This is a genomic window from Streptomyces sp. GD-15H (assembly GCF_045291515.1).
Taxonomy (GTDB): Bacteria; Actinomycetota; Actinomycetes; order Streptomycetales; family Streptomycetaceae; genus Streptomyces.
In genome coordinates, this window is the sequence record NZ_CP149447.1 from 4,283,217 (window position 1) to 4,394,758 (window position 111,542).

At 68.8% G+C, this 111,542-nt stretch carries 110 protein-coding genes, 3 tRNA genes and 12 pseudogenes (2 of these 125 cut by a window edge); 53 read left to right on the forward strand and 72 right to left on the reverse strand.

Annotation, left to right across the window (positions count from 1 at the left end):
- The 3 genes and pseudogenes from WJ438_RS20055 to WJ438_RS20065 all read right to left on the reverse strand — a co-directional run.
- Positions 1–302 carry the 5' end (the start) of a sulfite exporter TauE/SafE family protein gene (locus WJ438_RS20055; protein WP_406726478.1) on the reverse strand. 448 nt of this gene lie to the left of the window's left edge, so only the first 302 of its 750 coding nucleotides appear in the window; its start codon is at positions 300–302; the stop codon falls past the left edge of the window.
- Positions 299–658 carry a rhodanese-like domain-containing protein gene (locus WJ438_RS20060; RefSeq protein WP_406726479.1) on the reverse strand — a complete coding sequence of 120 codons (360 nt, stop codon included), beginning with the start codon at positions 656–658 and terminating at the stop codon, positions 299–301. The genes WJ438_RS20055 and WJ438_RS20060 overlap by 4 nt, the downstream gene beginning before the upstream one ends.
- A 35-nt stretch (positions 659–693) precedes the next feature.
- Positions 694–2,054 (reverse strand): annotated as a pseudogene (locus WJ438_RS20065) (rhodanese-like domain-containing protein).
- Between the two features lie 192 nt (positions 2,055–2,246).
- Here WJ438_RS20065 and WJ438_RS20070 point away from each other — a divergent pair.
- A complete protein-coding gene (locus WJ438_RS20070; protein ID WP_406726480.1) occupies positions 2,247–2,642 on the forward strand; it encodes a DUF302 domain-containing protein in 396 nt (131 codons plus the stop codon).
- A 25-nt stretch (positions 2,643–2,667) separates the two neighbouring features.
- Here the strand turns inward: WJ438_RS20070 and WJ438_RS20075 are convergent, their stop codons facing one another.
- From WJ438_RS20075 to WJ438_RS20130, 12 genes and pseudogenes are all read right to left on the reverse strand, one after another.
- Complete coding sequence (locus WJ438_RS20075; protein ID WP_406726481.1) at positions 2,668–3,519, reverse strand: cytochrome c oxidase assembly protein; 852 nt, start codon at positions 3,517–3,519, stop codon at positions 2,668–2,670.
- On the reverse strand, positions 3,516–4,007 hold the full coding sequence (locus WJ438_RS20080) for a DUF2243 domain-containing protein (protein ID WP_406726482.1): 492 nt from the start codon (positions 4,005–4,007) through the stop codon (positions 3,516–3,518). Before WJ438_RS20080 ends, WJ438_RS20075 begins: the two co-directional genes overlap by 4 nt.
- Before the next feature lie 157 nt (positions 4,008–4,164).
- Entirely contained in the window at positions 4,165–4,533 is a 369-nt protein-coding gene (trxA, locus tag WJ438_RS20085) for a thioredoxin (protein WP_406726483.1), read from the reverse strand.
- A gap of 201 nt (positions 4,534–4,734) precedes the next feature.
- Positions 4,735–5,595: a sulfite exporter TauE/SafE family protein gene (locus WJ438_RS20090; protein ID WP_406726484.1), complete on the reverse strand. Its 861-nt coding sequence runs from the start codon at positions 5,593–5,595 to the stop codon at positions 4,735–4,737.
- A gap of 5 nt (positions 5,596–5,600) precedes the next feature.
- Complete coding sequence (locus WJ438_RS20095; protein WP_406726485.1) at positions 5,601–6,182, reverse strand: rhodanese-like domain-containing protein; 582 nt, start codon at positions 6,180–6,182, stop codon at positions 5,601–5,603.
- Positions 6,179–7,582 (reverse strand): rhodanese-like domain-containing protein, encoded by a 1,404-nt coding sequence (locus tag WJ438_RS20100; RefSeq protein WP_406726486.1) that lies wholly within the window; start codon positions 7,580–7,582, stop codon positions 6,179–6,181. Before WJ438_RS20100 ends, WJ438_RS20095 begins: the two co-directional genes overlap by 4 nt.
- Positions 7,579–7,926, reverse strand: a complete 348-nt coding sequence (locus WJ438_RS20105) for a rhodanese-like domain-containing protein (protein WP_406726487.1) — start codon at positions 7,924–7,926, stop codon at positions 7,579–7,581. Before WJ438_RS20105 ends, WJ438_RS20100 begins: the two co-directional genes overlap by 4 nt.
- 371 nt (positions 7,927–8,297) lie before the next feature.
- Positions 8,298–8,654: a hypothetical protein gene (locus tag WJ438_RS20110; RefSeq protein WP_406726488.1), complete on the reverse strand. Its 357-nt coding sequence runs from the start codon at positions 8,652–8,654 to the stop codon at positions 8,298–8,300.
- 335 nt (positions 8,655–8,989) lie between these two features.
- Positions 8,990–9,649 carry a formylglycine-generating enzyme family protein gene (locus WJ438_RS20115; protein ID WP_406726489.1) on the reverse strand — a complete coding sequence of 220 codons (660 nt, stop codon included), beginning with the start codon at positions 9,647–9,649 and terminating at the stop codon, positions 8,990–8,992.
- Positions 9,650–9,828: 179 nt separating this feature from the next.
- Positions 9,829–10,449: pseudogene (locus WJ438_RS20120) on the reverse strand (MFS transporter); the annotation flags it as partial.
- A 6-nt stretch (positions 10,450–10,455) separates the two neighbouring features.
- Complete coding sequence (locus tag WJ438_RS20125; protein WP_406726490.1) at positions 10,456–10,908, reverse strand: ArsI/CadI family heavy metal resistance metalloenzyme; 453 nt, start codon at positions 10,906–10,908, stop codon at positions 10,456–10,458.
- A gap of 34 nt (positions 10,909–10,942) precedes the next feature.
- Positions 10,943–12,343 (reverse strand): NAD(P)-binding domain-containing protein, encoded by a 1,401-nt coding sequence (locus tag WJ438_RS20130; protein WP_406726491.1) that lies wholly within the window; start codon positions 12,341–12,343, stop codon positions 10,943–10,945.
- Positions 12,344–12,451: 108 nt separating this feature from the next.
- On the opposite strand from WJ438_RS20130, the pseudogene WJ438_RS20135 reads away from it, so the two are divergent.
- Positions 12,452–13,530 (forward strand): annotated as a pseudogene (locus WJ438_RS20135) (flavin-containing monooxygenase).
- 97 nt (positions 13,531–13,627) lie between these two features.
- Here the strand turns inward: WJ438_RS20135 and WJ438_RS20140 are convergent.
- Entirely contained in the window at positions 13,628–14,443 is an 816-nt protein-coding gene (locus WJ438_RS20140) for a TSUP family transporter (protein ID WP_406726492.1), read from the reverse strand.
- 162 nt (positions 14,444–14,605) lie between these two features.
- Here WJ438_RS20140 and WJ438_RS20145 point away from each other — a divergent pair, with 162 nt between their 5' ends.
- The 6 genes from WJ438_RS20145 to WJ438_RS20170 all read left to right on the forward strand — a co-directional run bounded on the left by WJ438_RS20145 (position 14,606) and on the right by WJ438_RS20170 (position 17,059).
- Positions 14,606–14,980, forward strand: a complete 375-nt coding sequence (locus tag WJ438_RS20145) for an ArsR/SmtB family transcription factor (protein ID WP_406726493.1) — start codon at positions 14,606–14,608, stop codon at positions 14,978–14,980.
- Positions 14,981–15,004: 24 nt separating this feature from the next.
- The gene (locus WJ438_RS20150) at positions 15,005–15,511 is read left to right on the forward strand and encodes an N-acetyltransferase family protein (protein WP_406726494.1); all 507 of its coding nucleotides are present in this window, start codon (positions 15,005–15,007) and stop codon (positions 15,509–15,511) included.
- Between the two features lie 124 nt (positions 15,512–15,635).
- On the forward strand, positions 15,636–15,971 hold the full coding sequence (locus WJ438_RS20155; protein WP_406726495.1) for a hypothetical protein: 336 nt from the start codon (positions 15,636–15,638) through the stop codon (positions 15,969–15,971).
- Positions 15,968–16,417, forward strand: a complete 450-nt coding sequence (locus WJ438_RS20160; protein WP_406726496.1) for a MerR family transcriptional regulator — start codon at positions 15,968–15,970, stop codon at positions 16,415–16,417. Before WJ438_RS20155 ends, WJ438_RS20160 begins: the two co-directional genes overlap by 4 nt.
- On the forward strand, positions 16,398–16,712 hold the full coding sequence (locus WJ438_RS20165; protein WP_406726497.1) for a hypothetical protein: 315 nt from the start codon (positions 16,398–16,400) through the stop codon (positions 16,710–16,712). Before WJ438_RS20160 ends, WJ438_RS20165 begins: the two co-directional genes overlap by 20 nt.
- An 11-nt stretch (positions 16,713–16,723) precedes the next feature.
- A complete protein-coding gene (locus WJ438_RS20170) occupies positions 16,724–17,059 on the forward strand; it encodes a YnfA family protein (protein ID WP_406726498.1) in 336 nt (111 codons plus the stop codon).
- A gap of 100 nt (positions 17,060–17,159) precedes the next feature.
- Here the strand turns inward: WJ438_RS20170 and WJ438_RS20175 are convergent, their stop codons facing one another.
- Positions 17,160–17,366 carry a hypothetical protein gene (locus WJ438_RS20175; RefSeq protein ID WP_406726499.1) on the reverse strand — a complete coding sequence of 69 codons (207 nt, stop codon included), beginning with the start codon at positions 17,364–17,366 and terminating at the stop codon, positions 17,160–17,162.
- Positions 17,367–17,553: 187 nt separating this feature from the next.
- Positions 17,554–17,799, reverse strand: coding sequence for a hypothetical protein (locus WJ438_RS20180; protein WP_406726500.1), 246 nt, complete (start codon positions 17,797–17,799; stop codon positions 17,554–17,556).
- A gap of 169 nt (positions 17,800–17,968) precedes the next feature.
- Between WJ438_RS20180 and WJ438_RS20185 the strand changes: the two genes are divergently transcribed.
- Entirely contained in the window at positions 17,969–18,271 is a 303-nt protein-coding gene (locus WJ438_RS20185; protein WP_406726501.1) for a hypothetical protein, read from the forward strand.
- 617 nt (positions 18,272–18,888) lie between these two features.
- Positions 18,889–19,236: a DUF190 domain-containing protein gene (locus WJ438_RS20190; RefSeq protein ID WP_406726502.1), complete on the forward strand. Its 348-nt coding sequence runs from the start codon at positions 18,889–18,891 to the stop codon at positions 19,234–19,236.
- Positions 19,237–19,294: 58 nt separating this feature from the next.
- Here WJ438_RS20190 and crcB (WJ438_RS20195) read toward each other — a convergent pair whose 3' ends face one another.
- The 5 genes from crcB (WJ438_RS20195) to WJ438_RS20215 all read right to left on the reverse strand — a co-directional run bounded on the left by crcB (WJ438_RS20195) (position 19,295) and on the right by WJ438_RS20215 (position 22,136).
- The gene (crcB, locus tag WJ438_RS20195; protein WP_406726503.1) at positions 19,295–19,669 is read right to left on the reverse strand and encodes a fluoride efflux transporter CrcB; all 375 of its coding nucleotides are present in this window, start codon (positions 19,667–19,669) and stop codon (positions 19,295–19,297) included.
- Positions 19,666–20,013, reverse strand: a complete 348-nt coding sequence (locus tag WJ438_RS20200) for a DUF190 domain-containing protein (protein ID WP_406726504.1) — start codon at positions 20,011–20,013, stop codon at positions 19,666–19,668. The genes crcB (WJ438_RS20195) and WJ438_RS20200 overlap by 4 nt, the downstream gene beginning before the upstream one ends.
- Positions 20,013–20,429, reverse strand: coding sequence for a fluoride efflux transporter CrcB (gene crcB, locus WJ438_RS20205; protein WP_406729748.1), 417 nt, complete (start codon positions 20,427–20,429; stop codon positions 20,013–20,015). The genes WJ438_RS20200 and crcB (WJ438_RS20205) overlap by 1 nt, the downstream gene beginning before the upstream one ends.
- A 404-nt stretch (positions 20,430–20,833) precedes the next feature.
- Positions 20,834–21,073, reverse strand: coding sequence for a hypothetical protein (locus tag WJ438_RS20210; RefSeq protein ID WP_406726505.1), 240 nt, complete (start codon positions 21,071–21,073; stop codon positions 20,834–20,836).
- A 79-nt stretch (positions 21,074–21,152) separates the two neighbouring features.
- Positions 21,153–22,136, reverse strand: coding sequence for an alkylmercury lyase family protein (locus WJ438_RS20215; RefSeq protein ID WP_406726506.1), 984 nt, complete (start codon positions 22,134–22,136; stop codon positions 21,153–21,155).
- Between the two features lie 54 nt (positions 22,137–22,190).
- Here WJ438_RS20215 and WJ438_RS20220 point away from each other — a divergent pair, with 54 nt between their 5' ends.
- Complete coding sequence (locus WJ438_RS20220; protein ID WP_406726507.1) at positions 22,191–22,589, forward strand: heavy metal-responsive transcriptional regulator; 399 nt, start codon at positions 22,191–22,193, stop codon at positions 22,587–22,589.
- A gap of 16 nt (positions 22,590–22,605) precedes the next feature.
- Here WJ438_RS20220 and WJ438_RS20225 read toward each other — a convergent pair whose 3' ends face one another.
- The 3 genes from WJ438_RS20225 to WJ438_RS20235 are packed head-to-tail and all read right to left on the reverse strand — an operon-like array spanning position 22,606 to position 25,093.
- Entirely contained in the window at positions 22,606–23,697 is a 1,092-nt protein-coding gene (locus WJ438_RS20225; RefSeq protein ID WP_406726508.1) for an ArsO family NAD(P)H-dependent flavin-containing monooxygenase, read from the reverse strand.
- On the reverse strand, positions 23,694–24,788 hold the full coding sequence (gene arsB, locus WJ438_RS20230; protein ID WP_406726509.1) for an ACR3 family arsenite efflux transporter: 1,095 nt from the start codon (positions 24,786–24,788) through the stop codon (positions 23,694–23,696). Before arsB ends, WJ438_RS20225 begins: the two co-directional genes overlap by 4 nt.
- Positions 24,785–25,093: an ArsR/SmtB family transcription factor gene (locus WJ438_RS20235; RefSeq protein WP_406726510.1), complete on the reverse strand. Its 309-nt coding sequence runs from the start codon at positions 25,091–25,093 to the stop codon at positions 24,785–24,787. The genes arsB and WJ438_RS20235 overlap by 4 nt, the downstream gene beginning before the upstream one ends.
- Positions 25,094–25,183: 90 nt before the next feature.
- On the opposite strand from WJ438_RS20235, the gene WJ438_RS20240 reads away from it, so the two are divergent.
- From WJ438_RS20240 to WJ438_RS20250, 3 genes and pseudogenes are all read left to right on the forward strand, one after another.
- On the forward strand, positions 25,184–25,597 hold the full coding sequence (locus WJ438_RS20240) for an arsenate reductase ArsC (protein ID WP_406726511.1): 414 nt from the start codon (positions 25,184–25,186) through the stop codon (positions 25,595–25,597).
- Positions 25,594–25,889 (forward strand): annotated as a pseudogene (locus WJ438_RS20245) (NAD(P)/FAD-dependent oxidoreductase); the annotation flags it as partial. The gene WJ438_RS20240 and the pseudogene WJ438_RS20245, both read left to right, overlap by 4 nt.
- An 811-nt stretch (positions 25,890–26,700) precedes the next feature.
- Positions 26,701–27,060 (forward strand): hypothetical protein, encoded by a 360-nt coding sequence (locus tag WJ438_RS20250; protein WP_406726512.1) that lies wholly within the window; start codon positions 26,701–26,703, stop codon positions 27,058–27,060.
- A 342-nt stretch (positions 27,061–27,402) separates the two neighbouring features.
- Here the strand turns inward: WJ438_RS20250 and WJ438_RS20255 are convergent, their stop codons facing one another.
- Complete coding sequence (locus WJ438_RS20255) at positions 27,403–27,699, reverse strand: helix-turn-helix domain-containing protein (RefSeq protein ID WP_406726513.1); 297 nt, start codon at positions 27,697–27,699, stop codon at positions 27,403–27,405.
- A 554-nt stretch (positions 27,700–28,253) separates the two neighbouring features.
- Between WJ438_RS20255 and WJ438_RS20260 the strand changes: the two genes are divergently transcribed.
- Positions 28,254–28,769: a hypothetical protein gene (locus WJ438_RS20260; RefSeq protein ID WP_406726514.1), complete on the forward strand. Its 516-nt coding sequence runs from the start codon at positions 28,254–28,256 to the stop codon at positions 28,767–28,769.
- 130 nt (positions 28,770–28,899) lie between these two features.
- Here the strand turns inward: WJ438_RS20260 and WJ438_RS20265 are convergent.
- A tRNA-Leu gene (locus tag WJ438_RS20265) sits at positions 28,900–28,983 on the reverse strand.
- A 625-nt stretch (positions 28,984–29,608) separates the two neighbouring features.
- On the opposite strand from WJ438_RS20265, the pseudogene WJ438_RS20270 reads away from it, so the two are divergent.
- The 7 genes and pseudogenes from WJ438_RS20270 (at position 29,609) to WJ438_RS20300 (ending at position 39,231) form a co-directional block, all read left to right on the forward strand.
- Positions 29,609–30,479 (forward strand): annotated as a pseudogene (locus WJ438_RS20270) (FhaA domain-containing protein).
- A gap of 10 nt (positions 30,480–30,489) precedes the next feature.
- The gene (locus WJ438_RS20275) at positions 30,490–30,999 is read left to right on the forward strand and encodes an FHA domain-containing protein (protein WP_406726515.1); all 510 of its coding nucleotides are present in this window, start codon (positions 30,490–30,492) and stop codon (positions 30,997–30,999) included.
- Between the two features lie 141 nt (positions 31,000–31,140).
- The gene (locus WJ438_RS20280) at positions 31,141–32,682 is read left to right on the forward strand and encodes a Stp1/IreP family PP2C-type Ser/Thr phosphatase (protein WP_406729749.1); all 1,542 of its coding nucleotides are present in this window, start codon (positions 31,141–31,143) and stop codon (positions 32,680–32,682) included.
- 27 nt (positions 32,683–32,709) lie between these two features.
- Positions 32,710–34,155 (forward strand): FtsW/RodA/SpoVE family cell cycle protein, encoded by a 1,446-nt coding sequence (locus WJ438_RS20285; RefSeq protein ID WP_406726516.1) that lies wholly within the window; start codon positions 32,710–32,712, stop codon positions 34,153–34,155.
- A complete protein-coding gene (locus WJ438_RS20290; protein ID WP_406726517.1) occupies positions 34,152–35,624 on the forward strand; it encodes a peptidoglycan D,D-transpeptidase FtsI family protein in 1,473 nt (490 codons plus the stop codon). Before WJ438_RS20285 ends, WJ438_RS20290 begins: the two co-directional genes overlap by 4 nt.
- Before the next feature lie 169 nt (positions 35,625–35,793).
- Positions 35,794–37,806 (forward strand): Stk1 family PASTA domain-containing Ser/Thr kinase, encoded by a 2,013-nt coding sequence (pknB, locus tag WJ438_RS20295; RefSeq protein ID WP_406726518.1) that lies wholly within the window; start codon positions 35,794–35,796, stop codon positions 37,804–37,806.
- Between the two features lie 390 nt (positions 37,807–38,196).
- Positions 38,197–39,231, forward strand: a complete 1,035-nt coding sequence (locus WJ438_RS20300; protein ID WP_406726519.1) for a restriction endonuclease — start codon at positions 38,197–38,199, stop codon at positions 39,229–39,231.
- Between the two features lie 95 nt (positions 39,232–39,326).
- Here WJ438_RS20300 and WJ438_RS20305 read toward each other — a convergent pair whose 3' ends face one another.
- From WJ438_RS20305 to WJ438_RS20330, 6 genes and pseudogenes are all read right to left on the reverse strand, one after another.
- Entirely contained in the window at positions 39,327–40,088 is a 762-nt protein-coding gene (locus WJ438_RS20305) for a class E sortase (protein WP_406726520.1), read from the reverse strand.
- A gap of 13 nt (positions 40,089–40,101) precedes the next feature.
- Positions 40,102–41,316 carry a class E sortase gene (locus WJ438_RS20310; RefSeq protein ID WP_406726521.1) on the reverse strand — a complete coding sequence of 405 codons (1,215 nt, stop codon included), beginning with the start codon at positions 41,314–41,316 and terminating at the stop codon, positions 40,102–40,104.
- Positions 41,313–41,951, reverse strand: coding sequence for an aminodeoxychorismate/anthranilate synthase component II (locus WJ438_RS20315; protein ID WP_406726522.1), 639 nt, complete (start codon positions 41,949–41,951; stop codon positions 41,313–41,315). The genes WJ438_RS20310 and WJ438_RS20315 overlap by 4 nt, the downstream gene beginning before the upstream one ends.
- Positions 41,948–42,109: a hypothetical protein gene (locus tag WJ438_RS20320; RefSeq protein WP_109376615.1), complete on the reverse strand. Its 162-nt coding sequence runs from the start codon at positions 42,107–42,109 to the stop codon at positions 41,948–41,950. The genes WJ438_RS20315 and WJ438_RS20320 overlap by 4 nt, the downstream gene beginning before the upstream one ends.
- Positions 42,110–42,161: 52 nt before the next feature.
- Positions 42,162–42,359: pseudogene (locus WJ438_RS20325) on the reverse strand (class E sortase); the annotation flags it as partial.
- A gap of 67 nt (positions 42,360–42,426) precedes the next feature.
- Positions 42,427–43,206 (reverse strand): DUF881 domain-containing protein, encoded by a 780-nt coding sequence (locus tag WJ438_RS20330; RefSeq protein ID WP_406726523.1) that lies wholly within the window; start codon positions 43,204–43,206, stop codon positions 42,427–42,429.
- Between the two features lie 140 nt (positions 43,207–43,346).
- Between WJ438_RS20330 and crgA the strand changes: the two genes are divergently transcribed.
- Positions 43,347–43,601 carry a cell division protein CrgA gene (crgA, locus tag WJ438_RS20335; protein ID WP_406726524.1) on the forward strand — a complete coding sequence of 85 codons (255 nt, stop codon included), beginning with the start codon at positions 43,347–43,349 and terminating at the stop codon, positions 43,599–43,601.
- A gap of 293 nt (positions 43,602–43,894) precedes the next feature.
- Here the strand turns inward: crgA and WJ438_RS20340 are convergent, their stop codons facing one another.
- Together WJ438_RS20340 and WJ438_RS20345 are read right to left on the reverse strand one after the other, a co-directional pair.
- Positions 43,895–44,782, reverse strand: a complete 888-nt coding sequence (locus WJ438_RS20340) for a rhomboid family intramembrane serine protease (RefSeq protein WP_406726525.1) — start codon at positions 44,780–44,782, stop codon at positions 43,895–43,897.
- 127 nt (positions 44,783–44,909) lie between these two features.
- Complete coding sequence (locus tag WJ438_RS20345; RefSeq protein WP_406726526.1) at positions 44,910–45,437, reverse strand: peptidylprolyl isomerase; 528 nt, start codon at positions 45,435–45,437, stop codon at positions 44,910–44,912.
- A 325-nt stretch (positions 45,438–45,762) separates the two neighbouring features.
- Here WJ438_RS20345 and WJ438_RS20350 point away from each other — a divergent pair, with 325 nt between their 5' ends.
- Positions 45,763–46,464: a DUF5324 family protein gene (locus WJ438_RS20350; RefSeq protein WP_406726527.1), complete on the forward strand. Its 702-nt coding sequence runs from the start codon at positions 45,763–45,765 to the stop codon at positions 46,462–46,464.
- Between the two features lie 256 nt (positions 46,465–46,720).
- Here WJ438_RS20350 and WJ438_RS20355 read toward each other — a convergent pair.
- Positions 46,721–46,793 (reverse strand) — tRNA-Ala (locus WJ438_RS20355).
- A 181-nt stretch (positions 46,794–46,974) separates the two neighbouring features.
- Here WJ438_RS20355 and WJ438_RS20360 point away from each other — a divergent pair.
- On the forward strand, positions 46,975–47,523 hold the full coding sequence (locus tag WJ438_RS20360; RefSeq protein ID WP_406726528.1) for a helix-turn-helix domain-containing protein: 549 nt from the start codon (positions 46,975–46,977) through the stop codon (positions 47,521–47,523).
- Positions 47,524–47,615: 92 nt separating this feature from the next.
- Positions 47,616–48,971, forward strand: a pseudogene (locus WJ438_RS20365) (protein kinase domain-containing protein); the annotation flags it as partial.
- A gap of 297 nt (positions 48,972–49,268) precedes the next feature.
- Here WJ438_RS20365 and WJ438_RS20370 read toward each other — a convergent pair.
- Positions 49,269–50,606: a hypothetical protein gene (locus WJ438_RS20370; RefSeq protein WP_406726529.1), complete on the reverse strand. Its 1,338-nt coding sequence runs from the start codon at positions 50,604–50,606 to the stop codon at positions 49,269–49,271.
- On the opposite strand from WJ438_RS20370, the gene WJ438_RS20375 reads away from it, so the two are divergent.
- Positions 50,605–50,733: a hypothetical protein gene (locus WJ438_RS20375; RefSeq protein ID WP_406726530.1), complete on the forward strand. Its 129-nt coding sequence runs from the start codon at positions 50,605–50,607 to the stop codon at positions 50,731–50,733. The two genes, WJ438_RS20370 and WJ438_RS20375, sit on opposite strands and share 2 nt — an antisense overlap.
- A 193-nt stretch (positions 50,734–50,926) precedes the next feature.
- Here the strand turns inward: WJ438_RS20375 and WJ438_RS20380 are convergent, their stop codons facing one another.
- Complete coding sequence (locus WJ438_RS20380; RefSeq protein ID WP_003999697.1) at positions 50,927–51,055, reverse strand: DLW-39 family protein; 129 nt, start codon at positions 51,053–51,055, stop codon at positions 50,927–50,929.
- Between the two features lie 336 nt (positions 51,056–51,391).
- Here WJ438_RS20380 and WJ438_RS20385 point away from each other — a divergent pair, with 336 nt between their 5' ends.
- Positions 51,392–51,760, forward strand: a complete 369-nt coding sequence (locus WJ438_RS20385; protein WP_406726531.1) for a DUF6344 domain-containing protein — start codon at positions 51,392–51,394, stop codon at positions 51,758–51,760.
- A gap of 505 nt (positions 51,761–52,265) precedes the next feature.
- On the opposite strand, the gene WJ438_RS20390 is transcribed toward WJ438_RS20385, so the two are convergent.
- The gene (locus tag WJ438_RS20390; protein WP_030749457.1) at positions 52,266–52,646 is read right to left on the reverse strand and encodes a VOC family protein; all 381 of its coding nucleotides are present in this window, start codon (positions 52,644–52,646) and stop codon (positions 52,266–52,268) included.
- Positions 52,647–52,953: 307 nt separating this feature from the next.
- Between WJ438_RS20390 and WJ438_RS20395 the strand changes: the two are divergent.
- The 4 genes and pseudogenes from WJ438_RS20395 to WJ438_RS20410 all read left to right on the forward strand — a co-directional run.
- A pseudogene (locus WJ438_RS20395) lies at positions 52,954–53,302 on the forward strand (replication initiator); the annotation flags it as partial.
- Positions 53,303–53,340: 38 nt separating this feature from the next.
- A pseudogene (locus WJ438_RS20400) lies at positions 53,341–53,484 on the forward strand (excisionase); the annotation flags it as partial.
- Between the two features lie 212 nt (positions 53,485–53,696).
- Positions 53,697–53,957, forward strand: a complete 261-nt coding sequence (locus WJ438_RS20405; protein WP_406729976.1) for a hypothetical protein — start codon at positions 53,697–53,699, stop codon at positions 53,955–53,957.
- 14 nt (positions 53,958–53,971) lie between these two features.
- On the forward strand, positions 53,972–54,103 hold the full coding sequence (locus tag WJ438_RS20410) for a hypothetical protein (protein ID WP_406729977.1): 132 nt from the start codon (positions 53,972–53,974) through the stop codon (positions 54,101–54,103).
- A gap of 55 nt (positions 54,104–54,158) precedes the next feature.
- Here WJ438_RS20410 and WJ438_RS20415 read toward each other — a convergent pair.
- From WJ438_RS20415 to dnaA, 9 genes and pseudogenes are all read right to left on the reverse strand, one after another.
- Positions 54,159–54,235: transfer RNA gene (locus WJ438_RS20415), tRNA-Ile, on the reverse strand.
- A 121-nt stretch (positions 54,236–54,356) separates the two neighbouring features.
- A pseudogene (locus tag WJ438_RS20420) lies at positions 54,357–55,101 on the reverse strand (DUF3566 domain-containing protein).
- Positions 55,102–55,119: 18 nt separating this feature from the next.
- Positions 55,120–57,711, reverse strand: coding sequence for a DNA gyrase subunit A (gene gyrA, locus WJ438_RS20425; protein WP_406726532.1), 2,592 nt, complete (start codon positions 57,709–57,711; stop codon positions 55,120–55,122).
- A gap of 42 nt (positions 57,712–57,753) precedes the next feature.
- A complete protein-coding gene (gene gyrB, locus WJ438_RS20430; RefSeq protein WP_406726533.1) occupies positions 57,754–59,814 on the reverse strand; it encodes a DNA topoisomerase (ATP-hydrolyzing) subunit B in 2,061 nt (686 codons plus the stop codon).
- A gap of 433 nt (positions 59,815–60,247) precedes the next feature.
- Complete coding sequence (locus WJ438_RS20435; RefSeq protein WP_406726534.1) at positions 60,248–60,802, reverse strand: DUF721 domain-containing protein; 555 nt, start codon at positions 60,800–60,802, stop codon at positions 60,248–60,250.
- The gene (recF, locus tag WJ438_RS20440; protein WP_406726535.1) at positions 60,799–61,920 is read right to left on the reverse strand and encodes a DNA replication/repair protein RecF; all 1,122 of its coding nucleotides are present in this window, start codon (positions 61,918–61,920) and stop codon (positions 60,799–60,801) included. The genes WJ438_RS20435 and recF overlap by 4 nt, the downstream gene beginning before the upstream one ends.
- Before the next feature lie 29 nt (positions 61,921–61,949).
- On the reverse strand, positions 61,950–62,825 hold the full coding sequence (gene gnd, locus WJ438_RS20445; RefSeq protein ID WP_406726536.1) for a phosphogluconate dehydrogenase (NAD(+)-dependent, decarboxylating): 876 nt from the start codon (positions 62,823–62,825) through the stop codon (positions 61,950–61,952).
- Between the two features lie 264 nt (positions 62,826–63,089).
- The gene (dnaN, locus tag WJ438_RS20450; protein WP_406726537.1) at positions 63,090–64,220 is read right to left on the reverse strand and encodes a DNA polymerase III subunit beta; all 1,131 of its coding nucleotides are present in this window, start codon (positions 64,218–64,220) and stop codon (positions 63,090–63,092) included.
- 1,019 nt (positions 64,221–65,239) lie between these two features.
- Positions 65,240–67,141, reverse strand: a complete 1,902-nt coding sequence (gene dnaA / locus WJ438_RS20455) for a chromosomal replication initiator protein DnaA (RefSeq protein ID WP_406726538.1) — start codon at positions 67,139–67,141, stop codon at positions 65,240–65,242.
- Between the two features lie 375 nt (positions 67,142–67,516).
- On the opposite strand from dnaA, the gene rpmH reads away from it, so the two are divergent.
- The 9 genes from rpmH to WJ438_RS20500 all read left to right on the forward strand — a co-directional run bounded on the left by rpmH (position 67,517) and on the right by WJ438_RS20500 (position 74,512).
- Positions 67,517–67,654: a 50S ribosomal protein L34 gene (rpmH, locus tag WJ438_RS20460; RefSeq protein ID WP_003949374.1), complete on the forward strand. Its 138-nt coding sequence runs from the start codon at positions 67,517–67,519 to the stop codon at positions 67,652–67,654.
- A gap of 21 nt (positions 67,655–67,675) precedes the next feature.
- Positions 67,676–68,047 (forward strand): ribonuclease P protein component, encoded by a 372-nt coding sequence (rnpA, locus tag WJ438_RS20465; protein ID WP_406726539.1) that lies wholly within the window; start codon positions 67,676–67,678, stop codon positions 68,045–68,047.
- Positions 68,044–68,418, forward strand: coding sequence for a membrane protein insertion efficiency factor YidD (yidD, locus tag WJ438_RS20470; protein ID WP_406726540.1), 375 nt, complete (start codon positions 68,044–68,046; stop codon positions 68,416–68,418). The genes rnpA and yidD overlap by 4 nt, the downstream gene beginning before the upstream one ends.
- A 3-nt stretch (positions 68,419–68,421) precedes the next feature.
- Entirely contained in the window at positions 68,422–69,693 is a 1,272-nt protein-coding gene (gene yidC / locus WJ438_RS20475) for a membrane protein insertase YidC (protein WP_406726541.1), read from the forward strand.
- Positions 69,694–69,708: 15 nt separating this feature from the next.
- Entirely contained in the window at positions 69,709–70,221 is a 513-nt protein-coding gene (locus tag WJ438_RS20480) for a R3H domain-containing nucleic acid-binding protein (protein ID WP_109376581.1), read from the forward strand.
- A gap of 85 nt (positions 70,222–70,306) precedes the next feature.
- The gene (rsmG, locus tag WJ438_RS20485) at positions 70,307–71,056 is read left to right on the forward strand and encodes a 16S rRNA (guanine(527)-N(7))-methyltransferase RsmG (protein ID WP_406726542.1); all 750 of its coding nucleotides are present in this window, start codon (positions 70,307–70,309) and stop codon (positions 71,054–71,056) included.
- A gap of 342 nt (positions 71,057–71,398) precedes the next feature.
- Positions 71,399–72,478 carry a ParA family protein gene (locus WJ438_RS20490; RefSeq protein WP_406729750.1) on the forward strand — a complete coding sequence of 360 codons (1,080 nt, stop codon included), beginning with the start codon at positions 71,399–71,401 and terminating at the stop codon, positions 72,476–72,478.
- Positions 72,475–73,569: a ParB/RepB/Spo0J family partition protein gene (locus tag WJ438_RS20495; RefSeq protein ID WP_406726543.1), complete on the forward strand. Its 1,095-nt coding sequence runs from the start codon at positions 72,475–72,477 to the stop codon at positions 73,567–73,569. The genes WJ438_RS20490 and WJ438_RS20495 overlap by 4 nt, the downstream gene beginning before the upstream one ends.
- Before the next feature lie 325 nt (positions 73,570–73,894).
- A complete protein-coding gene (locus WJ438_RS20500; protein WP_406726544.1) occupies positions 73,895–74,512 on the forward strand; it encodes a GNAT family N-acetyltransferase in 618 nt (205 codons plus the stop codon).
- 101 nt (positions 74,513–74,613) lie between these two features.
- On the opposite strand, the gene trxA (WJ438_RS20505) is transcribed toward WJ438_RS20500, so the two are convergent.
- The 8 genes from trxA (WJ438_RS20505) to WJ438_RS20540 all read right to left on the reverse strand — a co-directional run bounded on the left by trxA (WJ438_RS20505) (position 74,614) and on the right by WJ438_RS20540 (position 84,412).
- A complete protein-coding gene (gene trxA, locus WJ438_RS20505; RefSeq protein WP_406726545.1) occupies positions 74,614–74,946 on the reverse strand; it encodes a thioredoxin in 333 nt (110 codons plus the stop codon).
- Between the two features lie 41 nt (positions 74,947–74,987).
- Entirely contained in the window at positions 74,988–75,953 is a 966-nt protein-coding gene (trxB, locus tag WJ438_RS20510; protein ID WP_406726546.1) for a thioredoxin-disulfide reductase, read from the reverse strand.
- Positions 75,954–76,159: 206 nt separating this feature from the next.
- Entirely contained in the window at positions 76,160–77,074 is a 915-nt protein-coding gene (locus WJ438_RS20515) for an anti-sigma factor family protein (protein WP_406726547.1), read from the reverse strand.
- Entirely contained in the window at positions 77,071–77,796 is a 726-nt protein-coding gene (sigM, locus tag WJ438_RS20520) for an RNA polymerase sigma factor SigM (RefSeq protein ID WP_406726548.1), read from the reverse strand. Before sigM ends, WJ438_RS20515 begins: the two co-directional genes overlap by 4 nt.
- A gap of 29 nt (positions 77,797–77,825) precedes the next feature.
- The gene (locus tag WJ438_RS20525; RefSeq protein WP_406726549.1) at positions 77,826–79,544 is read right to left on the reverse strand and encodes a protein kinase family protein; all 1,719 of its coding nucleotides are present in this window, start codon (positions 79,542–79,544) and stop codon (positions 77,826–77,828) included.
- A gap of 140 nt (positions 79,545–79,684) precedes the next feature.
- Entirely contained in the window at positions 79,685–81,277 is a 1,593-nt protein-coding gene (gene murJ / locus WJ438_RS20530) for a murein biosynthesis integral membrane protein MurJ (protein ID WP_406726550.1), read from the reverse strand.
- Complete coding sequence (locus tag WJ438_RS20535) at positions 81,189–81,980, reverse strand: hypothetical protein (protein WP_406726551.1); 792 nt, start codon at positions 81,978–81,980, stop codon at positions 81,189–81,191. Before WJ438_RS20535 ends, murJ begins: the two co-directional genes overlap by 89 nt.
- 44 nt (positions 81,981–82,024) lie before the next feature.
- Positions 82,025–84,412 (reverse strand): DUF6049 family protein, encoded by a 2,388-nt coding sequence (locus tag WJ438_RS20540; RefSeq protein WP_406726552.1) that lies wholly within the window; start codon positions 84,410–84,412, stop codon positions 82,025–82,027.
- Between the two features lie 255 nt (positions 84,413–84,667).
- Here WJ438_RS20540 and WJ438_RS20545 point away from each other — a divergent pair, with 255 nt between their 5' ends.
- The gene (locus tag WJ438_RS20545) at positions 84,668–86,134 is read left to right on the forward strand and encodes a CCA tRNA nucleotidyltransferase (protein ID WP_406726553.1); all 1,467 of its coding nucleotides are present in this window, start codon (positions 84,668–84,670) and stop codon (positions 86,132–86,134) included.
- A 102-nt stretch (positions 86,135–86,236) separates the two neighbouring features.
- Here WJ438_RS20545 and WJ438_RS20550 read toward each other — a convergent pair whose 3' ends face one another.
- The 4 genes and pseudogenes from WJ438_RS20550 to WJ438_RS20565 form a co-directional block, all read right to left on the reverse strand.
- Positions 86,237–86,749 carry a hypothetical protein gene (locus WJ438_RS20550; RefSeq protein ID WP_406726554.1) on the reverse strand — a complete coding sequence of 171 codons (513 nt, stop codon included), beginning with the start codon at positions 86,747–86,749 and terminating at the stop codon, positions 86,237–86,239.
- A 122-nt stretch (positions 86,750–86,871) separates the two neighbouring features.
- A pseudogene (locus WJ438_RS20555) lies at positions 86,872–88,132 on the reverse strand (MFS transporter).
- 79 nt (positions 88,133–88,211) lie between these two features.
- Positions 88,212–89,294: an inositol-3-phosphate synthase gene (locus WJ438_RS20560; RefSeq protein WP_406726555.1), complete on the reverse strand. Its 1,083-nt coding sequence runs from the start codon at positions 89,292–89,294 to the stop codon at positions 88,212–88,214.
- A 43-nt stretch (positions 89,295–89,337) separates the two neighbouring features.
- Positions 89,338–90,021 (reverse strand): helix-turn-helix transcriptional regulator, encoded by a 684-nt coding sequence (locus WJ438_RS20565; protein ID WP_406726556.1) that lies wholly within the window; start codon positions 90,019–90,021, stop codon positions 89,338–89,340.
- Between the two features lie 399 nt (positions 90,022–90,420).
- Between WJ438_RS20565 and WJ438_RS20570 the strand changes: the two genes are divergently transcribed.
- Both WJ438_RS20570 and WJ438_RS20575 read left to right on the forward strand, forming a co-directional pair.
- Positions 90,421–93,108 (forward strand): transglycosylase domain-containing protein, encoded by a 2,688-nt coding sequence (locus WJ438_RS20570; protein WP_406726557.1) that lies wholly within the window; start codon positions 90,421–90,423, stop codon positions 93,106–93,108.
- A 97-nt stretch (positions 93,109–93,205) separates the two neighbouring features.
- A complete protein-coding gene (locus WJ438_RS20575) occupies positions 93,206–94,714 on the forward strand; it encodes a glycosyltransferase family 87 protein (protein ID WP_406726558.1) in 1,509 nt (502 codons plus the stop codon).
- Between the two features lie 151 nt (positions 94,715–94,865).
- On the opposite strand, the gene WJ438_RS20580 is transcribed toward WJ438_RS20575, so the two are convergent.
- The 3 genes from WJ438_RS20580 to WJ438_RS20590 form a co-directional block, all read right to left on the reverse strand.
- Positions 94,866–95,897, reverse strand: a complete 1,032-nt coding sequence (locus tag WJ438_RS20580) for an alanine racemase (RefSeq protein ID WP_406726559.1) — start codon at positions 95,895–95,897, stop codon at positions 94,866–94,868.
- Positions 95,898–95,979: 82 nt separating this feature from the next.
- The gene (locus WJ438_RS20585) at positions 95,980–97,098 is read right to left on the reverse strand and encodes a lipid II:glycine glycyltransferase FemX (RefSeq protein WP_406726560.1); all 1,119 of its coding nucleotides are present in this window, start codon (positions 97,096–97,098) and stop codon (positions 95,980–95,982) included.
- A gap of 165 nt (positions 97,099–97,263) precedes the next feature.
- On the reverse strand, positions 97,264–97,578 hold the full coding sequence (locus WJ438_RS20590; protein ID WP_406726561.1) for a hypothetical protein: 315 nt from the start codon (positions 97,576–97,578) through the stop codon (positions 97,264–97,266).
- A gap of 318 nt (positions 97,579–97,896) precedes the next feature.
- On the opposite strand from WJ438_RS20590, the gene rpsF reads away from it, so the two are divergent.
- The 4 genes from rpsF (at position 97,897) to rplI (ending at position 99,599) form a co-directional block, all read left to right on the forward strand.
- Entirely contained in the window at positions 97,897–98,187 is a 291-nt protein-coding gene (gene rpsF / locus WJ438_RS20595) for a 30S ribosomal protein S6 (RefSeq protein ID WP_406726562.1), read from the forward strand.
- Positions 98,188–98,264: 77 nt separating this feature from the next.
- Positions 98,265–98,879 (forward strand): single-stranded DNA-binding protein, encoded by a 615-nt coding sequence (locus tag WJ438_RS20600; RefSeq protein ID WP_406726563.1) that lies wholly within the window; start codon positions 98,265–98,267, stop codon positions 98,877–98,879.
- Between the two features lie 18 nt (positions 98,880–98,897).
- Positions 98,898–99,134: a 30S ribosomal protein S18 gene (gene rpsR, locus WJ438_RS20605; RefSeq protein WP_003949403.1), complete on the forward strand. Its 237-nt coding sequence runs from the start codon at positions 98,898–98,900 to the stop codon at positions 99,132–99,134.
- Positions 99,135–99,152: 18 nt separating this feature from the next.
- Complete coding sequence (rplI, locus tag WJ438_RS20610) at positions 99,153–99,599, forward strand: 50S ribosomal protein L9 (protein WP_406726564.1); 447 nt, start codon at positions 99,153–99,155, stop codon at positions 99,597–99,599.
- 97 nt (positions 99,600–99,696) lie between these two features.
- Here the strand turns inward: rplI and WJ438_RS20615 are convergent, their stop codons facing one another.
- A complete protein-coding gene (locus tag WJ438_RS20615) occupies positions 99,697–101,034 on the reverse strand; it encodes an MATE family efflux transporter (protein WP_406726565.1) in 1,338 nt (445 codons plus the stop codon).
- A gap of 458 nt (positions 101,035–101,492) precedes the next feature.
- On the opposite strand from WJ438_RS20615, the gene dnaB reads away from it, so the two are divergent.
- Together dnaB and WJ438_RS20625 are read left to right on the forward strand one after the other, a co-directional pair.
- Positions 101,493–102,971, forward strand: coding sequence for a replicative DNA helicase (dnaB, locus tag WJ438_RS20620; RefSeq protein WP_406726566.1), 1,479 nt, complete (start codon positions 101,493–101,495; stop codon positions 102,969–102,971).
- Positions 102,972–102,995: 24 nt separating this feature from the next.
- Positions 102,996–104,372 carry a serine hydrolase domain-containing protein gene (locus WJ438_RS20625; RefSeq protein ID WP_406726567.1) on the forward strand — a complete coding sequence of 459 codons (1,377 nt, stop codon included), beginning with the start codon at positions 102,996–102,998 and terminating at the stop codon, positions 104,370–104,372.
- A 63-nt stretch (positions 104,373–104,435) separates the two neighbouring features.
- Here WJ438_RS20625 and WJ438_RS20630 read toward each other — a convergent pair whose 3' ends face one another.
- Entirely contained in the window at positions 104,436–104,888 is a 453-nt protein-coding gene (locus WJ438_RS20630; protein WP_406726568.1) for an N-acetyltransferase family protein, read from the reverse strand.
- A 38-nt stretch (positions 104,889–104,926) separates the two neighbouring features.
- Positions 104,927–105,391: a MarR family winged helix-turn-helix transcriptional regulator gene (locus WJ438_RS20635; protein WP_406726569.1), complete on the reverse strand. Its 465-nt coding sequence runs from the start codon at positions 105,389–105,391 to the stop codon at positions 104,927–104,929.
- A 142-nt stretch (positions 105,392–105,533) separates the two neighbouring features.
- Between WJ438_RS20635 and WJ438_RS20640 the strand changes: the two genes are divergently transcribed.
- Together WJ438_RS20640 and WJ438_RS20645 are read left to right on the forward strand one after the other, a co-directional pair.
- Positions 105,534–106,742 (forward strand): MFS transporter, encoded by a 1,209-nt coding sequence (locus tag WJ438_RS20640; protein WP_406726570.1) that lies wholly within the window; start codon positions 105,534–105,536, stop codon positions 106,740–106,742.
- A 133-nt stretch (positions 106,743–106,875) separates the two neighbouring features.
- Entirely contained in the window at positions 106,876–107,298 is a 423-nt protein-coding gene (locus WJ438_RS20645) for a GlcG/HbpS family heme-binding protein (RefSeq protein ID WP_406726571.1), read from the forward strand.
- A gap of 72 nt (positions 107,299–107,370) precedes the next feature.
- Here WJ438_RS20645 and WJ438_RS20650 read toward each other — a convergent pair whose 3' ends face one another.
- Entirely contained in the window at positions 107,371–108,240 is an 870-nt protein-coding gene (locus WJ438_RS20650; protein ID WP_406726572.1) for a GNAT family N-acetyltransferase, read from the reverse strand.
- Between the two features lie 117 nt (positions 108,241–108,357).
- Between WJ438_RS20650 and WJ438_RS20655 the strand changes: the two are divergent.
- Positions 108,358–108,552, forward strand: a pseudogene (locus WJ438_RS20655) (hydrolase); the annotation flags it as partial.
- A 64-nt stretch (positions 108,553–108,616) separates the two neighbouring features.
- On the opposite strand, the gene WJ438_RS20660 reads toward WJ438_RS20655, so the two are convergent.
- The 4 genes from WJ438_RS20660 to WJ438_RS20675 form a co-directional block, all read right to left on the reverse strand.
- Positions 108,617–109,099 (reverse strand): NUDIX domain-containing protein, encoded by a 483-nt coding sequence (locus WJ438_RS20660; protein ID WP_406726573.1) that lies wholly within the window; start codon positions 109,097–109,099, stop codon positions 108,617–108,619.
- Positions 109,100–109,186: 87 nt separating this feature from the next.
- Positions 109,187–110,092, reverse strand: coding sequence for a LysR family transcriptional regulator (locus tag WJ438_RS20665; protein WP_406726574.1), 906 nt, complete (start codon positions 110,090–110,092; stop codon positions 109,187–109,189).
- A gap of 201 nt (positions 110,093–110,293) precedes the next feature.
- Positions 110,294–111,487, reverse strand: a complete 1,194-nt coding sequence (locus tag WJ438_RS20670; protein ID WP_406726575.1) for a cystathionine gamma-lyase — start codon at positions 111,485–111,487, stop codon at positions 110,294–110,296.
- A protein-coding gene (locus tag WJ438_RS20675) for a low molecular weight protein-tyrosine-phosphatase (protein WP_406726576.1) crosses the window boundary here: on the reverse strand, positions 111,484–111,542 show its final stretch. 433 nt of this gene lie beyond the right edge of the window; 59 of the gene's 492 nt are visible here — the last part of the coding sequence; its start codon lies off the right edge, out of view; the stop codon is at positions 111,484–111,486. The genes WJ438_RS20670 and WJ438_RS20675 overlap by 4 nt, the downstream gene beginning before the upstream one ends.

A 111,542-nucleotide genomic window follows, 5' to 3' on the forward strand; every position in this document is an offset into this window, starting at 1 on the left:
GTGAGGACGGCCTGGGGCAGGCGGGCGGCGGCGGCTCCCGCCAGGGCGGCGGGCAGGAGGCCGGCGGCGGCGAACGCCGCTCCGGCTCTCCACCGCACGTGCCCGGCGCGGGCGTGGGCGTACAGGGCGGTCAGGGAGGTGACGGTGACGATGACGAGGCTGGCGGTGGTGGCCGCGGCGGGAGTGAAGCCGAGCAGGTAGATCAGGGCGGGGACGGCCAGGAGGCTGCCGCCGCCGCCGAGCGCGCCGAGCGCCAGGCCGACCACGGCCCCCGCGGTCAGGGCCAGGATCAGGACGCTCACGCGATCCGGCCGCCCTGCCCGCGCTCGTCGACGACCGGTAGTCCGGCCTTCGCCCAGGCGTTCATGCCACCGGTGACGTCGACGGCGTCGACGCCGCGGGAGGCCAGCAGCTTGGCGGCCTGCTGCGAGCGGTGCCCGGAACGGCAGATCGCCACCACCGGCAGGCCCTGCGCGTTCGGCGGCAGGGCGGCTCCGGCCAGCAGCCGGGTCAGGGGCAGATGGACGGCGCCGGGCGCGTGCCCGGCTTTCCACTCCGGCACCTCGCGCACATCGAGCAGCACGGCGGTGCCGTCGCCGGTGCGGGTACGGGCCTGCTCGGGGGTGAGGCGGTTCGTGCCGCGTCGGAAAAGGAACATGACGTGCCCTCGGCTTGGGTGAGCGGATGGGGTGATCAGTGGCGGGCCACGGCCAGGCCCGCCTCGCCGGCGGCGTCGAAGCCGTCGTCGACGGCGACCACGTCCCGTCCGGCGGCGTCCAGCAGGGAGGCGGCGATCGCCGCGCGCATCCCGCCCGCGCAGTGCATCCACACGGTCCCGGGCGGCACCTCGCCGGTCCGGCCGTGCAGCTCGTGGATCGGGATGTGCACCGACCCCTCGACGTGCCCCGCGGCGCGTTCGGAGTCCCGGCGCACGTCCAGCACCACCACCTCCTCGCCGCGCTCACGCACTTCGGCGAGGTCGGCGAAGCGGGCGCGCGGGAAGGAGGCGAGCCGCTCGCCCTCGCGGACCCAGGCGGCCGGGTCGCCGGTGGCGGCGGCCGGGCGGTCGATGCCGACCCGGGCCAGCTCCCGCTGCGCGTCGGCGATCTGCTCGGGGGTGTCGGCGAGCAGGGTGACGGGCTTGCCCCACGGGATCAGCCAGGCCAGGTAGGTGGCGAGCTTGCCCTCGCCCTCGAAGTTGAACGACCCTGCCACGTGCCCTGCGGCGAAGGCCATCCGGCTGCGCAGGTCCACCACCCACTCACCCGCGGCCAGCCGCCGCGCGATCTGCTCGGCGTCGGCCGGCTGGGCGGGGTGAGGTCGACGGGCGCGGGGCCTGCGGCGTTGGCCGGGCCCATGTGCGCGTAGTAGGCGGGCACGTCCTCAAGACCGGCCAGCATCCGCTCCACGAAGGTGTCCACGTCCAGGGTGAGCGCGTCGTTGGTGGCGCGTTCCTTGCCGATCGTGGTCGCGTCCCCTTCGGCCTGGGAGGAGGAGCAGAAGCTGCCGAACCCGTGGGTGGGCAGCACCGGCACCTCGTCGGCCAGTTCGTCGGCCAGGCGGTGGGCGGAGGCGTGCTGGGCGCGGGCCAGCCGCCCGGTCAGCCGAGGCTCGACCAGATCGGGACGGCCCACGGTGCCGATCAGCAGCGATCCGCCGGTGAACGCCGCCACACCGCGCCCGTCCTCCTCCAGGACGTAGGAGGTGTGGTGCGGGGTGTGCCCCGGGGTGGCGAGCGCCCGCAGCACCAGACCCTCGTCCACCGTCACGGTCTCGCTGTTGGCGACGGGGGTGCGGGCGAAGGACACGTGAGCCCCGGCCGGCACCAGGTAGGCGGCGCCGGTGACACGGGCCAGCTCCAGGCCGCCGGTGACGTAGTCGTTGTGCACGTGCGTCTCGGCGACGTACGCGATGCGCACCCCGCGCCGGGCGGCGGCGGCGATCACCTGGTCGATGTCGCGCGGCGGGTCGATGACGACCGCACCACGGGCGCCGCCGGCCAGGTAGCTGCGGTTGCCCAGACCCTCGAACTCCAGAGTGTCGACGAAGGACACGGCCGCGACTCCTCCACAAGAGAACTTTTACCCTTGGGGGTATTGGCACTCACCTTAACAGAGATACCTGGGGGGGTATTCCTAGGGGGGTGTTCCTGGGGTCGAGAGGCCCGCCCGGTATCGCGCCCACTGCGGCGGTTACCCGGCGGGGTATCGAGGAACCAGATCTTCGCACCGAAGGAGCAGCGCACCATGTCCTACGACCGCACCGTCCGTCTGGCCACCACCGACTTCGACGCCGCCGTCACCACCGTCCGCCAGGCCCTGGCCGAGCAGGGGTTCGGCGTCCTCACCGAGATCGACGTGACGGCCACCTTGAAGGCCAAGCTCGGCCATGACATGGAGGACTACCTGATCCTGGGCGCCTGCAACCCGCCACTGGCCCACCGCGCGCTGGAAACCGACCGTGCCATCGGCCTGCTCCTGCCCTGCAACGTCGTCGTCCGCCGCGACGGCGACCACATGCTCGTCCAGGCCCTCGACCCGGGCACCATGGTGACCCTCACCGGCCTCGACGCTCTCAAGCCCGTCGCCGACGAAGCCACCGCCCGTCTGGACGCCGCCCTGAACGCCCTGTCCGCCACCTGACCTGCCCGGGCCAGGGCGGATGGGGTCAGCGCCCGGCCGGTGCCCCGGTCACGGCGCGCCGCCTCAGGTCCGCGTCCGCCCGGCGCCGCCGCATCCGGGCGCGGCCGGTGGCCCGGTACCAGGAGGTGGCCACGACGGTGGCGAGCGCGACTTCGACCAGATCGCCGCCGTAGTACATGACCTGGGCGCCGATGTGCAGATCGGCGGCGGTGAAGGCGGTGCCGGGCGGCGCCGCCGCGTACAGGGACTTGGCCAGCACGGCGTGCGCGGCCCCGGCCGCCAGCAGGGCGGTCCCGCGCACGGTCAGGCTCCAGCGGCGGCGCACCGGGTCGAGTGGGCAGACGGCGAAGGTGAACAGCAGCCCGGCCGCCAGGACGTGCGCGTGCACGGCGGCGTGCAGCCACGGCTCGTGCCGCAGGGCCGCGAACAGCTGCGTGCGGTACAGCAGCCACAGCCCCCCGACATCGAGCAGGGCCGCCAGTGGAGGAAAGAGCAGCAGGCCCACGGCACGGGAATGGGCGAGGGCCAGCAGCCCCCGGCGCGCCGTGCCGGGGGCCAGGGTGCGCAGGGCGAGGGTGAGGGGGCGGGCCAGGACGAGCAGCAGTGGAGCCGTCATGCCGACGATCAGGTGCTGGACCATGTGGGCGGTGAACGGCCCGCCCGGCAGTGAGCCCACCGCCGCCCAGGCCAGGCCCGCACTGCCGGCGGTGAACGAGGCATCCCGCCACCAGGTCCAGGCGTCCCCGCGGCGCCGCAGGCGGGCCGCGGCCGGCAGGTAGACGGCGGCCGCCAGCAGCGCGGCCACCGCGGTGACCAGCTCGGTGGGGCCGGGGCCGGGGCCCGTGACCGTGCCCGGGTGGACGTGCGCGAGGATCACGACGCCGCACCGGCCCGGCCGCGGCGGGCCGCGCGGACGGCCAGCGCCACGCCGATCAGCAGCAGCACCAGACCGCCGAGGTTCCACGCCCAGTCGTACGGAGTGACATCCACGCCGTAGCGGATCTGGTGCAGGCGCAGCACCTTGTGGTCCACGATCCCGTCGAACAACTGGAAGATCCCCAGGCCCAGGAAGAACCCGGCCCAGGCGTGGACCGGGGCCAGGGCACGGCGGCGGCGCAGATCGGCGTACAGGAAGAACCCGGCGACCAGGGCCAGCAGTTCGGCGGTGTGCAGCAGCCCGTCCGACAGCAGCCCCACGCTGAGGGTGGCGCGGTCGTAGAAGTGGTGCCAGCCCAGGAGCTGGTGGAAGACGATCTCGTCGACCGCGGCCATCACCGCGATCCCGATCAGGCCGCACACCACCATCGACCTGCGCGGTTCAAGGTCCGCCCCGGGAGCCGCGTGCGGGTGCGCCGATGCGCTCATGGGTCGGCCTTCCTGAATCGGTGTGCTGCCCGCTACGCCTACCCCTCTCGCACGGTCCGCGCCCGCCGAGCACCGCATCCGGGTGAGCCGCCCGGTGACCGGCCGGAGTCCGCCCCGATCGATGGGTCAAGGCCCCGTCGTCGGGGACCGGCTGCGGTCACTGGCCGGGACTCTGGGTGGCGAGGGAGGCGCGCACCTCGTCCATGTCGAGCCCGCGGACGGCGGTGATCAACTGGTCCAGGGCCTGGGGCGGCAGGGCACCCGGCTGGGAGAAGACCAGGACGCCCCCGCGGAAGGCCATCAGGGTGGGGATCGAGGTGATCCCGGCGGCGGCGGCCAAGGCCTGCTCGGCCTCGGTGTTGACCTTGCCGAAGACGATGTCGGAGTGGGCCGCGGAGGCCTTTTCGTAGACGGGGGCGAACATCCGGCACGGTCCGCACCAGGAGGCCCAGAAGTCGACGAGGACGATGTCGTCGCCGGTGACGGTCTTCTCGAAGTCGGCGGCGGTGAGGGCGACGGTGCTCATGTGACGGTTCCTTCCGTTTCACCGGAGTGGCGGCGATTGATACCCCCGGGGTAGTTAACGCCGGGAGGGGGCGGAGCATTCCGCCGGTGCTCCGATGCCGCCCGTCACGCGAGGCCCCCGCGCAGGTGTCACGGCACGCCGCTGCCCCGGCGCACCGATGGGGCGGTGCGCCGGGGCAGCGGCGTGCCGGAGCCGGGAGCGCTAGGTCCTGTGCACGGCGCGTCGCAGCGGACAGCGGGCGACGAAGCCGTAGCAGACGCCCGCTCCGGCGCCCAGCGAGGCGACGGCGGCGAGGACCGGGACACCGATGCGGGCGGGGGTCTGCTGGACCAGGACGAAGGTGCCCATGGCCAGCACGAACCAGGCGAAGAGCCGGGAGAGGACGTGCGAGGGGACGCGCCCGGCCAGCCGGGCCCCGACGAGGCTGCCGGCGACCGCGAACCCGGTGACGGCCAGGGTCAGGGTCCAGTCGATCTGGACGGTCGAAAGGTAGCCGGCGAAGCCTGCCGCGGACTTCATCGCGATGACCAGCAGTGAGGTGCCGACGGCCACCGGCATGGGCAGGCCGCCCAGCAGCGCCAGGGCGAGGACGACGAGGAAGCCGCCGCTCGCGCCGACCAGGCCGGTGGCCAGGCCGACGGCCGCGCCGTCCAGCAGGACCCGTCCCACCGGGAGCTGCCGGTGGGCCCGGTCGGGGTCGGCGGTGCGGCGGCCCCGGAGCAGGGCGGCGGCGGTGACGATCATCATGACCGCGAAGGCGATCAGCAGGACGACGTCGGGTATGTGGCCGCCGACGAGTCCGCCGGTGTAGGCGCCGGCCATGCCGGCCGCTCCGAACAGGACGCCGGTGCGCCAGCGGACCCGCCCGCCACGGGCATGGTCGACCATGCCCACGGCGGAAGTGACGCCGACGACGAACAAGGAGGTGGCGATGGCCTCCTTGGCGTCCATGCCCGCGACGTAGACCAGCAGCGGCACGGTCAGGATCGACCCGCCTCCTCCGAGCAGGCCGAGAGAGACACCGACCAGCAGCGCGAGGACCGGGACGAGCGTCAGCGTCATGGTGGTCACCTGCCGTCGGCGAGCTGTGCGACGGCCTTGCGCGGGTCGAAGGACGGCGTGCGGTTCCACGGCATCCTCGACAGCAGCACGCCCATGGCACAGGTGTTGCTGATGGCGGCGAAGGCCAGTCCGCCGCCGACGAACGCGGACAGGGCCTGCAGGCCGGGGACGACGAAGCTGCCGAGGGCGCCGACCAGGACCAGGCAGCCGGCGACCAGGCGGACCTGGCGCTCCATGTCCCAGCGCTCCTGACCGTAGTTGGTCGGGGCACCGGACTTCTCCCAGGCGGTCATGCCGCCCGACAGGACCGCCAGGCCGGGGAGCCCGGCCTCGGCGAGGGCGCGTTCGGCCTGGCCGGCGCGCTGGCCGGAGCGGCACACCAGCACCACGTCGGTGTCCAGGTGCTTCGTCAGCTCCTCGCGGTGCTCGCGCAGGGTGCCCAGCGGGACGTTGTAGGAGCCGGGGATGTGCGCTCCCTCGAACTCGACGGGCGAGCGGACGTCGAGCAGCCGCGGCGGGTTGGCCGAGTCGAGCTTGGCGCGCAGTTCGTCGGTGGTCAGGCTGCGGGGGGTGGCGGAGGTGGTCATGCGCTGCTCTCCTGTCGGTTGTCGGAGGTTTGGGGGATTTCGGAGGGGAGGGGGCACAGGCCCAGGTCGCGGGCGTTGTCGAAGCTGTCGTCGACGGCGACGACGTCGCGGCCGCGGGCGTGGAGCAGGGCGGCGACGACCCCTGCGCGGTAGCCGCCGGCGCAGTGCACCCAGACACGGCCCGCGGGGATCTCCTCGAGGCGGCCCGGTACCTCGTGGAGGGGGATGTGCACCGAGCCGGGGATGTGCGCCTCGTCGCGCTCCTGGTCGCGGCGCACGTCCAGCACGACGAGATCGTCGTCTCCGTCCAGGGCGGCCTTGAGGTCGCCGAACGTGGCGCGCTCGTAGGCGGCCAACGGCTCGCCGGCGGCCCAGTCCTCGGGACCGCCGGTGGCCATGGCGGCCGGGCGGTCGATGCCGATGCGGACCAGCTCGCGCTGGGCCTCGGCCACGTCCTCGGCGGTCTCGCCGAGCAGGGTGACCGGGGTGCCCCACGGAATCAGCCAGCCCAGGTAGGTGACGAACTGGCCGTCCAGGCCGAAGTTGAGGCTGCCGGCCAGGTGCCCGGCGGCGAAGGCGGTGCGGTCGCGCAGGTCCACCACCCACTCGCCGGTCTCGATCCTGTGCCGCAGCTCGGCCGGGTCCGCCACGGACGGCGCGGACAGGTCCGGCTTGCCGGGCCCGCCGGAGTTGGCCGGGCCCATGTGTGCGTAATAGGCCGGGTAGGCGTCCAGGCCCGCCAAGAGCTGTTCGACGTAGGCCTCCTCGTCGGCGGTCAGCGCGGTGTTGGTCCGCTTCTCCTGGCCGATGGTGCTGGACAGACCGGTGGCCTGGGTCGCGGAACAGAACGAGCCGAACCCGTGGGTGGGGTAGACGGCGGTCTCGTCCGGCAGTTCCTCCGCCAACCGGTGCGCCGAGCGCCACTGGGCCCGCACCAGGATGTCGGTGTGGTCCGGTCCCAGCAGGTCCGGCCGTCCGGTGGTGCCGTACAGCAGGGAGCCGCCGGTGAACACCGCGATCTGCTGTCCGCCGGCCTCCAGGGCGTAGGACAGGTGGGTGTGGGTGTGGCCCGGGGTGTGGATCGCCCGCACCCGCATGGTGTCGCCGACCTCGATCGCCTGGCCGTCGCGTACCGGGGTCCGTTCGTAGGAGACCTCGTCGTCGGCGTTCACCAGGTACTGCGCGCCCACCTCGCGGGCCAGGGCCAGGCCGCCGGTGACGTAGTCGTTGTGGATGTGCGTCTCGAACACGTGGGTGATCCGCACTCCGGCGGCGTCGGCCAGCGCGGTGACGCGGTCGTAGTCGCGCTGGGGGTCGACCACCAGGGCCACGGAACCGTCGTGGGCGAGGTAGGTGCGGTCACCCAGGCCGGGGGTCTCGACGGGCAGAACGGTGATCATCGCATCTCCTCGGGGGCGGTGGGGGTGCCGGGCTCGTCGCCGGTGGCCGCGGGGCGGCCGGCCTCGATCCAGGCGGCGGTGCCGCCGCTGACGCTGTGGGCGTCGTAGCCCAGGTCGCGGAGCAGGGAGGCCGCCTGTGCACTGCGGCCGCCGCTCTGGCAGATCACGTGGACCGGCTGGTCCTTGGGCAGCTCGGCGAGCTTCAGAGGGAGGTTGGGGAGCGGCGCCGACCGGGCGCCGGGTACGTGGCCGGCGCGGTACTCGACGCCGTTGCGGACGTCGACGACGAGGGCGCCTGCTGCGTGCGCCTCGGCGAACCGCTGCTGGTCGATCTCGGGAACCATGCGGGGAACTCCTGCTCACTTGCCTTCGCAAATACCCGGGGGGTATGTTCGAGCTCAACCGTAACAGGATCCGGTTTATGCCCCCGGGGGTATCTGGAAGTGATGCGCCTCACATGCGCGGGTCCTGCGGTCGCCGCGGAGCGGGAACACGACGGGCCGGCTGCCGCTCCGTCAGGGGCCGGGTCCCTTGGGGCGGCCCCGCGCGGCACCGGAAGACGCGCGGACGGCACCGCCCGTCGGTCTCCCGCACGCCCCCAAGGCCCTCACGCCGCGGAGGTGGACCGTTGCCGGGATCACCACGGCGCCCCGTCATCTCGCCCGGCCGAACCCGAACCCGAACCGGCATGCGGCGCAGTTCACCTCGGGGCGCCTCACCGGTCGGGGGCCCGTCCTCCCTGCCGCCGAGCCCGCGACCTCGTCGCGAAGTCAGGGCAATCGCGGCCAGGACGCCGCTCGGCGCCGACCAGGCAGCCGCCCCGGCCCACCGTCGCCCACCGGTGCGAGCGAGCCCCGCGACGGCCCGAGCCCGGCGCGAGTGCCGTCTTTGCCGCGAAGGGGAGAGCGAAGCAGACCGTCGAATATGATGCCTGGTCGAAGCCGTAGTCCCGCGCGAGCCGCTGGTGGATTCGCCGGGCGGTGTGCTTCTTCTTGCGCGGTGCGGTGAGGTCCTCCCGCAGCATCGCGTCGATCCAGCCCTTGGCCGGGTCCAGGACCGTCGCCCGCGGCACCGGTTTCCTCCCCGGCGGCGGAACCGCCGAGTTCAGAGCCTGGCGCACCGTCCGGCGATGCACTCCGTGCTCCTCCCCGAGGGCCCGCTGCTACATCTCCGGATCGAGACGTCTGTCCCTCCGGATGGCGGCGAACAACTCAGCCCGCGACAAACTCACCCCGGCCTCCCGACACGACCGTGATCAACACATACGGCCTCCGACACGACCGTGATCGACGCACACACCCTGCCGTCGCCGGACGGACGGAGCAGCGCGTTCGCTCCAAAGAGGGCACGTCGTCCGACATCGGAGCCGGTCACACCCGCTTGACTGACCGTTTCAGAATGAGGCTGTTATGGCCGAGGCAGTGGTGTGGAGCGCGCGATACGGAATCCCACGTCGTCGATCCGGAAGGTCGGGTGGCTGCGCCGCCGCACCGCCGCCCGGCAGCTCCAGTGCTCGTCGGCCCATCCACCACCACGGAGCACCCGATAGGTGCCATACACCTCGGCGTCGTAGACGTCCCAGCACCAGTCCCACACATTGCCCAGCATGTTGTACAGACCCCATGCGTTGGGCTGCCTGCCGCCGACAGCATGGATCCGCCCGCCAGAGTTGCCTTGGTACCAGGCGACCTCGTCGAGCTGGCCGTACCGCGCGCCAGTGGTCCCCGCACGACAGGCGTGCTCCCATTCGGCCTCGGTCGGCAGCCGGTACCCGTGTGCGGAGGTGTCCCATTCGGCTGTCTCGTCGTCGACGCACAGGTCATACGCGGGCGTCAGCCTTTCGCGCCGGGACAAGGCGTTACAGAACTGGACCGCGTCCCACCACGAAACACCCTCAACCGGCAGCCGCTCGCCTTGGGTGCTACTCGGCCGTCGGCCTGTGATGAGTGCGTACCAAGACTGAGTCACCGGGAACGCCGACATCTGAAACGACGCGACCGCGACCGACCAAGTGCTCTGCGTCCGCCGGTCCGACAGCGTCACCTGTCCCGACGGGACGGCAACCATCTCGTTTCCTGCCCCCGCGTCCACAATGGCCCACCCTACCGGCGTCTTCCCACCGCTCTACCGATCTTTCTGAGGGATCTGAGGAGGCAGCGGAGCCGTTGTCGGACCAGCGCCCAGCACCTCCGTCCGCTCAGCGGTGGGGCCAGATCGACTTCGTACGCCGTGGAGCCACTTCTCGTCCGTGCAGCGTCCGGCCAGGGTGCTTTCAGGGCAAGGGCGTGCGCCGGGATCGTGATCACGGCCAGGATTGCGGCCGGCACCACGTAGGTCATGCGCCAGGACATGTGGCCGGCGAGGGCAGCGGTCGCGGGGGCGAAGACGGTGGAGGCAAGGCCGCCGGCGAGGGTCACGAGGGTCAGGGCGCGCAGGTGGTCGGGGGCCCACCAGCGGGTGAGGGCCGCGAAGGCGGGCTGAGAGAAGGTGGACGCCGTGGCGAGTCCGGCGAGTAGCCACCCGGCCGTGAAGACGGCGGTGTGGGGGGCGGCGGCCACGACCAGGAGGCTCAGGGCGCCGAGCACCGAGCCGGTGGTCATGACGGTGCGGGGCCCGCGGTGATCGAGCAGGCGGCCCACACGGATGCCGGCGAAGGCTGAGACGAGGAGTGCCGCGGAGAACGCGGCCGTGGTCGTGCCCGTGGACCACCCGGTGCCGGCGGTGATCTGGGGGTTCAGGACGGGGAAGGCGTAGTAGCCGATGCCCCAGCCGGTGATCTGCGTGACACAGAGGGCGGGCAGGGCGGCGCGGGGCCGCGACCGGTCCCCCGATCCGGTCGCGGCCCCGCTGGTGAGCGCGTCGGTCATGTGGAGTCAGCAGCAGCCACCGGCTGCGGCGGCCTCCTTCACCGGCGCGGAGCTGGCGCAGCAGGCGCTCTGTGATGGTGATGCCGACGCTGGGGCGTCGGCCTTCACGACGTACACCTCCCCGCGCTCGCTGCCAGGGCCTTGGACCCAGACCTTGTCCTGGAGGGCGTAGCAGCAGGTGGTGTCGTTCTCCTCCCGGGTGGCGAGGCCCGCGTCGGCGAGGCGGCCGATGGCGGTGTGGACCTCGTCGGTGGTGGCGACCTCGATGCCGAGGTGGTCCATGCGGGTGTCCTCGCCCGGCTCGCCCTGGAAGAGGACGAGCTTGAGCGGGGGCTCGGCGATGGCGAAGTGGGCGTGGTCGTCGCGGAGTTTGGCGGGCTTGGTGTCGAACAGCTTGCTGTAGAAGGTGATCGCCGCCTGGAGGTCGGGGACGCGGAGGGCGAGTTGCACGCGGGACATGACGTACCTCCTACTGGGTGGATAGGGGTTCGGGTCAGCCGCAGCAGCCGCCTGCCGGGGCCTCCTCGGCAGGCGCGCCTACTGCCGCGGGCGTACCGAGCCGGACGAGCTGCGGTGCGGGCGCGCAGCAGCCGCCGCCGTCGGCCTGCTGGGGGTCGGGGGTGTCGAAGAGTCCCGCACCGCCGCAGACTCCGGTTTCGGGGAGGGTGAGTTCGACGCGGTCGGCGGCGTCGCGATCGCCGGCGATCGCGGCGGCGACGGAGCGGACCTGCTCGTAGCCGGTCATGGCGAGGAAGGTCGGGGCGCGGCCGTAGGACTTCATGCCGACCAGGTAGACGCCCTGCTCGGGATGGGACAGCTCGCGGTGGCCGTGCGGGTAGACGGTGCCGCAGGAGTGCTGGTTGGGGTCGATCAGCGGGGCCAGCTCGACCGGGGCCTGGAGGCGCTCGTCCAGGTTCAGGCGGACCTCGGACAGGAAGGACAGGTCGGGGCGGAACCCGGTCAGCACGATCACCTCGTCCACCGGCTCCAGCCGCCGTCCGTCCTCCCCCTTCAGCACCAGACGCCCGTCACCGTCGCGTTCGAACGCTTCGGTGCGGAAGCCGGTGACCGCGTCGGCGTGGCCGTCGTCGACCGCGGCCTTCGCCGCCAGGCCGAGCGCGCCGCGGGCGGGCAGCTGGTCGGCGGTGCCGCCGCCGAAGGTGGGGCCGGAGATGCCCCGCCGCAGGATCCACACCGCGTGCGCCCCCTTGCCGCCCTCGGACTTGGCCAGGTCGGCGAGGTAGGCCAGCGCGGTGAAGGCGGAGGCGCCGGAGCCGATCACGGCGGTGCGCTTGCCCGCGTACCGGGCGCGGACGGCGGGGTCCTTCAGGTCCGGGACGCGGTAGGTGATCCGGTCCGCGGCTGCCTTCTCGCCGAGGGCGGCAAGGCCGCTGCCGCCGGCCGGGCTGGGTGTGGTCCAGGTGCCGGAGGCGTCGATGACGGCGCGGGCAAAGAGGCGCTCCTCGCGACCGTCGGCGCGGGTGAGGTGCACGACGAACGGCTGCTGCTCCCGGTCGGCGTCGACGATCCGGTCCCGGCCGGCCCGGGAGACGCCGGTGACGGTGGCGCCGTAGCGGACGCGGTCGCCGAGGACGTCGGCCAGCGGCTGCAGGTAGAGGTCGGCCCAGTCGCCGCCGGAGGGGTAGGTGGCCGGATCGGGGTGCGTCCAGCCGGTCGGGGCGAGGAGCTTTTCGGCGGCCGGGTCGACGACCTCGCCCCAGGTGGAGAACAGGCGCACGTGCGACCAGTCGCGCACCGCGGCGCCGGCGGTGGGCCCGGCTTCCAGGACGAGGGGCTCGATGTCCCGGTCGATCAGGTGGGCGGCGGCGGCCAGACCGGCGGGTCCGGCCCCGATCACGACGACGGGCAGCTCGGTGGTGGCGGGCGCGTTCACGGCGACTCCTTGCGTGGTTCGACATCCGTCGATGGCTTGCGCGGCCCAGCATGACACCTGTATTGATGAGCGTCAACATAGACGTCCGTCGAACCCAGGGGTTTACTGATGGAGCACATCGATGTTGCCGTGATCGGCGGCGGCCAGTCCGGACTCGCCACTGCCCACGTCCTGCTGCGGCGCGGGCTGCGGCCGGTCGTGCTGGAGGCATCCGGACGTGCTGCCGGATCATGGCCGCGCTACTACGACAGCCTCACGCTGTTCTCGCCCGCCCGGTACAGCTCCCTGCCCGGGATGCCGTTCCCAGGCGTGGATGTGGACCGCTACCCGCACCGCGACGAGGTCGTCGCCTACCTCACCGCCTACGCCGACCGTCTGGACGTCGAGATCCGCACCGGTTGCCGCGTCAGTGCGGTCCGCCGCACCGGCAGCGCCTTCGAGGTGGAGTTGGAAAGTGGCGGGCGGCTGTCGGCGCGGGCCGTCGTGGCGGCTTCCGGGTCGTTCGGACATCCGCACCGGCTGGCCCTGCCGGGCCTTGCGGAGTTCACCGGCCAGGTGCTGCACGCTGCCGATTACCGCAGCCCGGCCCCGTTCTCGGGCCGCCGCGTGGTGGTCGTGGGAGCGGGGAACTCCGCGGTGCAGATCGCCACCGAACTCGCCCAGGCCGCCCGGGTCACTCTCGCCACCCGGGCACCGGTGAAGTTCGCCGCCCAACACGTCCTGGGGCGGGACCTGCACTTCTGGTTCGCACGCAGCGGCCTGGACATCGCCCCGCTCGGCCGGCTCCTTCCCGTCCGCCGGCGCAGCCGGTCCTCGACGACGGCCGCTACCGGGCGGCGCTGGCCGCCCGGCGGCCCGAACGCCGGCCGCTGTTCACTGGCGCCGAGGGGGCGGGGCTCGTCTGGCCGGGCGGGGAGCGGGAGGAGGTCGACGCGGTGGTACTGGCCACCGGCTACCGCCCTGACCTGCCCTACCTCGCCAGCCTCGACGGAGCCCTGGACGCCGCAGGCAATCCCCGGCACCGGGAGGGGGTCGCCACCGGCGTGCCGGGGCTCGCGTTCGTCGGGCTGGAGTGGCAGCGCAGCCTGTCGTCGAACTCGCTGCGCGGCGTGGGCCGGGACGCCGACCGAATTGCCCGACGGCTTGCCGTCGGGCTCAACAAGGCGCCGGGCCCGGGCCGGAGTTGATGTTCACGAAACGGGATGCGCCCGGCGGCTGACCTCCGTGAGCGGTTGGGGTACCGCGGGTTCCGGCGCGGTTGAGCTCCGAGCGGTCCCGGCGCGGTCAGTCGTGCCGGGCGAGTTTGGCCGCGGAGACGAGCAAGATTACCGCCAGGGCGGGGATGAGGACCATGTCCGGGAACATGCCGAGGAGTAGTCCGCCCAGTACCGCGCCGGCGACGGAGCCTGCGGCCATGATCGTGGTGAAGCGGAGGTTGGCGCCGAGGACGGCGAAGCTGCCGTCGCGGCTGTAGCGGGCGAACGCCACCAGCATCGTCGGCAGGGAGACCAGCAAGGAGAGGCTTCCCGCGGTCTTGATGTCCTCCCCGAACAGCAGCACGATCGTTGGGATCAGTAGCTCGCCCCCGGCGACGCCCATGATCGCGGCGACCACCCCGATGCCGAAGCCGGCCACGACCCCGCAGGGCACCTGGGCCCAGAGCGGCAGCGCGAGCGTGTCCAGGGTGGTGGTGTGGGTGACCACCAGGGCGGCAGCCATGAGCACCATCAGGGCGGCCAGCACCTTGTAGAGAGTGGAGCTGCGCATGCGCACCGCCCACGCGGCTCCGGCCCAGGCGCCGAGCAGGCTGCCGGCCAGCAGGTTGACCGCGACCGGCCAGCGCGCGGCCACTTCGGCGGCCGGGACCGCCGCGAGGCGGGCGGGCAGCGCGACCAGGACCACCACCAGGCTCATCGCCTTGTTCAGGATGACGGCGGAAAGCGCGGCGAACCCGAACAGGCCGATCAGTAGCGGCAGGCGGAACTCTGCCCCGCCCAGGCCGATCATCCCGCCCAGAACACCGATGGCCGCTCCCGCGCCGAACACCACGGGAGCAGAGCGCGTCGAGCGGAAGGGGGCGAGGTTCTGGTCAGCAGTCACGACGGGCATCCTTGCTGATAGCCACCCCGCCTACTACGGCACGCCCCCACCTTCAGCGCAAGCCACCGGGGGTCTGCTCAGGGTTCGTTTGGACCTCTAAGCACCTTCGCGCGCCGGCGGCGACCCTTCCCACCTTGGTTCGGCGTATGTCAACATAGACGTATGTCGAATGCCAAGGTGCTGCCGCTGCTCGAGCCCGGCGACGCTCAGGGCGTGGCGCCGTGCTGCCCACCGCTGACCGAGCGCCCGATGACCGCCGAAGAAGCCGAGACGGCCGCGCGGATGTTCAAGGCGCTCGGCGACCCGGTCCGCCTGCGGCTGTTCTCCGCCGTCGCCTCCCACGAGGCCGGCGAGGCGTGCGTGTGCGACATCTCCGATGTCGGCGTCTCCCAGCCGACCGTCTCCCACCACCTGAAGAAGCTCAAGGAGGCCGGGCTGCTGACCTCCGAGCGGCGCGGCACCTGGGTCTACTACCGCGTCGAGCCGTCCGTGCTGGCCGCCATGGGCAAGCTGCTGACGCTGCCCGCCGCGGCCTGACGACCGACGCAAAGGGGGACAGTGGTGAGCGGGGCGTTGAGCGCGGTGGTGGTACCGCTGACGACGGAGCACGCCGAACAGGTGCTGACGATCTACCAAGCCGGGATCGACGAGGGCAACGCCACCTTCGAGACCAGTCCGCCCTCTTGGGAGGCGTTCGACGCGGCGAAGCTGCCCGCGCACCGCTTCGCCGTCCTCGACGAAAGCGGGGCGGTGCTGGGCTGGGTCGCCGCAAGCAGGGTCTCGGACCGGTGCGCGTATGCGGGCGTGGTCGAGCACTCCGTCTACGTCCACCCCGCCGCCCGCGGCCGCGGCATCGCCTCCGCCCTGTTCAAGGCGCTGATCGGCTCCACCGAGCAGTCCGGGATCTGGACCGTCCAGTCCGGGATCTTCCCGGAGAACACCGCCGGCCTCGCCCTGCACCAGCGCCACGGCTTCCGCATCATCGGCACCCGCGAGCGGATCGGACGCCACCACGGCGTGTGGCGCGACGTCGTCCTCGTCGAGCGCCGCAGCGCCGCGATCGACTGAGGTTCGCAGCCTGCCGCGCTGACGGGGCGGAAGCAGGGCTTGCAACCGGTACCCAGGTACAGGTTTACCGTCGGAGATGTCCCCGCCCGCACCCTGCGGGACACCGACGACGGGAGCGGTCACGATGACGACCTGGGTACCGCAGTCCTGCACGCTGCCCACCGCTGAGCAGCCGCTGCGGGTCGCGGAATTCGACGCGCTCTTCACCGAGCGGCTGATCGGTACTTCTCGGCCCGACCGGCTGCGGTTGGAGCTGGTGCTCACCGGCGGTAAGGGCGTGGAGGAGACGGTGCGCGAGCTGGTGGCCCGCGAGAGCGGCTGCTGCTCGTTCTTCACCTTCACCCTCCACCCTGGCCCGGAGCAGATCCGTCTGGACGTGGTGGTCGACGGCGCGCACGAGGCCGTGCTGGACGCCCTTCACGAGCGGGCCGCCGCGGCGGCCGGCCGGGATGTGCCGTGAGCGGCGCAGGTCTGCGCAGTGGGCAGGTCGCTGAGGCGGCCGGGGTGAACATCCAGACCCTGCGTTACTACGAGCGGCGCGGTCTGCTCGCCGAGCCCGGCCGTAGTCCCGGCGGCCACCGCCTCTACCGCGAGGAGGCGGTCACCGCGCTGCGGGTCATCAAGGCTGCGCAGCGGCTCGGGTTCACCTTGGAGGAGGTCGCCGAGCTGCTGGAGGCCGGGCGCCACCGGCACGGCCGCCCCGTGGCGGGGCTCCAGGGCCGCGCGGCGGCCAAGCTCGCCGAGGTCGACGCGAAGATCGCCGACTTGACCACCATCCGCACCGCGCTGGCTGCGGCTGTCGACGCGGGCTGCGACGACCTGACCGTCTGCGCGTCCAGCTCCTGCTGTCCCATCCCCTTCACCGACCTCGCCGAGGAGGATCGCCATGCCGGGCCCTGCTGCTGACCCCCGCGCTCAGCGCGCCTCGAAGACGCTCGGGGGCCTGGCCGCCCTGGCGTGTGTGGCGTGCTGCGCGCTGCCCGTCCTGATCACGGCGGGCGTTGTCGGGGCCGGCGCCGGGGCGGTGGTGGGATGGCTGCCCGCCCTCGCCGTCGTCCTGGCCGTGCTCGCCGCTGGTACCTGGTGGCTTGGCCAACGCCGCCGCACCTGCTCCTGCTCGCCGAGGACCGCAGGTCAGGGCGAATGCGGCTGCAAGGCGGCAGCCGACCCCCTGAAGATCAGCGGCACGGGCCGCCGGTAGGGTCCACCGGTATGATCGTCGCTCGTTCCGTCGCCCTGTTCGTCGTCGCCGCCCTCTTCGAGATCGGCGGCGCCTGGCTGGTCTGGCAGGGCATCCGCGAGCACAAGGGCTGGATCTGGATCGGCGCCGGCGTCATCGCCCTCGGCCTGTACGGGGTGGTCGCCACCTTCCAGTCCGACGACAACTTCGGCCGCATCCTCGCCGCGTACGGCGGGATCTTCGTGGCCGGGTCGATCGCCTGGGGCATGGTCGCCGACGGCTACCGGCCCGACCGCTGGGACGTGATCGGCGCCCTGGTGTGCCTCGCCGGGATGGCCGTGATCATGTATGCGCCCCGCAGCCACTGACCAGCTCCTGGCTTTCAGTACGCGGCCCGCGCGCCTGGCCTCGGGGATGAGCGCGGCGGTCCCGGACCGCCGAGTGGCGAGCGGCTGGCCCGGCTTCCGCTCAGTCCGGCTCGTCGAGGGTCAGCTGGCGGTGGTGGAAGTCGAAGTGCTGGGTGGGGTAGCGGTAGATGTCCGCGATGGTCATGAAGTCCTTGAAGAAGGGGTCCCACCGGACGGGGTAGTGCATTCCGCGGGCGAGGCCGGCGTCGGCTTCGGCGGTTAGGCGCCGCTCCAACGCGCCGGTGATCCGGTCGAACACGGCGGCCATCTGCCGCGGGGTGACGACCTTGGCGGCCCCGCAGGGTCCGAGGTAGTTGACGAGGGCTGAGGAACATCCGTGTCAGATCGTGCGCTAAGCCTTCGACGGCCCTGGTGGGCGGCCGACGCTCCTTCGGCTCCGGGTCCGGACTGAAGTTGTCCCACAGATAACGTCCTATTATCTGCGGGACGTCTGATCACCACCTGCGTGTCCTGTCGCAGCGCAGGTGTCTCTTGATCTTGTTGGGAGCTGCGGCGTTGCCAACTTGACTGAGACGGCCGAGGTGTGGCGTCTCACGCTTGGCGTGTTCGGCGAGCGCCCGGTAGATGCTCGTGAGGCTGGGGTTCTGGCCCTTGCGCTTGCCGGTGGCGATCCACAGGTCGGGGCGGATCTGCTCGACGGACTCGCCGTTCGCGCGGCGGCGGAGCACGGTGTGGAGCATGTCGGCCCAGTTCTCGTATAGCTACGACCAGGTGGCGTGTATCTGAGAGTGATGCTCTGGGGCCTGGTCCCGTGAGGGTTCTGGCCCCCATGGCGTGCCGCCCCAAGCGCGTGACATGACGGGCAGGGCTGCGGTGACGAAACGGTGGGTCCGGTGCGTGATGCCGGTGATGGTCGAGATCGACTGCGACGACGACAAGGTGACGCGGGTGGTCACGCTGCCGGAGGAGGTCCGCGAGGACCGCGACGACATGGGCCACTTCCTCATTTACGACGAGGAGTTCGTCCGCCGGGGTGGCGACGACCGGCCCCAGGTGCACGCGTTCTGTGTGGGCGAACCACGGTGGGCGGCTGACCGGTTCCGGGTCGGCGGCCCGGCGAACCGGCCGGAGCGCTGGGAGGAGAGCTTCGGCCGGGATGAGTCCGACGACCGGTACGGGGAGATCAACCCGTACGAGCTGCGGGAGCGGTAGCCGAACAATCCTTCGCCGCGATTGCGGTAAACCGCGCATTTACCGCGGCAGGCCCGGCTGGGCCGTCACTCCCCGCTACCTGTACCTCTGCCGTAGCTATACGAGAACAGTGCCGACCCGACGATTCCCGACAGCCCCCAGCCGTCGATTTCAGTACCTGTTTCTTGCCCGGCTCCCCCGGCTGCGGGCAGGCGCTGCGTGAGACGTGGTGATCAGCCGCCGGGCGCCTGCGGGAGTATCCTTAACCGTAAGTGACGCCTCTGTTCGTCAGTGGCGATCGCGCGGCGGTGGGGCTCGCCGTACCCGAACCGCGGCACCTTCGGTGTCGCCAACAGTCCCTACTCGTGAAACGGCTTGGTTCGCCCGTCTATGGGCCCGCACGAGTAGGAGGGTTACGGCATGAAAGGCAGCAAGCCGCAGGTCGTGGCGCACACCGATCCCCAGGCTGATCGGCTCCCGCATGCGCGGCGCCGTAGGCATGCGGCGCGCGGGTTCTTCCTCTCCATGGACAACCTCGGGCACCTGGCCCCAGGCGGTCTGATATCCAGGGCTGAGGGTCCCACGAGTGGTGCGGGGTGCGGCTGCGGCGAGCGCCGCGTGGCGGCCGGGAGGACATCATGAGGCCTATTGACAGGGCCCTGCGGCTGACGGTGTTCATCGAGGAATGCGACACGTGGAGGCACAGGCCGCTGGTTGCGGAGATCGTGCACCGGGCCCACGCGGCCGGGCTGGCCGGGGCGTCGGTCTTCCGCGGGGTGGAGGGCTTCGGGGCGTCCACGGTGATCCATGCCTTCCGGCTGTTGTCGATCAAGCAGGATCTGCCGCTGGCGATCGTCATCGTCGACGAAGAGGAACGCATCCGGCGCTTCCTGCCCACGGTGAAGGAACTGGTCACCGAGGGCCTGGTGATCGTCGAAGAGGTGGAGGTGGTCCGCGTCGGCCAGACGCGCATAGAGGCCATGTGACGCGGCGCTGCCGGAGCAAGTGGTGGCCTGGCGGTGTTCAGGCGGTGAGCGTGCGGGCCTATCCGAACACCGCCTGGGCCGCGGCCAGGCCGATGAACACCGCTCCGAGCCCTGCGATGACCGAGGCCGCCACGTTGACGAACGCCAGAAACCTCGCGCCGGCCGCGGCCAGGCTCAGCGTTTCATAGGAGAACGTCGAGTACGTGGTCAGCGCCCCGCACAACCCGGTCCCCAAGAACAGCTGCATGTCCCTCGACGCGGCACCGGACAGCGCCGCCCCCGTCAGTGCGCCGAGAATCACCGAGCCGGTGATGTTGGCGGCGAAGGTGCCCCACGGGAAGACCGTGTCGTGACGCGCCTGGACCGCCCGGTCGGTCAGATACCGCAGCGGGGCCCCGATCGCGCCGCCGAGCAGCACCAGCAGCAATCTCATCGGCTCACGGCCTCCCGCCCCACGTAGTGCACCACCTGAACCTCCTCCAGGGTCACCAGCCCCTCGATGGCCAACTCGTCCAGCTGCGGCAGGAAGGCCCGGATCCGGTCCTCCTCGTCCACGATGACCACCGCGGCCGGCAGGTCGTCCGCCATCGACAGCAACCGGGTGGTGTGCACGATCGAGGACGCCCCGAAACCCTCCACCCCACGGAAGACCGACGCCCCCGCCAGCCCCGCCGCGTGAGCCCGGTGCACGATCTCCGTGTACAGCGGCCTGTGATGCCAGGTGTCGGTGTCGTCCACGAGAACCGTCATGCGCAGTGCGCGACCCATAAGCTCCATTACCGTCTCCTTCCGGCCAGGGCGCGGCGCGCCGCCGCCACGCCGACTGTCACCGCGGCCATCGCGGCCATGACGGTTCCCGCCAGGTAGGCCAGCGCGATACCGGCCCGTTCCTGGGCGACCAGACGCTCGATGTCGGCGCAGTACGTGGAGAAGGTGGTGAATCCGCCCAGCACCCCGGTGCCGAAGAACGGCCGCACCAGCGGGTGCACCGACCACACCTCGGTCACCACCACCAGAAACACCCCGATGATCAGACAGCCGACCGCGTTGACACCCAGCGTCGTCCACGGGAACGCGCTGCTGCCCGTGGGCCACAACTGCCCGGCCCCGTAGCGGGCGCCCGCCCCCACCGCCCCACCGACGGCGATCACGAAAAGCACCGCCGACTCCCGCCGACGCGCTTGACCCCGCAGCCGCGCCTCCTCAGCAGCCGTAGCCCGCTCGGCCGGCCCGGCAACCGCGCTCGGCCCTCCCGTCACACTCCTCGGGCCGCTGCGCCCCACACGCCTCTGCACACCGACCACCGTGCACCCGCCCCCGCTCCGGGTGAGCAAGGGCCGTCGTCGCGTCACTGCCGTCCATCGGGCACCATCCCCTGCGGCTCCCCCGATGCCGTACGGCCACCCTAGACCTCGCTCTTGCCAGGTGCCCGACGCGGCAGCGTGCTTGTCGGCCCTGTTCTCCCGACCTGCCGGCCTTCCGCACCACTCCCCGTCAGGAGCAGCGCGCCTTCGACGATCTGTGGGAGGCCATCGCAAAGCTCCGTTCCAGCATCGGATGAAAGGGAGCAGGCAACGTCCGAACCGTCTTGACCGAGTCAGTCGCGCCGGGCGAGCTTGACCGCGGACACGAGCAGGATCACGGCCGGCATGGGGATGAGCACCAACTCCGGGAACACCTCGAGCAGCAGCCCGCCCAGCGCCGCCCCGGTGATCGAGCCCGCGATCATGACCAGGATGAAGCGGCGGTTGGCACCCAGCACCGCGAAGCTGCCGTCACCGCTGTAGCGGGCGAAGGCCACTACGGCCTGCCGGTCCATCGCCGTGTGCTCTCCCATGCTGCTCCGCTCGCCCACACTCGTGCCCGGGGGTGGATGAGGCCCGCCCCCGGCCGGGGCGGAACCGAACCCACTGCGGTCAGTCCCGGTCCAGGAGTGGACCGAAGGTCTGCTCGGCGATGCGCAGGGCCTCGGCCTGGGTGGTGATCCGGCCGGGAACCTCGGGATGCCGGCGGGCCCACGCCTCGGCCGTGGAGGAATCGGCGAAGAAGTTCAGCGCGTCGCAGCACACGGTGGCCGCCGGGCCCGTCTGCGCCCGCCGGCCGACGAAGACGACCGCTTCGGCCGGCTCCCAGCGTGCGGTGCCGCCGGTGAAGGTGACCGTGATCGGACGGCCGTCGACCGGGTCACCGGAGGTGATCGCGACGTCCTGGTGGAGCATCGCGGCCACGCCGAGGGCGTCGATCGCGCACATCGCCCACGCCTCCACCCCGCCCGCCAGGCGCAGGCGGTGCGGGGTCGGCATCGCGGAGAACGGATACGCCGCACAGATCCGCCCGCCGGCGTCAAGGGTGAGGAAGTCTTCGCGATCCAGCTCGGCCAGCACGTCCACGGCCGTACGGCCTGCCGCGGCCGCGGCGGCGGCGAGGTCGGCCGGTTCGGGCGCGGAGCCGGTGGCGGCGAAGTGCCGCAGCACGGCCTGGTGGACCGCGCGCAGACCGCGCTCGTCGGGGGCGCGGCGGCCACGGCAGGCCCGGCCGATCGGATCCAGCACCTCACGGCCGTCCCCGCAGCACTCATCGACAGGCGCGGACGCGGACACCGCGGCGCCGGCGAACGCCTTGCGCAGGGCCTCGATGCTCGGCGCCCCGTCGGGCCGGCCTTCCTTGTCCCGGTACAGGCGGCAGGACACGCTCGCCGGAGCACCGGCCATGGCGAAGGGGTCGACGCCGTCCACCAGGACCGTGGGCGAACCGGTCATCTGCCATCGGGCCGCCTCCGCCTCCTCGCGCACCTCGATCAGCTCTACCTGGGCCTGCCTCCCGTCCAGTGCTGCGGTGATCCGTTCGCGGACCAGAGGGGCGTTGGGGCAGTCAGGCACGGTCAGCACGGTGATCCTCATGAGCCGACCGTAGACCTTCCAGTGCACTGGAAGGTCAAGCCGTACGCTGAAGACATGCGCATCGGGGAGCTCGCCACCGAGACGGGGCTGACCACGAAGACGATCCGCTTCTACGAGCAGGCCGGCCTGCTGCCCGCGCCCCAGCGCACCCCCGGCGGCTACCGCGACTATCCGGCCCACACCGTCACCCGGCTCGCCTTCGTCCGCGACGCCCAGGCCGCCGGGCTCACCCTCGCCGAGATCCGCTCCCTCCTTGCCCTGCGGGACAGCGGCCAGGCACCGTGCGCCCAGGTCGGCGTGCTCATCGAGGAGCACCTGGCGGAGATCGACCGACGGATGGCCGAACTCCGCCAGGCCCGCACGGTCTTGCGTGAGCTGGCGCGCCGGGCCGCTGTGACCACCCCGGACACCTGCTCGGCCGGCGACATCTGCACGATCCTCGCGCGGCCCTGACGCCCGGTGGGCGGCGTCAGCTGCTCAGCTGCTGCGCGATGTCCCGGGCGGCGTCGCGCGCGGGGCGGCCCACACCGATCAGGGTGGCGGAGGCCGGGCCGGTCCAGTCGCCGTAGCCGAGCAGGTGCAGGCGGGGTTCACCGACCGCCCGGGTCCCGGCGGTCGCAACGTGGCCGCGCGGGCCGCGCAGGTCCAGCGGGGCGAGGTGGGCCAGGGCGGGCCGGAAGCCGGTGCACCAGACGATCGCGTCCGCGTCCGACCGGCTGCCGTCGGCCCACCGGATGCCGGTGGCGGTGAGCCGGGGGAACATCGGCTGGACTCGCAGGAGTCCGGCGTCGCGGGCGGCGCGGACCGGCGGCACGGCGACGATGTCGCCGAGTGAGGCGACCCCCCCGGTGTCGCCGCGGCCGGCGTCGAGGGCGCGGCGGCGGGCGGTGGCGACGTCGAACAGGGCGCGGCCGTCGATGTCGTCGGGCAGGAAGCGGGGCGGGCGCCGGGTCGCCCACGTCACCGTCACGTCGCCGGCCAGGGCGAGGTCGGCGGCGATCTGGGCGCCGGAGTTGCCGCCGCCGACCACGACGACCCTCCCCCAGCCTCCGGCCGGGGGGACCCCCAGCTCGGCGAAGTCGGCCGGGCGGCGGTAGTTCACCGTGTGCAGCTGCCGCCCGGCGAAGAGGCCGCGGCCGGGGACGGCGGGAACGAAGGGCCGCGACCAGGTGCCGGTCGCGCTGATGACCGCCCGGGCCCGCCAGGTGCTCGAGTCGGCCTCGACCAGGAGCCGGTCGCCGTCGCGGCGTACGGCGCCCACGCGGGCGCCGTGCTGGACGGGCAGGTCGTAGCGCTTCTCGTAGTCGGCAAGGTAGTCCACCACGTGCCCGGTGTCCGGGTAGGTCTCGCCGGGCTGGGTGGGCATGAGCCGCCCGGGCAGGGAGGAGTGGTCGGCCGGGGAGAACAGGTGCAGCGAGTCCCACATGTGCTGCCAGGCGCCGCCCGGCGCCGGGTCGGCGTCGAGGATGGTGAAGTCGATGCCCTGGCGGCGCAGGTGGTAGCCGGCGGCGAGCCCTGCCTGGCCGCCGCCGACCACCACCACATCCACGCTCTGCGTCATGAACCCAGCTGCGCGGTGGTGAACTTCTTGCGCCAGGCCAGGGACACGTAGATCAGTGCCACGAGGATGGGGACCTCGATGAGCGGACCGACGACGCCGGAGAGGGCCTGGCCGGAGGTGACGCCGAAGGTGGCGATGGCGACCGCGATGGCGAGCTCGAAGTTGTTGCCGGCGGCGGTGAACGCGAGCGTGGTCGTGCGCTCGTAGTTCAGGCCGATCGCCTTGCCCAGCAGGAAGGTGCCGAACCACATGACCGTGAAGTACACCAGCAGTGGCAGCGCGATCCGGGCGACGTCCAGCGGCTGGGAGGTGATGCTCTTCCCCTGCAGGGCGAAGAGGATGACGATCGTGAAGAGCAGGCCGTACAGCCCCCAGGGGCCGATCTTCGGCAGGAAGCCGTTCTCATACCGCTCGCGGCCCATCTTCTTCTCGCCGATCCGGCGGGTCAGGAAGCCGGCCAGCAGCGGCACACCCAGGAAGACGACGACATTGAGTGCGATCTCCCACATGGAGATGTCGAGGTTCTCGCCGTTGCCCAGGCCCAGCCAGCCGGGCAGCAGGTCGAGGTAGAACCAGCCGAGCAGGCCGAAGGCCAGGACCTGGAAGACCGAGTTCAGCGCGACCAGGACGGCGGCCGCCTCGCGGTCGCCGCAGGCCAGGTCGTTCCAGATGATGACCATGGCGATGCAGCGGGCCAGGCCGACGATGATCAGGCCGGTGCGGTACTCGGGCAGGTCGGGCAGGAAGATCCAGGCCAGGGCGAACATCACCGCGGGGCCGATGATCCAGTTGACGACCAGGGAGGAGACCATCAGCTTGCGGTCGCCGGTGACGGCGTCCAGCTTGTCGTAGCGGACCTTCGCGAGCACTGGGTACATCATGATCAGCAGGCCGACGGCGATGGGCAGGGAGATGCCGCCGATCTCCACCTTGGCCAGGGCGTCGTTCAGCCCGGGAACGGCGCGGCCGAGACCGAGACCCAGGCCCATGGCGAGCAGGATCCAGACGGCGAGGAAGCGGTCGAGTGTCGACATCTTCGCGGCGATCGACGTTTCCGCGCCGGGGGTCGCGGGTGCTTCGGTGCGGGTCACGGGCAGGCCCTCTTGTTGTCGGCGGCGGTACGGGCCTGTTCGGCCAGGTCGGCGAACCGGGCGGCGAGGGAGGCGAGGACGTCGGGGCGCAGCCTGTAGTAGGTGAACCGGCCGCACGGTTCGGTCTCCACCACTCCGGCCTCGCGCAGCACTCTGAGGTGGTTGGAGAGGTTGGTCTGCTTCGCGCCGGTCTCCTCCACCAGGTGGGTGGTGCACAGCGTCTCTTGGGCGAGCAGGGTCACGATCCGCAGCCTGAGCGGGTCGGCGAGCACCCGGATCAGGTCAGTGTCGACTGACGTCATCATGGACTGATACTCTCACATCACTGGCGACTGACATAACCGGTTGCCGACACCACGTGCGCCTGACGCCCGGAGACGAGAGAGAGTCCTCTGATGTCCGACAAGCCCTCCGTGCTCTTCGTCTGCGTCCACAACGCCGGCCGCTCCCAGATGGCCGCCGGATTCCTCAACCACCTCGCAGGCGACCGCATCGAGGTCCGCTCCGCCGGCTCCGCACCCGCCGACCAGGTCAACCCGGCCGCCGTGGAGGCCATGCGCGAGGTCGGCATCGACATCGCCGCCGAGACCCCGAAGGTGCTGACCATGGACGCGGTCAAGGAGTCCGACGTCTGCGTCACCATGGGCTGCGGCGACGCCTGCCCCATCTTCCCCGGCAAGCGGTACCTCGACTGGGCCCTGGACGACCCGGCCGGCAAGGGCGTCGAAGCCGTCCGTCCCATCCGCGACGAGATCAAGACCCGCATCGAGGCGCTCATCGCCGAGATCGACGCCCAGCAGGAGGCGTGACCTCGGTGACCCAAGCCGACGACGTGCGCGAGGTCGTCATCATCGGCTCCGGCCCCGCCGGATACACCGCCGCCCTCTGCACTGCCCGCGCCCAGATCAGGTCCCTGCTGTTCGGCAGTTCCGTCTTCGTGGGCGGTTCGCTGACGACCACGACCGAGGTGGAGAACTTCCCGGCTTCCCCGAGGGCGTCGACGACCCGGTCCTGATGGCGAACATGCGGGCCCAGGCCGAGAAGTTCGGCGCCGAGATGATCGACGCCAGCCCAGTACACGCGCAACGAACTGGCACAGTCGTCGTCTGAACACCGTCGGCGCGAAGCGGGCTTTGCTCGGTTGCCGAGCGAGGCCCGCGATTCGTTGCGTCAGAGCCGCCGCGTCCTATGCCGGTTGCCCTGGCCCTACCGTGACACCTTCGCCAGCGCATGCCTGGTGATTCCCAACCGCCTTCCGACAGCCTTACCTGTCAACCGCCGACTCCGCACACGGGCTGACCGCCTGACGGAGCAGGCTCGACCTGTCCTCGGCCGGCAGTGGCCCTGCTGACCATGACCGTCGGACAGCAACATAGGGAGCAAGCCTTCGCATGGTGGGTGGATCATTTCTCCCACAGAGCGCTCAGGCCACAGGGTTCCCATTGACAGCCGAACAAGATCGCAGGCCCTGTGCATGAAGCGGAAGACACCGGGCGCCTACCTGTCATCCTTATCCTCCGGTACACGAGGAATCGCTGTGCACATACCTCCGACAGGCAACTCAGGTACTGCCCTCAATAATTCCTCTCCCCCTCGGGCGGGTCCAGGCACCGGCAAGGACAAGGAAACACCCTTACCCGCTTACCCATAAAATAATCCGCATCCCTACCCCTATAAATATCCAGGAGATAAGCGGGGAAACGAAGTGCAGGAATCGCAGACAGGGCACCGCACGTAAACCCGACACAGGGGATGTACCCACTTTTTCCGCAATCGACACAGGGGAGCATTCCACCCTTTTCGAGCATCATCGATGCTTGGGCGGCAAAGGTATTTGATCATTTCGCCAGTCCGAGTGAAACACCCCTTGCGGAGAGGGTTACCGATGCCTTGCCACAGGTACGGTTCACCAATGGTTGAGGACCTTCCATGGGAAGAATTCGCCGGTGACCCTGACAAGTACATCGCGAAGCTCGAAGAGAAGGAGGAGGGTCTCCAAAAGGACATGTACAAGGCGTGCCAGGAGCTGCGCCTGGCACGCCGACTGAAGAAGCACAAGGGCGCTGCGGACGAGTGGAGGCGTAGCGGCATCCGTGCTCAGCGGAACTCCGCAGCAGAGGACGACGAAGACGACGACGCGGCAGCAGCCGAGGGCAGACCCGCAAGGATCGCATCCGAGAGATCACGCGTCAGGATCCCATGCGACTCCGGAAGGAAGGCTCCATGGCAGAAGCCCTGGGCGAACCCGCCAAGACGAAGAGCGTCCGCGTGACCATGGATGAGCTTGTGCGTGCCGGCGAACTCATGAAGCACCCGGGTTCTACCCGGCTTCCGCCCCCCGACCAGTCCCCTGGAACAGAATTCGAGCACCTTCCCCTACCGAGCAAAAGGCGGCCGCCACCTGGAATTACTTCCGTGGTGACGGCCTACAGCAACGAACCTCCCGAAGGCCTTCCACAGTAGCCGGATCAGTTCGTGCCACGCTGTATTTTACGGACGGCCTCGCACCGCCGGTAGCGCGTTGCGAAATACGGTCCTGCCCTTCGCCCGAAGGGATGACCGCTTCATATTCAGCCTCGAACAGCCCTTCTTTCGGCCTCAACAGCCAACCTCGTCACACTTTCCGCCCGGGCCACAGGTCCGCTTCCAGAGCTTTTTCCAGGTTGGCGATGGTGAGCAGGTCGGGCCAGGCCTCACCGGCCAGCGCCTTGGCAATCGTGTAACGGGCGACGCCGCTGCGCCGGGACAACTCGGCGGCCGACCATCCCTTGTCGGTGATCGCCGCATGGAGCCTGGCGGCCAGCGCCTGGGCGACGCGCGCCCCGTGATGTTCCTCCCTGACGGCCTCAGGCCACGCGCCGCCGGCGCAGTACGCGCGCGGAGGTAGTCGACGGGCATCTCCCTGGGGCATGAGGTGAAGTCTGACCCATCCGGTCCCCTCCGGTCGCACGGGACTGCTGCCACGGATGCATGTCATCCGAATAGCTGCTGGGGTGCTGGTGTGGCGACATGTGATGAGTCAGCGGATTGATTCCTGTCGCCCGGCCGACTCCCCCGCGGGGCGGAGCCTCGTCGGCGACGAGGTACGCCGCGCGGTCCGTCTCGCCGACCCTCTCCTGCCCCACAGGGCGCGTGAACTCCTCACCGCGCTCACACAGTTGGCGCTCTTCTGCGACGGCGAGGGCCTGCCCGCGAAGGCCGAGGTGTGGCTGTCCCGCGAGGCGATCGAGCGGTTCGTCGCGGTCGGCTGCCCCCAGGTGGGCGAGGGCACGCGGGGCGACCACCGCACCGGGCTTCTGCGGTTGCGCGAGATCGTCCTGGGCGGAGAGCGCCGGACCGGCAAACCGGCGAAGCTGTCCGCCTCCACCCTGGACCGCCCCTACAGCCGCACCGAGATCGCGGACCTGTGGGGCTGGGCCGGCGGTCAGCCGACCGAGGAACTCCGCTGGGGCTGCAAGGACGTTGATGGCTCTCGGGCTGGGCGCGGGCCGCGACTCGCCGGAAGTCATCCCACTGCGTGCCCACGACGTCCGCAGAAAGGACGCGATGAACCCGCTGCCGGCCTACGGACATCTCTCCCGCGCCCTCAACGCCGCAGCGGACACCGACGACCTGACGGAGCGGAAGCGGCGCCCGGCCTGTTCACCGAGTTCCTGCTGGGCGCCTCCGTACGGCCCCTCCACGGCCTCCTGGCGGGGCTGGCGGAGGCCTCCCAGGGCCCCGTGGACGCCACCGCCGGCGCGCACGCCCTCCCACGGCCGCCGCACGAACGGACCCGAGCTCGCCACCGACCCCGACGCCGGCTGGTACGTCCACGAAGGGGACCACCGCGATCCGGACGCACCGGTCTCCGACGCCGTGCGCCCGCCTCCGCAAGCCCGCCGGGAAAGGCGGCCCCGCACCCGCCGCGTAGACCGACCGGCAGCCAGTCCCACCGGGACACATCAGCACCTCATCGAGCAGGGCCCCGCCGTGAAATAGATCACGGCGGGGCCCTCGCGACGTCCGCTTGCGGGCTGTGCGGCATCTCACATCTGCCCGCACAACGAGAAACGGGCCTCAGCCGAGACTTTCGTCTCTGGCCGAGACCCGTTTCATCGGTTTCTCGATGTGCGCGAGGGGGGAGTTGAACCCCCACGCCCTTGCGGGCACTGGAACCTGAATCCAGCGCGTCTGCCTATTCCGCCACCCGCGCATTGGGTGTGTCATCGGCCCCTGCCCCGTAGGGGTTCGGCGCCTTCCGACACCAGAACATTAGCACGCTGGTCGGGGTGGATTCACATCCCTTTTCACCCGCCCGGACCCCACCCGGCCTGAGCAGCACCGCCGCGCACGGGCAGCACTCACGAGCCCCCTTCGACGCCCGGCGAAGCCCCTCACCGCACCGCCGCGCGGTGACGGCGCGCCCCGGACACGTACGCATGACAGGTATCAATGGGTATGGATGCATATGGATGTACCTCCCTCCCCCTCCCCGAGAGCCACTTCACGTATCAACCTCGTACCGGTAGCCCCCGTCGCCCCAGGTGCCGGACGGAGTCCACAGCCGCGTGCGGGACACTGGTCCGCGGCCCCTCTACGATCCATGGCAGGGCGGCTCGCACGAGCACGGCCGAAGGAGTTCGAAGGGGGCCCCGGAGGGAACTCCGTCAGGCGTCGACACCGGTCGGCCGGGCAAGCAGGGGGAACCAGCCGATCGACCGGGGCGTGGATACGATCAGTAAGCAGTACCAGGTAAACGGTGCACGGATCGGCGCACCGGGCAGTAGACGCAGTGGACAGGGCAGTACACAGGACGGCGACGACGGAGGAGGTGCCCCATGGGAGTCCTGAAGAAATTCGAGCAGCGGCTCGAAGGCCTGGTCAACGGCACCTTCGCCAAGGTGTTCAAGTCCGAGGTGCAGCCCGTGGAGATCGCGGGAGCACTCCAGCGGGAGTGTGACAACAACGCGACCATCTGGAACCGCGACCGCACCGTCGTCCCCAACGACTTCATCGTCGAACTGAGCACCCCCGACTACGAGCGGCTCAGCCCGTACTCCGGGCAGCTCGGTGACGAACTCGCCGGCATGGTGCGCGACTACGCCAAGCAGCAGCGCTACACCTTCATGGGCCCCATCAAGGTGCACCTGGAGAAGGCGGAGGACCTCGACACCGGCCTGTACCGGGTGCGCAGCCGTACACTCGCCTCCTCCAGCAGCCAGGCGGGCCCCACCGGCCCCGGCCCCGCGGGCCCCGGTACGGGCGCCCCGCCCGCCGGCCGCCCCGGCGGCTACGGCTACCCGCCGGCCGCTCCCGCGGGAGTCCCGCCCATGCCGGCCGCGCCGCCGCCCGGTGGCCGCCCCGGCGGTTACGGCTACCCGCCGGCGGCGGGCGGCCAGCGGCCCCCCGCCGCCCCCGTCCGCCGGCCGCACCCGCCACTGGATCGAGATCAACGGCAACCGCCACCAGATCTCCCACGCGACGCTGGTACTGGGCCGCAGCACCGAGGCCGACGTGCGGATCGACGACCCCGGCGTCTCCCGCCGGCACTGCGAGATCCGGACCGGAACGCCCTCGACGATCCAGGACCTCGGATCCACCAACGGCATCGTGGTGGACGGACAGCACACCACCCGCGCTACGCTCCGCGACGGCTCGCGGATCGTCGTGGGCAGCACCACCATCATTTACCGGCAAGCCGAAGGGTGAAGCGGGGGCAATGTCAGAGCTGACCCTCACGGTCATGCGGCTGGGTTTCCTGGCCGTACTGTGGCTGTTCGTGATCGTGGCCGTGCAGGTCATCCGCAGTGACCTCTTCGGTACGCGGGTCACCCAGCGCGGAGCACGCCGGGAGGCCACCCGGCCGCAACAAAGCGCCCGGCAGGCAACGCCGCCGCAGCGCCAGCAGTCCGGGGGCGGCCGCCGCGGCCGCAACGCCCCCACCAAGCTGGTCGTGACCGAGGGCACCCTCACCGGCACCACCGTCGCGCTCCAGGGCCAGACCATCACGCTGGGCCGGGCGCACGACAGCACGATCGTGCTGGACGACGACTACGCCTCCAGCCGCCATGCCAGGATCTACCCGGACCGCGACGGCCAGTGGATCGTCGAGGACCTCGGCTCCACGAACGGCACGTACCTGGACCGGTCCCGGCTGACGACACCCACACCGATCGGACCGGGTGCGCCGATCCGCATCGGCAAGACCGTCATCGAGCTGCGGAAGTAGTGCTACACCAATGACAGAGCGCGAGCGGAGCGAGCACGCGGTGGGGGTCCCGACCCAGGACCCCGGCGCGCTCCCGACCGGAGGGTGGGCAGTGTGGCTCGACACGACCGGCTGTACCCGGAGCCGACGGGCGAGGTGCGCATGAGTCTGTCCCTGCGCTTCGCCGCCGGATCGCACAAGGGGATGATCCGGGAGGGCAACGAGGACTCCGGTTACGCGGGTCCCCGCCTGCTCGCCATCGCCGACGGCATGGGCGGCGCCGCCGCCGGCGAAGTCGCCTCCTCCGAGGCCATCTCCACCATCGTCGCGCTCGACGACGACGTTCCCGGCTCCGACCTGCTCACCTCCCTCGGCACGGCAGTGCAGCGCGCCAACGACCAGCTGCGCATGATGGTCGAGGAGGATCCCCAGCTCGAGGGCATGGGCACCACCCTGACCGCCCTGCTGTGGACCGGCCAGCGCCTCGGCATGGTGCATGTCGGCGACTCCAGGGCCTACCTGCTGCGCGACGGCGTCCTCACCCAGATCACCCAGGACCACACCTGGGTGCAGCGGCTGGTGGACGAGGGCCGGATCACCGAGGAAGAGGCGACCACCCACCCTCAGCGGTCTCTGCTCATGCGGGCCCTCGGCAGCGGTGAGCACGTCGAACCCGACCTGTCGATCCGTGAGGTCCGGGCCGGGGACCGGTACCTGATCTGCTCCGACGGCCTGTCCGGCGTGGTCTCCCACCAGACCCTGGAGGAGGCCCTGGCGGGCTACCAGGGCCCCGAGGACACCGTGCAGAACCTGATCGAGCTGGCGCTGCGCGGCGGCGGCCCGGACAACATCACCGTGATCGTCGCCGACGTCCTCGACCTCGACACCGGTGACACCCTGGCCGGCCGACTGTCCGACACCCCGGTCGTGGTCGGCGCCGTCGCCGAGAACCAGAACCAGCCGCACGACGACAGCGCCATGCAGACCCCGGCCGGCCGCGCCGCCGGTCTCGGCCGCCGACGCGGCCAGGGCGGCGGCGGGGGCGAGTTCGGCCCGCCCGGCAGCGGCGACGTCACCGGCTTCATCCAGACCGACGGCTTCGGCTACGCCGAGGACGACTTCGTCAAGCCCCGCAAGAGCCGCAAGTGGCTCAAGCGCTCCTTCTTCAGCCTGCTCACCCTCGCCGTCCTCGGCGGCGGCGTGTACGGCGGCTGGCGCTGGACGCAGACCCAGTACTACGTCGGCACCAACGGCGAGCACGTCGCGCTCTACCAGGGCATCAGCCAGGACCTGGCCTGGGTCTCGCTGTCGAAGGTCAAGAAGGACCACCCCGAGATCGAACTCAAGTACCTGCCGCCCTACCAGCGGAAGCTGGTCGAGGCGACCATCGCCGAGGGCGACCTGCACGGCGCCCGGTCGAAGATCGACGAACTCTCGGTACAGGCCTCCGCGTGCAAGAAGGAGGCCGAGCGACGCACCGCCGAGAGCGAGAGCAACGCGAAGACCGGCGAGGGCGAGGCCGGAGGCACCACGGGAACCACACCCGCCTCCTTCACGTCCAACACGCCGACGCCGAACCCCTCGGGTTCGACCGAGGCTCCGCAGAAGTCCACGCCCCAGTCCACGACCGCACCTACTCCCCGCCCCGGCCCCAGCCTCTCGGAGGAAGAGCAGAAGGTCGTCTCGCTGTGCGGTAAGCAGTAGGCAAGCCGTGAGAGGCCCTGTCACACGATGAGCAGTACTACCAACCCATCGGCGCAGCACACGTCCACGATCGGTGCGATCGGGGCGCCGAGCCGGCGCAACACCGAGCTCGCGCTGCTGGCGTTCGCCGTCGTCATCCCGGTCTTCGCCTACGCCAACGTCGGGCTGGCCCTCAACGACGAGATCCCGACCGGCCTGCTGAGCTACGGCCTCGGCCTCGGCCTGCTGGCGGGCATCGGCCACGTCGTCGTACGGAAGTTCGCGCCGTACGCGGACCCGCTGATGCTGCCGCTGGCCACCCTGCTCAACGGACTCGGGCTCGTCGCCATCTGGCGGCTGGACCAGTCGGAGCTGCTGCAGCGGATCCATCAGGCGGGCACCGCCGCCCCCAGGCAGCTGTTCTACACCGCCATGGGCATCGCACTGTTCGTCGTGGTGCTGATCTTCCTCAAGGACCACCGCGTCCTGCAGCGCTACACCTACATCTCCATGCTCGGCGCACTGGTCCTGCTCCTGCTGCCGCTGGTGCCCGGCCTCGGCAAGAACCTCTACGGCGCCAAGATCTGGATCCAGGTCGGCAGCTTCAGCATCCAGCCCGGCGAGTTCGCCAAGATCGTCCTGGCGATCTTCTTCGCCGGCTACCTGATGGTGAAGCGCGACGCGCTCGCCCTGGCCAGCCGCCGCTTCATGGGGCTGTACCTGCCCCGCGGACGCGACCTCGGCCCGATCCTCGTCGTCTGGGCGATGTCGATCCTCATCCTGGTCTTCGAGACCGACCTCGGCACCTCGCTGCTGTTCTTCGGCATGTTCGTGATCATGCTGTACGTCGCCACCGAGCGGACCAGCTGGATCGTCTTCGGTCTGCTGATGTCCGGCGTCGGCGCCGTCGGCGTGGCCAGCTTCGAACCGCACATCCAGACACGCGTCCAGGCCTGGCTCGACCCGATGCGCGAGTACCAGCTGAGCCGGTCCGGGGCCAGCGACGGCATCGTCCACTCCGAACAGGCCATGCAGGCACTGTGGGCCTTCGGCTCCGGCGGCACCCTCGGCACCGGCTGGGGCCAGGGCCACTCCGACCTCATCCGGTTCGCCGCCAACTCCGACTTCATCCTCGCCACCTTCGGCGAGGAACTGGGCCTGGCCGGCATCATGGCGCTGCTGCTGCTCTACGCGCTGATCGTGGAACGCGGCGTGCGCACCGCCCTCGCCGCCCGCGACCCGTTCGGCAAGCTGCTCGCCATCGGCCTGTCCGGCGCCTTCGCGCTCCAGGTCTTCGTCGTCGCCGGCGGCGTCATGGGCCTGATCCCGCTGACCGGTATGACGATGCCCTTCCTGGCGTACGGCGGTTCGTCCGTCATCGCCAACTGGGCGCTGATCGGCATCCTGCTCAGGATCAGCGACACCGCCAGACGCCCGGCCCCCGCACCCGCCACCAACCCCGACGCCGAGATGACCCAGGTGGTCCGCCCGTGAACAAGCCCCTGCGCCGAATCGCGATCTTCTGCGGCCTCCTCATCCTCACCCTCCTCCTCCGTGACAACTGGCTGCAGTACGTCAAGGCGGACGAGCTGAGGACCGACGAGCACAACCGCCGGGTCGCCATCGAGCGGTACGCGTCCCCGCGCGGCGACATCATCGTCGGCGGCGAGCCGATCACCGGACACGCCACCACCAAGGGCGACTTCAAGTACAAGCGCACCTACAAGGACGGCGCCATGTGGGCGCCGGTCACCGGCTTCGTCTCGCAGGCCTTCGGCGCCAACCAGCTGGAGGCCATCGAGGACGGCATCCTCACCGGCAACGACGACCGCCTGTTCTTCCGCAACACGCTCGACATGCTGACGGGCAAGAACAAGGAGGGCGGCAATGTCGTCACCACCCTCAACGCCGACGCGCAGAAGGCCGCTTACCAGGGCCTGAAGAAGCAGGGCGGCAAGGGTTCGGTCGTCGCCCTCGAACCGTCCACCGGCAAGATCCTGGCGCTGGCCTCCTTCCCGTCGTACGACCCGTCCGTGATCGCCGGCGACGGCAACTCGGACGCCGAGGCGTGGCAGAAGCTGCAGAAGAAGAACAACCCCGACGACCCGATGCTGAACCGGGCCCTGCGCGAGGTCTACCCGCCCGGGTCCACCTTCAAGGTCCTCACCGCCGCCGCCGCCCTGGAGGAGGGGCTGTACGAGAGCGCGGACGAGAAGACCGACACGCCGCTGCCGTGGATCATGCCGGGCACCACGACCCCGCTGAAGAACGACGGCGACCTCCCCTGCGAGGACGCCACCCTGCGCGAGGCGCTCCGGGTCTCCTGCAACACCGTCTTCGGCAAGATCGGCTCGGACCTCGGCAACGACACGATGCTCGAGTACGCCAAGAAGTTCGGCTTCACCGAGGAGCAGTTCGTCCCGGTCCGCTCCAGCGCCTCGGTCTTCTCCGACGACATGGAGCCGTCGCAGACCGCGCTCTCCTCCATCGGCCAGTTCAACACCGCCGCCACCCCGCTGCAGATGGCCATGGTCACCGCCGCCATCGCCAACAACGGCACCCTGATGAAGCCGTACATGGTCGACGAACTCCAGGCCCCGAGCCTCGACACCATCGAGAAGACGGACCCGGAGGAGCTGAGCGAGCCGATGTCGGCGGAGAACGCGCAGATACTCCAGTCGATGATGGAGACCGTCGTCTCCGAGGGCACCGGCGGCAACGCGAAGATCGAGGGCGTCACCGTCGGCGGCAAGACGGGTACCGCCCAGCACGGTGTGGACAACAGCGAGAACCCCTACGCGTGGTTCATCTCCTACGCCAAGGGCGAGGACGGCAGCTCGCCGGTGGCCGTAGCCGTGATCATCGAGGACGACGACGCCGTGCGTGGCGACATCTCCGGCGGTGGCCTCGCGGCCCCGATCGCGAAGAGCGTGATGGAGGCGGTCGTCAAGGCCAAGCAGTGACCCCGCTCACGTCCGCTTCACATCGGTGCACGTTGCGGTACCGGTCCTGTATCGGCTGACGCACTTGGCCAGGTCACACAAAGCGAGCCGGGTACGGTAGGCCCGGACGACAGCCTCCGGCCGCACGAACGTGCCGGCCGGGACCGACGGAGAGGGCTGGTAGTTAGCTATGGAAGAGCCGCGTCGCCTCGGCGGCCGGTACGAACTGGGCCACGTGCTCGGCCGCGGTGGCATGGCGGAGGTCTACCTCGCGCATGACACCCGCCTCGGCCGCACCGTCGCTGTGAAGACGCTCCGCGCCGACCTCGCGCGCGACCCGTCCTTCCAGGCCCGGTTCCGCCGGGAGGCCCAGTCGGCCGCCTCGCTCAACCATCCCGCGATCGTCGCGGTCTACGACACGGGCGAGGACTACATCGACGGGGTGTCCATCCCGTACATCGTCATGGAGTACGTCGACGGCTCCACGCTCCGGGAACTCCTGCACAGCGGCCGCAAGCTGCTGCCGGAGCGGACGCTGGAGATGACCATCGGCATCCTCCAGGCACTGGAGTACTCGCACCGGGCAGGCATCGTCCACCGCGACATCAAGCCGGCGAACGTCATGCTGACGCGCAACGGCCAGGTCAAGGTCATGGACTTCGGCATCGCCCGCGCGATGGGCGACTCCGGCATGACGATGACCCAGACCTCCGCGGTCATCGGCACCGCGCAGTACCTCTCGCCCGAGCAGGCCAAAGGCGAGCAGGTCGACGCCCGCTCCGACCTCTACTCCACCGGCTGCCTGCTGTACGAACTCCTGACCGTCCGCCCCCCGTTCGTCGGCGACTCTCCCGTCGCGGTCGCCTACCAGCACGTCCGCGAGGAACCGCAGGCACCGAGCGTCTTCGACCCCGAGGTCACGCCCGAGATAGACGCGATCACGCTGAAGGCGCTCGTCAAGGACCCCGACTACCGCTATCAGTCGGCCGACGAGATGCGCCTCGACATCGAGGCCTACCTCGACGGCCAGCCGGTCGCGGCCACCGCGGCGATGGCCTCGGCCGGCTACGGCGGCTACCCCGCCGACCAGGCGACGACGGCGCTCCGCTCGGACTCCGGCGCCGCCACCTCGATGCTGCCGCCCATGAACCCGGACGACGGCGGCTACGGCTACGACGGCCGCCCCGGCAGGCGCCGCCAGCAGCAGAAGAAGAACAACACCTCGACGGTACTGCTGGTCGCGGCGGGCGTCCTGGTCCTGATCGGCGCGATCCTGCTCGGCCGCTCGATCTTCAGCGGCAGCGGCGGCGTGGGCAACGACAACGTCGCGGTCCCGAACTTCGTCGGCCTCACGAAGGAAGCCGCCGAGAAACAGGCCACCGACACCGACCTGGTCCTCGAGTTCACCTCGAAGCCCTGCGAGGAACAGAGCAAGGGCAAGGTCTGCGAGCAGGACCTCGAACCGGGCACGGACGTCAAGAAGGAGTCCACCGTCAACCTGGTGGTGTCCACCGGCGCGCCCAAGGTGGCGGTGCCGAGCGTCGTCGGCGACAACATCGACGACGCCAAGGCGGAGCTGGAGGGCGAGAAGTACGCCTTCGTCGTCGAGACGAAGGAAGAGGAAGCCTCGGAGCCGACGGGCACCGTCCTCAGGCAGGACCCGGGTCTCGGTGAAGAGGTGGAGAAGGGCACCACCATCACCCTCACCGTCGCCAAGGCGGTCGCCAAGGCGACCGTCCCGAACGTCCTCGGCAGGACGTGCGACGAGGCCAGGGCGCAGATGACCGCCAACAACCTGGTGGGCAGTTGCACCGAGGAGCGGGAGGTCGACGACCCGAACCAGGTCGGTAGGGTCATCGAGACCACGCCGACGAAGGGTCAGCAGGTCGACAAGAACTCCCAGGTGCAGATCGTCATCGGCAAGGCCAAGGAGGCCGAGAAGGTCGCCGTCCCGAACGTCAACGGCCAGACGCTCAAGGACGCCCAGAAGATGCTTCAGGACGTCGGACTCGTGGTCGGCGAGATCGCCGGCTCGCGGGATCCCAAGGCCCGCGTCGTCGTCTCCAACCCGCCGCAAGGCACCGAGGTCGACAAGGGAACGGCGGTCAGCCTGGTCGCCGCGGACGAGGGTGGCCCTGGCGGCGACAACGGCGGCCCCGGCGGCATCTTCGGCGGCCTCACCGGCGGCGACAGGGACGACTGACACCTCCCGTGACGCCCCGAACACGCCAGAGCCCCGGCCCCCTCTCCGGAGGGCGCCGGGGCTCTGGCGCACCACGGACGGGCATGTACGGAACTGCCCCCCTTGAAGGAGGGCAGTGGGATCCAGTCGCGCTCCTGGGTCTTCTTCTGCACCGCTCTCGACGCGCTTGTCTGCGGTAATTCGGGAGTGACAACGCGTCACTCCCGTTGGCCAGTTATCCACAGGCCCGCCGAAGCCTCACCAGTGGCCCACTCGCACCCGTCCACAGTGGATCCCAGCCCTTGAACGCACGACCTCACCCCGCTCGTGTCTTCGCCTGCCACCACTCGTTGATCAGGTGGGGTGGGCCGTCCGAGTTCTGCCCCGGACACGACAACGCAAGGGCATCGGGTGCTCAGGAAATCAGTACTTCTGGAATCGCAGACCCTACGCAGCAGTGTCCTGGACCGCAGGGACGTACTCGACAAGGTCAAGGCACTGTCGCTGCTGCCGGACGGAATGCACGTGACGACTGCGATGGTGGCGGCGTACTTCGAGGTGGCCGAGACAGTCATCAACAACCTGCTCAGCCGCCACCGCCATGAACTTCAGTCCAACGGAATGCGAGTCCTGCGTGGCTCAGAACTGCGGAACTTTAAGGAACTCAACCTGAGTTCCTATGGCCATCCACAGCCGCGCTCAGCCCTTGCCATCTGGTCCCGTCGTGCCGTCCTCAACGTCGCCATGCTCCTCCGGGACAGCGAAGTCGCACGTCAGGTGCGTGTGTACCTGCTCGACACGGAGTACCTGGCCCGAACACAGCCTGTGGAAAACCTCGTCGCCACGGACTTCGCCTCCCTCGACGCGCGCGTCGACCAGCGGATCACCCAGATCCTCGGCAAGACGATCGTGCCGATGTTCAACGCGCTGATCGCCACATCCGGTGAACACCGCCGCGAGCTCATCGAACTCCGTGCGGACATCGAGAACGTCGAGCGCGCGTTGTGCCGGCACCACCGCCGGATCAGCAGTCTGGAAGGTAAGCCTCCGACAGGCCGGGGCAGAAACTCCATCGCGGCCATGACCTGGCAGGCGTTCGAACGCCATGTGGCCGACCTGCTGCGCCACGACGGCTGCGGCGACGTCGTCGTACGACAGCCCCACACCGACCGGGGCGTCGCCATCACCGCACGCACGGCCGACGGCCGCACCGTCGCCGTCCAGTGCAAGAACCGAGCGGGTCACCGAGCCGTGCCGAGCTCGGACATGCAGAGGTTCGCCGGAGCCTCACGAGCCGTCGAACGCTTCGATGTCGCCCTGTTCGTCACCACTTCCCGTTTGAGCCACGAAGCACAAGCGATCGCCGACCTGAGCGGAGTCCTCACCGTGAACCGTGAGGGAATGGAGGCGTGGAGCGCCGGAGCACGGTTGAAGGCGCTGCGCTAGGCCCAAGAGAAGAAGGCCCGAAGCCGCAAAGGCAAGTTGCGACTTCGGGCCTTCGCCATGCTGAGCGACTGACTGCGTTGCCCTGGGTAAATCGGTCAGAGCAGTTCCTTCGGCGGCGTCCGGTCCTTGTCGACCTTCTCCGTGCGTTCCAGTTCGCCCCAGACGATGTAGCGGTACGTGCTGGTGTACACCGGGGTGCAGGTCGTCAGGGTGATGTAGTGGCCGGCCTTCTTGCGGCCGGACTCCTCGGGGATCTTGGAGAGGACCTCGATGTTGTACTTCGAGGTCTCGGGGAGGATCGCGTAGGTCTTGTAGACGTACCAGGTGTCCTTGGTCTCGAAGACGATCGGGTCGCCTTCCTTGATCTTGTGGATGTCGTGGAACTTGGCCCCGTGGCCGTCCCGGTGGGCGGCCAGCGAGAAGTTGCCCTTCTTGCCGGACGTCGGCAGGGTCGCCTTCACGGGGTCGGTGTAGTCGCCGGCGACGCCGTCGTTGAGCACCTTCATCGTGGTGCCCTTCTCGACCAGGATGTCCTCGCCCATCGCGGGCACGTGCAGGAAGCCGATGCCGTCCTTGCTGTCGTAGGAGGCGGGATCGCCGCCGGTGCCGGCACCGGGCCCCTGCGCCCAGTTGTCACGCACCTTGTCCGCCTGCTCGTCCGCCGCGCGGTCGGCGAGGACGTTCGTCCACCACAGCGAGTAGACGACGAACAGGCCGAGCAGCAGGCCCACGGTGATGAGAAGTTCTCCGAGCACGCTCACCGCGATCGCGACCGGGCCCATGCGGCGGCGCGCCGGAGACGACGGTGACGCGGACATGGCGGTGTGCTCTTCGGTGTCGTCGGTGGTCGCTGCCACGTTTCCTCTGCCCTTAACTGACGAGCGCATCCGGCTTGCCCTTGCTGCGCGGCCGTTCCTCGTCCATCTTGCCCCAGACGATCATGCGGTACTTGCTGGTGAACTCCGGCGTGCAGGTGGTCAGCGTGATGTAGCGACCGGGTGCCTTGAAGCCCGATCCCTTCGGGACGGGTTCGAGCACGCTGATGTTGCTCGGCGAGGTCACCGGCAGGATCGACGCCATCTTGTAGACGAAGTACGTGTCCTGCGTCTCCACGACGATCGGGTCACCCGGCTCCAGCCGGTTGATGTACCGGAACGGCTCCCCGTGCGTGTTGCGGTGTCCCGCGACCCCGAAGTTGCCCTCCTTCGCGTCGGGCATCGCCGTCTTCAGGGCGCCCTCCGCATAGTGGCCCACCATGCCCCGGTCGAGCACCTTCTTGCTGTCGATTCCCTCGGCGATCGGCACGACCACGTCCAGCCGCGGAATGTGCAGCAGCGCGAAACCCTTGCCCGGTTCGAACGCCCCCGGACTTCGCTTGCCGTTGGCCCAGTCGCTCTGGAGGTCGCTGGCCTCCTTGCCGGCCTGTGCCTGCGCGCGCACATTCGTCCACCACAGCTGGTAGGTGACGAACAGCAGCATCAGCACGCCGCAGGTGATGAACACCTCGCCGATCCCCCGGCTCGCGACGACGGCGGCACTCGGCTTCCGCTCCCGTGCCCGCCGCCGCGCCTCCACACGCGACAGCGGCGCCTGGGGCGCGTCGTGCCCGTGGGGTGCGTCCAGGGCCTCGGCGGGCCTGTTGGCGCCGCCACGGCGCCCTTGACGCTTCTTGGCGGCCTTCCTGCGCGCCGCCCGGCCAGCGGGAGCCACGGAAGCCGCCGGGGACTCCCCACGCGGTCCGTGCGTCGCCTGCCCCGTGCCCGCTTCGTACTCCATGCGCTCCGGCGGATCGGGGATCCGCAGCGCCACCGTCTCCTCGTCGACGGGCGGCAGATACACGGTGCTGTCGGTGGCCCCGGCTGTTCCGGCTCCGGTCGCTCCGGGGTCACCGTGGGGGCCCTGCTGAGTGGTGTCGTACCAGCCGCCGTCCTCGAACGTGCCGGGCGCCCCGTACGTGCCGGGCGCCCCGTACGGCTGCTGCCCGTACGGGGTTCCCTGCTCGCCGCCGGCACCGTACGAGGAACCGTCCATGAAGGACTCCCCGTATCCGGCGCCGGACTCGCGTTCGGGACGCAGCGCGGTCACGCCGACGACCTGCCCACCACCGGGGCCAGCCCCGCCGATCTCGCCACCGCCCCGTCGTCCCCGCACTCCACCAGCCAGTTGGCGAGCATCCGGTGCCCGTGCTCGGTGAGCACCGACTCGGGATGGAACTGCACGCCCTCGACGAGCAGTTCACGATGGCGCAGACCCATCACGATGCCGTCCGGTGTCCGGGCCGTCACCTCCAACTCCGCCGGTACGGTGGCCGGCTCGGCCGCCAGGGAGTGGTAGCGCGTCGCCGTGAACGGCGAGGGCAGGCCCGCGAAAACGCCCCTGCCCCCGTGCTCCACCGGCGAGGTCTTCCCGTGCAGCAACTCGGGTGCACGGCCCACCACACCGCCGTAGGCCACCTGGATGGCCTGCATACCGAGGCAGACGCCGAAGACGGGCACTCCGGTCGACGCGCAGTGCCGCACCATGTCCACGCAGACACCGGCCTGTTCGGGAGTACCGGGCCCCGGGGACAACAACACGCCGTCAAAACTTTCCTGTGCGTGCCCGGTCGACACCTCGTCGTTGCGCAGGACCTCGCACTCGGCGTCCAGTTGGTACAGGTACTGGACCAGGTTGAAGACGAAGCTGTCGTAGTTGTCGACGACGAGAATGCGCGCGCTCACTGGTTGTCCACCGTCACATCGTTGAAGGGCAGCAGCGGCTCGGCCCAGGGGAAGACGTACTGGAAGAGGACATAGACCACAGCGATGATCAGCACGAGTGAGATGAGCGCCTTCGCCCATCCGTTCCCCGGCAGATGCCGCCAGATCCAGCTGTACATGCCGTCCCTTCCGTCGCACCACGGCACCGGACCCACGCCGTTCGTCACCAGACTAACGGCGCGACCCCTCCGGTTTCCCGGCCTCCACAGGGCGTGGAGTCCGGATGCGCCCGGACGATCAGCCGATGACCGTGCCCCCTTCCGGTTCGCACGTCGCCGGCGTCGGACGACGGCCGGGGCGCGTGCACCCGGAAGTACGTGGCACAGGGTCGATCACCTCGATGTCCGAGGACACGGTTTTGTCCGGCCCGGGCCCACCGGCGGCTCCGCGGCCTCGCTCGTGGGGCCCGTCCGGCCCGGGGTGCGCCCCGTGGGCTCTACTCGACGGGCTTCGCGTGGTGCAGGTCCACCGTGCCCGAGTAGCCGGGCAGGGTCACCGGCCCCTCGTCCTCGACTTTCCAGCCGAGCCCGTAGACGTTGACGTACACCATGTAGTTCTGGATCGCCGGGGAGGCCGCGAGCGCGTCCTTCAGCTTCTCCGGATCGCCGACCGCCGTGATCCTGTACGGCGGTGAGTAGACGCGGCCCTGGAGGATCAGGGTGTTGCCCACGCAGCGCACCGCGCTGGTGGAGATCAGCCGCTGGTCCATGACCTTGATGCCCTCGGCGCCGCCCTGCCACATCGCGTTCACCACGGCCTGGAGGTCCTGCTGGTGGATGACCAGGTAGTCGGGCTGCGGCTCGGGATATCCGGGGAGCTTGGCGGTGGCGTTCGGCGGGGCGTCGTCGAGCGTGACCGTCACGGCCTCGCCCTTGAGTTCCTGCGTGCCCGCGCGGTGCTCCAGGTCGGCGAGCTGGTCGTCCTCCGCCTCGGTCCTGCCGTCGTCACGCTCGGCGAGGGACTCGATGTCTCCCCGGAGCGCCCCGTTGGACTCCTCCAGCGCACCGTTCTTGTGGCTGCGCTCATGGATGAGGTCGGACAGCTTCAGCAGGGAGTCGTCCGTGCGGATGTTGGTGCCCTTCGCCGTGTTGAAGCTGGTGAAGAAGATGAGACCCGCGAGGGCGAAGACACCCGCGGTGAGCACCCGGACCGGTCGGAAGCCGCGTCGGCGGACAGGGCTGGATCCCGTCCCGGGGGAGTCGGCAGAATTGCTCAACGTACCCTTATCTCCTTCGGCGCCACGGAAGCACTACGCTAACTGACGCCCGGGGGAGCGCTCGGAGTCCCCTTGCAACCGCCCCGAGCACGACCCAGTTCCCTGCGCGGCCACGCAGCGCATCGACAGGAGAGACCCTCGTGCCGAAGTCACGTATCCGCAAGAAGGCCGACTACACGCCCCCGGCGGCGAAGCAGACGACCGCCCTCAAGCTGACCAGCCGCTCCTGGGTCGCACCGGTGATGCTGGCCCTGTTCCTGATCGGTCTGGCCTGGATCGTCGTGTTCTACGTCACCGACGGCAAGCTGCCCGTCAACGCGCTGGGCAACTGGAACATCGTGGTGGGCTTCGGATTCATCGCCGCCGGGTTCGGCGTCTCGACACAGTGGAAGTAGTGCTGAGCAGTACTGCCCTGCCCTGAACCGCCCGGCGGCTCGGGGCAGAGTTGTTCACAGCTCTGGGCAGGACTATCCACCGAGTTATCCACAGGCATGTCCACAGCATGGGGAAAAGAAACGACGATCTGTGGATAACTCGTCGGAGATTGACGCCGGTGTGACAGAAGCACCGGCAACCGAAAACCCGTTCGCGCGCCGCTGACCTGTGGAAACACCGGTCAGTGACAGTCGGCACAGATGTTCCCGCACACTGTGCACAAGATCCGGCACACACTGTGGAAAACCGGTGCTCAGACGAGCTGGGCCGTCCTCAGCAGGATCACGAGCACCACCACGGCAAGGACCAGCCCACAGGTTCCGTACTGGATCAGCGACCGCCGCTCGCGCGGGGCGTGGACCATGGCGTACCCGATGACCACACCGGCGACGAGCCCTCCGATATGAGCCTGCCAGGCGATGTTGAAGCCTGGGCTGAAGGTGAAGATCAGGTTGATCACCAGCAGGGCGATGATCGGCCGCATGTCGTAGTTGAGTCGGCGCACCAGGACGGCGGTCGCACCGAACAGCCCGAAGATGGCGCCGGAGGCACCGAGCGAGGCCGCGCTCCCCGAGGCCAGCAGATAGGTCAGCGCACTGCCCGCCAGGCCCGAGATCAGGTACAGCGCGAGATAACGAGCGCGGCCGAGGGCCTGCTCGAGCGGGCCGCCGAGCCACCACAGACCGAGCATGTTGAAGGCGATGTGCCAGATCGCCTCGTGCGTGAACATCGAGGTGACCAGTCGGTACCACTCGCCCTCGGCGACGCCCTCGACGGGGCTGAACGGCGGCCAGATCCCGATCAGCACGAGATGGCCCAGCAGCGACGACCGGACCTGCACCGCGAGGAACACCGCGAGGTTGATCCCGAGCAGGATCTTGGTGACCAGCCGAGGGTCCTCGGCGACGATGCCTCCGGCGATCGTGCGGGGCATCGAGGCGGCGGGCGCGTGCCCGGTGCCCGAGCCTCTCCCACGGACGCATTCGGGGCACTGGAAACCGACCGAGGCGCTGACCATGCACTCGGGGCAGATCGGGCGCTCGCAGCGGGTGCAGCGAATGCCTGTCTCGCGGTCCGGGTGGCGAAAGCAGACCGGGACGCTGCGGGCGTCCTGCGAGCTGCCGACAGCCTGGTCGTCCATGGGATCCCCTAGGTCGTGTGGAAAGAGCCCCGCCCCGCCCATCCTTACGGATGAGCGGGGCGATTGGTTCCCTCTGAGGGCATTCGCGCTCCTGGGGACAGGGCCGTCCTCAGCCCTTGCTGTGTCCTCAGCCCTCGCGGATCTCGACCGACTCGATGACGACGTCATTGAGCGGACGGTCGGTCCGCGGGTTGGTCTGCGCGGCCGCGATGGTGTCGATGACCTTCTGGCTCGCGGCGTCGGTGACCTCGCCGAAGATGGTGTGCTTGCGGTTCAGCCACGCCGTCGGGGAGACGGTGATGAAGAACTGCGAGCCGTTGGTGCCCGGACCCGCGTTGGCCATGGCCAGCAGGTACGGCTTGTCGAAGCGCAGGTCCGGGTGGAACTCGTCCTCGAACTGGTAGCCGGGACCGCCGGTGCCGTTGCCCAGCGGGTCACCGCCCTGGATCATGAAGCCGCTGATCACCCGGTGGAAGACCGTGCCGTCGTAGAGCTTGTCCGTGGACTTGGCACCCGTCTCCGGGTGAGTCCACTCCCGCTCGCCCTTGGCGAGCTCGACGAAGTTCTTGACGGTGATCGGCGCCTGGTTCGGGAAGAGCCGGACCTCGATGTCGCCGTTGTTGGTCTTCAGGGTGGCGTAGAGCTGATCAGCCACGATGTGCCTTCCGTTGTCTTTCCGTAACTCCCCGATCCTCGCACGGACGGGACGTCCAGTCGCCCGACGCCCGTTCACAGGAGGGCAACAAGGCCGAACCGCTTGCAGAAAACCGGGTGAGTCCCTCCGTGACGGGGGCACTCGGGAACCATCCGTGGCATTGTCGACGACAAGCTCCCGTTCTCCCGTGTTCATCCGCCATTGCACTCGATCAGTGCCATCGGCACCCGTATGCCCCTCCGCGCATGCTCGGCGTCGAGGAGGAAGGCATGATCCGTAAAAGGGTGGACAGTCGAAAAACGTACGCCACCGAGGAGGAGGAACCGTGACCCGCATCGATAGCGTGCGCGCCGCGACTGATTCGGCGAAGGACAGCGTGCTGCACGCCGCGGAAGTGGTGGCGCCCTACGCCGACACGGCCAAGGTGAAGGCCGCGCACTACGCACAGGAGGCGCGCGTACGGCTGGCGCCCAAGATGACCCAGGCCGCGGGGCAGGCCCGTGCCCAGTACGGAGTCCATGTGCAGCCGTACCTGGAGCAGGCCCGGACCCATGTGCCGCCGAAGGTCGATCTGGCTGCCCATGAGGCCGCCGTCCGGACCCGCAAGGCCGCCCAGCAGGCGGCGGACTACTCCCGGCCGAGGATCGAGCAGGCCAGGGCCGCCGCCGGTCCGGCGAGGGACGAGGCCGCGGCACGCAGTGCGGCGGTGATGGCCGCCCTGCGTGGTCAGGTCTCGGCCAAACAGATCCAGAAGCTCATCCGCAAGCAGCGGCGACGCGCAAAGGCCGGCCGGGCCGCGAAGATGGTCGTGGTCCTGGGTGCCGTCGCGGGCGGCGCGTTCGCCGTCTGGAAGTGGTGGGACAAGCAGGCCAACCCGGACTGGCTGGTGGAGCCGCCGGCCGCGACCGATGTCGGGGAACCGGGCACGCTGGCGTCCGTGGACGGCAGCCGCGGTTCCAGCCTCGACCCCGAGGTCCGGGCGAAGGAGGACGAGGAGGAGGCCTCCAAGCGCGACGAGCAGTCCTGACGCGCGGTGGCATTGAAAGTCGGTACCGGCAGCCTGCGGCATCCACCGCCTGCGGTACCAACAGCCTGGTGAGGCGGGAGACTTCAGCGTCTTCTGCCGCACCGGGCTGTTTCACGTGAAACGGGTCCCGCGGGTCCGGAGCCCCGGCCCTGAAGCCAGGACTCCGAAGGCTCCCGGGAGCCGTGACGCCAGGCTCCTGGAGCGATGCGCAAGAACCCCTCCTACCTGCTTTCCGCAGGTAGGAGGGGTTTCCTTGTGGAGCCTAGGGGAGTCGAACCCCTGACATCTGCCATGCAAAGACAGCGCTCTACCAACTGAGCTAAGGCCCCGTGTGTGAAACGTCCACCAGGAACAAGCACATCCGGGTGGGCGCCGGAAACAAGAGTACCGGGTCCCCCGGGGGTTCCGCAAAAAGATTGGGGGTCCCCGTGACCAACCACTCTCCGTAAGATGCTCGGCGTGGTTCGCTACAGCGAACCACGGTTCTTGGGGAAGCGATGGGGAGACGCAATGGACGCCGCACAGCAGGAAGCCACCGCAAGAGCGCGGGAACTGCAGCGGAACTGGTACGGGGAGCCACTGGGGGCGCTCTTCCGTAAGCTCATAGACGACCTCGGCCTCAACCAGGCTCGTCTCGCTGGGGTACTGGGACTGTCCGCACCGATGCTGTCACAGCTGATGAGCGGTCAGCGGGCGAAGATCGGCAACCCCGCGGTGGTCCAGCGGGTGCAACTGCTGCAGGACCTGGCGGGCCAGGTCGCGGACGGCAGTGTCAGCGCGGCCGAGGCGACCGAGCGCATGGAGGAGATCAAGAAGTCGCAGGGGGGCTCGGTGCTCAGCAACACCACGCAGACGACGAGCAGTTCGGGCGCGCCCACGGTCAAGCGGGTGGTGCGGGAGATCCAGTCACTGCTGCGTTCGGTGGCGGCTGCCGGCGACATCATCGACGCCGCCGACGTCCTCGCCCCGACCCACCCCGAGCTGGCAGAGTTCCTCCGGGTCTACGGCGCCGGCCGCACCTCCGACGCGGTCACGCACTACCAGTCCCACCAGAGCTGATCCCCCGGCCGCAGTCGAGGCAGGGGCGGAAAGGGTAAGGCAGAGGGGTAAGGCAAGGGGAGACCCCGCTGGGGGAGGAGCGACGCACAGCCATGGGTGAGGTCTTCGCCGGCCGGTACGAACTGGTCGACCCGATCGGGCGCGGGGGTGTCGGTGCCGTCTGGCGTGCCTGGGACCACCGCCGTCGCCGCTACGTGGCGGCCAAGGTCCTGCTGCAGAGCGACGCCCACTCCCTGCTCCGTTTCGTGCGCGAGCAGGCCCTGCGGATCGATCACCCCCATGTACTCGCCCCCAGCAGCTGGGCCGCCGACGACGACAAAGTCCTGTTCACCATGGACCTGGTCGGCGGCGGTTCACTGGTTCACCTCGTCGGCGACTACGGGCCCCTGCCGCCGGCGTTCGTCAGCACCCTGCTCGACCAGTTGCTGGCGGGGCTCACCGCGGTGCACACGGAAGGCGTCGTGCACCGCGACATCAAGCCCGCCAACCTGCTTTTGGAGGCCACCGGTACGGGCAGGCCGCGTCTGCGGGTGTCCGACTTCGGCATCGCCATGCGGCTCGGTGAACCGCGCCTGACCGGAACCGACCTGGTGGTGGGCACGCCCGGCTATCTCGCGCCGGAGCAGATGACGGGCTCCGAACCGGACTTTCCCGCGGACCTGTTCGCCGTGGGTCTGGTCGCGCTGTATCTGCTGGAGGGCGCCAAACCGGACGCCAAGGCGCTCATCCAGCACTTCGTCGAACACGGGACGCCCGGGGCCCCCCAGAGCATCCCCGAACCGCTGTGGCAGGTCGTGGCCACACTGCTGCAGCCGGACCCGCAGGCGCGGTTCCGTACGGCCACGGGGGCGCGCAAGGCCCTGGCCGCGGCCGGGGAGCTCCTCCCGGCGCCCGGACCCGACGACGAGTTGATCGAGATCTTCGACCAACTCGGCCCGCTTCCCCCGGGTTTCGGCCCCGAGGGCCCGCTGAAGGCGGCTTCGGGCGTGCACTCGGTCCAGAGCCGTCCGGGAGGGGAGGGGCAGCACCCGAAGGGCGGGGAGACGCACCGCCTGCCCGAGGCCGGAGCGGCAGGCGCCGTGCTCGGGCCCTCCGGGGGTGGCGACTCCCCCTCCCTCACGGGCAGCGGAGACATCCCCACCGACCCGCGCCAGGGCACCCCTCCAACCCCGCACTCCGCCCCACCTGCCACCCCGGATCCCGTCGCGGGCTCTTCCTCCGTCTCCGTCTCGGGTTCCGTCTCCTCTCCGGCCCCGTCCGCCCCGCCGCGACAGCCCTCCATGTCGGACACCGGCAGCTTCCACCTGCCACCGCCCCAGGCCACGGTCACGTCCTCCCCCGCACCCGCTCGACCGCCCCACACACCCTCTTCACCGACGCGGGGACAGGCACAGGGACAGGCGCACGTCCCGGCGCAGTCCCAGGTCCGGGCACCGTCCCAGCCGCCGTACGGCGCACAGCAGCAGGTGGTCCACGCCGGCCCCATATCCCCGCACGACCCCACTCACCCGCTGCGCTCCCCCTGCCCCAACCGTCGGTGTATCCCGGCCCCGCGTCGCATCGCGCTGATGCCTCTACTGCTGAATACACCGCCCGCGACCCGCAGGTTCCGTCTCCGGACAAGGCAGTTTCACGGCACAGGGCGCCTGGCCGGCGCCGCCGCCGTCGCCCCGGCCCTCCCGCACGGGTGGCCGTCCCTCTCCTGCTCCTGGCGCTGGCCTGCTATGCGGTGGGGTTCTGGGCCCTCACCCGGATCTGAGGCCCGGCTCGCCCCGGGAAACGGTTCTCCGCCGAGCCACCACCGTCCACACACCGAGTCCCACCAGCAGTGCGCTGCCGGTTCCGATACCGCCCACCGCGAGCGCCGTCATCACGGTGCTGTCACCCGTGGACTGGCCCCGAGCCGCTGCCGCGAGGTCCTTCCCGGTGACCGCGAAGATGTCCGCCGGCGCGGACTCCCCCGCGTACTCTGGTCCGTCCTGTGCCGCACCGCTGAGCCGCACCCGCAGCGTCAGCGGGACGGGCCCGTCACCGAAGTCGTCCGCCACCTCCGCCGTAAGGTGTGCGACGAGGTAGTAGGAGCCGGCGAAGCGCATCGCCCCGACCTGAGCGCGGGCGGCATGGCGGTTGGCGTACGCGACGGGGTGCAGCAGGGGGAGGCTGCCCGATTTCTGTCTGCCGTCGTAGCCGATGCCCACGTCCGCGACATGCCCGCGTACGGGGTTGTAGAGGTCCAGGTCCAGGGCGGCGGGAACGAACCCGGTGCCGCCGGAGCTCGAACTGCCCAGTTCGGCGGTGACGTGGAACTGCAGGCCCCAGTCGACGGGAACCTTGTAGAAGAGCGTCCGGCCGGGCCGGATGTCGTCCCGCCAGACTCCCTCACCGAGTGGGGTGGCCTCGGCGAAACCGACGCCGCCCGCGCGCCGTTGGGCCTCTCCGGCGACGGGCTGGGGCGAGGCGGAGTTCCACTCCTTGGGCGCGGTCGTCGCGCCGCTCTGTTCCAGCCGCGGTTCCGACGCGGTGGTGAGTTCCAGCTCCCAGGCGTCGGGGGAGGCACCTTTTCCGTCCGGATCGGCGCGTTCGACGATCACGTAGTACGTACCGGCGTCCTGGCAGAGGGATTTCCTGGGGGATATCTCGCGCACGGCCGACGCGGCGACCGGGTGCGGGCTGGCGGCGGCACCGAAGGTTGCGGTGTCCACGTCGCAGGAGCGGCCGTCCGCGTCCTGCACGGACACCTTGACGCCGTCGATGACGGCGGCGCTGCCGCCGCCCGGGGGGACGGCGGTGGCGGAGACGTAGACGTTCGAGCCGGCGTCGAGTTCCAGGCGGTAGTGGATCCTGCCGCTCGCCGGAAGAGTGCTCCGGTAGGTCCGACCGGTCTCCAGCCGTACGGCGTCGGCTGTGCTCGCTGCCCCGTCGATCCGTTGTGCGCCCTCGGTGAAGGCATACCCCCCAGGAGCTTCAGGAGCCCCGGAAGAGGCGCGGAAGGCAGGGGGAGTCCCGACGCTCCCGGAAGCCCGGTAAAACGCCTCAGCGGCCCCGGTCGTCGGGGAAACAGCAGAGGCACTGGAGGACGTCATGGTCGGCCCCGTTGTCACGGCAGCCTTGGCGGCGACCGCCTCCGGCCCCGCAGACACGTCGGCCGCCCCCAGCAGCATCACCGACGCGAGCGTCACCACGCCCGCGCACGCGGCTGCCGGGGCCTGACCACGTCCCGCCCGGGCGTGCCGCCCCCACGCCATACACCGCCGTCCCCTCACGCGCCACTCCTCGTCGTCGCCCGGACGTCGCACCGTGGCCCATCCTGCCCCGCGGACAAGGCCCGTCGACAAGGCCTCCCCATACACAAAACCCCGACCGCGAGCGCGGCCGGGGTCTGTTCAGCGTCGTATCTCGGTACTCACGAACCCGTGGGCACGGAGTCAGTCGCCTCCGTCCACAGATCCTGCTCGGCGCGATCCGCCTGGATCTGGCGGTACACGAGGAGCCCGCCGATGGCGGCCAGTGCGACCAGGAGAAGCTTCTTCACCGCGCGACCTCGTCTTTCTTGACGTAGGGGACCTCTGGCGCCCGACTATACACACCGACCGATACCGATCAGTGACCTGCGTCGGCTGCACAACTCCCCATCCCTACTGCGCGGTAGGAGCGGAACACGTCGGTCGGATCAGAGGGTGACCACATCCGCACAGTCGGTGAATTTGGCCATCTCCCTCCGCACTCCTTCACCTTTCACCCCCTTGCACCCATCCGGGTGGTGTTCATCTGAACATCGACGCGCCACGGACGTTGGTCCACCACTTCGCGGCCCGCATACACATCATGAGGAAAGTACGCAAATCGCCCGACCCGAAAGTGAGGGGCCATGGCCCGGAACAAGGTCATGAAGCTGTGGACCGCCATCATCACCGCCTTCCTCGCGCTGTGCACGGCGCTCGGACTCATCACCACGACCGCCTCCGCCGCGGCGGTATCCCAGACCGAGACGACGCGCAACAGCGAGAGCGCGCCGGACGCGACGGCGCCGGCCACGTCCGTCCGGCCCTGGTCCCATGCGAGGGCCCTGCCCCCCACGATGAAACAGCGCATCCGCGCGGAGGCCCACGGAGCGTCCCCCAGGTGCCGCCACCGCCCGCTCGCGAACCCGGCCCCTGACCCGGCCTCCACCCCCTGCTCCGACGGCACCGCGTCCCCCGCAGAACCCCGCACCGGTCACCTCCCGCTCCAGCGCTGAGCCGCTGGGCCCGGTGGGCCACTGGAGGCCCACCGCCCCACCCCACCCCGTGCCGCTTCCGGCTCCCCCGAAGTCCCGGCGAACTCGCGTACAGCCTCAACGGCACGCGAAGGGCCCGGCCGCTCGACAACGAGCGGCCGGGCCTTCCCCCATGCCCGCACCCACCGAACGCGTCAGGTCCCGCCCGTGCCGGTGCCCCCGCCCCTCAACCCACCACTCGCCCCAGCTCCCATCCCGTCTGCCGTCGACCCACACGCATGTGGAGCGCGCCACTGTACGAACGACCTGGACGCCATGGGCCGCGTCTGCTCGGCTTCGCCCGGGTCGATGGCAGGCGGGATGGGAGGGGAGCTCTCCGCGCACGCCACGACGGACCCGCACTCGCGTACGGCGCTCCTTCCATCCCGGAGTCGGAGCGCCCCCGCCGGAGGCACTGTCTCGACCTGTTGCGGCTCGTACGGGTTCTCCCTCATGCCCCTGGGGCCGCACCGGGGGCACAGAGCCGTCAGAGCGGGTTGAGGCGGGCCTTGAGCAGGCAGAACTCATTGCCCTCGGGGTCGGCAAGAACGTGCCACTGCTCCTCGCCGGTCTGGCCGATGTCGGCCGGGCGCGCCCCGAGCTTCAAGAGACGTTCGAGCTCGGCGTCCTGATCGCGGTCGGTGGCGTTGACGTCGATGTGCAGCCGGGACTTCCCCGGCTCCGGCTCGTCCCTGCGGCTGAGGATGATCGTCGGCTGCGGGCCGCCGAACCCTTCGCGCGGCCCGATCTCGAGGGTGCCGTCCTCTTCGCGACCGAGCACGACGAAGTCCAGGACCTCGCACCAGAACCGCGCCAGCACCTCGGGGTCGCGGCAACCGAGCACGAGCTCACTGATACGACATGCCATTGACGAAACCTACTCTCAGCGTGGGAACTGCCGGGGCGGCCGCGCGCGGAGCTCTTGGGCTCCCCGCAGTGGGAACACGCTCGAGACCGTACCGGGCGAGGCGAGCAGGTGCGAAGGTTTTTGGGCTCCTCGCCCCGCCCGGCCGGGCCGCCGGGCGGACGACGCGAGTGTGACGGCAGGACCTGGGCCTGTCCCTATGTGGGCGGGCGTCGGCGGAGCGGGCCGAAGGCAGGAGCGGCGCCCCGAGCGGAGCCGGGAAGCCCGCCCTGCGGAGCGGAGCGCAGCCGGGTGCTTGCCCTGCACGCGCGCTCTCTACCCGGATCGCAAGCCGCGCGACTGGGCGGGCCCACATGCTCGGATTCCGCGGCCACTTCTCCACCAAGTCACGCCGCTACTCGACCACCCTCGGCGCTCTCCGACAGACCCGAGCCGACTACCGGGCCACCCAGCAACGCAAGGCCCTCGGCCCGCCCGACCCCGACGACGAGGAAGCAACCACCCTGCCCCTCGCCCACTGGACCTACGCCGGCCGAGGCCACACCCCCGGCGAATCCTGGAGGATCGCCGCCCACATCCGCCGCGACATCCAGCACAACCGCGAAACCGCCCGCGAGGAACTGCCCGCCCTGCTCGACCCGGAAGGAGCCGCTGCATGACCACCGCCGCCCCCGAACTGCTGGCCGTGCCCTAGGTCATGGCGCGGCTGAAGGTGGGCCGGACCAAGGTCTACGACCTGATCCGCACCCACCGCCTCGTGTCCATCAAGGTCGACGGATGCCGCCGCATCCCGGACCACGTGGTCCGTGACTTCATCGCCGGCCAGACCGAGGAGGCTGCCCGAGGGCGAAGCTTCGGCCCAACGGCAGCGGCACGATCACCAAGCGGTCGGACGGGTCCTCGTCCTGTCCTCGGCCTCCGCCGCAGCGAGGTGCTCGGGCCGCGCCGGCAGGACATCGACTTCGAGGCCGGCCACTTCACCCCGGTCAAGCAGGTCCAGCGCGTCAAGGGCGTCGGCCTGGTCCTCAAGGACTCAAAACGAAGTGCTCACAGGTGGTGCTCCCACTCCCGGAGTTCTGCGCCCGTGCCCTGGGCGAGCGTCGGGAGCTGCAAGAGCCGGAACGCAAGATCGCCGGTGAGCACTGGTCGCAGGAGCCGGACCATGACCCGATCTTCTCCTCCGAACACGGCGGCCCGATCGATCCGGTGGGCTTCTCCCGTACCTTCGATCGGCCGGTCAAGCGGGCCGGCGTCCGCCGCATCACGGTCCGCCTCGCCCGGCACACCTGTGGGAGACCCCGCTCGCCTTCCTGAAGGTGCACCCCAGGGTGGCTCAGGCGATCCTCCGGCACAGTCGGATCAGCGTGACCATGGACGTGTACACGCACACGGTCGGCGACAGCGAGCGCGAGGCGGTCGGCATGCTCGCCGAGCTTCTGGAGGACCCGCTCACCGGCTGATGTCACCCGTGGATGCCAAAGACCCCCAGCCATGATCGGCTGGGGGTCTTTCGGCTGGTGGGGCTAACAGGATTTGAACCTGTGGCCTCATCCTTATCAGGGATGCGCTCTAACCAACTGAGCTATAGCCCCGCCGCGCTCTGCGGTACGTGTCCCGCGCGCTGACTCCTGAAGATTAGCGCACGACCCGGGCAGTCCCAAAATCGGTTGTCGGAGGGCCGTCAGAGCAGGCCGGGAAGCCGCTGAGCGCCGCTCACTCGTCCTCGGCCAGCGTGAGCTCGACACCGCCCACGAAGCCCGCGGAGAGGTTGTAGATGAACGCGCCGAGGGTCGCCAGAGCCGTCGCCAGGACGACGTCGATGACCGCGATGACCGTCGTGAACAGCAGCACGTTGGGCAGCGACAGGAACGACTGGAGGTCGAAGCCGTTCGACTCGTTGGAGCCCGTCGCCTCGGAGATCGTGCCGCCGACCGTCGAGAAGACACCCATCGCGTCCATGACCATCCACAGCACCGCGGACGCGACGATCGTGCAGATGCCCAGGGCTATGGAGAGCAGGAAGCTGACCTTCATCACCGACCAGGGGTCGGCCTTGGCCACCCGCAGACGCGCCTTGCGCACGCGCGGTATGGTGCGCGCCCCGGTGCGCGGGCGGCGTACCGCGCCGGCCGGGCCCCCTGCCGTACCGGCCTGCGCCTGGTACGCCTGCGGCGGGTGGTACGGCCCCGCCTGCTGCTGCGGCTGCCGTTCCCCGGCAGCGGTGAGGTCGTGTGAGCAGCGGCGCCCTGTCCGGGCGTGCTCTGCTGCTGACCTCGGGTGTCCGTCACAGTTCCCCCTGGGATCCATGTCTGTCGGACGAAGGCGAGTCCTTGCCGGGCGACTTGATCGCTTTCAGGTTGGTCGTGTGCGGATCTGTCGCCCGCGCGGCAGAGCCACGGCCACCGCCGTCCGTACCCGTACTGGTACCGGTCGACCCGGCGCCCGTGGCTCCGCTCACGCTGACTCACTCCTCGTGCTACTCGGTCGAGGGCGCCTCACCCTCGTCCGTGCCGGTGGTCACGGCACCTTCGTCGGTCTCGTCCACGGCCACGTCGCCGTCGACTTCCTCCGCCTCGCGTCCCGCCTCGGCGTTACGGGCGATGCCGACCACGGCATCGCGCTTGCCCAGATTGATCAGTTGGACGCCCATGGTGTCACGGCCCGTCTCCCTGACTCCGCTGACTCGCGTGCGAATCACACCGCCCGACAGCGTGATGGCGAGGATCTCGTCGGTCTCCTCGACCACCAGCGCGCCGACGAGAGTCCCACGATCCTCGACGATCTTGGCAGCCTTGATGCCGAGGCCGCCGCGACCCTGGACGCGGTACTCGTCGACAGCGGTCCGCTTCGCGTACCCGCCGTCTGTGGCAGTGAACACGAACGTACCGGGTCGAACAACATTCATCGAGAGCAGCTCGTCCCCTTCGCGGAAACTCATGCCCTTCACGCCCGAGGTCGCACGGCCCATGGGCCGCAAGGTGTCGTCCGTCGCGGTGAACCTGATCGACTGTGCCTTCTTGCTGATCAGCAGTAGATCATCATCTGCCGAGACGAGTTCAGCCCCGATCAGTTCGTCGTCGGAACCGTCTTCCTGTTCCCGCAAGTTGATCGCGATCACGCCACCCGCGCGGGGAGAATCGTAATCCTTCAGCGACGTCTTCTTGACCAGGCCCGCCTTGGTGGCCAGAACCAGGTAGGGCGCCGCCTCGTAGTCGCGGATCGCGAGGATCTCGGCGATGGACTCGTCCGGCTGGAAGGCCAGCAGGTTGGCCACGTGCTGGCCGCGTGCGTCCCGGCCGGCGTCGGGCAGCTCGTACGCCTTCGCCCGGTAGACCCGGCCCTTGTTGGTGAAGAACAGCAGCCAGTGGTGCGTGGTGGACACGAAGAAGTGGTTGACGATGTCGTCTTCCTTGAGCTTCGCTCCGCGCACGCCCTTGCCGCCGCGCTTCTGGGCCCGGTAGTCGTCGGTCTTGGTGCGCTTGATGTAGCCGCCGCGCGTGACCGTGACGACGATGTCCTCCTCGGCGATCAGGTCCTCGATGGACATGTCGCCCTCGTAGGGCACCAGCTTGGTCTTGCGGTCGTCACCGTACTTCTCGACGAGCGCGGTCAGCTCCGCGCTGACGATCCCCCGCTGACGGATCGGGGAGGCGAGGATCTCGTTGTACTCGTTGATCTTCGCCTGGAGTTCGTCGTGCTCCTGGACGATCTTCTGACGCTCCAGTGCCGCCAGTCGGCGGAGCTGCATCTCCAGGATCGCGTTGGCCTGGATCTCGTCGATCTCCAGGAGGCCCATCAGGCCCCCGCGCGCGATCTCGACGGTGTCGCTGCGCCGGATCAGCGCGATGACCTCGTCGATGGCGTCCAGGGCCTTCAGCAGGCCGCGCAGGATGTGCGCGCGCTCCTCGGCCTTGCGCAGCCGGAACTGCGTACGGCGGACGATGACCTCGATCTGGTGGTTCACCCAGTGGCGGATGAACGCGTCCAGGGAGAGCGTGCGCGGCACACCGTCGACCAGCGCCAGCATGTTGGCACCGAAGTTGGTCTGCAGCTCGGTGTGCTTGTAGAGGTTGTTCAGGACGACCTTGGCGACCGCGTCCCGCTTGAGCACGATGACCAGGCGCTGGCCGGTACGGGACGACGTCTCGTCACGGACGTCCGCGATGCCGCCGATCTTGCCGTCCTTCACCAGGTCGGCGATCTTCTGCGCGAGGTTGTCGGGGTTGGTCTGGTACGGCAGCTCGGTGACCACCAGGCACTGGCGGTTCTGGATCTCCTCGACCTCGACCACCGCGCGCATGGTGACCGAACCGCGGCCCGTCCGGTACGCCTCCTCGATGCCCTTGCGGCCCACCACGAGGGCGCCGGTCGGGAAGTCGGGGCCCTTGATGCGCTCGATGAGCGCGTCGAGCAGCTCCTCGTTCGAGGCCTCGTGGTTCTCCAGGTACCACTGGGCGCCGGCCGCGACCTCGCGCAGGTTGTGCGGCGGGATGTTGGTCGCCATACCGACCGCGATACCGGCCGATCCGTTGATCAGCAGGTTCGGGAAGCGTGCGGGCAGGACGGTCGGCTCCTGGGAGCGGCCGTCGTAGTTGTCCTTGAAGTCGACGGTCTCCTCGTCGATGTCGCGGACCATCTCCATCGACAGCGGCGCCATCTTGCACTCGGTGTACCGCATGGCAGCCGCGGGGTCGTTGCCCGGGGAGCCGAAGTTGCCGTTGGAGTCCACCAGCGGCATGCGCATCGACCACGGCTGCGCGAGTCGGACCAGCGCGTCGTAGATCGAGGAGTCGCCGTGCGGGTGGTAGTTGCCCATGACGTCGCCGACGACGCGCGCGCACTTGTAGAAGCCGCGCTCGGGGCGGTAGCCGCCGTCGTACATGGCGTACAGCACGCGGCGGTGGACGGGCTTGAGCCCGTCACGGACGTCCGGCAGCGCACGCGAGACGATGACGGACATCGCGTAGTCGAGGTACGAACGTTGCATCTCCGTCTCGAGCCCGACGGGCTCAACGCGCAGGGCGAGGCCGTCCTCTTCGGGCATGACGGGAGTGTTCTCGTCGGTCATTGCTGGTGAAGATCCTTCCTGGGGCGGTCAGCTGAGACCGACTCAGATGTCGAGGAAACGGACGTCCTTGGCGTTGCGCTGGATGAACTGGCGGCGGGCCTCCACGTCTTCGCCCATGAGGACGGAGAACAGGTCGTCGGCCTGCGCGGCGTCGTCCAGGGTGACCTGGCCGAGGACACGGTGATCCTGGTCCATCGTGGTGATGCGCAGCTCCTCGGCGTTCATCTCGCCGAGACCCTTGAAGCGCTGGACGGAGTCCTCGCGGATGCGCTTGCCGGCCTGGCGGCCCATCTCGATCAGCGCGTCGCGCTCGCGGTCGGAGTACGCGTACTCGAAGTCGTCCCGGCCCCACTTGATCTTGTAGAGCGGGGGACGGGAGAGGTACACGTGGCCGGCCTCGACCAGCGGCCGCATGAAACGGAACAGGAACGTCAGCAGCAGGGTGTTGATGTGCTGGCCGTCGACGTCGGCGTCCGCCATCAAGATGATCTTGTGATAACGGAGCCTCTCGATGTCGAAGTCCTCGTGCACGCCGGTGCCGAACGCGGAGATCATCGCCTGGATCTCCTGGTTCTGCAGGATCCGGTCGATGCGCGCCTTCTCGACGTTGAGGATCTTGCCCCGGATCGGGAGGATCGCCTGGTACTGCGGGTTTCGGCCGGACTTGGCCGAGCCGCCGGCGGAGTCACCCTCGACGATGAAGATCTCGCACTTGGTGGGGTCGTTCGACTGGCAGTCGGAGAGCTTGCCCGGCAGGGACGCCGACTCCAGCAGGCCCTTGCGGCGGGTCAGGTCGCGGGCCTTGCGGGCCGCCACGCGCGCGGTGGCCGCCGCGATGCCCTTGCGGACGATGTCCGCGGCCTCGTTGGGGTTGCGGTCCAGCCAGTCGTTGAGGCGTTCGTAGACGACCTTCTGGACGAAGGTCTTCACCTCGGTGTTGCCCAGTTTGGTCTTGGTCTGGCCCTCGAACTGGGGCTCGCTCAGCTTGACCGAGATGATCGCGGTCAGCCCCTCGCGGATGTCGTCGCCCGTGAGGTTGTCGTCCTTCTCACGCAGCAGCCTCTTCTCGCGCGCGTACTTGTTCACCAGGTTGGTGAGCGCCGCGCGGAAACCCTCCTCGTGCGTACCGCCCTCGTGGGTGTGGATGATGTTGGCGAAGGAGTACACGCCCTCCGTGTAGCCGCTGTTCCACTGCATGGCGACCTCGAGGGACAGGAGCTTGTCCTTGTCCTCGGCCTCGAGGTCGATCACGGTGGGGTGCACCGGATCTCCCTTGCGGGAGTTGAGGTACTTCACGAAGTCGACGATGCCGCCTTCGTAGTGGTACGAGACACTCTTGACCTCGTACTCCTCGTCCTTGCCCGCCTCGTCCGCCCCGGCGGTGGCCTTCGCCGACTCGCGCTCGTCGGCGAGGTTGATCCGCAGACCCTTGTTGAGGAACGCCATCTCCTGGAAACGCCGGGAGAGCGTCTCGAAGGAGTAGTCGGTGGTCTCGAAGATGTCCGGGTCGGCCCAGAAGGTGACCGTCGTCCCGGTCTCCTCCACCTCTTCGTGCCGTACCAGCGGGGCCGTGGGGACACCCATCTTGTAGTCCTGCGTCCAGCGGTGGCCGTCACGCTTGATCTCGACGGAGATCCTGCTCGACAGGGCGTTCACCACGGAGACGCCGACACCGTGCAGACCACCGGAGACCGCGTAGCCGCCGCCGCCGAACTTGCCGCCCGCGTGCAGCACGGTCAGCACGACCTCGACGGCCGGCTTGTTCTCCGAGGGGACGATGTCCACCGGAATGCCTCGGCCGTTGTCGACGACCCGGACGCCGCCGTCGGCCAGGATCGTCACGTCGATCGTGTCCGCGTGCCCGGCCAGCGCCTCGTCGACGGAGTTGTCGACAACCTCCTGAACCAGGTGGTGCAGGCCTCGTTCACCGGTCGAACCGATGTACATACCGGGTCGCTTGCGGACCGCGTCCAGACCCTCGAGGACGGTGATGGCACTGGCGTCGTACGAGGCGGTGACCTCGCCGCTGAGGGCGGTCGCCTCGCTGTTCACGCCGGTGTCGGTGGACGGGATGTTCTCGTTGGGGTTGCCGGAATCGGCCACGAAGCGCCCTTTCTGGCACACCACGAGCCAGGCTCGGCGGCGGGTTGCCGGAGCGGCTGCGGCATGTTGCGTTGGTAAGCCTTGATCAGCGTTGCTCAGCTTTTCCCGGGCGGTCCCCACGATCGGGGCGGGATTGCCCCCAGTCTACCGGTAGCTCGGACATCGATGGGGGTTTGCCGGTGCCTGAGTCCCCACGTGCCGCCCTCAACCGGTCTCGTCCGACTCCCGATATGCGGATGGGGGCTCCAAGAGGCTCACGAGGGCACCCAGCGCTTTCGACCGTCAACCCATGGCCACTTAGGAGTCAGGTGGCAATTCCGCACCCTGTCCGGTCGCATGACGAAAGGGGCACCGGTGGACCGAACGCACTCCCGGGAAGCCCTGATGTGACGTCGATCACCTTGTCGCGGACAGCCCGGAACAGGGCTCCGGGTCACCCGTACGTGTCCCCGGGACCGGTGCTCCCGGGGGCGCGCAGAGGGCCGTAGCGGCGGGCGGGGCCACCCGGTCCATTGACCTTGATCAGCTGCACCGTGCCGTGGCCCAGGTCCTCGTTCAGCCGGGCGACCAGGGTCGGGGCGAGCAGCCGCAGGTTCGTCGCCCAGGCCGTGGAATCGCAGCGCACGAACAGCACCCGCTCGTCCTCGTCGTAGCGCTCCGGTTCGCAGTGCTTGGCCACGTCCTCACCGACGATCTCGGGCCAGCGCCCCATCACACCGCCCACCGCGGCCGGAGCCTCCCAGCCACGCTCGGTGAGCAGTCGGTTGATCGCCGCACCGAGCGCCATGGGATCGCGCCGGTCGCCACGCGCGCCGGAGCGCAGGCCACCGCGCCGTGCCTGCTTCTTCTGCTGCGCCACGTCCCCACGCGCGCGTGCCGCCTCCTTGGCCGCGCGCAACGCCACGCGCGCGAGGTCGACCCCCGAGGGCTCAGGGACCGCCCCGGGCATCTCCGCGGAAGGGGCGTCGGGCCCTCGGGGGTCGCTCATACCCGCTCCACCCTCCCCCCGGACACGACGAACCGCGTCCCCGACAGCGCATGGGGAACGTCGTCGTCGACGGCCGCGGTCACCAGGACCTGCTCCCCGGGCGCGACGAGCTCGGCGAGGCGCTCGCGGCGGCGCGCGTCCAGCTCGGCGAAGACGTCGTCGAGCACCAGCACCGGCTCGTTGCCCTCGGCACGCAGCAGGTCGTAGGAGGCCAGACGCAGTGCCAGGGCGTAGGACCACGACTCGCCGTGGGAGGCGTAGCCCTTGGCCGGCAGCTGACCGAGCTTGAGCAGCAGATCGTCCCGGTGCGGGCCGACCAGGGTGACGCCCCGATCGACCTCCTGCTTGCGCGCCTCGGCGAGAGCCGCCGACAACTGCTCGAACAGGTCCTCGCGCGTGTGCGCCTCGCCGGGCGCCGACGGCTTGTACTCCAGGGCGACGGGCCCGCCGCCCGGCGCGAGCTGTTCGTACGCCTTGTCGGCGAGTGGCTGGATCGCGGCGATCAGATCCAGGCGTTGGGCCAGCAGTTCGGCGCCCGCACGCGCGAGATGCTGGTCCCAGACGTCCAGGGTGGACAGATCCAAGGTGCGCCCACCGTGTTGGCGGGCCAGCGCGGCCGACTTCAGCAGCGTGTTGCGCTGCTTGAGGACCCGGTCGTAATCGGAGCGGACACCCGCCATGCGCGGGGAGCGGGCGGTGATCAGATCGTCCAGGAAGCGGCGCCGCTCGCCGGGATCACCCTTCACCAGAGCGAGATCCTCGGGCGCGAACAGCACCGTGCGGACGATCCCCAACACGTCCCGGGGCCTGACCTGCGAGGATCTATTGATACGGGCGCGATTGGCGCGGCCCGGGTTCAGCTCCAGTTCGACGAGCTGCTGCCGCTCGCCCTGCCGGACCTGGGCCCGGATGATCGCGCGGTCGGCGCCCATGCGGACCAGCGGGGCGTCGGAGGAGACACGGTGGCTGCCGAGTGTGGCGAGATAGCCGACCGCCTCGACGAGGTTCGTCTTCCCCTGCCCGTTGGGGCCGACGAAGGTCGTCACCCCCGGGTCGAGCGGGACCTCGACCCGGGAATAGGAACGAAAATCGGCCAGCGACAGATGCGTGACGTGCATGGTCGTGCGCCGACCTCCTGTTCTTCGGACTACTTCTTCTCGACCGCGTGGCCGCCGAACTGGCTGCGCAGCGCCGCGACCATCTTCATCTGCGGCGAGTCCTCCTGCCGGGAGGCGAACCGCGCGAACAGCGACGCGGTGATCGCCGGCAGCGGGACCGCGTTGTCGATCGCGGCCTCCACAGTCCAGCGTCCCTCACCGGAGTCCTGTGCATAACCCCGGAGGTTGTCCAGGTGCTCGTCCTCGTGAAGCGCGTTCACCGCGAGGTCGAGGAGCCAGGAGCGGATGACGGTGCCCTCCTGCCAGGAGCGGAAGACCTCGCGGACGTTGTCCACCGAGTCGACCTTCTCCAGCAGCTCCCAGCCCTCGGCGTAGGCCTGCATCATCGCGTACTCGATGCCGTTGTGGACCATCTTCGCGAAGTGGCCCGCGCCGACCTTGCCCGCGTGCACCGAGCCGAAGTCGCCCTCCGGCTTGAGGGCGTCGAAGACCGGCTGCACCTTGGCGACGTCCTCCTTGTCGCCGCCGTACATCAGCGCGTAGCCGTTCTCCAGGCCCCAGACGCCGCCGGAGACGCCGCAGTCGACGAAGCCTATGCCCTTGGCCGCCAGTTCCCCGGCGTGCTTCTCGTCGTCCGTCCAGCGGGAGTTGCCGCCGTCCACGACGACGTCGCCGGGCTGGAGCAGCTCGGCGAGCTCATCGATGGTCGACTGGGTCGCCTGGCCTGCCGGAACCATCACCCAGACCACACGCGGGCCCTCGAGCTTGCCCACAAGCTCTTCCAGGCTGTGGACATCGGCGAGGTCCGGGTTGCGGTCGTATCCGACGACGGTGTGGCCCGCGCGGCGGATCCGCTCACGCATGTTGCCGCCCATCTTGCCGAGGCCGACGAGACCGAGCTCCATCAGTTGTGTTCCTTAGGTTGCGACGTGGCATGGCGGCACGGGCGTGCCGCGGCACTTACGTACCGACACGACCCTAAACCCGGGCGCTCACGCACATCTGTGGGCATACGCGCTCATGCGCATGCCCTCACCTGTGGCTTCGCTCACGGCCACTTCCGGGTCCGGCTCTGATACCGGTATCCACGATCCGGTGTCCACCGGACCCGGAAGGACTGTGCACAACTGTGGACTGCCGGGGGCAGCCGCGGACAAGGGGGTGCGACGTCAGCCGCTGAGCCGCACCGGCATGATCAGGTACTTGTAGGCGGCGTCCGCCTCCGCGTCCACCGCCGGCCTGCCGCTGAGCAGCGCGGGCTTGGTGGACGTGGTGAACGACAGCTGCGCCACCGGGGAGTCGATGGCGCTCAGGCCGTCCAGCAGGAATGTCGGGTTGAAGGCGATCGAGATGTCGTCGCCCTCCAGCTGGGCGTCGACCCTTTCCACAGCCTGTGCGTCGTCGCTGGAGCCTGCCTCCAGGATGAGCACGCCCTGCTCGAAGCTCAGCCGCACCGGGGTGTTGCGCTCGGCGACCAGGGCCACGCGCTTGACGGCCTCCACGAAGGGGGCGGTCTCGATGACGGCGACGCTGTTGAACTCGGTCGGGAACAGCGTGCGGTACTTCGGAAGGTCGCCCTCCAGCAGCCGCGTGGTGGTGCGGCGGCCCGCTCCTTCAAAGCCGATCAGACCCTCACCCGCGCCCGAGCCGGACAGCGCGAGGATCACCTGGTCGCCGCTGGTCAGCGCCTTGGCGGTGTCCAGGAGCGTCTTGGCGGGCACCAGGGCGACCGCCGAGGCCTCCGGGCTCTCCGGCTTCCACAGGAACTCGCGGACCGCGAAGCGGTAACGGTCGGTGGAGGCCAGCGTCACCGTGTCGCCCTCGATCTCGATGCGGACACCGGTCAGGACGGGCAGGGTGTCGTCCCGGCCGGCCGCGATGGCGACCTGCTGCACGGCGGACGCGAAGACCTCGCCGGGGACGGTGCCCGTCGCGTTCGGCATCTGGGGCAGAGCCGGGTACTCCTCCACAGGCAGGGTGTGGAGTGTGAACCGCGAGGAACCGCAGACCACCGTCGCCCGTACACCGTCTGTGGAAATCTCCACCGGCCGGTTGGGGAGTGCGCGGGAGATGTCGGCGAGCAGACGGCCCGAGACGAGGACGGTGCCCTCCTCCTCGACCTCCGCCTCCACCGAGACCCGCGCGGAGACCTCGTAGTCGAAGCTGGACAGGCTCAGCTGTCCCTCCTCGGCCTTCAGCAGCAAGCCGGCGAGGACCGGCGCCGGCGGACGGGCCGGGAGGCTGCGCGCAGCCCAGGCCACTGCCTCCGCGAGTACGTCGCGTTCCACCCGGATCTTCACCGTAAGCCGCCTCCTGCTGTTGCCGGCGTTCTCACGCCCTGCTCTGCCTTCGTCGTCTGCCTCGGTGTCGTCGGCCTCTGCGAGGGGAAGGACACCGGGAACAGTCTGACGCACTGCACTGACAGTAGGGGCCCCTCGGGGTCAAGTCGTGACGAGTGGCAGTCGGCGTCGAACCGGCGAGTTGTGCACAGGACCCTCTTCGAAACGGATTCCTCACTCTCTCTAGTTGGGAGTAGTAGTAGGGCCTGTGGATACCGTGGATAACCTTGTTTTCCCAGCTCAGGGCCAAGATTTTGTCCACCGGGCCTGTGGGCGGAGGCGGTGGACAACTCGAGGTATCTGTGGAGAACAAAAAGTTCTGCACACCCCGTGCACAGGGAGGGGTGAGTTCTCCCCAGCTCTGTCCCCAGGTTTGCCGGTCTTTCCCACAGGCGGCCCCGGTGCCTTGATGTGACGCCTTTCACTCGACCCGGTGAGGAGGCGCGCCGCGTTGCCGAACAGTGGACAGCCGTGTGGAGAAGCGCCTGATCGTTGGGGACAACTGGCCTCAGCCTGTGGGTTGCTGGTGGAAAACTCTGTGCACAGGTCGTGGACCACTTTTTTATCCACAGCCTGTGGATAACGCTTGTCCACGGATCCACAGCTGGTTGACCTGGCTCGATGGTGCCCCAACCGGCGGGGCTGTGGACAGTTTCGGGACAACTTCACAGTCCCCAGGATGTGGACGGGAGAAAGTTGCCACATCTGTGGAGGACAGCCGTAACCCGGTGCCGAAATCGAACAGTGGACGGAACGCCGAGGAGCACGGTGACGGCAGGGACGCCGAGGAGCACGGTGACGGCAGGGACGCCGAGGAGCGCGAGGACGGCAGGGACGCCGAGGAGCGTGGTGACGGCGGAGGGGGAGCGGCCGGCGGTTCTCGACAGCTTCTGACGGCCCCCGCCGGTCGGCAGGCGCACGAAGAAGGGCGTCCCCGGATTTGTGGTCCGGGGACGCCCTCTCTGTGTGTCTGCGGGCGCTCAGCCGGCCTTGATGCGGTTGGTGAGCTCGGTGACCTGGTTGTAGATGGAGCGTCGCTCCGCCATCAGATTGCGGATCTTCCGGTCCGCGTGCATCACCGTCGTGTGGTCGCGGCCGCCGAACAGCGCGCCGATCTTCGGCAGCGACAGGTCCGTCAGCTCACGGCACAGGTACATGGCGATCTGGCGGGCCGTCACGAGCTGACGGCCCCGCGAGCTGCCGCACAGGTCCTCGACCGTGAGGCCGAAGTAGTCGGCGGTCGCGCTCATGATGGCCGTCGAGGTGATCTCCGGCGTCGAGTCGTCACCGCCGGGGATCAGGTCCTTGAGGACGATCTCCGTCAGGCCCAGGTCCACCGGCTGCCGGTTGAGCGAGGCGAACGCCGTCACCCGGATCAGCGCGCCCTCCAACTCGCGGATGTTCCGCGAGATCCGGGAGGCGATGAACTCCAGCACCTCCGGTGGGGCGTTCAGCTGCTCCTGCACCGCCTTCTTGCGCAGGATCGCGATGCGCGTCTCCAGCTCCGGTGGCTGGACGTCGGTGATCAGGCCCCACTCGAAACGGTTCCGCAGCCGGTCCTCCAGCGTGACCAGCTGCTTGGGCGGCCGGTCACTGGAGAGCACGATCTGCTTGTTGGCGTTGTGCAGTGTGTTGAAGGTGTGGAAGAACTCCTCCTGCGTCGACTCCTTGTCCGCGAGGAACTGGATGTCGTCGACGAGCAGGATGTCCATTTCCCGGTACCGCTTGCGGAAGCTGTCGCCCTTGCCGTCGCGGATGGAGTTGATGAACTCGTTGGTGAACTCCTCCGAGCTCACGTACCGCACGCGCGTGCCGGGGTAGAGGCTGCGTGCGTAGTGCCCGATCGCGTGCAGCAGGTGGGTCTTGCCGAGCCCGGACTCCCCGTAGATGAACAGAGGGTTGTACGCCTTCGCGGGTGCCTCGGCGACCGCTACCGCCGCCGCGTGCGCGAAGCGGTTGGAGGCGCCGATGACAAACGTGTCGAAGAGGTACTTCGGGTTCAGCCGCGCGGTCGGCTCCCCGGGGCCGGTCGCCGGTGCGGGCTGTGCGGCCAGCGGGCCGGGTGCCCCGCTCGTGGGCAGGTTCGGGCCGACGGGGCCACCGCGGTGGACGTGCCCCGAGCCGGATGGGGGCTCGGGCAGCTCGCGGCGGGCGGCGTCGCGCTGGTCGTAGTCACCGCGGTCGTAGCCGCCGCGGTCGTAGTTGTTGCGGTCGTACTCCGCGCGTGACGTCTCGTAGTCGGAGCGCTGCTGGTCGTAGGACGGGCGGTCCATCGGCTGCGGACGGTAGTCCTGCGAGGGCGAGGCGTACGGGTCGCGGTCCGGGAAGCCGAGGCGCTGCTGCTGCCAGCCGTACTCGTCCTGGCCCGGCCGCGGCCAGGAGCTGGGCTCCGGGCGTTGGTACTCCGAGGGGTAGGCGGGGCGGGCGGTGGGGAGCTGGTCGCCGGGTGGCCCGGGGTGCTGGTCGGCGCGGCGCCGGCCGTAGCCCTCGTACTGCTCGTACTCATGCCGGTCCGGTCGGTCCGGTCGGTCCTGCCGGGTGGGAGGGAGCTCGAGTTCCTCGTAGCGCGGCTGGGGGCGGGCGGCCGGCGGGGCCGAGGGCTCTCCCGTGGAGTCGTCGACGGTGATGGCGATGCGGATGGGGCGCCCGCACTCGCGGCTCAGGCTTTCGCTGACGATCGGCGCGAGGCGGCCCTCGAGCACGCCCTTGGCGAACTCGTTCGGCACGGCGAGCAGCGCGGTGTCGGCGACCAGCGCCAGCGGCTGGCAGCGCCGGATCCAGTGTTCGTCCTTCCCCTCGACTCCCTGGCCCCGGCCCTCACCGAGCAGCTCCTCCAGTACGCGTGGCCACACTGCGGCAAGATCGGCAGGTACGTCAGCCACAGGGCACGCTCTCTCACAGGTCCCTCGAACGTGTGATTCGGGGACGGGTCGGGGTTGTAAAGGGGGTGGTCGAGGGACAAAGGAACGAATCGGAGTTCCGTCACGGTAGTCAGGGCGGTCGGTACGGTTCAAGTCGTTGTCCCCAGCCTGTGGACAAGTGTCCCCCGGCGGCCGCTGGTTTGACCGAATGACGCAGCCGCGCGTACCGTGACGAGGTCGAGTTGTCGATGGCTGCTGCCGCCTGCCTCCGATGGGCACAGATCGCGCAAGATGATCGGTCAGCGGTGCACTCGGGCGTAACGCGAGCTACTCGTGGGCGCACGGTGACAGCCAGGACGGCACCCGCAATCAACGATCTCTTTCTGGAGCCCCCGAGTGAGCAAGCGCACCTTCCAGCCGAACAACCGTCGTCGCGCGAAGACCCACGGCTTCCGGCTGCGTATGCGCACCCGTGCCGGCCGCGCGATTCTCGCGTCCCGCCGTGGCAAGGGTCGCGCCCGCCTGTCCGCCTGATCCCGATCAGGTCATGACGTCGTGCTGCCCACCGACAACCGGCTGAGGCGGCGCGAGGACTTCGCGACCGCGGTACGACGAGGACGCCGGGCCGGACGCAGGCACCTCGTCGTACACCTTCGCAGCGGTGTCACGGACCCGCATGTGCCTGGGGAGAGCGCTCCCCCGACACGTGCGGGTTTCGTCGTGAGCAAGGCTGTGGGTGGAGCGGTCGTGCGGAACAAGGTGAAGCGCAGACTTCGCCACCTGATGCGCGACCGAGTCGCCCTGCTGCCCCCCGGTAGCCTGGTAGTCGTACGAGCGCTGCCCGGAGCGGGCGACGCCGACCATGCACAACTGGCCCAAGACCTGGATTCCGCTCTGCAGCGGCTGCTGGGAGGGGGCACGCGATGAAGTACCCGCTGCTGGCTCTGATCAAGCTCTATCAGTGGACGATCAGTCCTCTACTGGGGCCTGTGTGCAAGTACTACCCGTCGTGTTCCCACTACGGCTACACGGCCATCGACCGGCACGGTGCCATCAAGGGCACAGCACTCACGGCCTGGCGCATCCTGCGGTGCAATCCGTGGTCGCTGGGCGGCGTGGACCATGTCCCGCCGCGCAAGCGCCCGCGGTGGCACGAAATGCTGCGTGACGCCTGGCGTGCACGCAAGGGCGGGCCCGCCTCCGCCGAACCGGCCACCGAAGGACAGACTTCTTCCGCAAGTCCGACGAGCCCTTCAAGTCCGGCCGCAGAGACCTCGCCCCATGCCCAAGGAGCATGATTAGTGGACACGATTGCCAGCCTCTTCAGCTTCATCACGACACCTGTCTCCTGGGTCATCGTCCAGTTCCACACCGTGTACGGGGCCATCTTCGGCCCCGACACCGGGTGGGCCTGGGGCCTGTCCATCGTGTCCCTGGTGATCCTGATCCGTATCTGCCTGATCCCGCTCTTCGTGAAGCAGATCAAGGCGACGCGCGCGATGCAGACGCTCCAGCCGGAGATGAAGAAGATCCAGGAGCGCTACAAGAACGACAAACAGCGTCAGTCCGAAGAGATGATGAAGCTGTACAAGGACGCGGGCACCAACCCGCTCTCCTCGTGCCTTCCCATCCTGGCGCAGTCCCCGTTCTTCTTCGCTCTGTACCACGTGCTCAACAGCATCGCGTCCAATGACACCATCGGCGTGATCAACGAGCGTCTGCTGGAAAGTGCGCAGAAGGCGCACATCTTCGGCGCCCCGCTCGCGGCGAAGTTCACGGACAGCGCGGACAAGGTCGAGGCCCTCAACGCCTCGCTGACCGATGTGCGGATCGTCACGGCCCTGATGATCGTCTTGATGTCGCTGTCGCAGTTCTACACGCAGCGCCAGCTGATGACGAAGAACGTCGACACCACGGTGAAGACGCCGTTCATGCAGCAGCAGAAGATGCTGATGTACGTCTTCCCCGTCATCTTCGCCGTCTTCGGCATCAACTTCCCGGTCGGTGTCCTCGTCTACTGGCTGACCACCAACGTGTGGACCATGGGCCAGCAGATGTACGTCATCCACAACAACCCGACGCCGGGTTCCAAGGCGCAGGCCGCTTACCTGGAGCGCCTTGCCAAGCACGTCACCCACCACGGCAAGGCCCGCAACCGCCGTGAGCGTGCCATCGTCAAGGCCATCGTCGCCAAGGGCCGGGACCGCAACGAGTACGAGCGCAAGTTCATCAACGGTCTGAACAAGGCGGGCCTCGTGGCCCAGACCGACGGCGCGGTGATCAAGGGCGATGCCATGGCCGCCGCGCAGGCCGAGGACGGCTCTCCGGTCACGACCCAGGCCGCGAAGCGTCAGCAGCCCAAGCGGCAGACCAAGTCCCAGCGTCAAGGCGGTACAGCCAAGGCGGCTGGTGAGCCCACCTCGCTGACCAAGGCCGAAGCGCCCCAGGACGACGTCAAGCCCGCCGCCGCTGCGAAGAAGGGCACCGCGAAGTCCGGCGGAAATACCCGCAGCAAGGCCCAGTCCGGACAGCGCAAGGGCCCGCAGCGGCCCAAGTCCCCGTCCAAGAAGTAAGAAGGAGTCCATCCCGTGACGGAAGGCACCACCTCCACCGCTGCCGAGGGCGCAGACACCCTGACCCGCCTGGAGCAGGAAGGTGAGATCGCAGCGGACTACCTGGAGGGTCTGCTCGACATCGCCGACCTCGACGGTGACATCGACATGGACGTCGAGGCCGACCGTGCCTCCGTCTCGATCATCAGCGACTCGGCCGGCCGTGACCTGCAGAAGCTGGTCGGTCGGGACGGTGAGGTGCTGGAGGCGCTCCAGGAGCTCACGCGTCTGGCCGTGCACCGGGAGACCGGGGACCGCAGCCGGCTCATGCTCGACATCGCGGGGTACCGTGCCAAGAAGCGGGCCGAGCTGTCCGAGCTGGGCGCGAAGGCCGCCGCCGAGGCCAAGAGCAGCGGTGAGCCCGTGAAGCTCGACCCGATGACGCCGTTCGAGCGCAAGGTCGTGCACGACGCGGTCAAGGCCGCCGGCCTGAACAGTGAGTCCGAGGGCGAGGAGCCGCAGCGCTTCGTCGTCGTGCTTCCCGCCTGAACGGTTCCACGTTCCACCGGCCCCGTCTGTTGCGCAGACGGGGCCGAATTTTGTCAGCCTGATAGTTCTGTGGTGTCGGCGCCCGATGCCGGCACGCTACGGAAGGACGGTCCCCCGTGACGGAGGCAGCGGAGCTTCCCCCGCGCCCGAGCAGGCCCGCGAGGTGTTCGGTGATCGATTCGCGGACGCGGTGCGTTACGCGGAGCTGCTCGCTGAGGCGGGCGTTCAGCGCGGTCTGATCGGCCCGCGGGAGGTGCCCCGCCTGTGGGAGCGGCATCTGTTGAACTGCGCGGTGCTCTCGGAAGTCGTGCCCGAAGGCGTCACGGTGTGCGATGTCGGCTCGGGTGCCGGTCTGCCGGGCATCCCACTGGCGCTGGTCCGGGAGGACCTCAAGATCACACTGCTGGAGCCACTGCTGCGTCGTACCACCTTCCTGACCGAAGTTGTGGAGCTGCTGGGCCTGGACCATGTGACAGTCGTGCGTGGCCGGGCCGAGGAGGTCATGGGGACGATGGCTCCGGTGCACGTGGTGACCGCACGAGCCGTGGCGCCGCTCGACCGTCTCGCCACGTGGGGCATCCCCCTCCTTCGGCCGTACGGAGAGATGCTCGCGCTCAAGGGTGACGCCGCCGAGGAGGAGCTGAAGAATGCGACCACGGCGCTGAGCAAGCTCGGCGCCGTGGCGACATCGGTCGTGCATGTGGGTGAGGGAGTGGTGGATCCGATGTCCACAGTGGTGCGGGTCGAGGTGGGGGAGAGCCCCGGCGGTGTGCGCTTCGCGGCGAAGCGCGCGAAGGCCGCTCGCACCGGCCGTGCGCGGCGTCGACGCGGATAGGGCGGGTCTGCCGGGCGGTAGGACACCTGACGGGCAGGCTTACGCCCTGAGGGGACAGACGTACTCCACACAAGCTGCCGAACCCTCGTAGGCCGGAGTGTCGCGGCAGTGGGACCCCGGCTGCTGTGCATCGTGTTTCACGTGAAACGTCACTCTCTGCTGCACGGCATCATCAGCCGCGGTCGCGCCGCGGCCGCACCCCGCGATCGTAAGCCTCTCGGTTCCCTCGGAAAGGGTCCTGTTCCCGATGAGACTTCACCCCCCTCAGAGGGTGCGGAGTTGTCCACAGAGGTGGATTTCTCCACAGAACGTCAGGCCTCACTGGTTCACGACCCCGAGGGCATGGGAGGCTCTGTTCATTGCGAGCTTGAAGTCGAGGAGAGTGAATCCACCTTGCGGTCCGACGCCAACATCGCGGGACCGATGACCGACCCGGTCCCCGGTCCCCGTACCGAATCGATGGGGGCGGATGTTTCACGTGAAACACCGCCTCCTATGGACGACGCTCCCATCGGTCGTGCTGCCCATCTGGCGGTGGATGCGCTGGGCCGCGCAGGCGAGGGCCTGCCGCGGCCCGAGCGGACACGCCTCATGGTGGTCGCCAACCAGAAGGGTGGCGTGGGCAAGACGACGACGACCGTCAACCTCGCCGCGTCGCTTGCGCTCCATGGCGCTCGGGTCTTGGTGATCGACCTCGACCCTCAGGGCAACGCTTCTACGGCCCTGGGGATCGACCACCACGCCGAAGTTCCCTCCATCTACGACGTGTTGGTCGAGAGCAGGCCGCTGGCGGAGGTTGTCCAGCCGGTCCCCGACGTGGAGGGTCTCTTCTGCGCGCCCGCCACGATCGATCTCGCCGGCGCGGAGATCGAGCTGGTGTCGCTGGTGGCACGGGAGAGCAGGCTGCAGCGTGCCATCCATGCCTACGAGCAGCCGCTGGACTACGTCCTCATCGACTGCCCTCCATCCCTCGGCCTGCTGACGGTCAACGCGATGGTGGCGGGACAGGAGGTCCTGATCCCGATCCAGTGTGAGTACTACGCCCTGGAGGGTCTGGGGCAGCTGCTCCGCAATGTTGATCTGGTGCGGGGACACCTCAACCCCTCCCTGCACGTATCGACGATCCTGCTCACCATGTACGACGGCCGGACGCGCCTCGCGTCCCAGGTCGCGGACGAGGTGCGTAGTCACTTCGGCGACGAGGTACTGCGGACAAGTATTCCCCGCTCTGTACGCATCTCGGAGGCGCCGAGTTATGGGCAGACGGTGCTGACCTACGATCCTGGATCGAGCGGTGCCCTCTCCTACCTTGAGGCGGCACGCGAGATCGCGCTGAGGGGCGTTGGCGTCAGCTATGACGCATCGAACGCACACATCGGTGCACAGCAGAACGATCCGAGCATGGTGGAGGGCGTCCAGTGAGTGAGCGACGGAGGGGGCTGGGCCGTGGTCTTGGCGCACTTATCCCTGCTGCCCCGACAGAAAAGACGGTCGCCCCGACCGTGACGAGAGGCGCAGCTTCCGCCTCTCCCGCGGCGCCTTCGGTGCTGCCGAACGAGCGCGGGGTGGCCGTGGCCAAACTAGCCGCACTTCCCTCTGTTCCACGTGAAACAGAGGAGTCGTCGGCGTATGGCGCGGCGGAGATGCCCATGCCTCCTCTGGGGGCATACTTCGCTGAGATCCCCCTCGAATCCATCAAGCCGAACCCGCGTCAGCCGCGCGGAGTCTTCGACGAGGACGCGCTGGCAGAACTTGTCACGTCCATCAAGGAGGTCGGTCTCCTTCAGCCCGTCGTCGTACGGCAAGTCGGGCCCGCGCACTACGAGCTCATCATGGGTGAGCGCCGCTGGCGGGCGTGCCGTATCGCGGGGCTCGAAGCCATCCCGGCGATCGTGCGGGCCACGGAGGACGAGAAGCTCCTCCTGGACGCTCTTCTGGAGAACCTGCACCGTGCACAGCTGAATCCGCTGGAAGAGGCAGCCGCCTATGATCAGCTGCTGAAGGACTTCAACTGCACGCATGATCAGTTGGCGGACCGCATCGGCCGTTCCCGCCCGCAGGTTTCCAACACTCTGCGTCTGCTGAAGCTCTCGCCGAGGGTTCAGAACCGGGTGGCTGCTGGAGTGCTCTCCGCCGGGCACGCGCGGGCCTTGCTCTCCGTCGAGGACTCCGAGGAGCAGGACCGGCTGGCCCATCGGATCGTGGCCGAGGGTCTCTCGGTGCGAGCCGTCGAGGAGATCGTCACCCTGATGGGGTCCGGGCCGCAGAAGCCGCGTTCCAAGGGGCCGAGGGCGGGTGCCCTGGTGTCTCCGGCGCTGTCCGATCTGGCCACCCGCCTTTCGGATCGCTTCGAGACGCGGGTGAAGGTCGACCTGGGCCAGAAGAAGGGAAAGATCACCGTCGAGTTCGCCTCCATGGAGGACCTCGAGCGCATTCTCGGCACCCTCGCTCCTGATGAGGGGTCGGTTCTGCAGAAGAGCCTTGCGGACGACGGTTCCATGGAAGATTCCTGAGATTTTGGCTCGGTCAGCCGAACAGCCGACCAAGGGCGGATCATGTCCGGTATATGCCGGAACACGGTCCGCCCTTTGCTTTCTGGCGGTATCGGCGGAATCGCTTCATGGATACGATGCAGTGAGACAGGGCGCGTCCACCGCCAGCACCTCTGAATCTCTGAGCGCAAGGCAGGGCCATGCGAATGATGAGCCGCACCGGACGGGTGGGAGCGGGGCTGGCGATTGCCGCCTTCGGAGGGTTCATCGGCAGTCTGCTCAAGGAGCGGCACGCTCTGGCAGCCGCCCGTGATGCAGCAGGCGAAGGAAGCGAGGAACAGGCTTCATGGGGCGTCGGCTCGTACCGCTCACGCTGGACAACCTTCAGGACCTTCCCCAGCGCTGTCGCTCGTGTGTCTTCTGGGAGCTCGACCCCGTCAGCGGTGAGGCAGCAGTAGCGACGGGAACGTCAGTGGTCGAGAAGGAGTCGTGGATCTCGGCTGTGCTGCTGGAGTGGGGGTCGTGCGGAAGGGTCGTCTATGTCGATGACATCCCCGTGGGTTTCGTTCTCTACGCCCCGCCTGCCTACGTGCCGCGTGCCATGGCGTTTCCCACGAGCCCTGTATCGTCCGATGCCGTGCAGCTGATCACCGCGTTCATCGTGCCGGGCTACCAGGGGCAGGGTCTGGGGAGGGTAATGGTGCAGACGGTGGCGAAGGATCTACTGCGTCGCGGGTTCAAGGCGATCGAGGCCTTCGGTGACGCGCGTTGGAAAGAACCGGCCTGTGTGCTACCCGCTGACCACCTCTTGGCCGTGGGGTTCAAGACGGTCCGTCAACACCCCGCGTATCCCCGGCTCAGACTGGAGCTGAGGACGACACTGTCGTGGAAGGACGATGTCGAGATGGCGTTGGACCGGTTGCTCGGAGTTGTGCAGAAGGAGCCGGCTTTGCGCCCCCTCTGATGCGTCGCGTGTGGTGTACGTCATGCGAATGGGCCGACCCAGAGAGGTCGGCCCATTCGTGTTTCACGTGAAACGTGCGCCGCCGACTAGGCAGCCGACGCTCATTCGCTGAGGAAGTCCTGGAGGTCGCGGACGATCGCGGCCTTCGGCTTGGCGCCGACGATGGTCTTGGCGACCTCGCCACCCTGGTAGACGTTCAGGGTCGGGATGGACATGACGCCATACTTGGCGGCCGTACCCGGGTTCTCGTCAATGTTCAGCTTGACGACCTCGATCTTGTCCCCGTACTCCGAGGCAATCGCTTCGAGGGAAGGGGCGATCTGGCGGCACGGGCCGCACCAGGCGGCCCAGAAGTCCACCAGGACGGGCTTGTCGCTCTTGAGGACGTCCTGCTCGAAGGAGTCGTCAGTCACATTCTTCAGGGTGCCGGCCACGGCGGGCTCCTTAACTGGTGGGTGCGTGGTGAGGGTGGAGGTCAGACAGAGGTCTTCTCGGGCTCGGCCTGCTTCTCGTCCGCGAGAGCAGCAAGGAACCTCTCGGCGTCGAGGGCAGCGGCACAGCCGGTACCGGCCGCGGTGATCGCCTGGCGGTAGGTGTGGTCGACCACGTCACCGGCACCGAACACTCCGGCGAGGCTCGTACGCGTCGAGGGCGCATCGACCTTCAGGTAGCCCTCTCCGTCCAGCTCCAGCTGGCTCTTGAAGAGCTCCGTGCGAGGGTCGTGCCCGATCGCGATGAACAGGCCGGTCACCGCCAGGTCCGAAAGTTCGCTGGTCTTGACGTTCCGCAGCTTCAGACCCGAGAGCTTCTGATCGCCCTGGACCTCTGCGACCTCGCTGTCCCAGACGAACGAGATCTTCGGGTCGGCAATGGCACGCTCCTGCATCGCCTTCGAGGCCCTCAGGGTGTCGCGGCGGTGAACGACCGTGACGGACTTGGCGAACCGCGAGAGGAAGGTGGCCTCCTCCATTGCGGTGTCGCCGCCGCCGATGACGGCGATGTCCTGGTCCTTGAAGAAGAAGCCATCACACGTGGCACACCAGGAGACACCGCGGCCGGCGAGGGCGTCCTCGTTCGGCAGGCCGAGCTTGCGGTGCTGCGAGCCAGTGGCGACGATGACGGCCTTCGCCTTGTGGACCGTGCCCGCGGTGTCCGTGACGGTCTTGATCTCTCCGGTCAGGTCGACGGCGACCACGTCGTCCGGAATGAGCTCCGCCCCGAAGCGCTCTGCCTGGGCGCGCATGTTGTCCATGAGTTCGGGGCCCATGATGCCGTCCTGGAAGCCAGGGAAATTTTCGACATCGGTGGTGTTCATCAGCGCACCACCGGCGGTGACGGCGCCCTCGAACACCAGGGGCTTCAGCGACGCACGGGCGGTGTAAAGGGCCGCCGTGTAGCCTGGCCCCGAACCGATGATGATCACGTTACGGACGTCGCTCACGGCTTGATTCCTCGTCTCTGGTCTGTGTCATCCGACCGGTGGGAGCTTCTGTCGGAACTCTCACCTCACCCAACGGATCCTAAGGGGCGCGCATTCCCGCTGTGCCTGAGCACACCGACGGAGCTGACGGACGCGGTTCTCGGGCGGGCGCGGAAAGGCGCACATGGTACGAGATACCACACAGGACGGAGACGAAGCGCCGACTGTCAGCCGCGGGTGTAGGAGTCCTTCAGCAGGACCTTCGCCGTGGGGGCCGAGGACAAATTGCCGACGCAGGTGGCATCGACGATGTAGGCGGTCACACGGGTGTCGTCGGAGGGGTCGGGAAGCACCACCAGGAGAGCTTCTCGCCCCTTGTAGGTGCCCTGCTCTGTGGCGAGTGCGGCGTCATTGCGGCCGATTCCTTCGCGGACGCATTCCGGGACCGTGGATTGCTGGAAAACCCTGGGGCTGGCGGGGGCGGTCTCCGATTCCATTCCCAAGGTCTGCGGCGTACGAGAGGAGTCGCCCTTCGGCTGGTTCTGCGCGAGGAGGTCGGAGACCTGCTTCTCCAGCTCACCCTCGGAGAATGTGTCCGAGGTCGTCTGCTGAACGTCGCCCGGGCCCGTTTCGTCGTTCTGGGACGACAGGAATAGCGTGCCGAGCCCCAGAGCCGCGACGGTGAACACGGTCCCCAGCACAGCGGCCCTGCGGCGGCCGCGTTGCATACGGTCCTTGCGGCCTGGACCGGTCGTGGAAGGGCGAGGACGCCCTGCGGGGCGGTCCGTCGGCGTCGATGTTTCACGTGAAACGTGCGCGCGGTCCTCATCGGGCTGGGAAGGGGAGACGCCGATCGGCTCTGCGACGCTCTCGGACCCCGGTGCCCTGGCATGCGGCAGCGCTTCCGCGGCGAGCGCGGCATCGACACGGCTCGCCACCTCGGCAGGCATACGCGGTGGACCCGGCATCGTGCCAAGCAGTCCCCGGATCTCCTCCAGCGACGCATGGACGTCTGCGCAGAGGTCGCACTCGTCCAGGTGCCGTCGCACAGCGGCGGTCCGAGCGGGTGGCAGGAGTCCCTCGGTGAGGTCGGAGATCTCCGTGACGTCCGGGTGCTCCGTCATGCCTGTCGTCGATGTCACGCTCGCTCACCTCCGCCCTTCACTGCCGCTGGGTCACTCGGTCCGGTATTCGGCGGACCCGCTCGACGCGGTCCCGCTGCGGGTGGGACGGATGCCCCCTGCGTCCGGTTCCGCTCCCCATCCTGTTTCCTGCTGCCACCGCTCCCGTCCGGCCGCAGGTGTTGCAGAAGGGGCAGAAGTCTGGCTCTGCCTCGGGCACAGCGGCTCTTCACCGTGCCGATGGGCACATCGAGGATGCGGGCGACCTCCGCGACCGGGTAGCCCTGCATGTCCACCAGTACGAGAGCCGCCCGCTGATCGGGTGGGAGAGTTTCCATGGCCTCTATGAGCTGACGGTGCAGATCGTTGCGTTCCGCGGGAGCCGAGGCGGACTCGTGGGGCTCCAGCAGCTGCTCCAGGCGCTCCGTGTCGTCGACAGGGGAGGTCTTCCGGGATGCCGCCTTGCGCGCACGGTCCAAGCACGCGTTCACCGTGATCCGGTGCAGCCATGTCGTGACGGCCGACTGACCTCGGAAGGTGTGGGCGGCCCGGTAGGCCGAGACAAGAGCGTCCTGAACCGCGTCAGCGGCCTCCTCACGGTCCCCCAGCGTCCGTAGGGCCACCGCCCACAGCCGGTCCCGGTGCCGGCGTACCAGCTCGCCGAAGGCTTCGGGATCGCCCTCTACATGGCGGGCGAGGAGGTCCTGATCGCTTGCGTCGCGGTGCGTGGTGCCGTCCGGCATCGGGCCCCCTCCCCTCGCTCGGTGAGACGTCAGCCGGTGAACTGCAGGTCGGTGATGGCCTGCTTGTCGCCGGCCATGCTGTAGCCGTCGGCGGGCGCGTTCGGGACGGCCGTGATCCACAGCAGTACGTACTGCGTTTTCACCGAGTCCGACGCCTTCACGTTCAGCGATCCGCCACTGGTCGTGGCGGATCCGATCTGCTTCATGCCCTCGATCCCGGTCGAAGGCGTCAGCGAGTCCGTGGCGTAGAGATGCACCGTCGTGTGGTCACCGGCGTACCGGAGTCCTATCGACGCCGTCGAGATCTCCTTGGCCGAGCCGAGGTCGTAGACGATACCCACTCCGGGTTTGTAGGGCGCGAGCGTCGGACCGGCGTTGTACTTCTTGGTCCGCCAGTAGGTCGAGTTGTCGTTGTCGTACGTCTTGGCCACGTCACCCGGAGCCTGGGCCGCGCCCGTCACGACGTACTCCTGAGCGCCCTGGATCGTGAGCGGCTTGGACGGCTTGGGTTTCTTGGCACTCTTGTCGTTGCCGTCCGTTGTCTGTGTTTCGTTCGTGTCGTCCGCGCTGCCGCCCTGTTCGATGAGGGCGTCCGCGAGCTGCCAGCTGCCCAGACCGAGCGCGGCGATCAGCAGTGCTGACACGGCCCACTTCAGCGCCTTGCCCGTGCGGCTCTGCAGCGGGGGTGGCGGGGGCGGCACCGGTTGGGTGATGCCCGGACGGGATGCCGGACGTCCGTAGGAGCCCTGCTGGTACGTCGTGCGCTGGTAGTCCGGCGGAGTGGTGAAGGCAGGCTCCGGCGGGCGAATGCGGGGCATCTCGCCGATTGCCTTCACCAGTTCCTCCGGCGTGGTGCACGGGGACTCATGGCGGGAGGCGGTGGCGCCGTCGTTGGCCAGTGCGCGCATGGCGAGTTCGGACAGGCCGCGGTGGACACCGGCCCGCACCTGGTCGGGTGGGATCAGACCGATGTCCTTCGGCAGCCCCGACAGACCGTATGCGTCACTCTCGTACGGCCAGCGCTGGGTGAGCGCCGCGTACAACAGGGCACCGATGGATTCGGTGTCGGTGCGCTGTGGGGTGTCGGAGTCGATGCCGCGCAGCGCCGCGTTCACGGCGAGACCCCGGATGCGCCACTGGCCGGTGGAGGTGCGCAGGACCGCGTTGGGGTTCAGCCTCAGATGGGCGAGTCCCTCGCGGTGGGCTGCGGCCATGGCGGAGGAGATCTGACTGGCCATCTGGTAGGCGTCATACACCTCCAGCGGGCCGACCGCCAGAAGCGTGGTCAACTCAGTGGCATCGGGGAGCCATTCGTGTACGACGTAGACAATGTCGTTCTCCTCGACGGCGTCCAGGACCTGGACGAAGCGAGGATCACCCAGCAGGGCGGAGGAGCGGGCCGCAGCCAGGACGGTGCGGGCACGAGAGTGGTCCGCGGGCAGGATGTGCACGCCGACGGCGCGGCGGAGCTTCTCGTCCACGGCACGCCAACTGCTGAATCCGTCCAGACGGGTGACGCACTCCTCAAGGCGGTAGCGTCTGGCGAGCTTGTGACCGCTGTGCAGTTCGAGCGGCGAGGTCTCCCCGGAATCGTCCGCTCCGGTGTTCTCCTGTGCCGCGTCGCTGTCCGTGTCCTGCTCCCGGTTCTTGACCACCCCGTCGGCCGTGGACTGGTCCGCCTGTGCGGTCAGCGGCTGCTCGCCGCTGTTGTCTGCCACGTCGACGGCAGCTGTGCTCCGTTCCGCCACCGGCGTTCCCTGCCTCCCCATCCATTGCGCATCGGCCGACGGCCCTTGCGCGCCGTCCGACGCCAAAACCAATTGTGCCCACAGTCCGCCGCTATGCACGACACACAATGGCTGACGATGGTTGTGCGCTTACCCGTGACTCAGCGTCCCAGGCGTCCGCGGACCATACCGACGAGCGAGTTGACCTCCACAATGCGCATCCGACGCGCGGCGACGAAGAAGACGCCGAGCAGGACGGCTCCACCGGCCAGCAGTGCGGCGAACGAAGCTCCGGCGCCCTGACCGAGGCTGTGCCCGATCCCGTAACAGACCACACCGCTGAGCAGCGCGGCCGGGACCGAGGCGATGCACAGCCGGGCGTACGTCCGCAGTACACGAGCGCCGTCCAGGTCCCCGCCCAGCTTCGAGCGCAGCCGCCGCCAGGCGACCCCGACGCCGGTCGCGTAGGCCACGCCGTACGAGGCGGCCATGCCGACCACGGCCCAACGGGCCGGGAGGACGAAGAAGCAGACCGCCGAGGCGACCGCGTTGACCGCGGCCACGATGACCGTGTTGTAGAAGGGAGTTCGGGTGTCCTCGTAGGCGTAGAAGGCACGCAGGACGACGTACTGCACGGAGTAGGGGATCAGGCCGAGGCCGAAGGCCATCAGCATGTAACCCATGTTGGTCGCTGCGCTGGTGCCCGAGGAACCGAAGATCAGGGTGCACATCGGGATGCCGAGGGAGATGAAGCCGAAGGCGATCGGCACGATCGCGACGGCCGTGGTGCGCAGGCCCTGGGAGATGTCGTCCCGGACGGCACCGCTGTCGTCCTCTGCCGCCGAGCGGGAGATGCGGGGCAGCAGGGCGGCCATCAGTGAGACGGTGATGATGGCCTGCGGCAGGCCCCAGATCAGCTGGGCGTTGGCATAGGCGGCGAAGCCGGTGCCCTGGACATCGGAGTTCAGGCCGGCCGCTGTGGACAACTGGGTCACGACCAGCGCGCCCGCCTGGTTGGCGAGCACGAACAGGATGGTCCACTTGGCGAGCATCGCGGCCTTGCCCAGTCCGTGGCCCTTCCAGTTGAAGCGCAGACGGATGCGGAACCCGGTCTCACGCAGGTACGGGATCATGGCCAGGGCCTGCACGACGAGGCCCAGCAGGATACCGATGCCGAGGAGACGCTGGCCTTCCGGCGGAATGCTCGTGACGGTCATCTTCGTGTCGGCGGCGGTGCCGTAGACGTAGATGAACGTACCGAGTGTCACGATGATGACGATGTTGTTGAGGACCGGGGTCCACATCATCGCGCCGAACCGGCCGCGTGCGTTGAGGACCTGCCCCATCACCACGTGCACGCCCATGAAGAAGATCGAGGGCAGGAAGTAGCGGGTGAAGGTGACGGCGACCTCGTTGGCCGCGGGGTCGGAGGCGACCGGGTTCGACAGGGCACGCACGAGGAGCGGCGCGGCGAGCCACGCGATGGCGGTGAGTGCGGCCAGGGCCGCCATCACGAGAGTCAGCAGCCGGTTGGCGTACGCGATGCCACCGTCGGCGTCGTCCTTCATGGCACGGACGAGCTGCGGCACGAAGACGGAGTTGAGGCCGCCGCCGACGGTGAGGATGTAGATCATGGTCGGCAACTGGTAAGCGACTTGGAACGAGTCACCGAGGAGGCCCAGGCCGAGCGCCGAGACGATCAACGCGGAGCGGATGAATCCCGTGAGGCGGGACACCATCGTGCCCGCTGCCATCACGGCGCTGGACTTCAGCAGACCTCCGGCCCGGCCGCCTTTCTTCGCGGCCGGCGCGGGAGCCGGTTCCGGCGCGGGAGATTCGGCGGCAGGCGGTGGTGTGGCTCCCGCGTAGTGGCCGGGTGCCGCGGAGGCCGGGCCGGGTACCGGAATCGACTCGGGGACTGTCGGCCGGCCACCGGCTGGTGGTCGGAATGCCCCCGCCGTGCTGTTCGGCGTAGCCACCGTCCTGCTGCTGATCGCGGAACAGGTGGGCGAAGGCGTCCGGCTCATGACGCTGGTCTCCGGCCCGGCCGACCAGGTCGTCCACGCCCACGAACTGCGTCGTGCGCGGGTCGTCCCCGTACGGGAGGTATTGGGTCGGACCGTCCGGCTCCGGCGCGGGGGCCTGGGCCCATACCCGTGGGTCGGGTGCCTGGGGCGACTGGGGAGGCTGTCCGTACAGCGGCTGCTGAGGGGTGTACGCGCCCGGCGGGGGCGGGGGGTGCGCCGCGCGGTCGTACAGGGCCTCCGCGACCGGGTCCTGGGCGGCGATGTCCTGCGCGCGGTAGGGGTCCTGGTCGTAGGCGTCCTGGAGGTACATGTCGACGGGCGGCTGCGGCGCCTGGTCGTGCCCGGGCGGCGGACCCTCGGGTGGGTCCGACTCGGGATGGCCCGAGTTGCCCGCGGCATGGCCGCGGTCACCGTCGTACGGCGCGTTCATGGATACCCCACCTCATCGTCCCTGGCCCACCGGCCACGACATCCTCAACGGTCCACTCTCTCACCCGTGCCGGACGGGTCTGCGCTTTCCGGTGCGGTGTCCGACGCCCGGTCACTCGGCTGCTCCGGGGCGTCCGTTTCCGATCCGCCCCCCGGCTCCTTGGTGAGACGTACCGCGGGGGCGTCCGGGTTCTGCGGACCTTCGGTGTCCTCGTCCAGCGCGCGCTTCTCCTCCTGGGCCTCGCGGGCCGCGGCACGCTTGCGCTGTGTGTACATCCTGAAGCCGGCAAGGACGAGCAGTAGGACACCGCCGCCGATGACCAGCATCACCGTGGCGGTGATCTCGGTGACCTTGACGTCGAAGGTGACCGGCTCGCCGTACTTCTGGCCGTCCTGCGTGTACAGCTGAGCGACCACCGTTGCCCGGCCGTTGGCGTTGGCGGACGTGGTGAACTTCACCGACTGGCTGTGACCGCCCGAGACGGCGACCGGCTGCTCCTCGTAGGCGGCTCCACCGATCTCGAGGCGGGTCGGGTTGGTCGAGGTGAGCCGCAGCGTCAGGTGCTCGACGCCCTGCACCAGGTTGTTCTGGACGGTCACGGGGATCGTGGCACTGCGGCCGGACAGTTTCGTCTCCGACTTCTCGATCAGTTTCACCTGGTCGAGGAGTCCGTCGAGGTACGCCTCGACTCCGCTGCGGTAGGTGGCCGCCTCGGCGATCCGGCCGCGCCATGAAACGGACATCCCCCGGTTCAGGGCCCGGCCGAACGGGGTCACCACCCGGGACGGATCGGAGAGGATCACCTGGAACTTGTCGAGCTTGTCCTGTGTCCTCGCGATCTGCTCGAACGCCGACTGCGGCAGCTCCTGCTTGCGCAGCGAGGAGGGGTACGAGGAAGCCGAGGGCACCTCGGTGGTGGCGGCGGGGTCCGGCTTGGCCTTAGCGGCCGCGGTGAGGTCCTGGGACTCCGACCAGTTTCCGTCCTGGACGGCCTTCAGTACCTCGGCCATGGTCTGGGCCTGGCTCGCGGAGGGGGTGCGCTGCGGGGCCACGACGACGCTGCGCTGCCGGCTGGTCTGGAGGCCGAGCGTCAGGCTCTGGGCCAGGAACCGCTGCACCGTGGACGTGGACGTGGACGCCTTGGTCATATCGCCCTGGAACAGGGTGGACAGCCGGGCGTCCGCGACCACCGCCGTGGTACCGCCCCCGATGGGGCGCGCGGCCGAAGGCGTGTACGACAGGTCGCCGGTCTCCCGGAAACTGTCGCCGCGGGCGATCACCTTGTCGGCACCGGCGGACGTGGCGACCTTGACGATGGAGGGGTCCACCGCGCCGTTGACGGGCCAGGCGAAGTCCGTGGTCGGTTTCACGTGGAGGATCGGCTCCACCGTGTTGACGACGACATCCGTGGCTTCCTTGAGGTGACTCAGGGAGCCGGTGACCGGGGTGCCGTTGTGGGCGAGGGAGGCCAGATCCGGATCGCCGAAGGGCAACGCGACGACCTCGTTGCCCGCCACCGCGCTCTGCACCTGGGCGAGCCATCTCTTGGCGACAGTCTGATGACCACCCGCCGTGGTGGTGTCACCCTCACTTCGGACTTCGTAGCTCTCGGTCATCGCGTCGACGGACGCCAGCAGGTCCGGATCGATCACCCAGGTGACATCGAGGTCCTTGCCCAGTGCCACCATCCGGTCCAGACGGCCGCCCGGGGAGATTTCCTTGGCCAGGTCGTCGTCGTGGAGGACCGGGGTCTGCTGCTCGTCCGAACCGGTCTCCGCTGTCGTGTGGACCGTGGAGATCAGCGGCCACAGAAACGTCGTTCTCGTCTTGGTGTCGGCTTCCTCGGGCTGCCACGGCAGGAACGTTCGCCGGACACCGAGAGTCTGTTCCCACGGCTGAGCGGAGGTCCGCCCGGAGAGGGCCACCGCCAGCTGGTAGACGCCGTTCTCCCCGAGGCTCAGCTCGTCCACCGGCACGGAGATACTGAAGGGCTGCGAGACGCCCGGAGCGAGGCGGTCGAACTCCTGGGAGTACTTGTCGTCGATCTCCGGGCCGACGGCGCCCTGGACGTCGTCACTGCTCCTGGCGACGGTGTCGATCCCGGAGCGGGTGTTCAGCAGGGGGCCCACACGCAGACCGACGTGGGCGTCGGTGACCGCTTTCCCGCCCTTGTTGGTCACCGTGCCGGACACGGTGACGGTGTCTCCCTCGGTGGGGGTGCTCGGGGTGAGCGAGTTCACGGAGACGGAGACCGAGCCCGCGCTGGAGGGAGCCTGCAGGGTGCTTTGCACGGCGGCGTCCGCTGGGGGCGCGGCGGGCAACTGGAGCAGGCCGGCCAGCAGGGGTACTCCGGCGAACAGGGTTCCGGTGCGCCGCAGCCAGCGGCGGGCAGGTGAGGGACTCGTCCCCTGGAAGTCTGCCGCCTCGGCCACGCGCTCGCCCGTCCCTTGTCGTCGTCAGTGGTCGTCGGAATGTGCGTCCACGCATGGTAACGATGAGCGGTGGAGCTAAGTGCCGCGGACCGGTCCACAAGATCAGGGGGAGCGTCGCACTGCCCTCTATGTGGCCGTATAAGGGGAGCGCGCCCCGTGCCTCGGGTGCAGGCGTGGTGCGGGTGTCGCCGGAGGTGACCGCGCCTGCCCCATGGGGGATCCTCCGGCCGCCCGAGCCACGTACCCTTTTCTGTTGTGCCGAACGCCAACGAACAAACCAGTGCCCTGAGCCAGGTGCAGGACCAAGCGGTGAACGAACTGCTACGGGTCGCCCCTGTCGCCGACGACCTCGCCCGCCGCTTCCAGGAGGCCGGGTTCTCACTCGCCCTGGTCGGCGGTTCGGTCCGGGACGCTCTGCTCGGCCGGCTCGGCAATGACCTCGACTTCACGACCGACGCCCGCCCGCAGGACATCCTGAAGATCGTCCGCCCGTGGGCGGACGCCGTCTGGGAGGTGGGGATCGCCTTCGGTACCGTCGGCGCCCAGAAGAATGTCCGCGTCGGAGACGTTGATCGAAGCTTTCAGATCGAGGTGACGACCTACCGCTCGGAGGCTTACGACCGCACGTCACGCAAGCCGGAGGTGGCGTACGGCGACTCCATCGAGGAGGACCTCGTCCGCCGTGACTTCACGGTGAACGCGATGGCCCTCGCGCTTCCCGCGAAGGAGTTCATCGACCCGCACGGCGGCCTGGACGATCTCGCGGCACGTGTGTTGCGCACTCCGGGCACTCCTGAGGCGTCCTTCTCGGACGATCCGCTGCGGATGATGCGAGCCGCGCGCTTTGCCGCTCAGCTCGATTTCGAGGTGGCTCCCGAGGTGGTCACGGCTTTGCAGGAGATGGCCGGACGCATCGATATCGTCTCAGCCGAACGGATCCGGGACGAGCTGAACAAGCTGGTCCTGTCCGCTCACCCCCGCAAGGGACTGACACTGCTCGTCGATACCGGGCTCGCCGACCACGTGCTGCCTGAACTGCCGGCCCTGCGTCTGGAGAGCGATGAGCACCACCGGCACAAGGACGTCTATGAGCACACGCTGATCGTCCTGGAGCAGGCGATGGAGCTGGAGGAGGCCGGCCCCGACCTGACACTGCGCCTTGCGGCTCTGCTGCATGACATCGGCAAGCCGCGCACGCGCCGTTTCGAGGGCGACGGCCGGGTCTCGTTCCACCATCACGAGGTGGTGGGAGCGAAAATGACGAAGAAGCGCATGACGGCCCTCAAGTACTCCAACGAATTGGTGAAGGACGTCTCGCGTCTGGTCGAACTCCATCTGCGCTTCCACGGCTACGGCACGGGAGAGTGGACGGACTCCGCCGTCCGTCGTTACGTCCGTGACGCGGGGCCGCTCCTGAGTCGGCTCCACAAGCTGACCCGCTCGGACTGCACGACACGCAACCGCCGCAGAGCAGCCGCGCTGTCACGTGCGTACGACGGTCTCGAGGAGCGGATCGCGAAGCTTCAGGAGCGGGAGGAGCTGGACGCCATCCGCCCGGACCTCGATGGGAACCAGATCATGGAGGTCCTCGGAGTCAAGCCAGGGCCGGCCGTCGGTCAGGCGTACAAGCACTTGCTGGAGCTTCGGCTGGAGAACGGGCCGATGGACCATGAGGCCGCAGTGGCTGCCCTCAGGGAGTGGTGGTCCGGGCAGCAGGCCTGAGAGCGTGGAACGGGTCATGTTTCACGTGAAACATGACCCGTTCCGGGATGCGTGGAGGGGCGGTGTTTCACGTGAAACACCGCCCCTCTGTGTCTGCCTGACTTACTTCTTGTAGTCCTTCAGGCAGAGCAGGAAGTCCTTGCCGTCACCGCTCTCGGTGTACACGTACTGGAAGTCCTTCGCCGCGGCCTCGCACTTGCTGGACGCCAGGGTGTCGGTGAGGAACGACCCCTCGATCTTGGCCAGCACCTCGTACTGCGCCTCCGAAGAGTTGCACTCGACGACCTCGAGGTCTGGGTTGTCGTCGCTGGTGCTGCCGCGGTGCATGCAGTCGCCGACCGCCGCGGTGTTGGCGTCATCCCGGCTGGCGATGAAGGCACCGATCGCCGCAGTGGCGACCACCACGACGATGGCGATGTTCTTGATCGTCTTGAAGCCGATCTTGCGGGGAGGTTGCGGCGGCGGCACGGGGGCGCCCTGCGGGGGGAAACCAGGCTGACCGGCCTGCTGGGGAAGACCATCCTGGGGCGGGTACGGAGTCTGGCCCTGGGGCTGGCCGTAGGGCTGCTGCTGACCCTGGGCGAACGGGTTGCCCTGAGGCGGCGGAGTGGTCACTTGGAGGTCCCCCTGAACATGAGTGCGTGGCGCGAAAAGCGCGTTGATAAGACGCACGTAAGCTATCGGCTGCCACTGACAACTCCGCACCGTGCTGGAGCTCTGTGGCATTGATGTGACACTTACTGGCGCTCAAAACGGCCGATAGCCACAGCTACTGCTCCGTAGATAAAGGCGATTGTTACCACCAGTGGGACCGACCGACCGTCCGGTGGAAGCATCAGGGCGGCCACTGCGGCGGCACCGACGAAAGCCACGTTGAACAGGACGTCGTAGAGGGCAAAGATCCGGCCCCGGAAACCGTCCTCGACGGAGGACTGGACGATGGTGTCCGTGGCGATCTTCGCGCCCTGAGTGGTCAGTCCCAGGACGAATGCTCCGACCAGCAGGGCCGGCGGCGAAGGGCAGTCCGAGCGCGGGCTCGAGGATCGCGGCGGCCGCCGCGCACAGCAAGATCCAGCGGCCGGGCCCGAACCGTCCCGCGGCCCAAGGAGTCACGACGGCCGCAACGAAGAAGCCGGCACCGGACACGCCCAGTGCCAGTCCCAGAAGGGCGAGTCCCTCGTCCGTGGTGTCGGTCAGGGCGTACCGGCACAGCATCAGCAGCATGACGAGCATGGCGCCGTAGCAGAACCGCATCAGGGACATCGCGGTGAGTGCCCAGGCTGCCTCCCTGCGCGGGGATGCGGCAAGGTGGCGCAGACCTGCCACCAGATCACGAGCGGTGTCGGTGAGCGCCGTGGCGAGCCGTGGATGTACCAGCGCTCGGTCAGGACCGAGCAGTTCCCGCGCGATGCGCAGCGACGCCAGGGCCGCGCACAGGTACAGGGCCGCGCCCACGAGCACCACGGCCGCGTCGGAGTCGGCGCCGACCAGGCGTACGACGAAGGCGAGACCGCCGCCCGCGGTCGCGGCGAGCGTTCCGGCTGTCGGCGAGAGGGAATTGGCGACGACCAGCCGTTCGGGGTCCACCACGCGCGGCAGGGCGGCGGACAGACCGGCGAGGACGAAGCGGTTGACGGCGGTGACACACAGGGCTGAGACGTAGAGAAGCCAGTCCGGGACCTGGCCGAGGATCAGGACGGCGGTCACCGAGGCCATCAGCGCGCGCAGCAGGTTGCCGTACAGGAAGACCTGACGGCGGCGCCAGCGGTCCAGCAGGACACCGGCGAAGGGGCCAATCAGGGAGTAGGGGAGCAGCAGGACCGCCATCGCGGAGGCGACGGCCACGGCGGACGTCTGTTTCTCCGGCGAGAAGACCACGTAGGCGGCGAGGGCGACCTGGTAGACACCGTCGGCGCCCTGAGAGAGCAGCCGGACGGCGAGCAGGCGTCTGAAGCCCTGGAAACGCAGCAGGACGCGCAGGTCACGGACGACGGCCATGGGCCACAGCCTCACATACGAGGAAGGTCCCCGGGGAACGCGACCCGGGGACCTTCAACTGCCCACAGTGGGGGACGTTCTAGCGCTCGATCTCGCCCTTGATGAACTTCTCGACGCTGGCGCGGGCGTCGTCGTCGAAGTACTGCACCGGAGGGGACTTCATGAAGTACGACGAAGCCGACAGGATCGGGCCGCCGATGCCGCGGTCCTTGGCGATCTTCGCGGCGCGCAGGGCGTCGATGATGACACCCGCGGAGTTCGGGGAGTCCCAGACCTCGAGCTTGTACTCCAGGCTCAGCGGGACGTCACCGAACGCGCGGCCCTCGAGGCGCACGTAGGCCCACTTGCGGTCGTCCAGCCACGGGACGTAGTCGGACGGGCCGATGTGGACGTTCTTCTCGCCGAGGTCCCGGTCGGGGATCTGCGAGGTGACGGCCTGCGTCTTGGAGATCTTCTTGGACTCCAGGCGCTCGCGCTCGAGCATGTTCTTGAAGTCCATGTTGCCGCCGACGTTCAGCTGCATCGTGCGGTCCAGGACGACGCCGCGGTCCTCGAACAGCTTCGCCATGACGCGGTGCGTGATGGTGGCGCCCACCTGGGACTTGATGTCGTCACCGACGATCGGCACACCGGCCTCGGTGAACTTGTCCGCCCACTCCTTGGTGCCGGCGATGAACACCGGGAGGGCGTTGACGAAGGCGACCTTGGCGTCGATGGCGCACTGGGCGTAGAACTTCGCCGCGTCCTCGGAGCCGACGGGCAGGTAGCAGACCAGAACGTCGACCTGCTTGTCCTTGAGGACCTGGACGACGTCGACCGGCTCCTCCGCGGACTCCTCGATGGTGGCCTGGTAGTACATGCCGAGACCGTCGAGGGTGTGGCCGCGCTGGACCGTCACACCGGTGCTGGGGACGTCACAGAGCTTGATGGTGTTGTTCTCGGAGGCGCCGATGGCGTCAGCGAGGTCGAGGCCGACCTTCTTGGAGTCCACGTCGAAAGCGGCGACGAACTCGACGTCGCGGACGTGGTAGTCGCCGAACTGGACGTGCATCAGGCCTGGCACCTTGGACGCCGGGTCGGCGTCCTTGTAGTACTCGACTCCCTGCACCAGCGATGCGGCACAGTTGCCCACGCCGACGACGGCTACGCGAACCGAACCCATTCCGGTTGCTCCCTGTGTATACGAGTGAGGCCCTGAGCGGGACTCACGTGACGGTGTCGTCGGGCGAATCCGGCCGGGGGTGGTCCCCGGACCGGGGCAGATCGCCCGACGCTCCAGATGTGGTGTCCTGTCGAGGGGTCGCCCCGGAGGCGGGACCCTTGAGGTCTCGCCCGGCCCGCTCGCTCTCGATGAGCTCGTTCAGCCAGCGCACTTCCCGCTCCACGGACTCCATCCCGTGGCGCTGGAGCTCGAGCGTGTAGTCGTCGAGACGCTCCCGGGTCCGGGCCAGTGAGGCGCGCATCTTCTCCAGGCGCTCCTCCAGCCGGCTGCGGCGGCCTTCCAGTACACGCATGCGTACGTCGCGTGACGTCTGTCCGAAGAAGGCGAACCGCGCGGCGAAGGTCTCGTCCTCATACGCGTCGGGGCCCGTCTGGGAGAGCAGCTGTTCGAAGTGCTCCTTACCCTCGGCCGTCAACCGGTAGACGATCTTGGCGCGACGGCCCGTGAGCGGAGCGGCGAGGGCGTCCTCTGTGGTGTTCCCCGGTTCCTCGATCAACCAGCCGTTGGCGACCAGCGTCTTGAGGCAGGGATAGAGCGTCCCGTAGCTGAAGGCACGGAACACACCCAGTGACGTATTGAGTCGTTTGCGCAGCTCATAGCCGTGCATCGGAGACTCGCGGAGCAGGCCGAGTACGGCGAACTCGAGGATCCCGGAACGTCGGCTCATCGTCGCCCCCTCTCTGCCGCGGTCGTGCCATGACGGCCTCGTGTCTGGCTCATCGCCATCTTTATGCCGAGCTGATGTATCGACTCGATACATCACGACGATAGAACGGCCATCCGGCTGAGACAAGGGGAAGAGTGGTGAACGGGATCACACCACCGATTCAATCGGAGCAAGTTGCCTGATTTGAGCCGAACTTCTGCGCTCGGCAGGTTTTGACGATGCGTAGTCTGTGCGCCATGCACAACACACCGGGAACCGAGTGACGCCTGGGGGCGTCCTCGTCCCCGGTGCAGTACGGGATGAATGCGGAACCCACCGCATCCGTACTTCGGGGGGACCGGAAACCAGCTGCCGTTTCCAGGCGCGCGAGAATGCGCCTGCCCGAGGAGTAGTCGTTCGATGAGCGAGCACCGTCGCAAACCGCCGCAGCCGCAGGGTGGCGGACGTGCCGCGGCCCGACGCGGCCAGTCCGGCTCGTCCTCCGGCCGCCGCGCGGCACCGCGAGGCGCCACCGGGTCTCCGTCCGATTCCTATGGGTCGGACTCCCGTGAATCGGGTGGTGAGGGCCATAGCTATGGAAGCCGCGCCGAAGCGCGACGCGCGGCACGGAGAGGTGGGGGCCGCCGGGCCGGTTCCACCGGGCCCGGCCGGGGGCGGGCGGCGCCTCCCGGCAAGAAGCGGATCATCGATTATCCGCGCCACGACAAGTACGGCTGGCGCCGCTGGATGCCGTCGTGGAGGCTTGTCACCGGCCTGTGCATCGCGTTCTTCGGCAGCATGGTGGCTGCCGCGGGAATCGGGTACGCGCTGGTGGGCGTGCCGAACCTCGCCCAGACGGCCACGGCGCAGAACAACGTGTACTACTGGTCCGACGGCTCGCAGATGGTCGCCACGGGTGGTGAGCGCAACCGCCAGATCATCAATCTCGAGCAGATCCCCAAGGCGATGCAGGACGCGGTCATCTCCCAGGAGAACAAGACCTTCTACGAGGACAGTGGCATCGACCCCAAGGGCATCGCCCGCGCGGTATTCAACATGGCCAGGGGCGGCGAGACGCAGGGTGGCTCCACGATCACCCAGCAGTACGTCAAGAACGCCATGCTGGACGACCAGTCGCAGACCCTCTCCCGCAAGGTCAAGGAGATCTTCGTCTCGGTCAAGGTGGGCACCACCAAGGACAAGAACGAAATCCTCGAGGGCTACCTGAACTCCGCGTACTACGGACGTGGGGCCTACGGGATTCAGGCTGCCGCCCAGGCGTACTTCGACAAGAAGGCCATGGACCTCAACGAGGGTGAGTGCGCCTTCCTGTCGGCGGTGCTCAAGGGAGCGACTTACTACGACCCGGCCGGTTCGACCTCCATCGACCCGGTCGGCGCCACTCGCGAGAAGAACGAGAAGCGTGCCCTGCTCCAGATGCAGGACACGCTGGAAAAGATGGTCGAGTACGACCGTCTGGATCCCGCTATCAGGGCCAAGTACACCAAGCTGCCAAAGTGGAAGCACCCCCGGTCGAACACCGCGCTGAGCGGGCAGATCGGTTACCTCGTGGACCTCGCCAAGGCGTACATCGTCAACAACAGCGAGGAAACCGGTATCACCGCCGACCAGCTGGAACAGGGCGGCTACTCGATCTACACGACCTTCGACAGGAAGAAGGTCGAGGCGCTCGAGGAGTCGGTCAAGAAGGTCTACAAGAAGAACATCAAGCCCGAGGAGCGCCCGGATAAGGACACCCACGTCCAGTTCGGCGGGGCCACGGTGGACCCGGCGACCGGCGCGATCGTGGCCATCTACGGCGGTACCGACGCGACCAAGCACTACACCAACAACGCCGACGCGACCGGGGCCCAGGTCGGCTCGACGTTCAAGCCGTACGTGCTGGCGGCCGCCATGAAGTGGGGCGTCCGGGACCCCGACGGGGACCCGGTACAGGCCCAGGACGAGCGAACGAAGGTCTCCGAGAAGAGCCTTTACAGCGGCAAGAACAAGCTCAAGATCAAGGAATACGACGGGTCGGTCTGGCAGAACGAGAAGGGCGAGCAGTGGCAGCAGGTCAACGACGGTGACAAGTCGTACGGCACCCCGCCCGACTACAAGATCGATCTTCGTGAGGCGATGCGGGAGTCGGTGAACTCCTCCTTCGTCCAGCTCGGTGTGGATGTCGGCCTGGACAAGGTGAAGGACTCCGCGGTGGACTCCGGGCTTCTGGAGAGCAGCCTCGCCGGAACGAACTACCCGTCGTTCTCCCTCGGTACCTCCAGCCCCAGCGCGATCCGGATGGCGGGTTCGTACGCCACCTTCGCGGCCAGTGGCGAGCAGCGTGAGCCGTTCTCCGTCAAGAAGGTGACGAGCAAGGACCGCACGGTCTACACGCACAAGACCCAGACCGAGCAGGCGTTCACCGCTCAGGTCGCGGACAACGTCACGGACGTCCTGAAGACCGTCGTCGAGGAAGGGACCGGCACCAACGCCCAGCTCGAGGGCCGTGAGGTGGCCGGTAAGACCGGTACCACGGACGGCAACAAGTCCGCCTGGTTCGTCGGCTACACCCCGCAGCTGTCCACCGCGATCAGCATGTTCCGGTACCCCGACGACGAGACGGTCAAGGACCGCCAGTTCCTGAAGATGTTCGGCACGGGCGGTCAGGACAAGATCCACGGTGCCTCGTTCCCGTCCGAGATCTGGGCGGACTACATGGAGGACGCACTGAAGGGCCAGAAACCGGTGCCCTTCCCGACGCCGGAGCCCATCGGCGAGGTCATCAACGACACTCCGTCGCCGACCGCGACTCCCTCCCCCACCGAGACCGAGGAGGAGACTCCGTCGGCGTCTCCGACGACTTCGGAACCGGAGCCGGAGCCCAGCAGTCCCACGCCGAGTGAGACCAATACCTGTAGGCCGTTCGACTTCAACTGCAAGGAGGAGGACGACACGGGTGGTACCGGACCGGGTGGCGCGGACGCCGGTGGGACGGACGGCGGGGTGACCAGCTCACCGTCGGCCTCGGAATCGGAAGAGGAAGGCAACAACCGCGGCAACGGCAATGGAAACAATGGCGGTCTCTTCGGAGGCCCGGCCGGGTAGTCGCGCTTTCGCCCGACTTGGGTGTTTCACGTGAAACATGGGCCGCCGTACCCTCGGGTGCGGCGGCCCTCGGTGTAGTCCCGATGCGTACGGCAGGATGTGCGGCATGCCCAGTGGAGAATCGACGCGAGCGAGCGTCCGCGAGCCGGAGCTGGTGGAACCGACCCGAGAGGACGAGGTCGCCGAGGCCGGCAGCGAGCTGATCGGCGGTCCGCTCGGGCGGCATGCCCTGCTCGGGGCGTCCTGGTGGAGCCCGGTCCGGGTGATCGCGCTCGTGGCGATCGGTATGTTCACCCTCGGCCTGATCCAGAAGGCGCCCTGCTACAACGGCGCGTGGTTCTTCGGCGCCGGTTCCCAGTACACACACGCGTGCTACTCGGACATCCCGCACCTCTACCAGGGGCGGGGCTTCGCCGACGGCCTCGTGCCGTACTTCGACCAGCTCCCCGATGACATGCAGTACCTCGAATACCCGGTGCTGACCGGTGTGTTCATGGAGGTCGCCTCCTGGCTCACGCCCGGCAGCGGCAGCATCCAGGACCAGGAGCAGTGGTACTGGATGGTCAACGCCGGAATGCTCATGGTGTGCGCGGCCGTCATCGCCGTCTGCGTGACTCGCACGCACACCCGGCGGCCCTGGGACGGTCTGCTGGTCGCCCTGGCGCCCGCCTTCGCCCTGACCGCGACGATCAACTGGGACCTGCTGGCGGTCGCCCTGACGGCCGCGGCGATGCTCATGTGGTCGCGTGGCCGCCCTCTCGCCTTCGGAGTGCTCCTGGGGCTTGCCACGGCCGCCAAGCTCTATCCCGTGCTCTTCCTGGGGCCGTTGCTGGTGCTGTGCTGGCGCGCCTGCCGCTGGCGGGAGTACGGAACCGCTCTGGGCGGTGCGGTCGTCGCCTGGGTCGTGGTGAACGGGCCAGTGATGCTCTTCGCCTTTGACGGCTGGTCGAAGTTCTACACGTTCAGCCAGGAGCGGGGCGTCGATTTCGGCTCCTTCTGGCTGATCATCGCCCACAACTCGTCCGACCCGCTGAGCACCGACACCGTGAACACACTCGCCACGCTGCTGATGCTGCTGTGCTGCGTGGGCGTCGCGGCACTCGCCCTCATGGCTCCCCGCCGACCGCGCTTCGCGCAGCTCGCCTTCCTGGTCGTCGCGGCGTTCATCCTCACCAACAAGGTCTACTCACCCCAATACGTCCTGTGGCTGGTGCCCTTGGCCGCGCTGGCCCGGCCGAAGTGGCGGGACTTCCTGATCTGGCAGGCCTGCGAGGTGGCCTACTTCCTCGGCATCTGGATGTACCTCGCGTACACGACCAGCGGAGACGACCACAAGGGACTGCCCGCCGACGGTTACCACTGGACCATCGGCCTGCATCTGCTCGGGACGCTCTATCTGTGCGTCATGATCGTGCGCGACATCCTGCTGCCCGAGCGGGACCCGGTGCGCCGCTCCGGTGACGACGATCCTTCGGGAGGGGTGCTCGACCGAGCCGAGGACGTCTTCGTGCTCGGTCCCGCCGCCCGACCCGCACGGCATGTCGCGCACTTCGACGGGCCAGGGGTCAAGTGGCACGAGGCAGGCGCCCCCAGCGATTCGCTCTGAGCGAACGGACCGGTGGGCGGTTGCTCTGGAGACAGGCAAGAGGCATGAGAAAGGCCGTGCACGGGAGTCCCGTGCACGGCCTTTCTCACTGTCCGGACGTCTGCTCAGACGTCTCTCCCGCCTTCTGCGTTCCTCGCCCCCACACCGCCGCTCAGCGGTCGAGGATCCGGTCGAACTGCGTGGTGGTGTGCCGCAGATGGGCCACCAGTTCCTCGCCGACCTGAGGCTCCGGTGCCTCCGCGGGCACGAACAGGATCGACACCTGCATGTGCGGCGGCTCGGCGAACCAGCGCTGCTTGCCGCCCCAGACGAACGGAGAGAGATTCCGGTTCACCGTGGCGAGTCCCGCGCGGGCAACGCCCTTGGCGCGCGGCATGACGCCGTGCAGAGCCTTGGGGGCCTCGAGGCCCACCCCGTGCGACGTACCGCCCGCCACGACCACCAGGAAGCCGTCGGACGCGGCCTTCTGCTGGCGGTAGCCGAACCTCTCCCCCTTGGCGATGCGCGTGACGTCCAGGACGGCACCGCGATACTCGGTGGCCTCGTGGTCCCCCAGCCACAGCCGCGTACCGATACGGGCGCGGAAACGGGTCTGCGGGAACTGCTGCTGCAACCGGGCCAGTTCCTCGGCCTTGAGGTGACTGACGAACATCGTGTGGAGGGGGAGGCGGGCCGCCCGCAGACGGTCCATCCAGCCGATGACCTCTTCGACGGCGTCCGATCCGTCGGTGCGGTCCAGCGGCAGGTGAATGGCGAAGCCTTCCAGCCGGACGTTCTCTATGGCGGAGTGCAACTGGGGCAGATCCTGTTCGCTGACGCCGTGCCGCTTCATCGAGGACATCACCTCGATGACCACCCGGGCGCCGACCAGGCCGTACACACCGTCGACCGACGAAACCGAGCGAATCACCCGGTCGGGCAGCGGGACGGGCTCCTCTCCACGCCGGTACGGCGTCAGTACCAGCAGATCGCCGCCGAACCAGTCCTTGATCCTGGCGGCCTCGTACGTCGTGCCGACGGCGAGGACGTCCGAGCCCAGCCGGGTGGCCTCCTCGGCCAGCCGCTCGTGTCCGAAGCCGTAGCCGTTGCCCTTGCAGACCGGGACGAGCCCCGGGAACTGCTGCTGCACGTGCTTGTGGTGCGCCCGCCAGCGCGCGGTGTCGACGTAGAGCGTGAGCGCCATGGCCGGACCTGGAACCTTTCTGGTGGCTGCGGTGTATCAGAGAGAGGGGGCTGAGGGAGCGAGCAGTGCGACGGAGACGGGCTCAACGGCGCGACATGTACATGTCGAGCGCCTTGTGGAGCAGCTTGTTCAGCGGGAAGTCCCACTCGCCGAGGTACTCGGCGGCCTGGCCGCCCGTACCCACCTTGAACTGGATCAGGCCGAAGAGATGATCCGTCTCGTCCAGCGAGTCGGAGATGCCGCGCAGGTCGTAGACGGTGGCGCCGAGCGCGTAGGCGTCGCGCAGCATCCGCCACTGCATCGCGTTCGAGGGCCGGACCTCACGGCCGATGTTGTCGGAGGCGCCGTAGGAGTACCAGACGTGGCCGCCGACGATCAGCATCGTGGCCGCCGACAGGTTCACGCCGTTGTGCCGGGCGAAGTACAGCCGCATGCGGTTGGGGTCCTCGGCGTTGAGGGCGGTCCACATGCGCTGGAAGTACGACAGCGGGCGCGGCCGGAAGTGGTCGCGCACGGCGGTGATCTCGTACAGCCGCTGCCACTCGGGCAGGTCGTCGTAGCTGCCCTGGACGACTTCGACGCCGGCCTTCTCGGCCTTCTTGATGTTGCGGCGCCACAGCTGGTTGAAGTTCTTGTGGACCTCTTCCAGGGACCGGTTCGCCAGCGGCACCTGGTAGACGTAGCGGGGCTGGACGTCACCGAAGCCGGCCCCGTCCTCGCCCTGCTGCCATCCCATGCGGCGCAGCTTGTCGGCGACCTCGAAGGCGCGGGGCTCGATGAAGTCGGCTTCCAGGTCACGCAGACGCTTCACGTCCGGGTCCTGGATCCCCTTCTTGATGGTCGGCGCCTCCCAGCGCCGGATGACCACCGGCGGGCCCATCTTCACCGAGAACGCGCCCTGCTGCTTCAGGTGCGCGAGCATCGGCTCGATCCACTCCTGAAGATTTGGCGTGAACCAGTTGATGACCGGGCCCTCGGGCAGATAGGCCAGATAGCGCTTGATCTTGGGCAGTTGCCGGTAGAGGACGAGACCGGCGCCGACCATCTCACCGGTCCGGTCGTCGAACCAGCCGAGGCTCTCCGCGCGCCACTCAGCCTTGACGTCCGACCAGGCAGGGACCTGCATGTGACTCGCCGACGGCAGGCTCTGGATGTACGCCAGATGCTGCTCTCGGCTGATGGTCCTCAGGGTCAGGGTCATTCGGGGCGCTCCTCGGGCTGGTGTGTCCCCATGGGTTCAGGGGCTCCGGCTCTCGCGCGAAGCCTACTGCGCCCTGGGGTCGCCCCGGTTGGGCGCACGGACCTGCGCCCCGGCCGGTCACCGGCCGGGGCGCTCCACGGTATTCAGGAGGGGGAGTGCTCGGAGTCAGTCGACGAGTCCGCCGAAGAGGCCGCCATGGGCCATGCCCAGGAAGAAGCCGACCGCCGCTGCGCCCAGGCCCAGGATGAGGCCGAAACGCCCCCGCGTCGTCTCCGAGATCCACTGGCCGTACGCGCCGGTGAGGATTCCCACCAGGCCGGTCCAGGAGCTGAGCAGGTGCAGATGGTGGAACATCGCCGTGATGAGGGATGTGATGCCCAGCACCAGGGTCACCGCGAGCAGGGTGTCCTGGAGTGGATGGGCCTTTCCGTCCGTGGCGAAAAGGCCTCCGGCGGTGTTGGGTCGCAATGCCTGTGCCATGGGGCACCTCCTGCGAAAGTCGGCGCATCGTAGCGCCCTACACACCCGATGTGTACAGACTGACGGTCCTCCGGGCCGGATTTCAACCGGAAGCCACTGTGCGGGTACTGTGTACCGTCTGCACCGGTGTCTGTCCGGACAGACCCAGTCAGGCTCAGGGCAGGACTACAGTCCGCCCCGGCTGACCTGGGGAAACCACCGCCCGACGTCGATTGTCAGTGGCGGCTGTTTTACTGACGGGCATCGTTGCGCAACGCATCACGACCCTCCTGCCACGGAACGACCGTGGCCGCTGAGTCCAAAGGAGGTGGGTTCCACATGCGTCACTACGAGGTGATGGTCATCCTCGACCCCGATCTCGAGGAGCGTGCTGTCTCCCCGCTGATCGAGAACTTCCTCTCTGTCGTCCGTGACGGCGGCGGAAAGGTCGAGAAGGTCAACACCTGGGGCCGTCGTCGTCTCTCGTACGAGATCAAGAAGAAGCCCGAGGGCATCTACTCGGTCATCGACCTGCAGGCCGAGCCTGCGGTCGTCAAGGAGCTCGACCGCCAGATGAACCTGAACGAGTCGGTCCTCCGGACCAAGGTCCTCCGTCCCGAGAACCACTGAGCGTTTCCGCTCAGCCGTTCTCGGGATCCGAGTAGCAGTACCAGCAGCCAGCAGCAAACCCGCCGAGAGGTTCCCCCATGGCAGGCGAGACCGTCATCACGGTCGTCGGCAACCTTGTCGATGACCCCGAGCTGCGCTTCACCCCGTCCGGTGCGGCCGTCGCGAAGTTCCGTGTCGCGTCGACTCCCCGCACCTTCGACCGTCAGACGAACGAGTGGAAGGACGGCGAGAGCCTGTTCCTGACCTGCTCGGTCTGGCGTCAGGCGGCGGAGAACGTCGCCGAGTCGCTCCAGCGAGGCATGCGCGTCGTCGTGCAGGGCCGGCTGAAGCAGCGGTCCTACGAGGACCGTGAGGGCGTCAAGCGCACGGTCTACGAACTGGACGTCGAGGAAGTCGGCGCCAGCCTGCGCAACGCCACGGCCAAGGTCACCAAGACCACCGGCCGCGGTGGGCAGGGTGGTTACAGCGGTGGTGGCGGCCAGCAGGGCGGCGGCTGGGGCGGAGGCCCCGGTGGCGGCCAGCAGGGCGGCAACGCCCCGGCCGACGACCCCTGGGCGACCGGCGGTGCTCCCGCCGGTGGCAATCAGGGCGGTGGCGGCCAGGGTGGCGGCGGCTGGGGCGGAGGCTCCGGCGGCGGTGGCGGCTACTCGGACGAGCCCCCTTCTAGGCGGGGCCGCACCCACACTTCTTGATCACACAGGAGATACATCATGGCGAAGCCGCCTGTGCGCAAGCCGAAGAAGAAGGTCTGCGCATTCTGCAAGGACAAGGTCACGTACGTGGACTACAAGGACACGAACATGCTGCGGAAGTTCATTTCCGACCGCGGTAAGATCCGTGCCCGCCGCGTGACCGGCAACTGCACGCAGCACCAGCGTGACGTCGCCACGGCCGTCAAGAACAGCCGTGAGATGGCGCTGCTGCCCTACACCTCCACCGCGCGATAAGGGAAGGGTGACCGACTCATGAAGATCATCCTCACCCACGAGGTCTCCGGCCTCGGTGCCGCGGGCGACGTCGTCGACGTCAAGGACGGTTACGCTCGCAACTACCTGGTTCCGCGGAAGCTCGCGATCCGCTGGACCAAGGGTGGCGAGAAGGACGTCGAGCAGATCCGTCGTGCTCGCAAGATCCACGAGATCCAGACCATCGAGCAGGCCAACCAGGTGAAGGCCCAGCTCGAGGGCGTCAAGGTCCGCCTCGCGGTCCGCTCCGGCAACGCCGGTCGTCTCTTCGGTTCCGTCACCCCGGCCGACATCGCTTCCGCGATCAAGGCTGCCGGCGGTCCCCAGGTCGACAAGCGCCGCATCGAGCTGGGCACAGCGATCAAGACCCTGGGCGCCCACGAGACGTCAGTGCGTCTGCACCCCGAGGTTGCCGCCAAGGTCGCCATCGAGGTCGTCCCGGAGTAAGTACTACTCGCTGAAGCAGTGAGGTGGGGGCCGCACCCTTCGGGGTGCGGCCCCCACCGTTGTTTCCCGTGAAACACCGTGTTCCACGGGAAACGGGTCAGCGCGTGGCGCCGGTGACGACCCACTGGTCCGAACGGGTACGGAACCACAAGGTCAGCAACCGAATGGTCATCATGAGCGTCATCGTGCCCCAGAGCGCGGTGAGACCACCCCCGAACATGGGGACCAGTAGTGCGACCGGGGTGAAGACCGCCAGGGTGATGAGCATCGCCCAGGCCAGGTACGGTCCGTCGCCCGCGCCCATCAGCACTCCGTCCAGAACGAAGACGGCGCCGGAGATCGGCTGGGACAGGGCAACGATCACCAGAGCGGGCAGTGCCGCGTCGGTGACCGTGGAATCGCTGGTGAACAGGGGCAGAAAAACCGGCCGGGAGAGCATGACGAGCACGCCGAGAACGGCCCCGACGCCGATGCCCCACTCCACCATGCGACGACATACCTCGCGGGCGCCCTGTGCGTCGCCGGCTCCCAGATAACGGCCGATGATGGCTTGTCCGGCGATCGCGATGGCATCCAGCGCGAAGGCGAGCAGACTCCACAGGGAGAGGATGATCTGGTGAGCCGCGATGTCGGAGTCGCCGAGTCGGGCGGCGACGGCAGTCGTGATCATGAGGATGGCCCTGAGCGAGAGAGTGCGCACCAGCAGCGGTGCGCCGGCCTGGGCAGAGGCCCTGATCCCCGCGATGTCCGGGCGCAGTGAGGCGCCGTGTTTGCGTGCCCCTCTGAGCACCACGATCAGATACACGGCGGCCATGCCGCACTGGGCGATGACCGTGCCCCAGGCGGAGCCCGCGATACCGAGGCCGGCGCCATAGACCAGCCCGACGTTGAGGATGCCGTTGGCGAGGAAGCCGCCGACGGCGACGTAGAGAGGTGTCTTTGTGTCCTGCAGTCCACGCAGAACACCGGTCGCGGCGAGCACGATCAGCATGGCGGGTATACCGAGGGCGGAGATGCGCAGATAGGTGATCGCGTAGGGGGCCGCTGTGTCCGAGGCGCCGAAGAGATCCACCAGGGCCGGCGCCGTGGGCAGGATGACAGCGATGACGGCGGCACCGAGGAACAGGGCGAGCCAGATCCCGTCCATGCCCTGGCGGATGGCGGCAGGGAGATCGCCGGCGCCGACGCGCCGGGCGACGGCGGCAGTGGTGGCGTAGGCCAGGAAGACAAAGACGCTCACGGCGGTCACCAGAAGGGCCGACGCGATGCCGAGACCGGCAAGCTGCGCGGTGCCGAGATGGCCGACGATGGCGCTGTCGGCCAGGACGAAAAGGGGCTCGGCGACAAGTGCGCCGAAGGCCGGGACGGCCAGCATGACGATCTCACGGTCGTGCTGCCGTCGGACGGCGCGTGGGCGCGCGGGGGCCTGTGTCATGCACACCAATCTAACCGTCCACAGGTAAGAGATGCAAAGCTTTGTAGACCCTTACTTGATGGCGCAGGGTGTGTGCATGTGCACAGCGCTCGAAGGGATCTTGGTCCGTCTGGGAAAGTTTTTCTTCTGCACAGGCGGTGGACTATGAAACCCCAGGTCAGCGCACTCATCGCGGAACCGGGGAGTCCTTGTTCACAGGGCTGTCCACCGGGTCGTGCACAGGTTTGGCGGACTTCTCCACAGCATTGGCCCGGTCGTCCACAAGGCCTGTGGATAACCAGATTGGCTGAGGGCGCGGACGGGCCTACGGTGGTCCGGCGCTCGCTCCGTCCGCCGGCACTCAAATGGCCATAAACCCGGTGTGCGACAACCGGAGTCGGGCGTCCTATTTGTCGGTGCCGTGCCGTAGAAAGAGGGCCACGGCTAGGTCCGCTCGGCGGACGGGAGGAGGTGGCTCGGTGAGCATTTCCGAGCCCTTGGACGACCCGTGGGCCGACAGCGGCCCCAGTGATCGTCTGCCTGCCTCCCGCCGCCGTGACGACGGGGGCAGGGGCCGTGAGGATCAGCACGACCACGGCCGGGGCTCCGGAGCGTGGGACGGCGGAGGCGCCGCCTTCGAACGGGTGCCGCCGCAGGACCTGGAGGCCGAGCAGTCCGTTCTGGGCGGCATGCTGCTTTCCAAGGACGCCATCGCGGATGTCGTCGAGATCCTCAAGGGCCACGACTTCTACAAACCGGCTCACGAAACCGTCTACACGGCCATCCTCGATGTGTATGCGAAGGGCGAGCCGGCCGACCCCATCACGATCGCCGCGGAACTGACCAAGCGCGGTGAGATCAACAAGGTCGGCGGGGCCTCGTATCTGCACACCCTCGTCCAGATGGTGCCCACGGCGGCCAACGCGGCGTACTACGCGGAGATCGTGCACGAGCGCGCCGTGCTGCGCCGCCTGGTCGAAGCCGGTACCCGCATCACCCAGATGGGATACGCGGCCGACGACGACGTCGACGAGATCGTCAACCGTGCGCAGGCCGAGATCTACGCTGTCACCGAACAGCGCACGAGTGAGGACTACCTGCCGCTCGGCGACATCATGGAGGGCGCGCTCGACGAGATCGAGGCGATCGGCTCGCGCAGCGGTGAGATGACCGGTGTACCCACGGGATTCACGGACTTCGACTCGCTCACCAATGGGCTGCATCCCGGGCAGATGATCGTCATCGCCGCGCGTCCCGCGATGGGAAAGTCGACGCTCGCGCTCGACTTCGCCCGCGCGGCGTCGATCAGGCACAACCTGCCGAGTGTCGTTTTCTCACTCGAGATGGGGCGCAATGAGATCGCGATGCGCCTGCTGTCCGCCGAGGCCCGGGTCGCCTTGCACCACATGCGGTCCGGCACGATGACCGATGAGGACTGGACCCGCCTGGCGCGCCGGATGCCGGACGTATCGGCGGCGCCGCTCTACATCGACGACTCCCCGAACCTGTCGATGATGGAGATCCGTGCCAAGTGCCGTCGGCTGAAGCAGCGCAACGACCTGAGGCTGGTCGTCATCGACTACCTCCAGCTGATGCAGTCCGGCGGTTCCAAGCGAGCGGAGAGCCGCCAGCAGGAGGTCTCGGACATGTCCCGTAACCTCAAGCTGCTCGCCAAGGAACTGGAACTCCCGGTCATCGCGCTCTCCCAGCTCAACCGTGGTCCCGAGCAGCGCACCGACAAGAAGCCGATGGTCTCCGACCTGCGAGAGTCCGGTTCCATCGAGCAGGATGCCGACATGGTCATCCTGCTGCACCGCGAGGACGCGTACGAGAAGGAGTCCCCGCGTGCGGGTGAGGCCGACCTGATCGTGGCCAAGCACCGAAACGGTCCGACGGCGACGATCACGGTCGCCTTCCAGGGACACTACTCGCGCTTCGTGGACATGGCGCAGACCTGATCGGATTCCTGCTGAACTGAGGGCATGACGACACCTCAGGAAGAACTGCTGGCCGGTACGCGTCGGGCGTTGCTGCGCCGGATCGCCGTCGCCCAGGCCGAAGAGCGGGCCCCGTCTCTCGTCGCGACCGTGGTGCGGGACGGAGAAGCGGTATGGACGGGTGCGCGGACGTCGTTGGAGGGGCACGCGCCGGACGGGAACACGCAGTACCGGATCGGTTCCCTCACCAAGACCTTCACCGCCGTTCTGGTTCTCCGGCTGCGTGACGAGGGGGCGATCGACCTCGGGAACCCGTTGGAGAAGTACCTGCCGGGCACGGGCGTGGGGGAGGCGACCATCGCCGAACTGCTGGCGCACACCGGCGGTCTGGCGGCCGAGACGCCGGGTCCCTGGTGGGAGCGCACTCCTGGCTCCCTGCGGCCGGGCCTCGCCAACGTACTGGGCGAGCACCCCCTGGTGCACCCCGTCGGCCGGCGCTTCCACTACTCGAACCCCGGATACGCGCTGCTCGGCGCGCTCGTGGAGAAGGTGCGCGGTGCTTCGTGGGAGGACGTTCTCCGACATGAAGTGCTCGAGCCCTTGAGTCTGCATCGGACAGGTGTGCGTCCGCAGGCGCCGTACGCGGATGGCTGGGCGGTGCATCCGTGGGCCGACGTGATGCTGCGTGAGCCCGCCGAGGACCTCGGGCGGATGGCGCCCGCAGGGCAACTCTGGGCCACTACGAGCGACTTGGCGCACTTTGCCGCGTTTCTGGCCCATGGTGACGAGCGCGTACTGGGTATTGGGTCGTTGCGGGAGATGAGGAGGCCGGCGGCACCGGCGGACGTGGCGAGCGGCTATGCGTACGGCCTGGGGATGGAGGTGCGTCACCGGGCCGGGCGGGCCCTCGTCGGGCACGCCGGATCACTGCCGGGCTTCCTCGCCTGTCTTGTGATGAGCGTGGAGGACGACGTGGCCGCGGTGGTCCTGGCCAACTGCACGTCCGGACCGCTGCTGTTCCCGGTCGCCGCCGATCTCGTCCGGATCGTCACCGAAGCGGAACCCCGTATCCCCGCGCCCTGGCGGCCGTTGCGGGAGGCGGACTCCGCAGTGCTGGAGCTGGTGGGGCAGTGGTACTGGGGGACGCTCGGCTTCGCCCTGCGGCTGTCGGCCGACGGACTGGTGTCGCTGGAGCCGCTGTCCGGTAAGGGCCGTCGCTCGAGTTTCCGATCGAACGGCGACGGCACCTGGACAGGGTTGGACGGTTACTACGCCGGAGAGCTCTTGAAGCCCGTACGGCGGCCGGACGGATCGGTGAGCCATCTGGACCTCGGGTCCTTCGTGTTCAGCCGCCGGCCGTACGACGAGGAAGCTTCTGTACCGGGCGGAGTGGACCCCGAGGGATGGCGGGGAATCGGATAGGGCCCGATTGCGCGGCAACTTGCCCAGGGGTCTGTTTCACGTGAAACAGACCCCTGCCTGCCTTCACAGTGCGAGCTTGAAACCCACGTGGGAAGCCGAGAAGCCGAGCCGCTCGTAGAAGCGGTGGGCGTCGGTGCGGGTGTTGTCGGAGGTCAGCTGGACCAACTGGCAGCCCTGGCGGCGGGACTCGTCGATGGCCCACTCGATGAGCCGAGTCCCGAGACCGCTGCTGCGCTCGTCGGTGTGGATGCGGACGCCTTCGATGATCGACCTCGTGGAACCGCGCCGGGACAAGCCGGGGACGATCGTGAGTTGGAGCGTGCCGACGACACGGCCCTGGCGGACCGCGACGATCAGATGCTGGTTCGGATCGGCGCTGAGCCGCTCCAGAGCGGCCAGGTACGGGCGGTGGTCGTCCGGCGACTCACGCTGTGCGCCCAAGGGGTTGTTCGCAAGCATGCCGACGATCGCCGGGATGTCGTCGGTGGCTGCGGCACGTATTTCAAGATCTCCCATGGCCGCACCTTACGCAGAAACGTGCCGAGGCGGTTGCCTCATGCAGGTACCGATGTCTTCAGTGTCTTCACTGCGCGGACCAGCGGAGCCAGATCGGGGTTCTTCGCCGCAGCGTCGAGAGCTTCGCGCAGCGCGGAGTCATTGGTCGGCCGCGCCTTCTCCAGAAGCGTGAGACCGGCTTGCGTGACATTGGTGTAGATCCCGCGCCGGTCCGTGGGGCACAGGTAGCGCTCCAACAGGCCGCGGTTCTCGAGCCGGGTGACCAGGCGGGTAGTGGCGCTCTGGCTGAGTACGACCGCGTCGGCCACCTGCTTCATCTGAAGATGCCCCCCGTCGCCGTCGTGCTGTCGGCTCAGGACGTCGAGCAGGGAGTACTCCCGCACGCTCAGATCGTGCTGGGCCTGGAGAGTCCGCTCGATGTGGGCCTCGATTCTCCCGTGCAGCAGGGAGAGCGCGCACCAGCCCTGGGTGAGGGCGGTAAGTGCGGGGTCCGTGGCTGTCATGGGCGTTCCCTCCGTTCAGGAGCTGCTGAGGCCAGGGTAGAGCAAGACCGAAATAGCCCGCGCTTGCAATTAACCCGCGCGTGCAATTAGTGTCCTCGCCTGTAAAGGGCTTGTGCAATCTTTTGAAAGGTCTGTTCCCCTCATGCCTCTCGCGCTCCTGGCCCTCGCGATCGGGGCCTTCGGGATCGGAACGACGGAGTTCGTGATCATGGGTTTGCTGCCCGAGGTCGCAGGTGGCTTCGGCGTCTCCATTCCCACCGCCGGCCATCTGGTGACCGGCTACGCCCTGGGTGTCATGTTCGGTGCCCCGCTGATGACCGTTCTCGGCACCAAGGTTTCCCGCAAGCGAATGCTGATGCTGCTGATGGGCCTGTTCATCGCCGGGAACCTGCTCTCGGCTCTGGCCCCCGTCTTCGGGGTCATGCTGCTCGGGCGGGTGATCGCCTCGCTGGCCCACGGTGCCTTCTTCGGTATCGGCTCCGTGGTCGCGGCCGACCTGGTCGCCCCCGACAAGAAGGCCGGAGCCATTGCCATGATGTTCACCGGACTGACCGTCGCCAATGTCGTCGGCGTTCCCCTGGGCACTCTCGTCGGCCAGTCCGCCGGCTGGCGCGTCACGTTCGGGATTGTCGCCGCGCTCGGTGTCGTCGGTCTGGTCGGCATCGCCAAGCTCATTCCCGACCTTCCCCGGCCAGAGGGCGTACGGCTGCGTCACGAACTGGCCGCATTCAAGAACGTCCAGGTCCTAATGGCCATGGCGATGACCGTCCTGGGCTTCGGCGGTGTCTTCGCGGCCATTACCTACATCGCACCGATGATGACGCACGTCGCCGGCTTCACCGACGGATCCGTCACCTGGCTGCTGATTCTCTTCGGCCTCGGCATGGTCGGGGGCAATCTCATCGGCGGCAAGTACGCGGATCGCGCTCTGATGCCCATGCTGTACGTGTCCTTGGGCGCTCTCGCCGTCGTCCTGGCGCTCTTCACGCTGACCGCGCACCACAAGGTCCTGGCGGCCGTCACGATCGCCCTGATCGGCGGCCTGGGCTTCGCCACCGTCCCGCCCCTGCAGAAGCGGGTTCTCGATCAGGCTCACGGCGCCCCCACCCTGGCCTCGGCCGTGAACATCGGCGCCTTCAACCTCGGCAACGCCCTGGCCGCATGGCTCGGTGGTCTCGTGATCGCGGCAGGGCTCGGTTACACCGCTCCCCACTGGGTCGGCGCCGTCCTCGCGGCGGGTGCCCTGGTGCTGGCCTTCGTCTCCGCCGCTCTCGACCGCCGTGACAAGGCCTCCAGCGCCCGGAGCACAGGCTCGGCGCCCACCGAGCAGCGAACCTCAGTACCCCACTGACCTGAACGCCGGTGAGGGCCGGCCCGAGGCCGTCCTCACTCCCCTCCTCGGTCGCCGCCTGGCCTTCCTCATTACGGCCACCGACGTCACCGCTACAACCCGGCATCGTCCGTACACCAAGGAGTACTTCCTCATGAGCACCACCACCGCTGTCGCCCCGCTCACCACCGCCGACGCCGAAGCCCTGGTCACGGCCGCCCACCAGGCTGCCGAGGCCGTCGGGGTCACGGTCAGCGTGACCGTCCTGGACGCAGGAGGACATCTGCTCGCCTTCCGGCGGGACGACCGCGCCGTGCTGATCTCCGGCGAGACCAGCACCCGCAAGGCGTACACCGCGCTTCAGTTGGACGCGCCCACCGCGGACCTCGTCGACGTCGTGCAGCCAGGAGGGCTCTTCCACACCCTGCCCACCGCACTGGAACGACCGCTGCTGTTCATCGCCGGCGGTGTACCCGTCCGGCGCGGCGGCCGTCTGATCGGCGCGGTCGGCGTCGGCGGCGGTGCGCCGGAGCAGGATCACTCCTTCGCCGCGGCTGCCGTGGGCGCCCTCGTCTGACGGGCGGTTCCCACGAGGCGCACGCCGGTTCCCGAAACCTTCGGGAACCGGCGTCGTCGTCTCCGGGAGACCTCAGCCGGCCGCGACCGTCACGGGGGCGAACCTTCGGGTCCAGTCCCCGGGCATCTCCGTGATCCCGTACGTCATGACCGCGTTGAAGGCGATGGACACCAGACCGTGGTCCTTCGCCCAGGCCAGCAGCTCTCCATGCCGTACATCGATGTCCGTCCGCAGCGGCCGGTCGGTGTGGGCGGCGAGAGAGGCGAGGAGTGCCATGGCCGTAGGGGTGTCGCGAGCGATCAGCGGGCCCACGACATGGGTGTCCATATTGGGCCATGCGGCCGCGTAACCGATGATCTGGCCGTCCTCCTCGGCCACGCGCAGTTGGTCGGCGAATGAGGGCAGCCGGGTGATGATGTGCGTACGGTCCGCCCCGAACACCTCTTCGTCGAGCTGGAGGAGGGCGGGCAGGTCCGCGGCGGTGGCGGTGCGGGTGAAGGCGCCTGGCACCTCTGCCACGTCCGGGACGAAGTGCCCGCGGAGCATCTCCGCCCGGCCGGTGACCTTGAAGCCGAGCTCCTCGTAGAGAGGGAGGCCGTTTGGTGTCGCGTGCAGTGTCAGGGGCGTGGCGCCCATCGCCGAAATGACGTGGCGCATCAGGCGGCGTCCGATGCCCTGGCGGGCATGCCGTTCGGCGACCAGAACCATGCCGATGGCTCCGAGCGCGGGGGGCTCCTGAGGCCCGTACTCGGTGACGACACAGGCGGTGACCAGGCCGCCGTCGGGATCGTCGATCCCGTAGCCCTTCCCTGCGGAGAGAAGGAGTCCCCACTTGTGCTCCTCACGCGGCCACCCGCGATCCTCGGACAGGTCAGCGCAGGCCGAGAGATCGCGGAGCGTGAGACGACGGATGGGCAGAGAAGCAAGGGAAGGTGTCGACACGCAGGTCAGGTTGGCCGACAGGGGCTGTCGGTGTCCACCTGTTTCGGAATACATGCGAGAACGACGAGTTGGCCGCCGCTTCCGGCAGAGGAGGTCGGGCCCGCTGTCTCGTGGCTCATGTCGAGGCTTCATCTCTTCGATCTTGAAGGCACGTTGTTGCACGGCGCCTCCGCGCCAGTGGCGCTCTCCCGGCAACTGGGTCAGGAAGCCGGGACAGTGGTGCTCGACCGGGAGATCGCGGCGGGCCGCACAGGACCGCCGGAGTACGCGACGCAGGTGCACGCGCTCCGGGCGGGCCTCACCGCGACTCACTCCTACACGGGCAGAGACCTATGGGAAGCCTAAGAGCTGGTGCCCTCCGCGTGATGTCCGTGCGTCATCCCAGGTCGGGAGCGTGCATGGCGCGTACGCCCTCGATGTTGCCGTCCAGGTAGTGCCGTAGTGACAACGGGACGAGATGGACTGAGGCAATGCCCACGCGGGTGAACGGCACGCGGACGATCTGGTACTCGCCGGCGGGCTCGTCGACCTCCGGGCCGTGTCGCAACGACGGATCCATGGACTCCAGGCGACATACGAAGAAGTGCTGCACCTTCACACCGGTGGCGCCACCGTCCTCGCCGATGTGCTCCACCGTGTCGACGAAGCAGGGCACCACGTCGGTGATCTTGGCGCCGAGCTCCTCGTACACCTCGCGGTGCAGAGCGTCGACGACGGTCGGGTCCTCCGGCTCGACACCTCCACCGGGGGTGACCCAGTAGGGATCCACGCCGGGCTTGGTTCGCTTGATCAAGATCAGGTGGTCACCGTCCAGCAGGACGGCACGGGCGGTGCGCTTGACCACAGGTCGGACGGTCATGGAGGAAATGTGGCCCAGCTTGTTCCACGTGAAACATCGCGACACGCCACCGACCGGTTTTCCCGGATGAGCCACGCGGCCAGAGGGTCAGCACCAGTCGGTGGCTGTCTGCTGTAACCACTCATGAGCGCGCGCGACATGCGGCATTGCCAGCGTGCCGTTCCGGACCACCAGGAAGTACGTACGCAGCGGTGGCACGGCGGGCTCGTGCAGCGCGATCACCTCTCCTCGTTCGAGTGCGGCCGTACACAGATACCGGGGCAGTACGGCCAGTCCCGCGCCCGCGGCGACGCAGGCCAGCACCGCGCGTAGATCCGGAACGATGACGGTGCCCGGGGTGACAGGGCGGGAATCGAAGACGGAGGCCCAGTAGCGGGAGATGAGGGGCAGCGACTCGTGCACCTCGATCACCGGGACCTGTTCCAACGCGGATCCCCCGGTGCGGTGGAACCTGCCGGAAACGGCTTGCTGAGCCCAGCGGGGCGCGGCGACCAGGACGTGTTCCTCGTCACAGAGCGCGGTCGCCGAGAGCAGCGCGCCACGCGGCCGGACCGTGCTGATGACCAGATCATGCCGCCCCGCGGCCAGCCCTTCCAGCGTCTCCTCGGCGGTCCCGAAGGAGGCCCGTAAGGCGAAACTGTGGCCGGTCTCGCGGGTCAGCGCAGTGAGGGCGGGCACCGCCCGCTCGGAAGTGAACTCGAGAGGCCCTGCCAGGTGCAGTGTCCGCGAGGAGGAATCCTCCTCGAGTCCAGTCTCGGCGATCTCCACCAGAGCGTCGAGATGCGGTGCTGCCTTGTGGGCGAGTTCGTCCCCGATGGTCGTCGGTGTCACACCGCGGGCCTGCCGCAGGAACAAGGGCCGCCCCAACTGCCGTTCCAGGGTCCGTATCTGTGAGGTCACGGCCGGCTGGGAGAGGCCGAGCAGGGCGGCGGCGCGGGTGAAGGAGCCGGCTCGGTGCACGGTCACGAAGGTCCGCAACAAGGCCAGGTCCACAGCACACCCTCCTCTTTGTCAGCCCCGCTGCCTCCTCGGCCCAACTATAAATATGTCGATAGGTCGCTGTCGCTACAGTGATTGGACACTGACACTGAGTCAACTAGCCTTGGTCACGCGGTTCTTCGCGTGCAGAACCGAGGACGGTCCGAGCCACGAGGGGGAGGTTCGGACCGTCCGTCGTCCCGAGCAGGACGCCTGTCACCTGCCCGGACGGATCGGTCGGGCGGCCGCTTCGTCCAGTGCGCGCAGTACGTCCGTCACCAGGTCGGCCGGATCCTCGACACCGACGGAGAAACGGATGAAGCCTTCCGGAACCGCGTCCCCGCCCCAGCGACCGCGCCGCTCGGCCGTGGACCGCACGCCGCCGAAGCTCGTCGCGGCGTCCACGAGCCGCAGCGCGTCGAGGAAACGGTCCGCACTCGCGCGCGTGGGCAGTGTGAAGGACACCACGCACCCATGGCGCCGCATCTGCTGCGAGGCGATCCGGTGCGAGGGATCGTCCGGCAGCCCCGGGTAGCGCAGCCCCGTCACCTCTGGCCGTTCCCGCAGGGCCTGGGCGAGCGTCAGCGCGGTGGCGTTCTGCCGGTCGACCCGCAACTGGAGTGTGGCGATCGAGCGGTGCGCGAGCCATGCCTCCATGGGCCCGGGAATGGCACCGACGATCTTGCGCCAGCGGCGCACGGCGGTCATCGCCTCGGCGTCGCGGCCGACGACGTAGCCCAGGAGGATGTCTCCGTGACCGGTGAGCTGTTTGGTTCCGCTGGCCACGGCGAAGTCGGCACCGAGCTCCAGCGGACGCTGGCCGAGCGGTGTCGCGAGTGTGTTGTCGACGGCGACCAGCGCACCACGCGCGTGGGCCGCCTCGGCGAGCCGTCGCACGTCGCACACGTCGAGCCAAGGGTTCGACGGCGTCTCGATCCACAGCAGCCGTGCGCCGTCGAGGACGTCGAGCTGGGCGTCGCCGCCGGTCGGCGCGGTGCGTACCTCGATGCCGTACGCCTCCAACTGGGCGCGCACCAGTGGCAGCACCTGATAGCCGTCGTTCGGCAGGACGGCCACGTCCCCGGCGCTCAGCTGGGAGAAGAGCACCGAGGAGATCGCGGCCATGCCCGAGGCGAACACCAGGGTCTCGACGCCGCCCTGCCCCGGTGCCTCCAGATCCCCTATGGCACGCTCCAGCAGCGTCCAGGTCGGGTTCTCGTCCCGACCGTAGGTGTAGGGGCCGGTGGGGTCGCCGGGCAGGTGAAAGTGGGCGGCGAAGACAGGACCGGGCAAGGTCGGTTCGTGCTTGACCGGCTCGGGCAGTCCGGCCCGCACCGCGCGTGTGCCGTCACCGGGGAACGGCCCCCTCGAGTCCGTCCCGTAGCCGCCGTCCGTCGTGGAATCGTTCACGCCGGTCGTCCTTCCGTCTGCTCGCGTACCGCGCTGAGCAGCCCGGTACTCGCCG

What these genes read in the sequence shown, in the direction of transcription:
- WJ438_RS20060 (WP_406726479.1), bottom strand. Translation starts at nt 658, where the DNA reads ATGTTCCTTTTCCGACGCGGCACGAACCGCCTCACCCCCGAGCAGGCC.
- WJ438_RS20070 (WP_406726480.1), top strand. Translation starts at nt 2,247, where the DNA reads ATGTCCTACGACCGCACCGTCCGTCTGGCCACCACCGACTTCGACGCC.
- WJ438_RS20080 (WP_406726482.1), bottom strand. Translation starts at nt 4,007, where the DNA reads ATGAGCGCATCGGCGCACCCGCACGCGGCTCCCGGGGCGGACCTTGAA.
- trxA (WP_406726483.1), bottom strand. Translation starts at nt 4,533, where the DNA reads ATGAGCACCGTCGCCCTCACCGCCGCCGACTTCGAGAAGACCGTCACC.
- WJ438_RS20090 (WP_406726484.1), bottom strand. Translation starts at nt 5,595, where the DNA reads ATGACGCTGACGCTCGTCCCGGTCCTCGCGCTGCTGGTCGGTGTCTCT.
- WJ438_RS20095 (WP_406726485.1), bottom strand. Translation starts at nt 6,182, where the DNA reads ATGACCACCTCCGCCACCCCCCGCAGCCTGACCACCGACGAACTGCGC.
- WJ438_RS20100 (WP_406726486.1), bottom strand. Translation starts at nt 7,582, where the DNA reads ATGATCACCGTTCTGCCCGTCGAGACCCCCGGCCTGGGTGACCGCACC.
- WJ438_RS20105 (WP_406726487.1), bottom strand. Translation starts at nt 7,926, where the DNA reads ATGGTTCCCGAGATCGACCAGCAGCGGTTCGCCGAGGCGCACGCAGCA.
- WJ438_RS20115 (WP_406726489.1), bottom strand. Translation starts at nt 9,649, where the DNA reads ATGGTTGCCGTCCCGTCGGGACAGGTGACGCTGTCGGACCGGCGGACG.
- WJ438_RS20125 (WP_406726490.1), bottom strand. Translation starts at nt 10,908, where the DNA reads ATGTCCCGCGTGCAACTCGCCCTCCGCGTCCCCGACCTCCAGGCGGCG.
- WJ438_RS20145 (WP_406726493.1), top strand. Translation starts at nt 14,606, where the DNA reads ATGTCGAATGCCAAGGTGCTGCCGCTGCTCGAGCCCGGCGACGCTCAG.
- WJ438_RS20155 (WP_406726495.1), top strand. Translation starts at nt 15,636, where the DNA reads ATGACGACCTGGGTACCGCAGTCCTGCACGCTGCCCACCGCTGAGCAG.
- WJ438_RS20165 (WP_406726497.1), top strand. Translation starts at nt 16,398, where the DNA reads ATGCCGGGCCCTGCTGCTGACCCCCGCGCTCAGCGCGCCTCGAAGACG.
- WJ438_RS20170 (WP_406726498.1), top strand. Translation starts at nt 16,724, where the DNA reads ATGATCGTCGCTCGTTCCGTCGCCCTGTTCGTCGTCGCCGCCCTCTTC.
- WJ438_RS20175 (WP_406726499.1), bottom strand. Translation starts at nt 17,366, where the DNA reads ATGGCCGCCGTGTTCGACCGGATCACCGGCGCGTTGGAGCGGCGCCTA.
- WJ438_RS20180 (WP_406726500.1), bottom strand. Translation starts at nt 17,799, where the DNA reads ATGCTCCACACCGTGCTCCGCCGCCGCGCGAACGGCGAGTCCGTCGAG.
- WJ438_RS20185 (WP_406726501.1), top strand. Translation starts at nt 17,969, where the DNA reads ATGGTCGAGATCGACTGCGACGACGACAAGGTGACGCGGGTGGTCACG.
- WJ438_RS20190 (WP_406726502.1), top strand. Translation starts at nt 18,889, where the DNA reads ATGAGGCCTATTGACAGGGCCCTGCGGCTGACGGTGTTCATCGAGGAA.
- crcB (WP_406726503.1), bottom strand. Translation starts at nt 19,669, where the DNA reads ATGAGATTGCTGCTGGTGCTGCTCGGCGGCGCGATCGGGGCCCCGCTG.
- WJ438_RS20200 (WP_406726504.1), bottom strand. Translation starts at nt 20,013, where the DNA reads ATGGAGCTTATGGGTCGCGCACTGCGCATGACGGTTCTCGTGGACGAC.
- WJ438_RS20210 (WP_406726505.1), bottom strand. Translation starts at nt 21,073, where the DNA reads ATGGGAGAGCACACGGCGATGGACCGGCAGGCCGTAGTGGCCTTCGCC.
- WJ438_RS20215 (WP_406726506.1), bottom strand. Translation starts at nt 22,136, where the DNA reads ATGAGGATCACCGTGCTGACCGTGCCTGACTGCCCCAACGCCCCTCTG.
- WJ438_RS20220 (WP_406726507.1), top strand. Translation starts at nt 22,191, where the DNA reads ATGCGCATCGGGGAGCTCGCCACCGAGACGGGGCTGACCACGAAGACG.
- WJ438_RS20225 (WP_406726508.1), bottom strand. Translation starts at nt 23,697, where the DNA reads ATGACGCAGAGCGTGGATGTGGTGGTGGTCGGCGGCGGCCAGGCAGGG.
- WJ438_RS20235 (WP_406726510.1), bottom strand. Translation starts at nt 25,093, where the DNA reads ATGATGACGTCAGTCGACACTGACCTGATCCGGGTGCTCGCCGACCCG.
- WJ438_RS20240 (WP_406726511.1), top strand. Translation starts at nt 25,184, where the DNA reads ATGTCCGACAAGCCCTCCGTGCTCTTCGTCTGCGTCCACAACGCCGGC.
- WJ438_RS20250 (WP_406726512.1), top strand. Translation starts at nt 26,701, where the DNA reads ATGGTTGAGGACCTTCCATGGGAAGAATTCGCCGGTGACCCTGACAAG.
- WJ438_RS20255 (WP_406726513.1), bottom strand. Translation starts at nt 27,699, where the DNA reads ATGCCCCAGGGAGATGCCCGTCGACTACCTCCGCGCGCGTACTGCGCC.
- WJ438_RS20260 (WP_406726514.1), top strand. Translation starts at nt 28,254, where the DNA reads ATGGCTCTCGGGCTGGGCGCGGGCCGCGACTCGCCGGAAGTCATCCCA.
- WJ438_RS20275 (WP_406726515.1), top strand. Translation starts at nt 30,490, where the DNA reads ATGTCAGAGCTGACCCTCACGGTCATGCGGCTGGGTTTCCTGGCCGTA.
- WJ438_RS20280 (WP_406729749.1), top strand. Translation starts at nt 31,141, where the DNA reads ATGAGTCTGTCCCTGCGCTTCGCCGCCGGATCGCACAAGGGGATGATC.
- WJ438_RS20285 (WP_406726516.1), top strand. Translation starts at nt 32,710, where the DNA reads ATGAGCAGTACTACCAACCCATCGGCGCAGCACACGTCCACGATCGGT.
- pknB (WP_406726518.1), top strand. Translation starts at nt 35,794, where the DNA reads ATGGAAGAGCCGCGTCGCCTCGGCGGCCGGTACGAACTGGGCCACGTG.
- WJ438_RS20320 (WP_109376615.1), bottom strand. Translation starts at nt 42,109, where the DNA reads ATGTACAGCTGGATCTGGCGGCATCTGCCGGGGAACGGATGGGCGAAG.
- WJ438_RS20340 (WP_406726525.1), bottom strand. Translation starts at nt 44,782, where the DNA reads ATGGACGACCAGGCTGTCGGCAGCTCGCAGGACGCCCGCAGCGTCCCG.
- WJ438_RS20360 (WP_406726528.1), top strand. Translation starts at nt 46,975, where the DNA reads ATGGACGCCGCACAGCAGGAAGCCACCGCAAGAGCGCGGGAACTGCAG.
- WJ438_RS20375 (WP_406726530.1), top strand. Translation starts at nt 50,605, where the DNA reads ATGGTCGGCCCCGTTGTCACGGCAGCCTTGGCGGCGACCGCCTCCGGC.
- WJ438_RS20370 (WP_406726529.1), bottom strand. Translation starts at nt 50,606, where the DNA reads ATGACGTCCTCCAGTGCCTCTGCTGTTTCCCCGACGACCGGGGCCGCT.
- WJ438_RS20385 (WP_406726531.1), top strand. Translation starts at nt 51,392, where the DNA reads ATGGCCCGGAACAAGGTCATGAAGCTGTGGACCGCCATCATCACCGCC.
- WJ438_RS20390 (WP_030749457.1), bottom strand. Translation starts at nt 52,646, where the DNA reads ATGGCATGTCGTATCAGTGAGCTCGTGCTCGGTTGCCGCGACCCCGAG.
- gyrA (WP_406726532.1), bottom strand. Translation starts at nt 57,711, where the DNA reads ATGACCGACGAGAACACTCCCGTCATGCCCGAAGAGGACGGCCTCGCC.
- WJ438_RS20435 (WP_406726534.1), bottom strand. Translation starts at nt 60,802, where the DNA reads ATGAGCGACCCCCGAGGGCCCGACGCCCCTTCCGCGGAGATGCCCGGG.
- recF (WP_406726535.1), bottom strand. Translation starts at nt 61,920, where the DNA reads ATGCACGTCACGCATCTGTCGCTGGCCGATTTTCGTTCCTATTCCCGG.
- gnd (WP_406726536.1), bottom strand. Translation starts at nt 62,825, where the DNA reads ATGGAGCTCGGTCTCGTCGGCCTCGGCAAGATGGGCGGCAACATGCGT.
- yidD (WP_406726540.1), top strand. Translation starts at nt 68,044, where the DNA reads ATGAAGTACCCGCTGCTGGCTCTGATCAAGCTCTATCAGTGGACGATC.
- rsmG (WP_406726542.1), top strand. Translation starts at nt 70,307, where the DNA reads ATGCCGGCACGCTACGGAAGGACGGTCCCCCGTGACGGAGGCAGCGGA.
- WJ438_RS20490 (WP_406729750.1), top strand. Translation starts at nt 71,399, where the DNA reads ATGGGAGGCTCTGTTCATTGCGAGCTTGAAGTCGAGGAGAGTGAATCC.
- WJ438_RS20500 (WP_406726544.1), top strand. Translation starts at nt 73,895, where the DNA reads ATGGGGCGTCGGCTCGTACCGCTCACGCTGGACAACCTTCAGGACCTT.
- sigM (WP_406726548.1), bottom strand. Translation starts at nt 77,796, where the DNA reads ATGCCGGACGGCACCACGCACCGCGACGCAAGCGATCAGGACCTCCTC.
- murJ (WP_406726550.1), bottom strand. Translation starts at nt 81,277, where the DNA reads ATGGCAGCGGGCACGATGGTGTCCCGCCTCACGGGATTCATCCGCTCC.
- WJ438_RS20535 (WP_406726551.1), bottom strand. Translation starts at nt 81,980, where the DNA reads ATGAACGCGCCGTACGACGGTGACCGCGGCCATGCCGCGGGCAACTCG.
- WJ438_RS20560 (WP_406726555.1), bottom strand. Translation starts at nt 89,294, where the DNA reads ATGGGTTCGGTTCGCGTAGCCGTCGTCGGCGTGGGCAACTGTGCCGCA.
- WJ438_RS20565 (WP_406726556.1), bottom strand. Translation starts at nt 90,021, where the DNA reads ATGAGCCGACGTTCCGGGATCCTCGAGTTCGCCGTACTCGGCCTGCTC.
- WJ438_RS20570 (WP_406726557.1), top strand. Translation starts at nt 90,421, where the DNA reads ATGAGCGAGCACCGTCGCAAACCGCCGCAGCCGCAGGGTGGCGGACGT.
- WJ438_RS20575 (WP_406726558.1), top strand. Translation starts at nt 93,206, where the DNA reads ATGTGCGGCATGCCCAGTGGAGAATCGACGCGAGCGAGCGTCCGCGAG.
- WJ438_RS20580 (WP_406726559.1), bottom strand. Translation starts at nt 95,897, where the DNA reads ATGGCGCTCACGCTCTACGTCGACACCGCGCGCTGGCGGGCGCACCAC.
- WJ438_RS20585 (WP_406726560.1), bottom strand. Translation starts at nt 97,098, where the DNA reads ATGACCCTGACCCTGAGGACCATCAGCCGAGAGCAGCATCTGGCGTAC.
- WJ438_RS20590 (WP_406726561.1), bottom strand. Translation starts at nt 97,578, where the DNA reads ATGGCACAGGCATTGCGACCCAACACCGCCGGAGGCCTTTTCGCCACG.
- rpsF (WP_406726562.1), top strand. Translation starts at nt 97,897, where the DNA reads ATGCGTCACTACGAGGTGATGGTCATCCTCGACCCCGATCTCGAGGAG.
- WJ438_RS20600 (WP_406726563.1), top strand. Translation starts at nt 98,265, where the DNA reads ATGGCAGGCGAGACCGTCATCACGGTCGTCGGCAACCTTGTCGATGAC.
- rpsR (WP_003949403.1), top strand. Translation starts at nt 98,898, where the DNA reads ATGGCGAAGCCGCCTGTGCGCAAGCCGAAGAAGAAGGTCTGCGCATTC.
- rplI (WP_406726564.1), top strand. Translation starts at nt 99,153, where the DNA reads ATGAAGATCATCCTCACCCACGAGGTCTCCGGCCTCGGTGCCGCGGGC.
- WJ438_RS20615 (WP_406726565.1), bottom strand. Translation starts at nt 101,034, where the DNA reads ATGACACAGGCCCCCGCGCGCCCACGCGCCGTCCGACGGCAGCACGAC.
- WJ438_RS20625 (WP_406726567.1), top strand. Translation starts at nt 102,996, where the DNA reads ATGACGACACCTCAGGAAGAACTGCTGGCCGGTACGCGTCGGGCGTTG.
- WJ438_RS20630 (WP_406726568.1), bottom strand. Translation starts at nt 104,888, where the DNA reads ATGGGAGATCTTGAAATACGTGCCGCAGCCACCGACGACATCCCGGCG.
- WJ438_RS20635 (WP_406726569.1), bottom strand. Translation starts at nt 105,391, where the DNA reads ATGACAGCCACGGACCCCGCACTTACCGCCCTCACCCAGGGCTGGTGC.
- WJ438_RS20640 (WP_406726570.1), top strand. Translation starts at nt 105,534, where the DNA reads ATGCCTCTCGCGCTCCTGGCCCTCGCGATCGGGGCCTTCGGGATCGGA.
- WJ438_RS20645 (WP_406726571.1), top strand. Translation starts at nt 106,876, where the DNA reads ATGAGCACCACCACCGCTGTCGCCCCGCTCACCACCGCCGACGCCGAA.
- WJ438_RS20660 (WP_406726573.1), bottom strand. Translation starts at nt 109,099, where the DNA reads ATGACCGTCCGACCTGTGGTCAAGCGCACCGCCCGTGCCGTCCTGCTG.